At 64.8% G+C, this 112,591-nt stretch carries 111 protein-coding genes, 1 rRNA gene, 1 pseudogene and 1 riboswitch (1 of these 114 cut by a window edge); of the genes and pseudogenes, 43 read left to right on the top strand and 70 right to left on the bottom strand.

What is annotated here, in order from left to right:
* The 8 genes from IFT60_RS16190 to thiC form a co-directional block, all read right to left on the bottom strand.
* On the bottom strand, window positions 1-250 hold the 5' end (the start) of the coding sequence (locus IFT60_RS16190; protein ID WP_192053349.1) for an S-(hydroxymethyl)glutathione dehydrogenase/class III alcohol dehydrogenase. Its footprint begins 857 nt before the window's first position; the window shows 250 of its 1,107 coding nt (coding positions 1-250); the start codon lies at window positions 248-250; its stop codon lies beyond the left edge, outside the window.
* Between the two features lie 84 nt (window positions 251-334).
* The gene (locus IFT60_RS16185) at window positions 335-1,003 is read right to left on the bottom strand and encodes an ion channel (protein ID WP_192053347.1); all 669 of its coding nucleotides are present in this window, start codon (window positions 1,001-1,003) and stop codon (window positions 335-337) included.
* A gap of 122 nt (window positions 1,004-1,125) precedes the next feature.
* Window positions 1,126-1,602 carry a chemotaxis protein CheW gene (locus IFT60_RS16180; protein WP_229510905.1) on the bottom strand — a complete coding sequence of 159 codons (477 nt, stop codon included), beginning with the start codon at window positions 1,600-1,602 and terminating at the stop codon, window positions 1,126-1,128.
* 106 nt (window positions 1,603-1,708) lie between these two features.
* A complete protein-coding gene (gene thiE, locus IFT60_RS16175) occupies window positions 1,709-2,317 on the bottom strand; it encodes a thiamine phosphate synthase (RefSeq protein WP_192053345.1) in 609 nt (202 codons plus the stop codon).
* 10 nt (window positions 2,318-2,327) lie between these two features.
* Window positions 2,328-3,107 carry a bifunctional hydroxymethylpyrimidine kinase/phosphomethylpyrimidine kinase gene (gene thiD / locus IFT60_RS16170; protein ID WP_229510904.1) on the bottom strand — a complete coding sequence of 260 codons (780 nt, stop codon included), beginning with the start codon at window positions 3,105-3,107 and terminating at the stop codon, window positions 2,328-2,330.
* On the bottom strand, window positions 3,104-3,886 hold the full coding sequence (locus tag IFT60_RS16165) for a thiazole synthase (RefSeq protein ID WP_192053343.1): 783 nt from the start codon (window positions 3,884-3,886) through the stop codon (window positions 3,104-3,106). Before IFT60_RS16165 ends, thiD begins: the two co-directional genes overlap by 4 nt.
* Window positions 3,887-3,901: 15 nt before the next feature.
* On the bottom strand, window positions 3,902-4,105 hold the full coding sequence (gene thiS, locus IFT60_RS16160; RefSeq protein WP_192053341.1) for a sulfur carrier protein ThiS: 204 nt from the start codon (window positions 4,103-4,105) through the stop codon (window positions 3,902-3,904).
* A 2-nt stretch (window positions 4,106-4,107) separates the two neighbouring features.
* Window positions 4,108-6,033, bottom strand: a complete 1,926-nt coding sequence (gene thiC, locus IFT60_RS16155; protein WP_192053339.1) for a phosphomethylpyrimidine synthase ThiC — start codon at window positions 6,031-6,033, stop codon at window positions 4,108-4,110.
* Between the two features lie 60 nt (window positions 6,034-6,093).
* Window positions 6,094-6,197: riboswitch (TPP riboswitch) on the bottom strand.
* 134 nt (window positions 6,198-6,331) lie between these two features.
* Here thiC and IFT60_RS16150 point away from each other — a divergent pair.
* Window positions 6,332-9,130: a valine--tRNA ligase gene (locus tag IFT60_RS16150; protein WP_192053337.1), complete on the top strand. Its 2,799-nt coding sequence runs from the start codon at window positions 6,332-6,334 to the stop codon at window positions 9,128-9,130.
* 274 nt (window positions 9,131-9,404) lie between these two features.
* On the opposite strand, the gene IFT60_RS16145 is transcribed toward IFT60_RS16150, so the two are convergent.
* Entirely contained in the window at window positions 9,405-9,977 is a 573-nt protein-coding gene (locus IFT60_RS16145) for a PEP-CTERM sorting domain-containing protein (RefSeq protein ID WP_192053335.1), read from the bottom strand.
* Between the two features lie 140 nt (window positions 9,978-10,117).
* On the opposite strand from IFT60_RS16145, the gene IFT60_RS16140 reads away from it, so the two are divergent.
* The 3 genes from IFT60_RS16140 (at window position 10,118) to IFT60_RS16130 (ending at window position 11,426) form a co-directional block, all read left to right on the top strand.
* Window positions 10,118-10,480 carry a VOC family protein gene (locus IFT60_RS16140; RefSeq protein ID WP_192053333.1) on the top strand — a complete coding sequence of 121 codons (363 nt, stop codon included), beginning with the start codon at window positions 10,118-10,120 and terminating at the stop codon, window positions 10,478-10,480.
* A gap of 100 nt (window positions 10,481-10,580) precedes the next feature.
* Window positions 10,581-11,027: a DUF2147 domain-containing protein gene (locus IFT60_RS16135; RefSeq protein ID WP_192053331.1), complete on the top strand. Its 447-nt coding sequence runs from the start codon at window positions 10,581-10,583 to the stop codon at window positions 11,025-11,027.
* Between the two features lie 57 nt (window positions 11,028-11,084).
* A complete protein-coding gene (locus tag IFT60_RS16130) occupies window positions 11,085-11,426 on the top strand; it encodes an SMR family transporter (protein WP_192053329.1) in 342 nt (113 codons plus the stop codon).
* 11 nt (window positions 11,427-11,437) lie between these two features.
* On the opposite strand, the gene IFT60_RS16125 is transcribed toward IFT60_RS16130, so the two are convergent.
* From IFT60_RS16125 to IFT60_RS16110, 4 genes are all read right to left on the bottom strand, one after another.
* Window positions 11,438-11,839, bottom strand: coding sequence for a hypothetical protein (locus tag IFT60_RS16125; RefSeq protein WP_192053327.1), 402 nt, complete (start codon window positions 11,837-11,839; stop codon window positions 11,438-11,440).
* 48 nt (window positions 11,840-11,887) lie between these two features.
* On the bottom strand, window positions 11,888-12,094 hold the full coding sequence (locus IFT60_RS16120; RefSeq protein ID WP_192053325.1) for a hypothetical protein: 207 nt from the start codon (window positions 12,092-12,094) through the stop codon (window positions 11,888-11,890).
* A 108-nt stretch (window positions 12,095-12,202) separates the two neighbouring features.
* Complete coding sequence (locus IFT60_RS16115) at window positions 12,203-12,562, bottom strand: response regulator (protein ID WP_192053323.1); 360 nt, start codon at window positions 12,560-12,562, stop codon at window positions 12,203-12,205.
* Window positions 12,563-12,654: 92 nt separating this feature from the next.
* Complete coding sequence (locus IFT60_RS16110; protein WP_192053321.1) at window positions 12,655-13,815, bottom strand: sensor histidine kinase; 1,161 nt, start codon at window positions 13,813-13,815, stop codon at window positions 12,655-12,657.
* Between the two features lie 355 nt (window positions 13,816-14,170).
* Between IFT60_RS16110 and IFT60_RS16105 the strand changes: the two genes are divergently transcribed.
* Entirely contained in the window at window positions 14,171-14,380 is a 210-nt protein-coding gene (locus IFT60_RS16105; RefSeq protein WP_192053319.1) for a cold-shock protein, read from the top strand.
* A gap of 397 nt (window positions 14,381-14,777) precedes the next feature.
* Here the strand turns inward: IFT60_RS16105 and IFT60_RS16100 are convergent, their stop codons facing one another.
* The 12 genes from IFT60_RS16100 to tyrS form a co-directional block, all read right to left on the bottom strand.
* A complete protein-coding gene (locus tag IFT60_RS16100) occupies window positions 14,778-15,305 on the bottom strand; it encodes an MgtC/SapB family protein (protein WP_374000953.1) in 528 nt (175 codons plus the stop codon).
* An 89-nt stretch (window positions 15,306-15,394) separates the two neighbouring features.
* Entirely contained in the window at window positions 15,395-15,850 is a 456-nt protein-coding gene (locus IFT60_RS16095) for a YaiI/YqxD family protein (RefSeq protein ID WP_192053316.1), read from the bottom strand.
* Entirely contained in the window at window positions 15,850-16,911 is a 1,062-nt protein-coding gene (gene ruvB, locus IFT60_RS16090) for a Holliday junction branch migration DNA helicase RuvB (protein WP_192053314.1), read from the bottom strand. Before ruvB ends, IFT60_RS16095 begins: the two co-directional genes overlap by 1 nt.
* A gap of 26 nt (window positions 16,912-16,937) precedes the next feature.
* A complete protein-coding gene (gene ruvA / locus IFT60_RS16085; protein WP_192053312.1) occupies window positions 16,938-17,516 on the bottom strand; it encodes a Holliday junction branch migration protein RuvA in 579 nt (192 codons plus the stop codon).
* An 18-nt stretch (window positions 17,517-17,534) separates the two neighbouring features.
* Entirely contained in the window at window positions 17,535-18,071 is a 537-nt protein-coding gene (ruvC, locus tag IFT60_RS16080) for a crossover junction endodeoxyribonuclease RuvC (protein WP_192053310.1), read from the bottom strand.
* 170 nt (window positions 18,072-18,241) lie between these two features.
* Complete coding sequence (gene purH / locus IFT60_RS16075) at window positions 18,242-19,828, bottom strand: bifunctional phosphoribosylaminoimidazolecarboxamide formyltransferase/IMP cyclohydrolase (protein ID WP_192053308.1); 1,587 nt, start codon at window positions 19,826-19,828, stop codon at window positions 18,242-18,244.
* 87 nt (window positions 19,829-19,915) lie between these two features.
* Window positions 19,916-20,149 carry a helix-turn-helix domain-containing protein gene (locus tag IFT60_RS16070; protein ID WP_056338842.1) on the bottom strand — a complete coding sequence of 78 codons (234 nt, stop codon included), beginning with the start codon at window positions 20,147-20,149 and terminating at the stop codon, window positions 19,916-19,918.
* A gap of 92 nt (window positions 20,150-20,241) precedes the next feature.
* Entirely contained in the window at window positions 20,242-21,258 is a 1,017-nt protein-coding gene (gene dusB, locus IFT60_RS16065; RefSeq protein WP_192053306.1) for a tRNA dihydrouridine synthase DusB, read from the bottom strand.
* A 393-nt stretch (window positions 21,259-21,651) separates the two neighbouring features.
* A complete protein-coding gene (locus IFT60_RS16060) occupies window positions 21,652-22,305 on the bottom strand; it encodes a histidine phosphatase family protein (protein ID WP_192053304.1) in 654 nt (217 codons plus the stop codon).
* A gap of 36 nt (window positions 22,306-22,341) precedes the next feature.
* Entirely contained in the window at window positions 22,342-23,007 is a 666-nt protein-coding gene (locus tag IFT60_RS16055) for a YbhB/YbcL family Raf kinase inhibitor-like protein (protein ID WP_192053302.1), read from the bottom strand.
* Between the two features lie 56 nt (window positions 23,008-23,063).
* A complete protein-coding gene (dtd, locus tag IFT60_RS16050; protein ID WP_192053300.1) occupies window positions 23,064-23,522 on the bottom strand; it encodes a D-aminoacyl-tRNA deacylase in 459 nt (152 codons plus the stop codon).
* The gene (gene tyrS, locus IFT60_RS16045) at window positions 23,519-24,796 is read right to left on the bottom strand and encodes a tyrosine--tRNA ligase (RefSeq protein WP_192053298.1); all 1,278 of its coding nucleotides are present in this window, start codon (window positions 24,794-24,796) and stop codon (window positions 23,519-23,521) included. The genes dtd and tyrS overlap by 4 nt, the downstream gene beginning before the upstream one ends.
* Window positions 24,797-24,946: 150 nt before the next feature.
* Here tyrS and IFT60_RS16040 point away from each other — a divergent pair, with 150 nt between their 5' ends.
* Both IFT60_RS16040 and IFT60_RS16035 read left to right on the top strand, forming a co-directional pair.
* On the top strand, window positions 24,947-26,296 hold the full coding sequence (locus IFT60_RS16040) for a M23 family metallopeptidase (RefSeq protein ID WP_192053296.1): 1,350 nt from the start codon (window positions 24,947-24,949) through the stop codon (window positions 26,294-26,296).
* An 82-nt stretch (window positions 26,297-26,378) separates the two neighbouring features.
* Entirely contained in the window at window positions 26,379-27,476 is a 1,098-nt protein-coding gene (locus IFT60_RS16035; RefSeq protein ID WP_192053294.1) for an anhydro-N-acetylmuramic acid kinase, read from the top strand.
* Between the two features lie 308 nt (window positions 27,477-27,784).
* Here the strand turns inward: IFT60_RS16035 and erpA are convergent, their stop codons facing one another.
* The 6 genes from erpA to rplM all read right to left on the bottom strand — a co-directional run bounded on the left by erpA (window position 27,785) and on the right by rplM (window position 32,007).
* Window positions 27,785-28,153 (bottom strand): iron-sulfur cluster insertion protein ErpA, encoded by a 369-nt coding sequence (gene erpA, locus IFT60_RS16030; RefSeq protein WP_136220584.1) that lies wholly within the window; start codon window positions 28,151-28,153, stop codon window positions 27,785-27,787.
* A gap of 54 nt (window positions 28,154-28,207) precedes the next feature.
* Window positions 28,208-28,606: a bactofilin family protein gene (locus tag IFT60_RS16025; RefSeq protein WP_192053293.1), complete on the bottom strand. Its 399-nt coding sequence runs from the start codon at window positions 28,604-28,606 to the stop codon at window positions 28,208-28,210.
* Window positions 28,607-28,748: 142 nt separating this feature from the next.
* Window positions 28,749-29,786, bottom strand: coding sequence for an N-acetyl-gamma-glutamyl-phosphate reductase (gene argC / locus IFT60_RS16020; protein ID WP_192053292.1), 1,038 nt, complete (start codon window positions 29,784-29,786; stop codon window positions 28,749-28,751).
* Window positions 29,787-29,945: 159 nt separating this feature from the next.
* The gene (locus IFT60_RS16015; RefSeq protein WP_374000947.1) at window positions 29,946-30,992 is read right to left on the bottom strand and encodes a patatin-like phospholipase family protein; all 1,047 of its coding nucleotides are present in this window, start codon (window positions 30,990-30,992) and stop codon (window positions 29,946-29,948) included.
* Between the two features lie 184 nt (window positions 30,993-31,176).
* Window positions 31,177-31,569, bottom strand: coding sequence for a 30S ribosomal protein S9 (gene rpsI / locus IFT60_RS16010; RefSeq protein ID WP_027865814.1), 393 nt, complete (start codon window positions 31,567-31,569; stop codon window positions 31,177-31,179).
* A gap of 9 nt (window positions 31,570-31,578) precedes the next feature.
* Entirely contained in the window at window positions 31,579-32,007 is a 429-nt protein-coding gene (gene rplM, locus IFT60_RS16005) for a 50S ribosomal protein L13 (protein ID WP_192053289.1), read from the bottom strand.
* A 319-nt stretch (window positions 32,008-32,326) separates the two neighbouring features.
* Here rplM and IFT60_RS16000 point away from each other — a divergent pair, with 319 nt between their 5' ends.
* The 4 genes from IFT60_RS16000 to IFT60_RS15985 all read left to right on the top strand — a co-directional run bounded on the left by IFT60_RS16000 (window position 32,327) and on the right by IFT60_RS15985 (window position 36,232).
* Entirely contained in the window at window positions 32,327-33,790 is a 1,464-nt protein-coding gene (locus IFT60_RS16000; protein WP_192053287.1) for an alpha/beta hydrolase, read from the top strand.
* A gap of 12 nt (window positions 33,791-33,802) precedes the next feature.
* Window positions 33,803-34,534, top strand: a complete 732-nt coding sequence (locus tag IFT60_RS15995; protein WP_192053285.1) for an ABC transporter ATP-binding protein — start codon at window positions 33,803-33,805, stop codon at window positions 34,532-34,534.
* Window positions 34,531-35,715: an ABC transporter permease gene (locus IFT60_RS15990; protein WP_192053278.1), complete on the top strand. Its 1,185-nt coding sequence runs from the start codon at window positions 34,531-34,533 to the stop codon at window positions 35,713-35,715. Before IFT60_RS15995 ends, IFT60_RS15990 begins: the two co-directional genes overlap by 4 nt.
* A 94-nt stretch (window positions 35,716-35,809) precedes the next feature.
* Complete coding sequence (locus tag IFT60_RS15985; RefSeq protein ID WP_192053276.1) at window positions 35,810-36,232, top strand: OsmC family protein; 423 nt, start codon at window positions 35,810-35,812, stop codon at window positions 36,230-36,232.
* Between the two features lie 199 nt (window positions 36,233-36,431).
* Here the strand turns inward: IFT60_RS15985 and coq7 are convergent, their stop codons facing one another.
* Window positions 36,432-37,076, bottom strand: coding sequence for a 2-polyprenyl-3-methyl-6-methoxy-1,4-benzoquinone monooxygenase (gene coq7 / locus IFT60_RS15980; protein WP_192053264.1), 645 nt, complete (start codon window positions 37,074-37,076; stop codon window positions 36,432-36,434).
* 249 nt (window positions 37,077-37,325) lie between these two features.
* On the opposite strand from coq7, the gene IFT60_RS15975 reads away from it, so the two are divergent.
* Genes IFT60_RS15975 through IFT60_RS15965 form a run of 3 tightly spaced genes read left to right on the top strand, consistent with a single transcriptional unit; the run spans window position 37,326 to window position 41,996 of the window.
* Window positions 37,326-38,219, top strand: a complete 894-nt coding sequence (locus IFT60_RS15975) for an ABC transporter ATP-binding protein (RefSeq protein WP_192053259.1) — start codon at window positions 37,326-37,328, stop codon at window positions 38,217-38,219.
* A gap of 2 nt (window positions 38,220-38,221) precedes the next feature.
* Window positions 38,222-41,743 carry an ABC transporter permease/M1 family aminopeptidase gene (locus IFT60_RS15970; protein ID WP_192053256.1) on the top strand — a complete coding sequence of 1,174 codons (3,522 nt, stop codon included), beginning with the start codon at window positions 38,222-38,224 and terminating at the stop codon, window positions 41,741-41,743.
* A gap of 52 nt (window positions 41,744-41,795) precedes the next feature.
* Window positions 41,796-41,996, top strand: coding sequence for an addiction module protein (locus IFT60_RS15965; RefSeq protein ID WP_229510902.1), 201 nt, complete (start codon window positions 41,796-41,798; stop codon window positions 41,994-41,996).
* 107 nt (window positions 41,997-42,103) lie between these two features.
* Here IFT60_RS15965 and IFT60_RS15960 read toward each other — a convergent pair whose 3' ends face one another.
* Window positions 42,104-44,725: a DNA topoisomerase III gene (locus IFT60_RS15960; protein ID WP_192053251.1), complete on the bottom strand. Its 2,622-nt coding sequence runs from the start codon at window positions 44,723-44,725 to the stop codon at window positions 42,104-42,106.
* Between the two features lie 349 nt (window positions 44,726-45,074).
* On the opposite strand from IFT60_RS15960, the gene IFT60_RS15955 reads away from it, so the two are divergent.
* Entirely contained in the window at window positions 45,075-45,527 is a 453-nt protein-coding gene (locus IFT60_RS15955) for a TrbL/VirB6 family protein (protein WP_192053248.1), read from the top strand.
* A gap of 173 nt (window positions 45,528-45,700) precedes the next feature.
* Here IFT60_RS15955 and IFT60_RS15950 read toward each other — a convergent pair whose 3' ends face one another.
* The 3 genes from IFT60_RS15950 to IFT60_RS15940 form a co-directional block, all read right to left on the bottom strand.
* Window positions 45,701-46,165 (bottom strand): Smg family protein, encoded by a 465-nt coding sequence (locus tag IFT60_RS15950; protein WP_136223162.1) that lies wholly within the window; start codon window positions 46,163-46,165, stop codon window positions 45,701-45,703.
* Between the two features lie 161 nt (window positions 46,166-46,326).
* Window positions 46,327-47,463: a DNA-processing protein DprA gene (gene dprA / locus IFT60_RS15945; RefSeq protein WP_192053246.1), complete on the bottom strand. Its 1,137-nt coding sequence runs from the start codon at window positions 47,461-47,463 to the stop codon at window positions 46,327-46,329.
* Window positions 47,464-47,470: 7 nt separating this feature from the next.
* Window positions 47,471-48,565, bottom strand: a complete 1,095-nt coding sequence (locus IFT60_RS15940; protein ID WP_192053244.1) for a LysM peptidoglycan-binding domain-containing protein — start codon at window positions 48,563-48,565, stop codon at window positions 47,471-47,473.
* Between the two features lie 287 nt (window positions 48,566-48,852).
* Between IFT60_RS15940 and def the strand changes: the two genes are divergently transcribed.
* Window positions 48,853-49,395, top strand: a complete 543-nt coding sequence (gene def, locus IFT60_RS15935; protein ID WP_192053242.1) for a peptide deformylase — start codon at window positions 48,853-48,855, stop codon at window positions 49,393-49,395.
* 7 nt (window positions 49,396-49,402) lie between these two features.
* Window positions 49,403-50,350 (top strand): methionyl-tRNA formyltransferase, encoded by a 948-nt coding sequence (gene fmt, locus IFT60_RS15930; RefSeq protein WP_192053241.1) that lies wholly within the window; start codon window positions 49,403-49,405, stop codon window positions 50,348-50,350.
* A gap of 267 nt (window positions 50,351-50,617) precedes the next feature.
* Here the strand turns inward: fmt and IFT60_RS15925 are convergent, their stop codons facing one another.
* The gene (locus IFT60_RS15925; protein WP_192053239.1) at window positions 50,618-50,848 is read right to left on the bottom strand and encodes a BrnA antitoxin family protein; all 231 of its coding nucleotides are present in this window, start codon (window positions 50,846-50,848) and stop codon (window positions 50,618-50,620) included.
* 261 nt (window positions 50,849-51,109) lie between these two features.
* Here IFT60_RS15925 and metH point away from each other — a divergent pair, with 261 nt between their 5' ends.
* Complete coding sequence (metH, locus tag IFT60_RS15920) at window positions 51,110-54,889, top strand: methionine synthase (RefSeq protein ID WP_192053236.1); 3,780 nt, start codon at window positions 51,110-51,112, stop codon at window positions 54,887-54,889.
* A 136-nt stretch (window positions 54,890-55,025) separates the two neighbouring features.
* Here the strand turns inward: metH and IFT60_RS15915 are convergent, their stop codons facing one another.
* Together IFT60_RS15915 and IFT60_RS15910 are read right to left on the bottom strand one after the other, a co-directional pair.
* Window positions 55,026-56,315 carry an ABC transporter permease gene (locus IFT60_RS15915; protein WP_192053234.1) on the bottom strand — a complete coding sequence of 430 codons (1,290 nt, stop codon included), beginning with the start codon at window positions 56,313-56,315 and terminating at the stop codon, window positions 55,026-55,028.
* A gap of 1 nt (window position 56,316) precedes the next feature.
* Window positions 56,317-57,255, bottom strand: coding sequence for an ABC transporter ATP-binding protein (locus tag IFT60_RS15910; RefSeq protein ID WP_192053232.1), 939 nt, complete (start codon window positions 57,253-57,255; stop codon window positions 56,317-56,319).
* A 105-nt stretch (window positions 57,256-57,360) separates the two neighbouring features.
* Between IFT60_RS15910 and IFT60_RS15905 the strand changes: the two genes are divergently transcribed.
* Entirely contained in the window at window positions 57,361-57,726 is a 366-nt protein-coding gene (locus IFT60_RS15905) for an SPW repeat protein (protein ID WP_192053230.1), read from the top strand.
* A 43-nt stretch (window positions 57,727-57,769) separates the two neighbouring features.
* Here IFT60_RS15905 and IFT60_RS15900 read toward each other — a convergent pair whose 3' ends face one another.
* The 8 genes from IFT60_RS15900 to rsmB form a co-directional block, all read right to left on the bottom strand.
* A complete protein-coding gene (locus IFT60_RS15900; protein ID WP_192053228.1) occupies window positions 57,770-59,044 on the bottom strand; it encodes an EAL and HDOD domain-containing protein in 1,275 nt (424 codons plus the stop codon).
* Between the two features lie 97 nt (window positions 59,045-59,141).
* Window positions 59,142-59,918 (bottom strand): class II glutamine amidotransferase, encoded by a 777-nt coding sequence (locus tag IFT60_RS15895; protein ID WP_192053226.1) that lies wholly within the window; start codon window positions 59,916-59,918, stop codon window positions 59,142-59,144.
* 198 nt (window positions 59,919-60,116) lie between these two features.
* Entirely contained in the window at window positions 60,117-60,374 is a 258-nt protein-coding gene (locus IFT60_RS15890; RefSeq protein ID WP_192053224.1) for a BTH_I0359 family protein, read from the bottom strand.
* Window positions 60,375-60,470: 96 nt separating this feature from the next.
* The gene (locus IFT60_RS15885) at window positions 60,471-60,923 is read right to left on the bottom strand and encodes a GTPase (RefSeq protein WP_197986356.1); all 453 of its coding nucleotides are present in this window, start codon (window positions 60,921-60,923) and stop codon (window positions 60,471-60,473) included.
* Between the two features lie 7 nt (window positions 60,924-60,930).
* Window positions 60,931-61,653: a response regulator gene (locus tag IFT60_RS15880; protein ID WP_192053222.1), complete on the bottom strand. Its 723-nt coding sequence runs from the start codon at window positions 61,651-61,653 to the stop codon at window positions 60,931-60,933.
* 72 nt (window positions 61,654-61,725) lie between these two features.
* Window positions 61,726-64,020, bottom strand: coding sequence for a sensor histidine kinase (locus tag IFT60_RS15875; protein WP_192053220.1), 2,295 nt, complete (start codon window positions 64,018-64,020; stop codon window positions 61,726-61,728).
* 3 nt (window positions 64,021-64,023) lie between these two features.
* Window positions 64,024-64,587, bottom strand: a complete 564-nt coding sequence (locus IFT60_RS15870; protein WP_192053218.1) for a DUF4390 domain-containing protein — start codon at window positions 64,585-64,587, stop codon at window positions 64,024-64,026.
* 75 nt (window positions 64,588-64,662) lie between these two features.
* Window positions 64,663-66,219: a 16S rRNA (cytosine(967)-C(5))-methyltransferase RsmB gene (gene rsmB / locus IFT60_RS15865; protein WP_192053216.1), complete on the bottom strand. Its 1,557-nt coding sequence runs from the start codon at window positions 66,217-66,219 to the stop codon at window positions 64,663-64,665.
* A gap of 177 nt (window positions 66,220-66,396) precedes the next feature.
* Between rsmB and argS the strand changes: the two genes are divergently transcribed.
* Genes argS through IFT60_RS15830 form a run of 7 tightly spaced genes read left to right on the top strand, consistent with a single transcriptional unit; the run spans window position 66,397 to window position 72,666 of the window.
* Complete coding sequence (argS, locus tag IFT60_RS15860) at window positions 66,397-68,160, top strand: arginine--tRNA ligase (RefSeq protein ID WP_192053214.1); 1,764 nt, start codon at window positions 66,397-66,399, stop codon at window positions 68,158-68,160.
* 24 nt (window positions 68,161-68,184) lie between these two features.
* Window positions 68,185-68,883: an SPOR domain-containing protein gene (locus tag IFT60_RS15855; protein ID WP_192053212.1), complete on the top strand. Its 699-nt coding sequence runs from the start codon at window positions 68,185-68,187 to the stop codon at window positions 68,881-68,883.
* 45 nt (window positions 68,884-68,928) lie between these two features.
* The gene (locus IFT60_RS15850; protein ID WP_192053210.1) at window positions 68,929-69,618 is read left to right on the top strand and encodes a thiol:disulfide interchange protein DsbA/DsbL; all 690 of its coding nucleotides are present in this window, start codon (window positions 68,929-68,931) and stop codon (window positions 69,616-69,618) included.
* Window positions 69,615-70,406, top strand: coding sequence for an SDR family oxidoreductase (locus IFT60_RS15845; RefSeq protein WP_192053208.1), 792 nt, complete (start codon window positions 69,615-69,617; stop codon window positions 70,404-70,406). Before IFT60_RS15850 ends, IFT60_RS15845 begins: the two co-directional genes overlap by 4 nt.
* Window positions 70,403-71,170, top strand: coding sequence for a biotin--[acetyl-CoA-carboxylase] ligase (locus tag IFT60_RS15840; protein ID WP_192053206.1), 768 nt, complete (start codon window positions 70,403-70,405; stop codon window positions 71,168-71,170). The genes IFT60_RS15845 and IFT60_RS15840 overlap by 4 nt, the downstream gene beginning before the upstream one ends.
* A complete protein-coding gene (locus tag IFT60_RS15835) occupies window positions 71,171-71,932 on the top strand; it encodes a type III pantothenate kinase (protein WP_192053204.1) in 762 nt (253 codons plus the stop codon). It begins immediately after the preceding gene.
* On the top strand, window positions 71,926-72,666 hold the full coding sequence (locus IFT60_RS15830; protein ID WP_192053202.1) for an SPOR domain-containing protein: 741 nt from the start codon (window positions 71,926-71,928) through the stop codon (window positions 72,664-72,666). Before IFT60_RS15835 ends, IFT60_RS15830 begins: the two co-directional genes overlap by 7 nt.
* A gap of 196 nt (window positions 72,667-72,862) precedes the next feature.
* Here IFT60_RS15830 and IFT60_RS15825 read toward each other — a convergent pair whose 3' ends face one another.
* From IFT60_RS15825 to IFT60_RS15800, 6 genes are all read right to left on the bottom strand, one after another.
* Window positions 72,863-73,921 carry a septal ring lytic transglycosylase RlpA family protein gene (locus IFT60_RS15825; RefSeq protein WP_192053200.1) on the bottom strand — a complete coding sequence of 353 codons (1,059 nt, stop codon included), beginning with the start codon at window positions 73,919-73,921 and terminating at the stop codon, window positions 72,863-72,865.
* Between the two features lie 15 nt (window positions 73,922-73,936).
* The gene (gene rodA / locus IFT60_RS15820) at window positions 73,937-75,052 is read right to left on the bottom strand and encodes a rod shape-determining protein RodA (RefSeq protein WP_192053198.1); all 1,116 of its coding nucleotides are present in this window, start codon (window positions 75,050-75,052) and stop codon (window positions 73,937-73,939) included.
* Window positions 75,053-75,055: 3 nt separating this feature from the next.
* Window positions 75,056-77,110: a penicillin-binding protein 2 gene (gene mrdA, locus IFT60_RS15815; protein ID WP_192053196.1), complete on the bottom strand. Its 2,055-nt coding sequence runs from the start codon at window positions 77,108-77,110 to the stop codon at window positions 75,056-75,058.
* Window positions 77,111-77,139: 29 nt separating this feature from the next.
* Window positions 77,140-77,655, bottom strand: coding sequence for a rod shape-determining protein MreD (gene mreD / locus IFT60_RS15810; RefSeq protein ID WP_192053194.1), 516 nt, complete (start codon window positions 77,653-77,655; stop codon window positions 77,140-77,142).
* Window positions 77,656-77,919: 264 nt separating this feature from the next.
* Window positions 77,920-78,785, bottom strand: an 866-nt coding sequence (gene mreC / locus IFT60_RS15805) for a rod shape-determining protein MreC (protein ID WP_229510901.1), incomplete at its 3' end; no start/stop codon positions are given.
* Window positions 78,786-78,902: 117 nt separating this feature from the next.
* Window positions 78,903-79,946, bottom strand: a complete 1,044-nt coding sequence (locus IFT60_RS15800; protein ID WP_192053190.1) for a rod shape-determining protein — start codon at window positions 79,944-79,946, stop codon at window positions 78,903-78,905.
* 366 nt (window positions 79,947-80,312) lie between these two features.
* Between IFT60_RS15800 and gatC the strand changes: the two genes are divergently transcribed.
* The 5 genes from gatC (at window position 80,313) to IFT60_RS15775 (ending at window position 85,455) form a co-directional block, all read left to right on the top strand.
* Window positions 80,313-80,615: an Asp-tRNA(Asn)/Glu-tRNA(Gln) amidotransferase subunit GatC gene (gatC, locus tag IFT60_RS15795; protein WP_192053188.1), complete on the top strand. Its 303-nt coding sequence runs from the start codon at window positions 80,313-80,315 to the stop codon at window positions 80,613-80,615.
* Between the two features lie 39 nt (window positions 80,616-80,654).
* On the top strand, window positions 80,655-82,130 hold the full coding sequence (gatA, locus tag IFT60_RS15790; RefSeq protein WP_192053186.1) for an Asp-tRNA(Asn)/Glu-tRNA(Gln) amidotransferase subunit GatA: 1,476 nt from the start codon (window positions 80,655-80,657) through the stop codon (window positions 82,128-82,130).
* A 32-nt stretch (window positions 82,131-82,162) separates the two neighbouring features.
* Window positions 82,163-83,623: an Asp-tRNA(Asn)/Glu-tRNA(Gln) amidotransferase subunit GatB gene (gene gatB / locus IFT60_RS15785; RefSeq protein WP_192053184.1), complete on the top strand. Its 1,461-nt coding sequence runs from the start codon at window positions 82,163-82,165 to the stop codon at window positions 83,621-83,623.
* 198 nt (window positions 83,624-83,821) lie between these two features.
* Window positions 83,822-84,103, top strand: a complete 282-nt coding sequence (locus IFT60_RS15780; RefSeq protein ID WP_192053182.1) for a helix-turn-helix domain-containing protein — start codon at window positions 83,822-83,824, stop codon at window positions 84,101-84,103.
* Complete coding sequence (locus IFT60_RS15775; RefSeq protein WP_192053180.1) at window positions 84,100-85,455, top strand: HipA domain-containing protein; 1,356 nt, start codon at window positions 84,100-84,102, stop codon at window positions 85,453-85,455. Before IFT60_RS15780 ends, IFT60_RS15775 begins: the two co-directional genes overlap by 4 nt.
* A gap of 20 nt (window positions 85,456-85,475) precedes the next feature.
* On the opposite strand, the gene pyrE is transcribed toward IFT60_RS15775, so the two are convergent.
* On the bottom strand, window positions 85,476-86,135 hold the full coding sequence (pyrE, locus tag IFT60_RS15770) for an orotate phosphoribosyltransferase (RefSeq protein ID WP_192053178.1): 660 nt from the start codon (window positions 86,133-86,135) through the stop codon (window positions 85,476-85,478).
* 60 nt (window positions 86,136-86,195) lie between these two features.
* A complete protein-coding gene (locus IFT60_RS15765; protein ID WP_192053176.1) occupies window positions 86,196-88,346 on the bottom strand; it encodes a hybrid sensor histidine kinase/response regulator in 2,151 nt (716 codons plus the stop codon).
* Between the two features lie 169 nt (window positions 88,347-88,515).
* Here IFT60_RS15765 and IFT60_RS15760 point away from each other — a divergent pair, with 169 nt between their 5' ends.
* Entirely contained in the window at window positions 88,516-89,286 is a 771-nt protein-coding gene (locus IFT60_RS15760; protein WP_192053174.1) for an exodeoxyribonuclease III, read from the top strand.
* Between the two features lie 47 nt (window positions 89,287-89,333).
* Here the strand turns inward: IFT60_RS15760 and IFT60_RS15755 are convergent, their stop codons facing one another.
* From IFT60_RS15755 to gshB, 8 genes are all read right to left on the bottom strand, one after another.
* Window positions 89,334-90,254, bottom strand: coding sequence for a pseudouridine synthase (locus tag IFT60_RS15755; protein WP_192053172.1), 921 nt, complete (start codon window positions 90,252-90,254; stop codon window positions 89,334-89,336).
* A gap of 2 nt (window positions 90,255-90,256) precedes the next feature.
* Window positions 90,257-91,141, bottom strand: coding sequence for a M48 family metallopeptidase (locus tag IFT60_RS15750; RefSeq protein ID WP_192053170.1), 885 nt, complete (start codon window positions 91,139-91,141; stop codon window positions 90,257-90,259).
* Window positions 91,142-91,314: 173 nt separating this feature from the next.
* Entirely contained in the window at window positions 91,315-91,929 is a 615-nt protein-coding gene (gene metW, locus IFT60_RS15745) for a methionine biosynthesis protein MetW (protein WP_192053168.1), read from the bottom strand.
* Entirely contained in the window at window positions 91,926-93,089 is a 1,164-nt protein-coding gene (metX, locus tag IFT60_RS15740) for a homoserine O-succinyltransferase MetX (RefSeq protein ID WP_192053166.1), read from the bottom strand. Before metX ends, metW begins: the two co-directional genes overlap by 4 nt.
* Window positions 93,090-93,161: 72 nt before the next feature.
* Complete coding sequence (gene ptsP, locus IFT60_RS15735; protein ID WP_192053397.1) at window positions 93,162-94,931, bottom strand: phosphoenolpyruvate--protein phosphotransferase; 1,770 nt, start codon at window positions 94,929-94,931, stop codon at window positions 93,162-93,164.
* A 35-nt stretch (window positions 94,932-94,966) separates the two neighbouring features.
* Window positions 94,967-95,236 carry an HPr family phosphocarrier protein gene (locus IFT60_RS15730; RefSeq protein WP_192053164.1) on the bottom strand — a complete coding sequence of 90 codons (270 nt, stop codon included), beginning with the start codon at window positions 95,234-95,236 and terminating at the stop codon, window positions 94,967-94,969.
* Window positions 95,237-95,291: 55 nt separating this feature from the next.
* A complete protein-coding gene (locus IFT60_RS15725) occupies window positions 95,292-95,699 on the bottom strand; it encodes a PTS sugar transporter subunit IIA (protein ID WP_192053162.1) in 408 nt (135 codons plus the stop codon).
* A 1-nt stretch (window position 95,700) separates the two neighbouring features.
* The gene (gene gshB / locus IFT60_RS15720; protein ID WP_192053160.1) at window positions 95,701-96,657 is read right to left on the bottom strand and encodes a glutathione synthase; all 957 of its coding nucleotides are present in this window, start codon (window positions 96,655-96,657) and stop codon (window positions 95,701-95,703) included.
* A 180-nt stretch (window positions 96,658-96,837) separates the two neighbouring features.
* Between gshB and IFT60_RS15715 the strand changes: the two genes are divergently transcribed.
* The gene (locus IFT60_RS15715; RefSeq protein ID WP_192053158.1) at window positions 96,838-97,551 is read left to right on the top strand and encodes a class I SAM-dependent methyltransferase; all 714 of its coding nucleotides are present in this window, start codon (window positions 96,838-96,840) and stop codon (window positions 97,549-97,551) included.
* Between the two features lie 145 nt (window positions 97,552-97,696).
* On the opposite strand, the gene gshA is transcribed toward IFT60_RS15715, so the two are convergent.
* The 4 genes from gshA to IFT60_RS15695 all read right to left on the bottom strand — a co-directional run bounded on the left by gshA (window position 97,697) and on the right by IFT60_RS15695 (window position 101,727).
* Complete coding sequence (gshA, locus tag IFT60_RS15710; RefSeq protein WP_192053156.1) at window positions 97,697-98,998, bottom strand: glutamate--cysteine ligase; 1,302 nt, start codon at window positions 98,996-98,998, stop codon at window positions 97,697-97,699.
* Window positions 98,999-99,198: 200 nt separating this feature from the next.
* Complete coding sequence (locus IFT60_RS15705; RefSeq protein WP_192053154.1) at window positions 99,199-100,599, bottom strand: ammonium transporter; 1,401 nt, start codon at window positions 100,597-100,599, stop codon at window positions 99,199-99,201.
* Between the two features lie 11 nt (window positions 100,600-100,610).
* A complete protein-coding gene (glnK, locus tag IFT60_RS15700; protein ID WP_192053152.1) occupies window positions 100,611-100,949 on the bottom strand; it encodes a P-II family nitrogen regulator in 339 nt (112 codons plus the stop codon).
* Window positions 100,950-100,962: 13 nt separating this feature from the next.
* On the bottom strand, window positions 100,963-101,727 hold the full coding sequence (locus IFT60_RS15695) for a TorF family putative porin (protein WP_192053150.1): 765 nt from the start codon (window positions 101,725-101,727) through the stop codon (window positions 100,963-100,965).
* Between the two features lie 244 nt (window positions 101,728-101,971).
* Here IFT60_RS15695 and IFT60_RS15690 point away from each other — a divergent pair, with 244 nt between their 5' ends.
* The 4 genes from IFT60_RS15690 to IFT60_RS15675 all read left to right on the top strand — a co-directional run bounded on the left by IFT60_RS15690 (window position 101,972) and on the right by IFT60_RS15675 (window position 106,037).
* Complete coding sequence (locus IFT60_RS15690; RefSeq protein ID WP_136222310.1) at window positions 101,972-102,226, top strand: accessory factor UbiK family protein; 255 nt, start codon at window positions 101,972-101,974, stop codon at window positions 102,224-102,226.
* A 42-nt stretch (window positions 102,227-102,268) separates the two neighbouring features.
* A complete protein-coding gene (locus IFT60_RS15685) occupies window positions 102,269-104,746 on the top strand; it encodes an adenosylcobalamin-dependent ribonucleoside-diphosphate reductase (protein WP_192053148.1) in 2,478 nt (825 codons plus the stop codon).
* A 95-nt stretch (window positions 104,747-104,841) separates the two neighbouring features.
* The gene (locus tag IFT60_RS15680; RefSeq protein WP_192053146.1) at window positions 104,842-105,384 is read left to right on the top strand and encodes an OmpH/Skp family outer membrane protein; all 543 of its coding nucleotides are present in this window, start codon (window positions 104,842-104,844) and stop codon (window positions 105,382-105,384) included.
* A 98-nt stretch (window positions 105,385-105,482) separates the two neighbouring features.
* On the top strand, window positions 105,483-106,037 hold the full coding sequence (locus tag IFT60_RS15675; RefSeq protein ID WP_192053144.1) for a DUF2239 family protein: 555 nt from the start codon (window positions 105,483-105,485) through the stop codon (window positions 106,035-106,037).
* 155 nt (window positions 106,038-106,192) lie between these two features.
* Here IFT60_RS15675 and IFT60_RS15670 read toward each other — a convergent pair whose 3' ends face one another.
* Window positions 106,193-106,654, bottom strand: coding sequence for a hypothetical protein (locus tag IFT60_RS15670; RefSeq protein ID WP_192053142.1), 462 nt, complete (start codon window positions 106,652-106,654; stop codon window positions 106,193-106,195).
* A gap of 150 nt (window positions 106,655-106,804) precedes the next feature.
* Between IFT60_RS15670 and IFT60_RS26825 the strand changes: the two are divergent.
* Window positions 106,805-106,912: pseudogene (locus tag IFT60_RS26825) on the top strand (magnesium chelatase domain-containing protein); the annotation flags it as partial.
* 31 nt (window positions 106,913-106,943) lie between these two features.
* On the opposite strand, the gene IFT60_RS15660 reads toward IFT60_RS26825, so the two are convergent.
* Window positions 106,944-107,237, bottom strand: a complete 294-nt coding sequence (locus tag IFT60_RS15660) for a hypothetical protein (RefSeq protein WP_192053140.1) — start codon at window positions 107,235-107,237, stop codon at window positions 106,944-106,946.
* A gap of 168 nt (window positions 107,238-107,405) precedes the next feature.
* Here IFT60_RS15660 and IFT60_RS15655 point away from each other — a divergent pair, with 168 nt between their 5' ends.
* From IFT60_RS15655 to IFT60_RS15635, 5 genes are all read left to right on the top strand, one after another.
* Entirely contained in the window at window positions 107,406-108,923 is a 1,518-nt protein-coding gene (locus IFT60_RS15655) for a YifB family Mg chelatase-like AAA ATPase (protein WP_192053138.1), read from the top strand.
* A 50-nt stretch (window positions 108,924-108,973) separates the two neighbouring features.
* Window positions 108,974-109,486, top strand: coding sequence for a hypothetical protein (locus IFT60_RS15650; protein WP_192053136.1), 513 nt, complete (start codon window positions 108,974-108,976; stop codon window positions 109,484-109,486).
* Between the two features lie 59 nt (window positions 109,487-109,545).
* On the top strand, window positions 109,546-110,217 hold the full coding sequence (locus IFT60_RS15645; RefSeq protein WP_374000922.1) for an ABC transporter ATP-binding protein: 672 nt from the start codon (window positions 109,546-109,548) through the stop codon (window positions 110,215-110,217).
* 8 nt (window positions 110,218-110,225) lie between these two features.
* Window positions 110,226-111,779 carry a permease-like membrane multi-spanning protein gene (locus tag IFT60_RS15640; protein ID WP_192053133.1) on the top strand — a complete coding sequence of 518 codons (1,554 nt, stop codon included), beginning with the start codon at window positions 110,226-110,228 and terminating at the stop codon, window positions 111,777-111,779.
* A gap of 74 nt (window positions 111,780-111,853) precedes the next feature.
* On the top strand, window positions 111,854-112,198 hold the full coding sequence (locus IFT60_RS15635) for a DUF1840 domain-containing protein (protein ID WP_192053131.1): 345 nt from the start codon (window positions 111,854-111,856) through the stop codon (window positions 112,196-112,198).
* A gap of 139 nt (window positions 112,199-112,337) precedes the next feature.
* Here IFT60_RS15635 and rrf read toward each other — a convergent pair.
* Window positions 112,338-112,450 (bottom strand): 5S ribosomal RNA (gene rrf / locus IFT60_RS15630).
* Window positions 112,451-112,591 lie beyond the last annotated feature (141 nt).

Raw genomic sequence — 112,591 nt, 5'->3', positions numbered from 1 at the left:
CGTGGTCGTCCTTTTTGAGGCTGGTGACGCCCGGGCCGACATCGACCACGACGCCCGCGCCTTCATGGCCGAGGATGGCCGGGAACAGGCCTTCCGGGTCGGCGCCCGAAAGGGTGTAGTAATCGGTGTGGCAAATGCCGGTCGCCTTGACTTCGACCAGTACCTCGCCGGCGCGTGGGCCGTCGAGGTCGACTTCTTCGATCGTCAGCGGCTGACCCGCCTTCCATGCAATCGCTGCCTTGGTTTTCATGCGTGTTCCTGTAAGGTGGATGGAGTGGCTGGCATGATACCAAGGGGAGGAAAACGGCGTCGCCTCCGCCTCTTCTTCTTCCGTCTACTTACTCGACGGCTGCATCGTCAAGCCGATCAGGCGCGCGACCACCGAAGCCAGGTACATCAGGCCGACGAACATCTCGATGCTGGCCAGCGCACGCGCGTGCACGCTGAGCGGGATGACGTCGCCGATGCCGGTCGAGGACAGCAGCGCGAAGCTGAGGTAATTCAATTCGGTCCAGGTACGCGGCAGGTCGGCATTCACCGCGGCGGCAAAGGAGCCGGGCGCGAGCGCCTGCACCACCAGGTACAGGTGGGTGAAACCCCAGGCCAGCAGCGTAAACGTGGCGCCGGCGGCGAACAGTTCGTCGGTGGTGACGTGGCGGTCGGCCATCATGTAGGCGATCAGGCTGGCGGCGGCATAGAAGTAGAACAGCGCTTCCAGGCCGGACGCCCATGCCTGCAACCAGGGCAGGTTGAGGAACATCTGGGCCGACAGCAGCGTGATGATGGGCACCGACATGGCCACGCTGAACCAGGTATGCCCGGGTGTGCGCCGCACCATGCGGATGGTAAAGGTAAGGATCACGATGCCGAAGGCATTGAAGGCGATGTGGCCGTAATGCGTTCGTTCGAGGAAGGGATACAGCAGCATCCCCAGCAGCTGGGCCAGCAGCAGGATGGCGGACGGGTGGCGCCGGGTACGAACCAGCAGGCGAAGCAGGCGCATCGGTTTCTCGTAAAGGTGGTCGATGACGCTATTGTAGGCACAAGCCCGACCCGATGCGACACGCTCGGCGGGACATGAAAAAACCCGCCTCGCGGGCGGGTTCCAGGAACAGCCGGTTCGGATTACGCGGCGACCGTGTCGATCACGCCCATCTCTTCCGACGACATCAGCCGGTCGATGTCGACCAGGATGATCATGCGCTCGTCGACGGTGCCGAGTCCCACCAGGTAGTCGGTATTCAGGGCGCCGCCCATGTCGGGCGCCGGCTTGACCTGGTCGGCCGTAAGGGTGATCACGTCCGAGACCGAATCGACCACCATGCCCACCACGCGATCCTGGATGTTCAGGATGATGACGACGGTGAACTGGTTGTAGGTCGGCTCGCCCAGCTTGAACTTGATGCGCATGTCGACGATCGGCACGATGGTGCCGCGCAGGTTGACCACGCCCTTGACGTGTTCCGGGGCGCTGGCGATGCGCGTCACTGATTCGTAGCCGCGGATTTCCTGTACTTTCAGGATCTTGATGCCGTATTCCTCGTTGCCGAGTTTAAAGGCGAGCGCTTCGAGCACGCCATCGTTCATCAATGTGTTGTCCATGGTTTGAAAAGTTTGAGAAGGGAATACCGGGATTATATATTTTTGCTGCAAGGCAATAAATAGCCGCATGGACGGGAATCCTGGTTTGTCTCTCCCCTGCAACGCGTCATCCGAACAAGGTGACGATGCGGCGCGCCGCCATCTCCGGATCCGGGTCGCCATACACGCTGGTGATCGCCGCCACCATGTCGGCCCCGCGTGCGATTAATGGCGCGCTGTTGTGCGCCGTCATGCCGCCGATGACGACCAGCGGCAGCGACAATTGCGCGCGTGCTCGCTCCAGCAGCGCAGGCTCGGTCACGAAGTCGTATTTTTTTACCGGCGACGGATAAAAGCCGCCGAAGGCGGCGTAGCTGGCTCCGGCCGCTTCAGCGGCATGCGCCAGCATCAACTCGCCGTAACAGGAAGCACCGACGATCTTGTCCGGCCCGAGCAGGCGCCGCGCATCGGCGATGCCCACGTCCGTGCCGCCCAGGTGCACGCCGTCCGCGTCGATCCGCGCGCAGAGATCGAGATGGTCGTTGACGACCAGCGGCCGGCCATGGCGCCGGCACAGCGCCAGCAGGGCCTGCGCCTGCTCCAAACGCAGGCCGTCGCCGGCAGCCTTGTGACGGTACTGCACCAGCGCCGCGCCCCCGTGCAGGGCGGCTTCGGTGGCGGCCAGCAGGCGGTCGGTGTCGTTCCAGTCGGGGGTGACGAGGTACAAGCCACGCATGATGATCCTTTCATTCAGATGGTAGAAAGCGGCGCGGAATGCGCTGTCCGGGTGCGATCGCGTACGATTGCGCCAGCGCCGCATGGCAATAGGCCTGGGCCGAGCCAAGCGCCGCCGGCATATCGTCGCCCAGCGCCAGGCGCGCCGCCAGCGCGGCGGCCAGCGTGCAGCCGCTGCCGTGGAAGGCGCCGGGCAGGCGCGGCCAGCGCCAACGCCGCACCACGGCCCCGTCGCGGTACCAGCGGTTGGTGACGAAGCGGCCGCCGTCATGGCCGCCGGTGACCAGTAATTGCGTACCAGTCGGCGCGCTAATGCGGCGCAGCTCCGGCGCGTTCGGCAAGGCGATGGTCGCCAGCGTCAGCAACTCGGCCACGGCGGCGACGACGTCGCCCGCGCTGCCAGTGCCGAGCGCATCGCCATGCCCGCTGGCCAGCACCGGGTCGAGCACGACCGGCAGCTGCGGATTGCGTGCGCGCAGGCGGCGCAGGAATGCCGCGATGGCGCTTGCGTTCTCCAGGCTGCCGGGAATGCCGATCTTGACGGCGCGGATGTCGCACACGGCGGCCACCGCTTCGGCCTGGCGCAGCACGAAGGCGGCGTCGACCGGCGCCACCGCCTGCACGCGCTCGTTGTCCTGCGCCGTCAGCGCGGTCGCCACCGGCAGCGCGTGCGCTCCTTGCGCGGCGATCGCCAGCAGGTCGGCCGCCAGGCCGGCGCCGCCGCTGGGATCGAGTCCGGCGAAGACCAGCACGCATGGCGCGCTGTCCGCCGCCGTCATGCGATCCGTCATGCGATCCGTCCCTCGGGCGGCGACGAAGGCGAGGCGGCGAAGCGCTTCAGCATGCGCCCGGCGAGATAGGCCTCGCGCCCGGCCTGCACCGCCAGCTTCATCGCATGGGCCATGCGCACCGGCTTCCTGGCGTTGGCAATGGCCGTGTTCATCAGCACGCCGTCGCAGCCGAGCTCCATGGCGATCGCCGCATCCGAGGCGGTGCCGACGCCGGCGTCGACCAGCACCGGCACCATCGCCTGCTCGATGATCAGCGACAGGTTCCATGGATTGAGGATGCCCATGCCCGAGCCGATCAGGGATGCGAGCGGCATCACCGCCACCGCGCCGATCTCCTGCAGGATGCGCGCCTGCACCGGGTCGTCGCTGCAGTACACCATGACGTCGAAGCCGTCGCGCACCAGCGCCTCGAGCGCGACGATCGTCTGCGGCATATGGGGGAACAGGGTTTTCTCGTCGCCCAGCACTTCCAGCTTGACCAGCTTGTGCCCGTCGAGCAGTTCGCGCGCCATCTGCAGCGTGTAGATGGCGTCGGCGGCGTTGTAGCAGCCGGCGGTGTTGGGCAGGATGGTGAAGCGCTCGCGTGGCAGCACGTCGAGCAGGTTCGGCGCGGCCGGGTCCTGGCCGATGTTCACGCGCCGGATCGCCACCGTCACGATCTCGGCTTCGGCGGCCAGCGTCGCCGCGCGGGTTTCATCCAGGTCGCGGTACTTGCCGCTGCCGACCAGCAGGCGCGAACGGTACTGCTTGCCCGCGATGGTAAGTAAATCGTCGTTCATTGTTTCTCCTTGTTGTCAGCCGCCGCCGATGGCGCGCACGATGTCCACCCGGTCCCAACCCGCCAGGGGGCGGACGCCCCACTGCTGGCGCGGCACCACCTGGCGGTTGACGGCCAGCGCCACCGCCGCGTTGCCGATGCCGAGCGCGTGCACCAGGTCGGCGAGCGTGCCGCCTTCGGGCAGGCGGTACGGTTCTCCATTCAGTTCGATCTCGAGCACGCTCACACCTCCCGGTACAGGCGGGCGCCGCCGCGCACGAACTCGACCGCCTTTTCCCGCATGCCCCGGGCCAGCGCGTCCGCCTCGTCGGTCCCGCTGGCGGCCGCATAGGCGCGCACCTCCTGGGTGATCTTCATCGAACAGAAATGGGGGCCGCACATCGAGCAGAAATGGGCGACCTTGGCCGACTCTTTCGGCAGCGTCTCGTCGTGGAAGGCGCGCGCCTTGTCCGGGTCGAGGCCGAGGTTGAACTGGTCTTCCCAGCGGAATTCGAAGCGCGCCTTGGACAGCGCGTTGTCGCGGATCTGGGCGCCCGGGTGGCCCTTGGCCAGGTCGGCCGCGTGGGCGGCGATCTTGTAGGTGATGATGCCGTCCTTGACGTCGGCCTTGTCGGGCAGGCCGAGGTGTTCCTTCGGCGTCACGTAGCACAGCATGGCGGTGCCGTACCAGCCGATGTGGGCGGCGCCGATACCGGACGTGATGTGGTCGTAGCCGGGCGCGATGTCGGTGGTGAGCGGCCCGAGCGTGTAGAACGGCGCCTCGTTGCAGCCTTCCAGCTGCAGGCGCATATTCTCCTCGATCAGGTGCAGCGGCACGTGGCCGGGACCCTCGATCATGACCTGCACGTCGTGTTTCCAGGCGAGCTGCGTCAGTTCGCCCAGCGTCGCCAGTTCGGCCAGTTGCGCTTCGTCGTTGGCGTCGTAGATCGAGCCGGGGCGCAGGCCGTCGCCCAAGCTGAAGGCGACGTCGTACTGCTTCATGATGGCGCAGATGTCCTCGAAATGCGTGTACAGGAAGGATTCCTTGTGATGCGCCAGGCACCACTTGGCCATGATCGAGCCGCCGCGCGAAACGATGCCCGTCAGGCGCCTGGCCGTCATCGGCACGTAGGCGAGGCGCACGCCGGCGTGGATGGTGAAATAGTCGACGCCCTGCTCGGCCTGTTCGATCAGGGTGTCGCGGTAGATTTCCCAGGTCAGGTCTTCGGCCTTGCCGTTGACCTTTTCCAGCGCCTGGTAGATCGGCACGGTGCCGATCGGGACCGGGCTGTTACGCACGATCCATTCGCGCGTTTCGTGGATGTGCTTCCCCGTCGAGAGGTCCATCACGTTGTCGGCGCCCCAGCGGATCGCCCAGGTCATCTTGTCGACTTCTTCGCCGATCGACGAGGTCACGGCCGAGTTGCCGATGTTGGCGTTGATCTTGACGAGGAAGTTGCGGCCAATGATCATCGGCTCGCTTTCCGGATGGTTGATGTTGGCCGGGATGATGGCGCGTCCGCGCGCCACCTCGGCGCGCACGAACTCGGGCGTGATCTCGTCCGGGATGCTGGCGCCGAACGACTGGCCCGGATGCTGGCGGCCCAGCAGGCCGGCCGTGCGCTGGCCCATCGGGCCGGACGCTTCCAGCTGCGCCAGGTATTCCTTGCGGCGCAGGTTTTCGCGCAGGGCGACGAATTCCATCTCGGGCGTGACGATGCCGCGCCGCGCGTAGTGCATCTGGGTGACGTTGGCGCCTGCCTTCGCGCGGCGCGGGGTGCGCGCCAGTTCGAAGCGCAAGGCGTCCAGGCGGGCGTCGGCCAGCCGTTCCTGGCCGTAGCGCGAACTCGGACCGGCCAGCTCCTCGGTGTCGCCGCGTTCGGCGATCCAGCCGCGGCGCAGCGCCGGCAGCCCGCGCCGGATGTCGATCCGGGCGGCGGGATCGGTGTACGGACCGGAGGTGTCGTAGACGAATACCGGTGGGTTCGGCTCGCCGCCGAAGCTGGCGGGCGTGTCGGACTGCGATACGGCCCGCATCGGCACCCGGATGTCGGGGCGGCTGCCTTCGACGTAGACCTTGGCCGAATTCGGAAACGGGGTGATGGCGTTCGTGTCCACCGTGGCGGTGGCGGCGTCGAACTGCCGTGCTGCGTTCAGCGGTGCATTCATGTGGCTCCTTTGGGCAGGAGCCAGCAAAGGAGGCGCGAGGTACGGGCGTGCAGGCGCACGGCCGTGTTTCGCAGGCTTCCCTTCGCTGGCATTATCCAGATCAGGTTCAGAGGGTATTTCTCACCCGCGCAGCGTTTCGATGCGCAGGACCCCTAGCGTGTGCTGCCATGTGGCAGCGGGTGGATTATAGCTGGTCGTGATTTCTTTACAAGCACCAAAATCGCTTCCATGCCAGAAGCGCAGCCCCGCCCTCCTCCTCTATAATGGTTCTTTTCGCACATATAAACGCCATCACATCATGGAATTAGCCAAGTCTTTCGAACCAGCCGACATCGAACAATACTGGCGCGCCGAGTGGGAAGGCCGCGGGTATTTCGCCGCCACCCTCGACGCCGACAAACCAGCGTTCAGCATCCAGCTGCCGCCGCCGAACGTGACGGGCACGCTGCACATGGGCCATGCGTTCAACCAGACCGTGATGGATGGCCTGACGCGCTACTACCGCATGCGCGGCTATAACACCGCCTGGGTCCCGGGCACCGACCACGCCGGCATCGCCACGCAGATCGTCGTCGAGCGCCAGCTGGACGCCCAGAAGATCTCGCGCCACGACCTCGGCCGCGACGAATTCATCAAGAAGGTCTGGGAGTGGAAGGAGCAATCCGGCAACACCATCACCGGCCAGATGCGCCGCATGGGCGCCTCGGCCGACTGGGAGCGCGAATACTTCACGATGGACGAGACCCGCTCGAAGACCGTCTCGGAAGTGTTCGTGCGCCTGTACGAACAGGGCCTGATCTACCGCGGCAAGCGCCTGGTGAACTGGGATCCGAAGCTGGGCACCGCCGTCTCCGACCTGGAAGTCGACTCGGTCGAGGAAGACGGCTCGATGTGGTACATCCAGTACCCGCTGGCCGACGGTTCGGGCACCCTGACGGTTGCCACCACCCGTCCTGAAACCATGCTGGGCGACGTCGCCGTCGCGGTCGACCCGACCGACGAACGCTACATCCACCTGGTCGGCAAGCTGCTCAAGCTGCCGCTGACGGAGCGCGAGATCCCGATCATCGCCGACAGCTACGTCGACAAGGAATTCGGCACCGGCTGCGTGAAGATCACGCCGGCGCACGATTTCAACGACTACGCCGTCGGCCAGCGCGCCGGCCTGGCGCCGATCACGGTCATGACGCTGGACGCGAAGATGAACGAGAACGCGCCAAGCCAGTACCATGGCCTGGACCGCTTCGCGGCACGCAAGCAGATCGTCGCCGACCTGGAAGCGCTCGGCCTGCTCGAACAAGTCAAGCCGCACAAGCTGATGGTGCCGCGCGGCGACCGTACCGGCGTCGTCATCGAGCCGATGCTGACCGACCAGTGGTTCGTCGCCATGACCAAGCCGGCCCCAAGCGGCACCTTCAATCCGGGCAAGTCGATCACCGAAGTGGCGCTGGAAAAGGTCGCCAGCGGCGAGATCAAGTTCGTGCCGGAGAACTGGAGCACGACCTACAACCAGTGGCTCGGCAACATCCAGGACTGGTGCATCTCGCGCCAGCTGTGGTGGGGCCACCGCATTCCGGCCTGGTTCGACGACGCGGGCAACATCATCGTTGCGCGCGACGAGGAAGAAGCGAAAGCCAAGGCAGCCGCACAAGGCATCACCGGAGAACTGCGCCGCGACGAAGACGTATTGGACACCTGGTTCTCGTCGGCGCTGGTTCCCTTCTCGACCATGGGCTGGCCGGAAGAGACGCCCGACATGAAGATGTTCCTGCCGTCGTCGGTGCTGGTGACCGGCTTCGACATCATCTTCTTCTGGGTTGCGCGCATGGTCATGATGACCGCGCACTTCACCAACAAGGTGCCGTTCGAGACCGTCTACGTGCATGGCCTGGTGCGCGATTCGCAGGGCCAGAAGATGTCGAAGTCGAAGGGCAATACGCTCGACCCGATCGACCTGATCGACGGCATCGACCTCGAGACGCTGGTGAACAAACGCACCGCCGGCCTGATGGACCCGCGCGCCGCCGAGAAGATCGCGAAAGCCACGCGTAAAGAGTTCCCGAGCGGGATTCCGGCTTTCGGCACCGACGCCGTGCGCTTCACCATGGCCAGCTACGCTTCGTTAGGGCGCAACATCAATTTCGACCTGGGCCGCGCCGAGGGCTACCGCAACTTCTGCAACAAGCTGTGGAACGCAACCCGCTTCGTGATGATGAACACGGAAGGCAAGGACTGCGGCCAGCCGGAGGAAGCCGACCTGTCGCAGGCGGATAAATGGATCATCTCGCTGATGAACCGCGCCGAGCTGGAAGTAGCGAAGGGTTTCGCTGACTACCGCTTCGACAACATCGCCAGCGCCATTTACAAATTCGTCTGGGACGAGTACTGCGACTGGTACCTGGAAGTGGCCAAGGTCACGGTCCAGCAAGGCACCGAGGCACAGCAGCGCGCCACCCGTCACACGCTGCTGCGCGTGCTGGAAGTGATCCTGCGCCTGGCGCATCCGGTCATCCCGTTCGTGACCGAAGCGCTGTGGCAGGCGATCGCGCCGCTGGCGGGCAAGACGGGCGACAGCATCATGCTCCAGCCCTACCCGATCGCCAACGAAGCGCTGATCAGCGAGCCGGCCGAAGGCTGGATGGCGCAGCTGAAAGACTTGACGAATGCCACCCGCAACCTGCGCGGCGAAATGAAGCTGTCGCCGTCGGTGCGCGTGCCGCTGATCGTCGAACCGGGCAACGAGGCCGACCGCGCCAACATGGCAGGCTTCGCACCGTTCATCCAGTCGCTCGGCAAGCTGGCCGAAGTGCAGATCGTCGACGCGCTGCCGGAATCGCCGGCCGCGGTGTCGATCGTCGGCACGACCAAGCTGATGCTGAAGGTCGAGATCGACGTCGCCGCCGAGCGCGAGCGCCTGTCGAAGGAGATCGCCCGCGTCGAAGGCGAGATCGCCAAGGCCAACGGCAAGCTGTCGAGCGAAAGTTTTGTGGCGCGCGCACCAGCCGCCGTCGTGGCCCAGGAAAAGGAACGCCTGGCCAACTTCTCGGCGACGGTCGACAAGATGCGTGAGCAGTTGGCGAAGCTGCAGGCAGCATGATGTAAGCGCAGCATGGCGTGGAAGCGCCCTGCTGCCATTCCTCGTTGACAGCGGCGCACCGTAGGGTGGGCACTTGTGCCCACGCGTTTTTCGTGTCTAAACATACCCGACGGTTAGACGCCGAGTTGCGCGTCCGGTGTTATACGTCGCGGGTAATTTGCTGTACGACCGCGTGGGCACAAGTGCCCACCCTACGGTGCACTGCAGCCACGGGCTTCGAATGGCCCCGTACGGTGCGCTCCGGTTATCGGTTTACATGACCAACATCACACCTCTACTTCCTGCGTGAGCGCCGCGCCGCCAACAGCGCGGCCAATCCCAGCCCCAGCATTCCCGCATGCGCAGGTTCCGGCACCGGCGGTACCCGCGTCACGACGTTGTCGATGCGTCCCCAGTCTTCCCCGTAAATGTCGTCCGGATCGGGCGTGGTCATATACCAGTTGACGTAGTTGACGTTCTGGAAGCTGGCCGGCAGTTCGACATAGGTCAGCGGAACCTCGGCCGGAATGTTGAAGGTGGCGCCCGTATCGGCGATGAAGGTCGACACGCCGCCCAGGTACTCGAAGCCGAGCAGATCGAAGTTCATGCCGTCCTCGCGCCGGATCTGGTAGGGCGAGGAACCGAACTGGCTGTGCAGCCACAAGTTGCCGCTGCCGGGATGCAAGTGCCCGCCCCCGAGCCCGGTTTCAAGCGAGGTGAAGCTGTAGCCGGATTCGCTGTATGAATCGATATAGATGCCGTCGATCTCGTCGAAGTCGACCACCACGATCGCGGCGGAGGCAAGGCCGACGCCCAGCATGAAAGCGGAGGCTGCCGCGAGCTGCCTCATCCATCTGGATATCTTCATGACATTTCCTCACTATTCTGGTTGAGAAAGCGCAAAAATTTTGCTTTCCGGTTCCAGCATATGGATGGGCAGTGCAGGTATATTGATGTGTTTCAAAGTGCGCGCTGACGCTTGGGAGGAAGACGATTATTCGCGACCATATGTATGTATTGGCAGTCCATGACCTCGCACGCTCGGCGGCGTTCTACCGCGACGCGCTCGGCTTCGCCGTCCACGAGATGGGCGACCCGGGCTGGCGCATGTTCGAACGCGATGGCTGCCGCATCATGGCCGGCGCCTGTTCCGACGCCATGCCGGCGGCCGATACCGGCGACCATGCGTATTTCGCCTACCTGGTGGTGGACGATGCCGATGCCGAGCATGCGCGCGCGCTGGCCGCCGGCGCCGTGATCGTCAAGCCGCCCGCCGACGAGCCGTGGGACATGCGCGAGTTCGGCCTGCGCACCGTTGACGGCCACCGCATCATGGTCGGCCACGCGTTACGGACTGAGACGCAGGAGTGACCCGGGGACGCTGAAACATCCAGCAAGCTTTTTATCGCCAGCATGCGCGCGGGGTTTGCTACACTGCGCGCAGCGACATCACAACAATGGAGACCCGACGATGCGTATTCTGATCAAGGCCAGCCTGCTGGCCACCATGCTGTTCGCCGGCGCCGCCGGCGCGCAAAACACTTCGCCGATCGGCCTGTGGAAGACGGTCGACGACGAGACCGGCAAGCCGAAGGCGCTGGTGCGCATCACCGAGGAAAACGGCGCCCTGCAAGGCAAGATCGAAAAACTGTTCCGCGGACCGAACGAAGACCAGAACCCGACCTGCGTCGCCTGCACCGACTCGCGCAAGAACCAGCCGATCATCGGCATGACGATCGTCTCGGGTCTGAAAAAGGACGGCAACGAATTCACCGGCGGCGAGATCCTCGATCCGGCCAAGGGTAAAGTCTACAAGAGCAAGGCGACGCTGCGCGAAGGCGGCCAGCGCCTGGAAGTGCGCGGCTATATCGGCGCGCCGATGTTCGGCCGCTCGCAGGTGTGGCAGCGCGAGCAGTAAGAAATTTAGTTTCCCCACCAAGCGGCCCGCGTGGCCGCTTTTTTATTGATTCAGCCAATGACCCTATTTCAAAGCTACCTGTTCCTCGGCCTGGCCATCGTGGTCGAGGTGATCGGCACCACGGCCCTGAAAGCGACCGACAATTTCACCCGGCTGTGGCCGAGCGTGCTGACGATCGTCTGCTATGCCGCCTCGTTCTACCTGCTCACCTTCAGCTTGCGGGTGCTGCCGACCGGGATCGCATATGCGATCTGGTCGGGCGTCGGCATCGTGCTGATCTCGATCGTCAGCTGGGTCGTCTACAAGCAGAGCCTGGACCTGCCGGCGCTGGTCGGTCTGGGGCTGATCATTGCCGGGGTGCTGGTGATCAACGTGTTTTCGAAAAGCGTAGCGCATTAAAAGGTCTGACCTTAGCCGACCTGGATCACCTTGGTCATGCGGATCGTGTGCTGCTGCTCTTCGCCATCGCCATCGGTACTCCAGCGCTGGTGCGCTTCCAGGGTGCTGTCGTCGATGCGGCGCCAGGTAAACTGGCTGGGTGCGTTCACGGGGGCGAAGATCGCGTGGGTGGCGCCGATTTCCGAGGCGCGCCAGGTGAATTGCCCCCACTCGGACAGCACTTCGCCATCGAGGAAGGTGATTGTGCTGCCGTCGCTGTGCTCGGCGAAGGCATCGTTGGCGAAGCGGCGCGAGCGGAAGGTGCGCTGGTCCGGCCGGTCGTACTGCTCGTAAAACTCCTTGCCGTCCGGGCTTTCCCCCTTCCAGCGGCCTTCTAGAAAGTGAAGCTTACCAAAATCATCCAGGCTGAACATGGCGTATCTCCGTTGACAATCGCGTGGGTCGGACTCTTTACGGGGGCGTTAGCGCGGCGTGCGGCGGCGGTCGCGCGAACGTTGCTGGGCCGGCGAACACAGCACGCGCAACGCGACCTTGCGCGGGACCCCGACAAGCTGCATGAATTCGAGCGCGGGCGACATCCCGTCGGTACTCAGCATCTTCAAGGCATCGTCGACACGCGCGGCCAGGTAGGTGTTCGCGCGCGGGTCGGCAGTGGCGCTTCCTGACATTCAATAGCCTCGCTACATCCACCCTCTGTGCGAATCCTAGCAAACGCGGACGAACGTGGCGCGCGTTTGCAGGCGTGCATGCACACAGGCTGTTCGATGCGGACGCCGCTAATCGCGCAACAGCTGGAGGACCGTTTCGATCCTGTAGGGTTTGGCCGCAAACGGGTAGGATCGGCTATGGCTGGCCATCAATGTGGGCGAGGTAAAGCCCGACGTCAGCACAACCCTGACCGACGGATACAGATGTCCGACAGCGTCAGCCAGTTGCAGCCCGGTCATGAAAGGCATCATGATGTCCGAGAAAACGGCATCGATATACGGGTCACCGGCCAGCACCTGTAAAGCCTCCCTGGCGCCATATGCGACTGTCACTTCGAGTCCAAAACTGCAGAGCAGCGCTTCGGCCAGGTCGGCAAGATCGGGTTCATCGTCGACCACCAGTACCCGGCGCACGACGCGGCCAGGCATGCAAGCTCCCGCCGCAGGCGTATCGCAGGCCGGTCCGTTACCTGGCGGCAGGCGTATGGCGCCACGCCGATGCACATGCCATGAGGATTGCATCAGTCCGCCTTCAGGACCGGTACGCCCTTTGCCGTCTGGTTGGACACGAACCCTTTCGGCAGGCGCGGCATGGTCACCGTGAAGGTGGTGCCGTCGGCCTCCGTGGACGCCAGCTCGATCCTGCCGCCATGCGCATGGACGATTTCGCGCGAAATGAACAGGCCGATGCCAAGGCTGGTGCGTTCGGTATAGTCGCTGGTGGCGCTATTGATGCTGGCGGCGATGCGGACCATGGGGTCGAAAATGCTCGACAGCTTGTCGGGTTCGATCGCCCGGCCATGGTTGTTGACAGCGATGACCACATCGGTCTCGTCGGCCGTGACACGCACCGTCACGGCGGTATCCGCACTGCCATACTGGATCGCATTGCCGATCAGGTTGGACAGCACCTGGGCAAGGCGGCTTTCGTCGAAAATGGCGTCGAGCTGGGGCGGAAGGTGCAGCTCGATCAGCTGTTCTGCGTGGAAGGTGCGCAGCTCGTTGACCACCTCTTCGCACAAGGCCACCACGCTGCCCTGCCTGACGCGGATCGGGATGCCGGGTCCAAGATGGGTACGGGTGAAATCGATCAGGTCATTGATCAGCTTGCTCATGCGTCTAGCGCTGTTGAACATGCGCGTGGCGACCAGCACGTACTTCGGCGCGATATCGGTGGCCTGCATCATGAAGCTGGCTCCGGTCACGACGGTGCCCAGCGGGTTGCGCAGGTCGTGGCCGAGGATTGCCAGGAACATGTTCTGGGATTGCTTGACCATGTATTCGTAACGCGCGATCGATTCCGCCAGGGCCTGGTCCACCGCTTCGTTGAAGCGGGTGACGTCGGCCAGGTGCGCGCGCTGGCTGTCGCCGATGTCGTCCGCCCAGAGCGTCAGCACGCTCGAGCGCAAGGCGCGGTATTCGGACACCAGTTGCACGACCGTGTAACCCGACAGCAAACGCGCTTCCGCGTGCGTTTCGGCGGCGGTGTCGTCTTTCCCGCGCTCGCCCAGGCCTTTCGACTTGGCGGTACGCTCGGCGTCTGACTGTGGCGTTTCCAGGTCGGCTGCAAATACGAGCAGCATCTGGCGCGCATGGTCGCGTAACTCGGTATCGTCCATGGTGAGCGCAGGCGGCTCGATGGTGCGCGCAAAATCTTCCCAGGCTTGCAGGATCGGCTCCATATTATTTCGTATGAAACTGCCAAGCCGGTGTATTTTGATTGTCATTCAGACCTTTACGGTTCCCGCTTCCACGAGATTCGCATCGAACGGTTACTTCATACTAACAGCCATTGCCCGGTTTTATTTTCGAATACGCCAAAAGCACGGAATGTAAAATTAAATCCGAAATAATTAGGACATTTGGAGAAAGCCCTGTATCTTCCATCTCGCACTACGTCAAGTCGTTGTTCTTGTTGGTTTTTCTCTTCCGTTTCGCCTCTCTGGCGGTCCCGTTTGATTTCCTCCTGCTACACCCCCTCTTGGTCGAATGTGCATTTCGGGCGCTGTTGCCCATGCTTATTTAAAGGAAATGTCAATGACTACTCAAACCGGCACCGTCAAATGGTTCAATGATGCCAAGGGCTTCGGCTTTATTACGCCTGACGCAGGCGGCGGCGACTTGTTCGCCCACTTCCAGGATATTCAGTCGGAAGGTTTTAAAAGCCTGGCCGAAAACCAGCGCGTCTCGTTCGTGCGCTCGACCGGTCCTAAAGGCGAAAAAGCCGGCAGTATCTGCGCCATCTGAGCGACAAGATTCAGTACAAGCGCGCACCATGCAGATAGCATGGGCGAGGCCGAAAATAAACCCGCCAATCGGCGTAATGCCGTTCAGTTAAGCCTGAGCGAACTCTCTGCCAGCGGTAAGCCAGGCCACACAGGCTGAGTTTCGCTAATCGTAGGGTGGACTCCCGAGTCCACGGCCGTTTCGTTGCACACCTCAACGCCAGGAAAGGTCTGTAGGTGCGCGCTACCAGGTTACGTGGCGCATCTCGATATGCATGAAAAATGCCGTGGACGGAGTCCACCCTACGTATCGCGCCACTCGGCGTGAGCGACCGGGCTTGGCATTAGCTCGAAGGCGTGGCAAGCCGCTTAACTGGACACCATTACGCCAATCGGCGGGTTTTTTTACGTCGATTTGCTCAGTCGGCCGGCACGGAAGCGTCTTCCTCCTGCTTGCGCTGTGCCGGCTTGCCGGCGGCGCAGCGCTTGGTCAGCGGGCGCAGGATGGCCAGGATGACCAGCGCGAACAGCGCGCTCACCACCGCCGTCGCTTCGCGCCCCATGCCGGCAGCGACGCCGACCGCGGCGGTCAGCCAGACACTGGCGGCGGTGGTCAGGCCGCGGATATCATTCTTGTTGCTCTGCTTGAGGATGGCGCCGGCGCCGAGGAAGCCGATGCCGGCCGTGACACCCTGCAGCACGCGCGACAGGTCTTCCACCTTCATGCCCGCCTGCAAGGGAATCAGTACAAACAGGGCCGAGCCGAGCGAGACCAGCATGTGGGTGCGCAGGCCGGCCGAGGCGCCGACCGATTCGCGTTCATAGCCGAGAATACCGCCCAGCACGATGGCGACCAGCAGGCGCACCACCAGCCGCGTGATCGATTCCACGTCGCCCAAATCGGAAAATTCGTGTTGTATCGTTATCCAGCTTTGCTGCCACCACACGTCATGCTCCTGTCACAATTTCCGAAGATCATGACAGATTGGCGGGCGCGGCGGCGCACGGTGGGGTGCGGCGCCATTCTCGAACATACTCAGCTGCGCGGACGATGCCGCGCCAGGTGGCGGTCGAGCGCATTGGCAAACTGCTGGCGGTCAGCCTGGCTAAAGGCTGCCGGGCCGCCGGTGTCGACGCCGCCGCTGCGCAGCTCTTCCATGAAGGCGCGCATCGTCAACTGCTGGGCGATGGTGTCTTTCGTATAGAAATCGCCGCGCGGATTGAGGGCGAAGCCACCCTTTTCCAGCACTTGCGCCGCCAGCGGAATGTCGCCGGTGACGACCAGGTCGCCCGGGTTCAGGCGTTCGACGATCTCGGCGTCGGCGACGTCCGCACCACTGGGCACCTGCACCGAACGGATGAACTTCGAGCCGGGCACGCGCAGCAGCTGGTTCGCCACCAGCGTGACCTGGATCTGCGTGCGCTCGGCAACGCGGTACAGGATGTCCTTGATGACAGCCGGGCAGGCGTCGGCGTCGACCCAGATCTGCATCAGCGGAGATTATCCCAGAGATCGCCGGTAGGACTGATGCGCGGCGCGGCGACACCGAAGTGCTGATACGCCGCCGGCGTGGCGATGCGCCCGCGCGGAGTGCGTTGCAGGTAACCCTGCTGGATCAGGTAGGGCTCGAGCACGTCTTCGATGGTGTCGGCCGCTTCGCCGATCGCCGCCGCCAGGTTGCCGATGCCGACCGGGCCGCCGCCGAATTTGAACAGCACCGCTTCCAGCAGCTTGCGGTCCATGACGTCGAAGCCGACCGAGTCGACGTCGAGCATTTTCAAGGCCAGGTCGGCGATGTTTTTGGTGATCTGGCCGTCGGCCTTGACCTCCGCATAGTCGCGCACACGGCGCAGCAAGCGGTTGGCGATGCGCGGCGTGCCGCGCGCGCGCATGGCGACTTCGCGCGCACCTTCCTGGTCGATCGGCGCTTCCAGCAGCGCCGCGCTGCGGGTGACGATCTTGGTCAGCTCCTCGACGTTATAAAACTCGAGGCGGGCGACGATGCCGAAGCGGTCGCGCAGCGGATTGGTCAGCATGCCCGCGCGGGTGGTGGCGCCGACCAGGGTGAATGGCTGCAGGTCGAGTTTCACCGAACGCGCGGCTGGGCCTTCGCCGATCACGATGTCGATCTGGTAATCCTCGAGCGCCGGGTACAGGATCTCTTCCACCACCGGCGACAGGCGGTGGATCTCGTCGATGAACAGGACGTCGTTCGGCTCGAGATTGGTGAGAATGGCAGCCAGGTCGCCCGGACGTTCCAGCACCGGCCCCGAGGTCTGGCGCAGATTCACGCCCATCTCGCGCGCGATAATGTGCGCCAGCGTGGTTTTACCCAGGCCCGGCGGGCCGAACAGCAGCGTGTGATCCAGCGCTTCGCGCCGCTTGCGGGCGGCGTGAATGAAAATTTCGAGCTGGTCGCGGATCTTTTCCTGGCCGACGTATTCGTCGAGCTGCTTCGGGCGCAAGGCGCGCTCGATCGCCTCCTCGTTGGGCGAGGCCGGCGCGGCGTCGATGACCCGCTGCTCGGTGAAATTGTCGGTCTGGATGCTCATGGATTATCTTTGATTACGAACGGCGCTTATCCCTTGGACAGCGCTTTCAGTGCGAACTTGATGCCGTCGGATACGGTCGAGCCAGCCGGCAGGTTCTTGGTGGCCAGCAGCGCTTCCTTGTCAGAATACCCCAAAGACAGCAGGGCGTTGAGCACGTCGGACTGGGTATCGTCGCGCGGGGCGCCGCCGACCGTGCCGAGGTCGGCGCCGATCTTGCCCTTCAGTTCCAGCAGCAGGCGTTCGGCGGTCTTCTTGCCGATGCCGGGGATTTTCACCAGCCGGCCGGATTCCTGCAGCGTGACCGCCTGCGACAGGTCGGCCACGGTCATGCCGGACAGGATCGCCAGCGCGGTGCGGGCGCCGACGCCGGTGATTTTAATTAGCTGGCGGAACAGCGCGCGCTCGCTGGCGCTGCCGAAGCCGAACAGCAAATGCGCATCCTCGCGGATCGCCTGGTGGGTGAACAGCACCACCTTTTCGCCAGTGTGCGGCAGGTTGTAATAGGTGCTCATCGGCACGTCGACTTCATAGCCGACGCCATTGCAATCGACCAGCAATTGCGGCGGCGTTTTGTCGAGCAGGATTCCGGAAATGCGACCGATCATGGTTGACCTTTTTTCTGATTAGACAAGACGGCCGTTCTTCATGCGCAGCGTGGCCTTCTGCGGGCTGAGCACGTTGAGCAGCGCCAGCGTGTCGTGGGTATGGGCGTGGCAGATGGCGACGCCGAGTGCGTCGGCCGCGTCGCTGCCGGGCAGACCGGGCAGCATCAACAGGCGCGACACCATGTCCTGCACCTGTGGCTTGGCGGCCTTGCCGCTGCCGACGACCGATTGCTTGATTTGAGTCGGCGAATATTCGGCCACAGTGAGATCGGCGCCGACCAGCGCGCTGATGGCGGCTCCCCGCGCCTGGCCCAGCAGCAGCGTCGACTGCGGATTGACGTTGACGAATACTTTTTCGATGGCCGCGCACTGCGGGTTGTAGGTGGCCACGACTTCGCGCACGCCATCAAGGATGATCTTCAGGCGCGGCGGCAGTGCCCCTTCCAGGCCGGTTTTGATAGTGCCGGAGGCGATGTAGCGCAGTTTGCTGCCGTGTTTTTCAATAACCCCAAAGCCGGTGGTGCGCAGGCCTGGGTCGATGCCGAGGATAATCATGGACGAATGTTATACCGGCCAGCAACGTTCGTGGGAAAAATACTGTGTAAAAACACAGTTGGGTTGGGGTTTGTGGCAGTAGTTCAACCGTATCATAAGCCGAAGGGACGTAGGGTGGGCGGGTTCCCCGCCCACCCTACGTCCCTACGTTTAACGGTTCGAGTCGACGATCAATGACGGAAGTGACGCGTCCCGGTGTACAGCATCACCACCCCACGCTCGTCCGCCGCGTCGATCACTTCCTGGTCGCGCATCGAGCCGCCCGGGTGGATGACGCAGGTGGCGCCGGCATCGACCACGACATCGAGGCCGTCGCGGAACGGGAAGAAGGCATCCGAAGCCACGGCCGAACCGGCGAGCGACAGGCCGGCGTTCTGCGCCTTGATCGAGGCGATGCGGGCCGAGTCGATGCGGCTCATCTGCCCTGCCCCGACGCCGAGCGTCATGCCGTTGCCGCAGAAGACGATCGCGTTCGATTTCACGAACTTGGCGACGCGCCAGGCGAACATCAGGTCTTGCAACTGCTGCTGGGTCGGCTGCTTCTTGCTGACCACGCGCAAGTCGCCGATGCCGACATTCTTCGCGTCCGGCGCCTGCACCAGCAAGCCGCCGCCAACGCGCTTGACGTCGTACGGGTTCTGGCCGGTGCCGAGCGCAATTTCCAGCAGGCGCACGTTCTGCTTGGCCGCCATGATCCGGCGTGCTTCTTCTGTAAAGGACGGCGCGATCAGTACTTCGACGAACAGTTTCGCCAGCACTTCGGCGGCGCGGCCGTCGACGTCGACGTTAAACGCAATGATGCCGCCAAAAGCCGAGGTCGGATCGGTCTGCAGCGCGCGCGTGTAAGCGTCGAGCGCATCGGTACCGATCGCCACGCCGCACGGGTTGGCGTGCTTGACGATGACGCAGCCGGCCGGGTGCTGGAAGCCGCCCAGCGACTTCACGCATTCCCAGGCTGCATCGGCATCGGCGATGTTGTTGTACGACAGTTCCTTGCCCTGCAGCTGGCGGTAGTTGGCGAGTGCGCCGTCGACCGCAGCGATGTCGCGGTAGAACGCCGCGCCCTGGTGCGGATTCTCGCCGTAGCGCATGTCCTGCACTTTTTCGAAGGACATGTTGATCGTCGCCGGATAGGACGAGCGCGTGGCGTGCTGCTTGTCTTCGCCCAGGCTGGTCAGGTAATTCGTGATGGCGCCGTCGTATTGCGCGGTGTGCGCGAAGACTTTCTTGGCCAGGCGGAATTTGGTGTCGTAGCTCACGGCGCCGGCTTCGGCACCGGTGCCCTTCATCTCCGCCAGCACGACGCCGTAGTCGCTTGGGTCGCAGATCACGACCACGTCGCGGTGGTTCTTGGCCGCCGAACGCAGCATGGTCGGGCCGCCGATGTCGATGTTCTCGATCGCGTCTTCCAGCGAGCATTCAATCTTGGCAACCGTCGCCTGGAACGGGTACAGGTTGACCACGACCATGTCGATTTGCGGGATGCCGTGTTCGTCCAACTTGGCCACGTGCTCGGGGAAATCGCGGCGCGCGAGGATGCCGCCGTGTACCTTCGGGTGCAGGGTTTTCACGCGGCCGTCGAGCATTTCCGGGAAGCCGGTGTAGTCGGCAACTTCCGTCACCGGCACACCATTGTCTTGCAGCAGCTTGGCGGTGCCGCCGGTGGACAGGATGTTGACGCCGAGCGCAGACAGGGCGCGCGCAAAGTCGAGCACGCCGGTCTTGTCGGAGACGGAAATGAGAGCTTGTTTGATCATGGGGTGGCCACTGTTGATGAGAATTCGGATCGGAATTCCGGCGCGCCGTATTGGCCGCGCCCACGCGGCCACGCGTGCCGGTGAAGCTTAGAGCAGTCCGTGCTCTTGCAGTTTCTTGCGCAAGGTATTGCGGTTAATGCCCAGCATCTGGGCGGCGTGCGACTGGTTGCCGTCGGCGCGCGTCATCACCACTTCGAGGATCGGCTTTTCCACGGTCATGACCATCATGTCGTAGATATTCGTCGGCTTTTGCTCGCCCAGGTCATTGAAATAGTCCTCGAGGCTTTTCTGGACAACTTCCTGGATACTCTCTTTGCTCATAGCTGCTGCTTCGTCCTGGTTAGTGATTGCTCCGCCGATTGTGTCAGCGGCGTCCCCAAATCGTTCTTGTTCTTATGTGCTGATTGATGTGCTTATGCTGCGATCGCTTCGACAGCGGGCCGGTATTGTAACCGGTCCCCAAAATGCAGTTGCGATTCGAAAAAATGATCGACGGCGGCGAGTTGCTCGGCGGTCGATTCCAGCAGGTTCATGCGCTGGCGGAATTCTTCGCCACCGGGTAAATCCTCGACATACCAGCCGATATGCTTGCGCGCGCTGCGCACGCCGATGTAGTCGCCATAAAAAGCGTAGTGCGCCGGCAAGTGTTCGTTCATCAAGGCGCGCACTTCTTCCACCAGCGGCGCCGGCAAGTGTTCGCCGGTACGCAGGTAATGGTCGATCTCGCGGCAGATCCAGGGACGCCCTTGCGCCGCACGGCCGATCATGACGGCGTCCGCCCCCGTGTAGTCGAGCACGAACTTCGCCTTTTCCGGCGTGGTGATGTCGCCATTGGCCACGACCGGAATCCCGACCGCCGCTTTCACTGCGCGGATCGTGTCGTATTCGGCGTCGCCCTTGTAACCGTCGGCGCGCGTACGCCCGTGCAGGGTCAGCATCTGGATGCCAGCCTGCTCGGCCAGGCGTGCAATACGCAGCGCATTCTTGTTTTGGCGGTCCCAGCCGGTACGGAATTTCAGGGTCACTGGCACGTCCACCGCCTCGACGACCGCATGCAGGATGCGCTCGACCAGGTCTTCGTGTTGCAGCAGGGCCGAACCGCACCAGCTGTTGCACACCTTCTTGACCGGGCAGCCCATGTTGATGTCGATGATCTGGGCGCCGCGCTCGACGTTGTGACGGGCGCAGTCGGCCAGGTCTTGCGGGTCGGCACCGGCGATCTGCACCGCCTTCGGCTCCATTTCGCCGTCGTGATCGGTGCGGCGGCTGGTCTTTTCGCTGGCCCACAGGCGTGGATTGGACGCGGCCATTTCCGACACGGCATAGCCCGCGCCGAGCTGTTTGCACAGCTGGCGGAACGGACGATCGGTCACGCCGGCCATGGGGGCGACGAAGACGTTATTTACCAGTGTATAGGGGCCGATTTGCACAGAAGGAACGAGAAAAGAATGGACGGGAACCCGCTATTTTACCTGAACTACTGCTCAATTTACGGGCAATATTTTTCCAGAACTGTCGCGAACGGGACAAATCCGGGTGGACAGGAGGAAAGGAAATGCTTTAGGGATTACCCAGCGGGCATACGCAAACGGAGATGGTGCCTGATAAATCGTGTCCGTAGGGTGGACCGGGCGGCGAACCGCTCCCGAGTCCACGCAGTGACAGAGCATGCACCGCCGTAGCGTTTATAAAAGGAGGCAACCTCTATGCAACCGCCGTACCGCGTGGGCGGAGCCATTCGTGGCCCGGCCCACCCTACATCTTCGTCGGGCAAAGTTTGCCAATTGATTCATGCATTCCACCGAACGCATTTGCGAAGTAGTTCAAATATCGTCGAGCACAGCCGGCCGCAAATGATCGACCTCGCCCCAGTTCACCAGCTCCAGCTTGCCGTCACGCACAATAAACCGGTTGATGCTGGCATTGAGCACCTTGAAATCGCGCGGGGTTTCCAGCGGCAAGCCGAGCGCGGCGCGGTAGATGCACTCGAGCACGCCGCCATGGGCGACGATCGCCAGCGATTTGCCCGGATTGTCGGCGGCCCAGCCGAGCACGGCGCTGGTCACCCGGTCGTAGAATTCGCGGAAGGTTTCGCCCCGGTTCTGGCCGGGTGGCAGCTGGGCGTCGACGTCGCGTCCCTGCCAGGCGGCGAACTCTCGCGGAAAACGGGCGGCGATGTCGGCGTACAGCAAGCCCTCGAAGCCGCCGTAGCAGCGTTCGCGCAGGCGGCCATCGATATACAGCGGCTGGCCGCGGGTGTCGCCGAGCGCCTTGGCGGTCTGGCTGGCGCGCGCCAGGTCGCTCGAGACGAGCACGTCGAAATGTTCGTCGGCCAGGGCCGCGGCCAGGGCGCGCGCCTGGCGCTGCCCTTCTTCGTTCAAATCGATATCGAGGTGGCCCTGCAGGCGGCGCTCGGCGTTCCAGGCGGTTTCGCCATGACGGATCAACGCGATCCGGGTGGGGGTGTCGTTATGCATGTATGTCGAAAGCGCCCGCGCTGGGCGGGCGTGGAGTTATGTGGAAAGCGTCGGCGCGATTTCCGGGTTCAGCGAATACACGCCGAAGATCTGCGCTTCGTCGAGGATGTGGCCGGTCAATGCCAGCCGCGCTTCGGCGCAGGTGAATGTGCCGTCGAGCGGGAGCTGCGGGATGTCGAGCGCATAGATGGTAAACACATACGTATGGACGCGCTCGTCGTTCCATGGCGGGCACGGGCCATCATAACCGAAGTACTCGCCGGCCATGTCGGGGTCGGCCGCGAACCAGCCGGTGTAATCGTTGACGCCCTGGCGCAACTGGTGCTCGGTGCCGTTTTTCACCAGGAAGGACACGTTCGGCCCCTTCTTGCCGCCCGGCGTGACTATGTCGGAAAACTGGCCCTCGGCGACCGACTTCAGGCTGGGCGGGATGTCGACCAGCGCCCAGTGATAGAAATCGGCGCGCTTGAGCGCATCAGGCACGCTGCGCCCTTCCTTGTTGACGTCGGTGCCGTCGGAAGGCGCGTCGCCGTCGACGCACAGGATCACCAGCGACTGGGTGCCGGCCGGCACCTCGTCCCAGGCCAGATGGGGGTTGCGGTTGCTCGACAGACGCACGTGCGACGCCGGATCGATGACTGCGAATGCGCATTCGGGCGGAATCAGGCCGCCCTCGGTAAACGAATCACTCCAGATCTTCATCTTGGACTCCACTGGGCCTCCCTAATAAGTATTGACCGCTCGCTGCGGTAGGGGTTTCAACGCGAAACAACGACGGGATCAACATGCAGCCAGATGGTGACCGGACCGTCGTTGGTCAGGCTTACTTTCATATCTGCGCCAAATTGACCGGTTTCAACTTTGCCATGGCGCGCCTGGGCCTGGCGCACGAAATAATCGAACAGGCGGCGCCCGTCGGCGGGGCTGGCCGCCGGCGAGAACGAAGGCCGGGTGCCGGAGCGGGTATCGGCCGCCAGCGTGAACTGCGGCACCAGCAGCAGTGCCCCGGCCGTGTCGGTCACGCTGCGGTTCATCTTGCCGGCCTCGTCGGAAAACACCCGGTAGCCGAGCAGCTTGGTCAACAAGGCGTCGGCCTCGCGCTCGGTATCGCCCTTTTCGGCGCAGACCAGCACCAGCAGGCCGGCCTCGATGGCGCCCACGGTGGCGCCGTCCACCACGACGCTGGCGTGGCTGACGCGTTGCAGCAGGCCGATCATGCCGGATCGCCGGACCGCGAGAAGTTGACGCGCGCGAACTTGCGCTTGCCCACCTGCATGACGAAACTGCCGGCTTCAACCTTCAGATTCTTGTCGGACACCACGTCGCCGTCGATGCGCACGCCGCCCTGGTCGACCATACGCATGGCTTCCGAGGTCGAAGCGCACAGGCCAGCCGCTTTCAGCAATTGCGCCACGCCGAGCGGCGCGCCGCTCACCGCGACTTCCGGCACGTCGTCCGGGATGCCGCCCTTCGAGCGGTTGACGAAGTCGGCCAGCGCATCGGTGGCGGCCTGGGCCGAATGGAAGCGGGTCACGATTTCCTGGCCCAGTGCCACTTTCGCATCGCGCGGGTTGGCGCCGCCCTCGACCGCGGCTTTCAAAGCGGCGATCTCGTCGAGCGAGCGGAAGGACAGCAGTTCGAAGTAACGCCACATCATGACGTCGGAAATGCTCATCAGCTTGGCGAACATCGTGTTCGGCGCTTCGGTGATGCCGATGTAATTGTTCTTCGACTTCGACATCTTCTCGACGCCGTCCAGGCCTTCGAGCAGCGGCATGGTGAGGATGCACTGCGGCTCCTGGCCGTAATCCTTCTGCAGTTCGCGTCCGACCAGCAAGTTAAATTTCTGGTCCGTTCCACCTAGCTCAAGGTCCGACTTCAAAGCGACCGAATCGTAGCCCTGCATCAGCGGATAGAGGAACTCATGCACGGCAATCGGGGTCCCACTCTTGTAGCGCTTGGTGAAGTCGTCGCGTTCCATCATGCGGGCGACGGTATAACGCGAGGCCAATTGAATCATGCCGCGCGCGCCGAGCGGGTCGCACCACTCGGAGTTGTAGCGCATTTCGGTGCGCTCGGCGTCGAGCACCAGGGAAGCCTGACGGAAATAGGTCATGGCGTTTTCCTCGACCTGCTCGCGGGTCAGCGGCGGGCGTGTGACGTTGCGGCCCGACGGGTCGCCGATCATCGAGGTGAAGTCGCCGATCAGGAAAATCACCTGGTGGCCAAGGTTCTGCAACTGGCGCAGCTTGTTCAGCACCACGGTGTGGCCCAGGTGCAGGTCGGGAGCGGTCGGGTCCAGGCCCAGCTTGATGCGCAAGGGGGTACCGGTCTTTTCCGAACGGACCAGCTTTTGTACAAATTCGCTTTCGATCAGCAGTTCGTCGACGCCGCGTTTGGTGATGGCGAGCGCTTCTTGAACTTGATCGGACAACGGTAATTGACTCTTGGAAATAGAGTTGGTATTACTATAAGACGAAGAGTCTGTCATAAATTTTTTGTAGGAATTTGGCTAAAACGGTTGTAGGACGCGATATTTTGGTACAATGCTCGATCCCATCAATCTTGCCGCAAGATAACTTTTTAAAACAACAAGAAAAATAGTAGTGCTAAGTACAAGCGGTAAATTTTAACTGATTGCATGAACCCTATCTATAAAATCACCGGCAAACTAGCCAATACGAGTCGCAAGACCCGTATCGTCGCCTCCGGCGCCGTCGCCCTCGCACTGTGCGCATTTGGCGCTGTTGCGACCGCTCCGGTCGTCGCGAACGACAGCGACGTCCAGGTCGTATCCGTCGCCGAAACCCTGGCGCTGCCCAACCTGTCCGACCAGATCGCCGCTCTCCAGCAGGACGAGCAGGAATTCATCCACGAAGAGCGCGTCCGTGCCGGCGATTCGCTGGGCACCATGCTCAGCCGTCTCGGCGTGAACGATGCCCAGGCGCAGAATTTCATCCGCTCCGACAAGCGCGCCCGCCGCATCCTGTCGCTGAAAAACGGCAAGCGCCTGCAGGCCGAAACCGACGAGAACGGCCAGCTGCTGTCGCTGCGCGCCACCCTCACCGACAAGAATAGCGCGCCAACGACGCTGACCATCGCACGCCATGGCGACGGTTTCAAGGCATCCGAAGAGCCTGCCAAGCTCGAGCGCCGCGTCGAAATGCGTTCGCGCGAAATCGTCAACTCCTCGCTCTATGCAGCCACCGACGCGAATGTCGACGGCGGCTCGATCCCGGATTCGGTCGTCGGCGAAATCATCAAGATGTTCTCGACCAACATCGACTTCCGCGGCGACCTCAAGCGCGGCGACCGTTTTAACGTTGTCTACGAAACCTTCTGGCTCGACGGCGAACTGGTGAAAACCGGCCGCATCCTGGCAGGCGAATTCATCAACCGCGGCGTCAGCTACCAGGCCGTGTGGTTCGAAGACCCGATTACCAAGCAAGGCGGCTACTACGGCCTGGACGGCAAGTCGCTGAAAAAAGCCTTCCTGAAATCGCCGCTGGAATTCTCGCGCGTCTCGTCGGGCTTCGCCAACCGCGTGCACCCGATCTCGGGCAAGTGGAAAGCGCACAAGGGCATCGACTACGCCGCCGCGACCGGCACCCCGATCCGCGCCGCGGGCGACGGCACCGTCGACTTCGCCGGCAATTCCGGCGGCTACGGCAACATGGTGGTCCTCAAGCACTGGTCGAACTACAGCACCGCGTATGCCCACATGAGCCGTATCAATGGCCTGCGCAAGGGCGCCAAGGTCTCGCAAGGCCAGATCATCGGCTTCGTCGGCTCGACCGGCTGGTCGACCGGCGCCCACCTGCACTACGAATTCCGCGTCGCCAACGTCGCGCGCGATCCGAACGGCCTGAAAGACCTGATGGCAGCCCCGCTCGGCAAAGGCGAACTGGCCCGCTTCAAGATGGCCGCCGCGGAAATGAACCACCGCTTCTCGCTGCTGACCCCGGGCGGCAACGCCATGGCTGCGCGCTAAGCACCCCGTATTTTATAAAACGCCTTCCCTGCAGCAATGCACGGAAGGCGTTTTTACGTGCGGCCTCGATTATGATGAGCACATGATGACTTCTTCCCTCTACATTGGCATGATGTCGGGCACCAGCCTCGATGGCGTGGACGGCGTGCTGGCCGATTTTGCCGGCGGCGCGATCCGCACCCTGGCGGCCGCTTTCATTCCCTTCCCGCCCGCGCTGCGCGCCGAACTGATGACGCTGCAGGCAAATGGCCACAACGAGATCGAGCGCGAGGCGATCGCCGCCAACGGCCTGGCGCGCGCTTACGCCGCCTGCGTCGACGCCCTGAAGGCGCATGCAGCCGGCCCCATCGCTGCAGTCGCCGTGCACGGCCAGACCGTGCGCCACCGCCCCGAGCTCGGCTTTACGCGCCAGACCAACAATCCGGCGCTGCTGGCCGAACTCGCCGGCATCGACGTGATCGCCGATTTCCGCAGCCGCGACGTGGCGGCCGGCGGCCAGGGCGCACCGCTGGTGCCGGCCTTCCACGCCGCCGCGTTCGGCCAGCCCGGTACGACACGGGTGGTGGTGAACATCGGCGGCATCGGCAACATCAGCGTGCTGCACGCCGACGGCCGCGTCACCGGGTACGACACCGGGCCGGGCAATGTGCTGCTGGATGCCTGGATCGGGCGTCATCGGGGAGAGGAATACGACGCCGACGGCGCCTGGGGCGCGTCGGGAACGGTCGATGCCGCCCTGCTGGCGGCCTTATTGGAGGAGCCGTATTTCCACTTGCCGGCGCCGAAAAGCACGGGACGCGACCTGTTCCACATGGAATGGCTGGATGCACGGCTGGCAGGCTTTACGGAGCTGGCCGCCGCCGACGTCCAGGCGACGCTGACGGCGCTCACCGCGCGCACGATCGCCGACGCCATCCTGCTGGAAGGTGTCGGCGTCGATGCGGTGTATGTCTGCGGCGGCGGCGCCTATAACGGCGCCCTGCTGCGCGCGCTGGCGGCCGCCCTGGGCGGCAAGGTGCCGGTCGAATCGACGGCAGCGCTGGGCATCGCGCCCAACCGGGTCGAGGCGCTGGCGTTTGCCTGGCTGGGGTATCGGTTCAATGCGCGGTTGCCCGGGAACATGCCGGCGGTGACGGGGGCGGCAGGTCCGCGCATTTTGGGCGCGCTGTATCCGGCTTAAAAACTAATCGAAACGCTCTTTGCAGGACGTAAGGTGGGCGGGTTTCCCGCCCACGCGTTCAAACCACGTCAGATCAGCCGCTCCGTAACAACGGTCTGCAGTGAGCTCAGCCTGTCACAATCGCACATCCATATATCGAACACTGGTTGAACGCGTGGGCGGGAAACCCGCCCACCTTACGTTCCTCCGGCGAATGTTAACGAAGTGCACGCCCCTCCGGCGAACGCCAACGAACGCCCAAAAAACAAATCCGGGCAGCGCCCGGATCTGGAGTCGGCATCCGGCAGCGCCGGATTGCGTAAAAAAACTTATGCCGAGAACGACGAACCGCAGCCGCAGGTGCTGGTCGCGTTCGGGTTCTTGATGACGAACTGGGCGCCTTCGAGGTCGTCCTTGTAATCGATTTCGGCGCCCACCAGGTACTGGTAGCTCATGGAGTCGATCAGCAGCTGCACGCCGTTCTTCTCCATGGTGGTGTCGTCTTCGTTCACGATTTCGTCGAAGGTAAAGCCGTACTGGAAGCCCGAGCAGCCGCCGCCCTGCACGAAGACGCGCAGTTTGAGGTCGGGATTGCCCTCTTCCTCGATCAGTTGGGCCACTTTTTCAGCGGCGCTGTCGGTGAAGACGATGGGGGTCGGGATGGTGTCAAAGTCTACTACTTCGGCCACTGCAGTCATGGATAAACTCCTGATTGGATTCGGATTTCTTCCATTATAGACTGTTCGCGCCGGTCACGCCTGCGAGGCCTCCGCCGCCGCCAGGTGAAACACCGGTTCGCCGGCCGGCTGGTGCGTCAGCTTGCCGGTCACCAGGGCGCCGCCGTGCATTTCGAGCAGTTTGTAATGGACATCCCCATGAATGCGGCCTTTCGGCTGTAATTCAAGGAGTTCCGTCGAATGCACCGAACCGGCGATGAACCCGTTCACCACCAGGTTGGCGCAGCGCACTTCCCCCTCGATGCGGGCGTGCTCGGAAACGATCAGCACGCTGTCGACGCCCTCGCTGGCGATCACGTTGCCGTGGACCTCGCCATCGATGCGCAAGCCGCCGCTGAAGCACAGGTCGCCCTCGATGCGGGCGGCAATGCCGATCAGGCTGTCAATTTCGCTTTTTGCGTTGCGACCGAACATGGTGGCACCCCTGTGAGATAGATGCTGATCGGAAAAACCCGATCAGCGCATCGGTCAATTTACCGTTCTCATCAGTTACCACCTTGATCTAGCTCTGTTCAGGCAATGCACGTTGGAAACACCACACCGGCGTTTTTCCTCCTTACGGCAGCAGGGCGATCTGTTGCAATCCAGTCGTTTCCTCGAAGCCGAACATCAGGTTCATGCACTGCACGGCCTGGCCCGACGCGCCCTTGACCAGGTTATCCTGCACCACCAGCAGGACGACGGTATTGCCGCCATCGGGACGGTGCACGGCCAGGCGCAGCATGTTCGAGCCGCGCGTCGAGCGCGTTTCCGGGTGCGAGCCGAACGGCATGACGTCGACGAACGGTGAATCCTTGTAGGCGTCTTCGAACAGCGCCTGCAGCTCGGCGTCGGTGACGTCCTTCGTCAAACGTGCATACAGGGTCGCATGCATGCCGCGGATCATCGGCACCAGGTGCGGGGTGAAGATCAGGCCGACCTTGTCGTCGGTGAAGCGCTGCAGCTGGGCCGAGGTTTCCGGGGTGTGGCGGTGGCCGGCCACGCCGTACGCTTTGAAGTTGTCGCTCGACTCCGAGAACAGCGTGCCGATTTCCGCCTTGCGGCCGGCGCCCGAAACGCCCGATTTCGCATCGGCGATCAGGTTGCCGGCGTCGACCAGGCCGGCTTTCAGCAGCGGCACGAAGCCCAGCTGCATCGTGGTCGGGTAGCAGCCCGGGTTGGCGATCAGGCGCGCGCCGCGGATTTCTTCGCGGTTCAGTTCCGGCAAGCCATACACGGCTTCCTCGATCAGCTCGGGCGCGGTGTGCTCGATCTTGTACCACTTCTCGAAGCTGGCGCGGTCCTTCAGGCGGAAGTCGGCGGCCAGGTCGATGACTTTTACGCCGGCGGCCAGCAGTGCCGGCGCCTGCGCCATGGCGACGCCGTGCGGGGTGGCGAAGAAGACCACGTCGCATTGGGTCAGGTCGGCCTTGTCCGGCGCCGAGAAAGCGAGATTGACGCGTCCGCGCAGCGACGGGAACATGTCGGCCACCGGCAGGCCGTCTTCCTTGCGCGAGGTGATCGCGGTCAGCTCCACATCGGGGTGCACGGCCAGCAGCCGCAGCAATTCCACGCCCGTGTATCCGGTTCCGCCAACGATGCCAACTTTGATCATGTTCTTTCCTTTGAATATGTGAATGCCAAGACGAAGCGCAATTTTAACAGTCCGGCCGATTCAGGGTGCCGCCGACGGCCGGCAATCGCCATGCAAAGGAAATTTGCACAATATGCTCATCATGCAAATATTCCATGCACTGCTCTGCAGTAAGCCGAATCAGTCGTCGGTCCCGGTCAGCAATTCCGCTTCATGCACCGGGATCGGATCCATGGTCGACATCCTGCCGATCCGGTCGAGATTCTGTTTCAACCAGCGCTCGGCCGTCTCGACACCCAGCGCACGCAGGCGCAGCAGGAACGGCAGCTCGGTATTGAACTTGCTCGACAAGTCCAGCTGCTGCAGCACGTCATTGCCGCTGATCAGGTGCAGGCGCACCGCCGCCGCATGCACGACATTGCTGTCCTCGGCATCCGGCAAGCCGCCCAAGTGGCGGATCGAGGCGACTTCGCGCACGAAACTGACGTTGAAGGCGATTTCGCTGGTGCGGCTCTGGATGTCGCTCATCGTCATCGGCAAGCCGGGACGCGCGATCGGGTTGTTCTGGACGATGACGATGTCGGCCGGGCCGCCGTTCACCAGCGGCGACAGCGAAGGATTGCCGACGAAACTGCCGTCCCAGTAGGATTCGCCGTCGATCACGACCGGCGCGAACACGTAAGGCAGGCAGGCCGAAGCGGCGATGGCGCGCGCGTCGAGTTCCTCGCGCTGGAAGACGCGGCCCTTGCCGCTGCGGACGTTCGTGGCCGGAATGAATAGGTCGATTTCCTCGCAAGCGCGCACGCGCTCGAAATCGATCAGCGCGGCCAGCACCGGGATCATCGGGTTCATGCTCAGCGGCGACGCCGGCGGCGCCAGCAGGCCGGCGAAGAGTTGCATCAGCTGGTAGCCGGGAGAGGTCGCGACGCTGTTGCCGCCCAGCGCCCAATCGAGCGGCGATGGCCGCACCGGGCTGACCATCGACGCCGTCGCGCTCAGGCCATGCCAGAAGCGCTCCAGCGCCGCGCGCGCCCCTGCCCGTCCACCGCCCAGCGCATAGCCATCGGCCAGCACGGCGGCATTCACGCTGCCGGCGCTGGTGCCGCTGATGGCGGCAATCTCGAGGCGCTCTTCCTGTAGCAGCCGGTCGAGCACGCCCCAACCGAAGGCGCCGAAGGCGCCTCCACCCTGCAACCCGAGGCTGATTCGTTTGATTCCGATGGTCACTTTGCTGCTCCCACGTTATTTCCAGCGAGTTAGCTTAAACGGGTGACCAAGTTTTGATCGTGCGTTACCGAACGCTTGTGCACTGCAACACAAATTAAGGCGCGTTTGCAACAGGCATGAAAAAAGCCGCCCAAAGGCGGCTTTCTTTTCCAGCAGTGCAGCAACCCGAAGGCTGCTGAGGCGATTAACGCTTCGAGAACTGCTTGGCGCGACGTGCTTTACGCAGGCCGACTTTCTTACGCTCGACTTCACGGGCGTCACGGGTGACGAAACCGGCACGTGCCAGGTCGCCCTTGAGGCCTGCGTCGTAGTCGATCAGAGCGCGGGTGATGCCGTGACGGACGGCGCCAGCCTGGCCCGACTCACCACCGCCGTGCACGTTGACCTTGATGTCGAAACGCTCGACGTTGCCGGTCAGTTCCAGCGGCTGACGAATGACCATCAGGCCGGTTTCGCGCGAGAAGTATTCGTTCGCAGGCTTGCCGTTCACGACGATCAGGCCGGTGCCGGCTTTGATGAACACGCGAGCGACTGCACTCTTGCGACGGCCGGTGCCGTAGTTGTAGTTACCGATCATGTCAGTTCCTTAGAGGGTCAGTGCTTGTGGTTGCTGTGCTGCGTGCGGGTGCGAACCTTCCGCGTACACTTTCAGCTTCTTGATCATTGCATAGCCCAGCGGGCCCTTCGGCAGCATGCCTTTTACAGCTTTTTCCAGGGCACGGCCCGGGAAGCGCTGTTGCATTTTCAGGAAGTTGGTTTCGTAGATACCGCCCGGGTAACCCGAGTGACGGTAGTACGTCTTGTTGGTGGCTTTGGTGCCGGTCACGCGCAGCTTGCCTGCGTTGACGACGACAATGTAGTCACCGGTATCGACGTGAGGAGTGAATTCTGGCTTGTGTTTGCCGCGCAGTCGGAGTGCCACTTCGCTGGCAACACGTCCGAGGACCAAGTCCGTCGCGTCAATCACGAACCAGTCGCGCTGGACTTCATGGCCCTTAGCGGAAAAAGTTTTCATGTTGACTTCCTAAATATATGTAAATTGCTCGAATGGCGGTTCCGCAATTGTCGCTGCGGACTCATCCTTATTGTCTTTTCCAGAGCAAATGGAAAGCCAGCGATGATACTGCATTTGACTGCCCCAGGTCAAGGTGCAGCCGAGGAAGCTGTCGCATCCGCGCCTCTACGCTTGCCAGCCGCGCGCCTGTGTCATGACCTGGAGCAAGTGAACCCTTGCGCAGCGGGCTAGACTCTGCTCAACCATTCCCAAACGAAACTATTTGTTGACCACCCAAACGATAACAAATTACTATTGGTCAACTAATCGAGGAGTCTTCGTGAAACCACGTTCCATCCTGCCCGCCCTGCTGGCGCTGCTGTTTTCGACGGCCGGCGCAGCGGCTGCCGCTCCACCCGAGACGCAGGCCTCCACCAGACCAGCGGCCGGATCGCCGGCCGCCCGTACCTGCCACCTGCCCGGCGCCGAAGGGGCGCTGCGCTGCCTCACCGTCCCGGTACCGCTCGACTACGGCAAACCCGCCGGCGCCGGGCTGAAGATCCATGTGACAGTGGCGCCGGCCTTCCGCGAAGGCGCGCGCAACGATCCGCTGTTCGTGCTCGCCGGCGGCCCCGGCCAGGCCGGCAGCGAGGTGCTGCGCGTGCTGTCGACCGCCTTCAAGCGCGTGCGCGCCACGCGCGACATCGTCTTCATCGACCAGCGCGGCACCGGCTTGTCGGGCAAGCTCGATTGCGAAGAGCGGCCCGAGCACGAGAAGATGAGCGAGGCCGAACTCGAAGCCGAGATCGTCCGCTGCATCACGACCAGCCGGGTGCCGTTCGCGGCCTACACCACCGCCAACTCGGCGCGCGACCTCGAGGAAGTGCGGCGCGCGCTCGGCTACGGCAAAGTGAACGTCTGGGGCGCCTCCTACGGCACCCGCCTCGGCCAGGCCTACGCGCGCCTGTTCCCCGCCAGCGTGCGCTCGCTGATCCTCGATGCCGTGGCCGCCCCCGACCAGGTGATCCCGGCCGGCGGACGCGATGGCCAGGCCGCGCTCGACAAGCTGTTCGAGCACTGCGCCAGGGATGCCGGCTGCAACAAGGCCTACCCCAACCTGCGCGCCGAATTCGACAGCCTGGCCGCGCGCACCGAAGCCGGCATCAAACTGTCGCTCGCCGACCCGCGCACCGCGCAGCCGACCACCGTCACCATGTCGGGCCAGCGTTTCGCCGGCACCGTCCACAGCATCCTGTACTCGCCGGCCGACGCGCGCCGCCTGCCCTTCCTGGTCCACAGTGCGTATCAAGGCCGCTGGGAGCCGTTCGTTGCCCGCCAGAACCTCAGCGGCGACTTCGCCGGTGAAGGCGGCACCGCCTTCCTGCTGCACCTGGCCGTGGTCTGCGCCGAGGACGTGCCGCACATGACCCCGAGCCTGATGAAGGCCGAGGACGCCCTGATCACGCGCCCGCTGGCACAGCGCATGCCGGCCATGTGCAAGAGCATGAACGTGCCGGCGGTGGCGCAGGTGGCGCCGACCATGATCGAAGCGCCGGCCCTGCTGCTGTCGGGCGCGCTCGACCCGATCACCGCGCCGCGCCGCGCCGAAGCCGCCGCACGCCACATGAAGAACGCGCGCCACGTGGTGGTGGCGAATGCCGGCCACGGCGTCTCGCAGCTCGGCTGCGCGCCGCGCCTGCTGCGCGAATTCCTCGACAAGCCGACCGCCACGCTCGACGCCAGCTGCCTGGCCGAGATCCCGCCCCCGACCTTCCAGCTCGGCAGCGCCGGGCCGCAACCCTGAATCGAGCTCCATATGATCGAAGTACACGATGTACGCAAACAGTTCGGCGACGTCAAGGCGCTCGGCGGCGTCAGTTTCAGCGCCCGCGACGGCCACATCACGGCCCTGCTCGGCCCCAACGGCGCCGGCAAGACCACGCTGCTGCGCACGCTGGTCGGCCTGCTCAAGCGCGACCACGGCACGATCGCCATCGACGGCGTCGACCCGGAACGCGATCCGCTGGCGGTGCGCCGCAATATCGGCTTCCTCACCGACCAGTTCGGCCTTTACGAACGCCTGTCGACGCGCGAATACCTGGCCTATTTCGGCGAGCTCAATGGCCTCGGCGGCAGCGCGCTGACGGCGCGCATCGACGAAGTCTCGGAACTGCTGTCGATGGACGACATCCTCGAGCGCCGCACCAAGGGCTTCTCGCAGGGCCAGCGCATCAAGGTGGCGCTGGCGCGCACGCTCCTGCACCGGCCGCGCAACCTGCTGCTCGACGAACCGAGCCGCGGCCTCGACGTGATGAGCACGCGCGCGCTGCGGCGTGCGCTGACCGCGCTGCGCGCCGACGGCTGCTGCGTCATCATGGCCACCCACGTGATGCAGGAAGTGACGCACCTGTGCGACGACGTCATCGTCATCGCCAAGGGCCACACGGTGGCGCAGGGGTCGCCAACTGAGCTGTGCCGGCGCACCGGCATCGAAAACCTCGAAGACGCGTTCGTCAGCCTGGTCGGCGAAGAAGGGATTGCCGCATGAAGCCGCCATTCCTGACCATCTTCCTGAAGGAATTGCGCGAGACGCTGCGCGAAAAGCGCAACGTCGGGCTGCTGCTGCTGGTGACGCTGATGTACCCGATCATGATCGGCATCCTGATGAACAAGATCATCGACCGCGCCACCAGGACCGAGCGCGAGGGCATCGAGCTGGCCGTCATCGGCGCGGCCAAGGCGCCGACGCTGATGGCCCAGCTCAAGCAGCGCAACATCACGGTGCACGATACCGCTCCGCTGGACGAACCGGCCATCCAGGCCAAACTCCAGGAGGGCAAGGTGGTCGGAGTGCTGCGCCTGTCGGATAAATTCAGCGACAACTACACGGCCATGCGCCCGGCGCGCATCGAGCTGTGGTACGACTCGGCCGCCGAGAAGAACGGCCAGCGGCGCGAAGTCGAGGAAGTGCTCGAGGCCTATGGCGCGAATGTCGCCAGCGCGCGCCTGCTGGCGCACGGCGTGTCGCCGGCCACGCTGGCGCCGATCGAGGTGCAGCGCTACGACACCGGCACCAACGCTTCGCGCTCGGCCGGCCTGATCGGCAGCATGCTCAGTATGCTGTTCTTCCCCGCCTTCTTCTGCGGCATGTCGGCCGCGGTCGACAGCACCGCCGGCGAGCGCGAACGGCGTTCGATGGAAGTGCTGATGGCGCAGCCGGCGCGGGCCTGGGAAATCGTGACCGGCAAGTGGCTGATGGCGGCGTCGCTGGCCATCTTCGGCCTGACGCTGGAACTGATCCTGGCGCACCTGGTGCTGGGCTGGCTGCCGCTGGAAGAAATCGGCATGGCGTGGAGCCTTACCTGGTTCGACGTGGCCATGGTCTGCATCGTCGCGCTGCCGCTGTCGATGCTGGCGGCGGCGCTGCAGATCGCGCTGGCCATGAACGCCAAGTCGTTCAAGGAAGCGCAGAGCGTGCTCAGCATCGTGCTGATGCTGCCGCTGCTACCCGGCGTCGTGGTTTCGATGATGGACCTGAAAACCTCGCTGTGGATGTATGCGGTGCCGATGCTGTCGAACCAGACGCTGCTGCGCGAACTGTCGAAAGGCGTCGAGCTGGGCGCCCTGCCCTACCTGCTCACCTTCATCAGCGCGGCACTGCCGGCGCTGGCGATCGTCGCCTTTGCCGGCTGGCGCATGAAGAGCGAGCGCTACGTGCTGGCGGTGTGATCGGCGCCGGCCTAGCCTGACCTGAAACAGCCCTCGCCGGCGAGCCGGTCAGGGCTGTTTTACAATACGCGCCATCACATACGGAGAAACGCACATGGAAGTCAAAGTCAGCTGGAACGGCCCCTCGGGCATGAGTTTTCGCGGCCAGACCGGGTCCGGCCACATGGTCGCGATGGATGGCGCGCTTGAGGGCGGCGGCCACAACCTGGCGCCGCGGCCGATGGAAATGCTGCTGGTCGGCACCGGCGGCTGCACGGCCTACGACGTGGTCCTGATCCTGCAGCGCGGGCGCGAGAACGTTACCGGCTGCGACGTCACGCTGCAGGCCGAGCGCGCTTCCACCGATCCGAAGGTTTTTACCAAGATTAATTTCCACTTCGTGGTGACGGGGAAGAATTTGAAACCGGCGGCGGTCGAGCGCGCGGTGAAGCTGTCGCACGAAAAGTACTGCTCGGCGTCGATCATGCTGGCGACGACGGTGGAGATGACGCATTCGGTGGAGATCGTCGAGGCCTGAGGGTCCGCGCTTTGAAAACCCGCAATGCGAACATTGGGGGTGACTTGGGATGTTGCGGTACGCATGGGTACGACCGCGTGGGCAGAGCCCACCTTACGGTGCACTACGGTCTCGATTGAGTCGTTGGCTGTCGCGTAACGTAGGGTGGGCACTTGTGCCCACGCGGTCGTACCTATGCGTACCGCACCGCCACCATCGACTATAAATAATACGCCGTCGTCGTCATCACCTTCGCCATCGCCCGCATCGCCAGCTTGACCGGCACCGGCATCTCGGCCGCGCCCAGCGCCTGGGCGGCGTTGCCGTGGGTGACTTCATCGACCCGCATCTGCTCGACGATCGCGCGCGACTTGGCGTCGCCGGGCGGGAGTTGATCGAGGTGGGCGTTCAGGTGCGCTTCGACCTGGCGCTCGGTCTCGACCACGAAACCCAGGCTGCGCGCGTCGCCCAGCTTGGCGGCGACCGTTCCCATCGCATACGCGCCCGCATACCAGAGCGGGTTCAGGACGCTCGGCTGCGAGCCGAGTTCGCTCAGGCGTTCGGCGGTCCAGGCCAGGTGGTCTTCTTCCTCGCGGCCGGCCTGTTCGAACTGGGCGCGCATGGCCGGGCTCTGGGCGTGGCGCGCCTGCGAATCGTAGAGCGCCTGGGCGCAGACTTCGCCGACGTGGTTCACGCGCATCAGGCCGGCGCTGTGGCGCTGTTCGCGCTCGTCGAGCTCGCAATCGACCGTGTTGGCCGCCGGGTTCGCGCGCGTTGCCGAGGCGACGCCGCCGACCACGCGCAGCGCCTTGTCGAAGCCGACGATCAGGTCGTCGAGTGGACTGATGAAACGGTTCGCTCGCATAGGAATCCAGTGATTAGCAAGAAAACCACATTATAAGCGCCGCTGGAATGCCTTGCCGCGCGGCTGTTGGTCCACGCCACGCCAGGCCAGCCCCCATTCTGCTCCGCCTTTTATGCACTCTGGGGAGCGCATTGCGCCGTGCGTCGCATGGGACCGCCCGGGTCAGCCATTAGGGCATACAATGCATTCGTCAAAAAAGGCTTGGCGGAAATGAAAGTAATCGCCCTGCAAAGTTCATCTGGAGTCCGCATGGAATTACGCATCCGCAATTTGTCCAAGACCTACGCCAACGGCGTGGTGGCGCTGGACAAGGTCACGCTGAACATCCCGCCCGGGATGTTCGGCCTGCTGGGGCCGAACGGCGCCGGCAAGTCGACCCTGATGCGCATCCTGGCGACCTTGCAGGAATGCGATGCCGGCTCGGTCTTCGCCGGCGACATCGACGTGCTCGACGAAAAGGACGAAGTGCGGCGCATGCTCGGCTACCTGCCGCAGGATTTCGGCGTCTACCCGCGCGTCTCGGCTTATGAACTGCTCGACCATTTCGCCCAGCTGAAAGGCATCGGCGGCAAGGGGCGGCGGCGCGAAGTCGTCGACGGCCTGCTGCAGCAGACGAATCTCTTCGAGGTGCGCCACCAGAAGCTGGGCACCTTTTCGGGCGGCATGCGCCAGCGCTTCGGCGTGGCGCAGGCGCTGATCGGCGACCCGCAACTGATCATCGTCGACGAACCCACCGCCGGCCTCGACCCGCAGGAACGGGTGCGCTTCCATAACCTGCTGGCGGACATCGGCGCCGACAAGACGGTGCTGCTCTCCACCCACATCGTGTCGGACGTGGCAGATTTGTGCGCCAACATGGCGATCATCCACAAGGGCCACGTGCTGCTGTGCGGCGAGCCGGCGCGCCTGATCGACGACATCGAAGAACACATCTGGGCGCGCTTCATCGACAAGGCGGATCTGCCGCTGTTCCAGAAGCAGCACACGGTGATCTCGACGCGCCTGCGCGCCGGCCGCACGCTGATCCACGTGTACGCCGAAGGCGACCCGGGCATGGGTTTCGAGGAAACGCAGGCCAGCCTCGAGGACGTGTATTTCGCCACCATCGCCGGGCGCCACGACTTCCAGGCCGGGAACGGCTGACGATGCCGGCACTGTTCGCCATCGCCCGCTTCGAGCTGCGCCAGCGCTTCGGCCAGCTGTCGACCTGGGTCTGTTTCTTTGCCCTGGTCGCGCTGGCGCTGCTGTGGACGGCCGCGGCCGGCGGCGTGTTCAAGGATACGGTGGTCGCCTTCGGTTCGCGCGTGCTGATCAACGGGCCGCGCCAGGTGGCGCTGTCCTGCGCCTTCCTCGGCTGCGCCGCCGTGGTGGTGGTGGCCGCCGTCATGGGCCGCGCCATCCAGCAGGACTTCGAGCACGGCATGCACCACTTCTTCTTCAGCGCGCCGATCCCGAAATACGCCTATGTATTCGGGCGCTTCCTTGGCGCCTGGGCCGCACTCGCTTTCATCTTCGCCGCCATTCCGCTGGGCGTGTGGGCCGGCAGCATGCTGCCCGCGATCGATCCGGACCGGATCGGCGCGGCCGGCGCCTCCACCTACATCTTGCCGTGGCTGTTCACGCTGCTGCCGAACCTGTTCATTTTCGGCGCCATCTTCTTCGTGCTGGCGGCGCTGACGCGGCGCATGCTGCCGGTCTACGTGGCCAGCATCGTCCTGATGGTGGGCTATACGATCGCCCCCTCGCTGGCGCGCGACTTCGACTATAAAACCCTGGCCGCGCTGATCGATCCCTTCGCCACCACGGCGCTGATCGACCTCAGCGAATACTGGCCGACGCCGGCGCGCAATGCGCGTCCGCTGCTGCTCGAAGGCGTTTATCTCACCAACCGCCTGCTCTGGTGCGGCTTCGGCCTGGCGGTGCTGTTGCTGGGTTACTGGCGCCTGCATCTCATCGGCCTGCTGGAAACGCGCGGCACCGAGCCACGCAGCAGCGCGGACGCCGCGCCCGTGCTCTCGCAGACCGCCGTCAACACGCGCGAGCGCCCCGACTTCGCGCGCCGCAGCCTCGCCCTGCTGCTGGCACGCGCCACGGCGCTGCACCTGCGCCAGTCGGTGGCGACGCTGCCCTTCGCGCTGATCGCCCTGGTCGGCATCGTGCTGCTGGTGGGCGGCAGCTTCGGCATCGGCCAGCTGCACGGCGCGCGTACCTGGCCGCTGACCTGGCAGATGCTGGAACTGGTACGGGATGGCTTTGCGGTCTATATGCCGCTGGTGACCGCCTTCTATGCCGCCCAGCTGGTGTGGCGCGAGCGCGATGCCGGCACCAGCCAGCTGTTCGACGCGCTGCCGGTGCCGGGCTGGCTGGCGCCGGTGTCGAAAACGCTGGCGCTAGTAGTGATGCAGGCCTTGCTGCTGTTCCTGGCCATGCTGTGCGCGATGCTGTGCCAGCTGTTGCGCGGTTACTTCGCGCTCGAACCCGGCCTCTACCTGCAGACCCTGTTCACGATCCTGTTGCCGCAATACGCGCTGCTGGCGGTGCTGGCAATCGCGGTGCAGGCGCTGTGCGGCCGCAAATACCTCGGCTATGCGGTGTTCGTGGCCCTGGGCCTGGGCGCGTTCGCCCTGCAGGGCCGCGGCTTCGACCATGTACTGCTGCCCTTCGTCGGCCTGCCGCCGCTCGACTACTCGACCATGAACGGCTACGGCCACCACCTGCTGCGCGCGCGCATGCTGTTGCTGTACTGGGGCGGGGCGATGCTGATGCTGCTGGTAACCAGCATCGTCCTGTGGCCGCGCGGCGTGAACGCGGAATTCAGGAGCCGGCTGCGCCTGGCGCGCCAGAACCTGACCCTGCCGGCGCTGGGCGCGTTCGGCGCCGGCCTGCTGGTTTTTGGCGGCAGCGGCGCCCTGCTCTGGTACGAGCTGGAGGTGGCCGGCAACTACCGCAGCACGCACGCCCTCGAGGCGCGCCGCGCCGACTACGAAACGCGCTACCGTCAGTTCGCGCAGCTGCCGCAGCCGCGGCTGGCCGTGGTCGACCTGCGCGTCGACCTGTATCCGCGCGCGCGCATGCTGGCGGTGCAGGGCCACTACCAGCTCGAGAACCGCACCGGTGCGCCGCTGCGCGACCTGGTCCTGTACCAGCAGCCGGGCATCGACCTGGCCACGCGCTTGTCCAGCCCGGCGCGGCTGGTCACCGCCGACCGCGAACGCGGCTTCTTCCACTACCGGCTGGCCACGCCGCTGGCGCCAGGCGCAAAAGTCGTGCTCTCCTTTGAGCTCAGCGCCGCGCCGGGCGGCCTGCTCGGCATCGGCAGCGACACGCCGGTGGCCGCGAACGGCAGCTATGTGACGGACGAGGCGCTGCCGCGCATCGGTTACCAGCGCCAGGTCGAACTGAACGACGCGCGCGACCGGCGCCGCCATGGCCTCGCGCCGCGTGCACCAAGCGGCGCCGCGTCCGCGTTCGAACCCGTCGCCTTTAGCGCGGTCGTCAGCACCGTGCCCGACCAGGTGGCCGTGGCCCCGGGCACGCTCGAGCGCGAATGGATCGCCAACGAGCGGCGTCACTTCCATTACCGCTCCGAAGGCCCGCTGCCCGGCGACTACGCGATCGCATCGGCGCGCTATGCGGTGCGCAACGAGCGCTGGCAGGATGTCGCCATCGACGCCTATTTCGAGCCGGCCCATGCCGAGAATGCGCAGCGCCTGCTGCGCGGCGCCGGCGCCTTCCTCGACTACTGCGCGCGCCAGTTCGGCCCCTACGGCCAGCACGACCTGCGCCTGGTCGAGACGCCGCGCAATGCCGGCGCGGCGCGCGCCTTTTCCGGCATGCTGGCCGTGCCCGAAGACGACGCCTTCGTCGCTCGCGTCGATGGCGCACGCGGCAGCATCGACTACCCCTTCTACATGGGCGTCTGGGCCAGCGCGCACCAGTGGTGGGGGCGCCAACCGGGCGGCGCGCAGCTGGCCGATACCCTGGCCGAATACAGCGCGCTGATGGCCCTGCGTGCCGGCGGCGGTAGTGGCGCCTCCGCCATACGCCGCTATCTGCGCGAAAACCAGCGCGCCTACCTGATCGGCCGCGCCGTGGCGACCGGCCGCGAACAGCCGCTGGTGCACAACCAGGACGCGCCCTGGCTACGCCAGCGCAAGGGCGCCCTGGCGCTCTACCTGCTGCAGGACCTGCTGGGCGAGGAACGCGTGAACGGCGTCCTGCGCAAGGTGGCGCAGGAGCGCGCCGGCGGCGACGCGGCCGCCATGGCGGCGCTGGCGGCCGCCCTGCGCGCGCTTGCGCCGCCCGACAAGGCCTATCTGGTGCGCGACCTGTTCGACGACGTCGTGCTGTATGAAAACCGCGCCGACAGCGCCAGCGCGCGCCTGCGCCCGGACGGCAAGTACGAGGTCGTGCTGCGCGCCAGCGCGGCCAAGGTACGCGCGGGTGCCGCGGGAGAGCAGGAGCTGCCGCTGGCCGACTACATCGAGTTCGGCGTCGACGACGCGGCTGGCAATCCCCTGGTGCGCGAGCGGCGGCGGGTAACGCGCGGCGTCCAGACCCTCACCTTCGTCGTCGCCGGCCGGCCGGCACGCGCCGGCATCGATCCCGACTACAAGCTGATTGACAAGAAGCCAACGGATAATCTGGTTGTAGTCGACAGCCAGTAAAACTCACGCTATGATCGAGCCACCATTTCATAGAGGTTGATCGATGTCCCCCATGCTTGCCGAAGTTTGCGAAAAGATTCAGCTCCTGAATAACGAGGAGCGGCATGAGGTGCTGCGCGTCCTGCTGCAGGACATCGACGGCCTGGCCGACGCCGATGCCGACGAAGCCTGGCGCGACGAAGTCGTGCGCCGCGTAAAGGCGATCCGCAACGGCGAAGCGGCGATTCGCGCGCTGCAGGACTGGCAGGAGTGAGTCCTACCCGGATCGGGTAACAGGCTAAACAGAATAGACTGTTTTGAACAATAAAAAACCGCGACCCGAGGGCCGCGGTTTTTGTTTGGGGGATCGCTCCCCCGGCCTTATTTCTTCGCTGCGGCGCGCTTGGCGGCCGGCTTCTTCGCTGCCGGCTTTGCAGCGGCCTTTTTCGCGGCCGGCTTCTTCGCCACCACGGCGATATCGTCACCCTCGGGCGCATCGGCCGCCGCCGCCTTGCCCTTGGCCGGCGCCTTGGCCTTGCGCTCCTCGAACTCGAAGCTGATCTTGCCATCCTTGGCGCGCGTCAGGAAAGCCTTGAACGAGCGGCGCGTGCGCTGCGAGACAAAGCCCGGCAGCAGGTCCGTCTTGCCGTCGTTGAGCAATTTCGCCATCTGCTCGGGCAGGATTTCCTGTTGCAGGATGATGCGGCCGCTGCGGAAGTCGCAGGTCTTCGGCTTGGCCACGCTCTTCTCGCAGACGTAGGCCAGCGGCATCTCGTAGACGCCGCCGAAGCATTTCGGGCACGGTCCCAGCGCGGTCTGGCCGCTGAAGTCGACGCCCTCGCCGTCTTCGCCGCCTTCCTGGTCCTGGCCAAAATCGAATTCGAGCTTGAAGTTGTTGATGTCTTCGTCGCGCACGATGCGCAGGATGGCGGCGAACGGACGTCCCATCTTCGAGCGGAAGCCCTGCAGCGGACCGATGGTGCGCTTTTCCAGCAACTCCTCGACTTCGGCGATCTCGAACTGGCGGCTGCCCGGCGTCTTGCTCATCGAGAAGTCGCACTTGGTGCAGGCGAAGCGGCGGTAGTTTTCCTTGACCACGCCGGCGCAGTTCGGGCACGGCGCCTGCAAGGTGGCGTATTCGCCGGGAATCGTATCGTTGTTGTATTCCTTGGCGCGCTTGACGATGATTTGCGTCATCTGCGCGATTTCACGCATGAACTCTTCGCGCGAAATCTTGCCCTTTTCCATCTGCGACAGCTTGTATTCCCATTCGCCGGTCAGTTCCGGCGCCGTCAGCTCGTTCACGCCGAGGCCGCGCAGCAGGGTCATCAGCTGCGACGCTTTCGCGGTCGGGATCAGCTCGCGCCCTTCGCGGATCAGGTATTTTTCCGTCAGCAAGCCCTCGATGATGGCTGCGCGCGTGGCCGGCGTGCCGAGGCCCTTGCCCGCCATCGCATCGCGCAGTTCATCCGAATCGACCAGTTTGCCGGCGCCTTCCATGGCCGACAGCAGCGTCGCCTCGCTGTAGCGCGCGGGTGGTTTGGTGACCAGGCCGTTGGCGGTGATCTTGTCGGTGAGCACCTTCTCACCCTTGGCGACCGGGACCAGCGTGGCGCCATCCTTGTCGTCGCCGGTGGTGTCCTTGCCGTAGACTGCCAGCCAGCCCGGGTTGGTCATGACTTTACCCTCGGTCTTGAACTGGTGTCCCGAGACTTCGGTGAAGCGGGTGGTGACCAGGAACTCGGCCGGCGGGAAGAAGACGGCCAGGAAACGGCGCGTCACTAAGTCATAAAGCTTCTGCTCCGGCTCGGTCAGGTTCTTGGGGGCGACGCCGGTCGGGATGATCGCGAAGTGATCCGAGATCTTGGTGTTGTCGAAAATGCGCTTGTTCGGCTTGACCCAGCCGTTTTTCGTGACCTGTTTCGCGAACTGGTTGTAGTTGTTGGTGTCGGCCAGCGCGTCCATCGTCGACTTGACGGTGGCGACGTAATCTTCCGGCAGGTGGCGCGAATCGGTACGCGGGTAGGTCAGCACCTTGTGCTTCTCGTACAGCGCCTGGGCCAGGCCGAGCGTGTTCTTGGCCGAGAAGCCGAAGCGGCCGTTGGCTTCGCGCTGCAGGCTGGTCAGGTCGAACAGGGCCGGCGCCATCGAGGTGGTCGGCTTCGATTCCTCGGTAACATTGCCCTGCTTGCCGCGGCAGGCGGCGGCGATCGAGTCGGCGGCCGCCTTGCTCCACAGGCGCTCGGCGCGCTTTTCCGGATCGTTCTCGTCCTTCTTGAACTTCTGGTCGAGCCAGCGCCCTTCGTAGACGCCGGCGGCGCAAACGAACTCGGCGCGCACTTCCCAATAGTCGCGTGGCACGAACTTCTTGATCTTCTCTTCGCGCTCGACCACGATCGACAGGGTCGGCGTCTGCACGCGGCCCACGGTCGTCAGGTAAAAGCCGCCCTCTTTCGAGTTGAAGGCGGTCATGGCGCGGGTGCCGTTGATGCCGATCAGCCAGTCCGCTTCCGAACGGCAACGCGCGGCGTCGGCCAGCGGCAGCATTTCCTCGTCGCTACGCAGTTGCTTGAAGCCTTCGCGGATGGCGTTCGCCGTCATCGACTGCAGCCACAGACGCTTGACCGGCTGCTTGGCTTTCGCATGCTGCGCGATCAGGCGGAAGATCAATTCTCCTTCGCGGCCCGCGTCACATGCGTTGATCAGGGTGGTGACGTCCTTGCGCTTAATTAACTTATTAAGCACCTTGAGCCGCGACTCGGTTTTTGCAATGGGGTTCAGCGCGAAGTGCGGCGGAATCATCGGCAGGTGGGTGAAGCTCCATTTGCCGCGCTTGACGTCGTATTCCTCGGGCACCGCGATTTCCAGCAGGTGGCCGACGGCGGACGAAAGGACGTATTCGTCGTTTTCGAAATACTCATCGTGCTTGGTGAAGCCGCCCAGCGTCTTCGCGATGTCGTTCGCGACAGACGGCTTCTCGGCGATGATGAGGGTTTTGGTCATAGGGTTTCTCGTCCTGCTTATATAGTAGATGTTTGGCCTGCGCATCATACATGCTTTGGCTACAAGGCCGCTGCGAGGCCGGGACTAGTGTCTTATTAGTAATAGTCCTGAATGAGCGGCCAATGATAAGCGTGTTGTCGCGCTGTTCGCAAGTGGCCTCTGCACCTTCCTTGTGCAGCGCGTCATCGGATCGCCCGCGTTTGCCCCACCGTGGCGCTTGCGCAACGACTTAGAGATGGTGAGCGCTTTCCTACATGATCGCCATCGAGATTCCGATAGAAGCGGGACTGTGGTGCGCGCATGATCGGCCCGTTGGCGCCCGCGCGCGCCGTTTTCGGGAGGATCGACCATGAGCGACAAACACAAAGGCATGGTGAACGAGCACGGCCGCAGCGTCCGGCGCGAGAAGATGGTGCCGGTGGCGGAAGGCAGCCAGCAAGGCAAGGCGCCGGGCGCCGGGCCGGGCAGCCGCCAGTCAAGCGCAGGAGCGGGTGCGGGCAGCATGCAGGCCACCGACGCCGGTACCCGCGGCGGGCCGGGCTCGCAGACGGGCGGCCGCAGCGCGCGCCAGCAGGGGCAGCGCATGCAGGCGGCGGCCGAGGCCGACCGGCTCGGCGCTTCGCAACAATCGGGCGCCGGCGGACTCGAAGAGAAGCAGCACGCCGGATCGAAAGAGTCTGCGCTGGCGCCGCGCTCGCAACAGTCGGCCAGCCCTGGCGCCGGCGGCCGTGGGCATGCGGAACAGCCCGCTTCGGATGTCGGTTCAGGGTCTGCGGGCACCGACCGCGATCCGCAGCGTTGAGTGATTCGGACCATCACCGCGGCCGGCCCTGGAGGACACCGGTTGCAGTGCGCAGAAGTGAAACAAGTTGTCTCAGTTCGGGGCAATAGCACGAAAACAAAAACTGCCGCGATGCGGCAGTTTTATCGTGGTCCGATCGCAATGCACGTGTGCAATGCGATAGGTTAAATTATTTAGTGCAATTGACGCGGAATTTGTTCGTCGTCGGAGCCGAACAGGTCGTCGAAGATGAGCGCGTCCGGTTCCTTGTTCTGGCTCCACATCATCATCAGCACGATGATCTTCAGCTTGCTCAGGGTGACCGGCGATTCGTCGACGGCGAGTGCGCGCTCGATGACGATTTCGCGCTGCAAGGGCGTGAGCAGCTTGGCGCTTTCGAGGAACTGGATGAAGCCGATCGCGGCGCTGCCGAGCTCGTTATACTCCTCGTCCACGTAGTAACGCGTGCCGGTGGAGGCGACCACGTCGGCCAGCTCTTCGCCGGCCATTTCGGTCAAACCGGTAAGCCAATCGATGGCCTCGCAGATCTCGAAATCGTCGAAGCCGACGGCGGAGAGCTTGCGTGCCAGGGCAGCCGGCTCGGGGCAGGCTTCGGGACGGTAGTACGTCTCGTAGAGGTAGACTAGGATGTCGAACATAGTGACGCTACTGTAGCAGTTAAGCTCGTACAGGTACAAGCTTGCTGCGCGTGCGCACATACGGCGAACGAAATTCGTCGTTTTTCGGCCTTATCGGTTCATATAGGCTTGTAAGTAATGTTCGATATGATGCATCTTTTTAATATCGTATTCATGTCGCATTAAGCCACCACGCGTTGCACTTTTCCGCCCGGTAAACGTTCGATCATTCCCGCCATTTCGAGTGCCAATAATCCCATGCTTAATTGACCGATATCGGCGCCGGTGAGTTCCAATAAATAATCGACATCGAGCGGTTCATGCCCGAGCTGCGCCAGCAAATCGGTACAGTCCGTTTCAGTCGGCAAGGCTTGCGCGGATGCGACGGCCACCGCCGGCGTACACAGGCGCGGCGCGACCTGCAGTGCCTCCAGTACTTCATCTACTGTTTCAATGAGCCGCGCACCATCGCGTATCAACTGGTGACAGCCCTTGGCCAGCGGCGCGTGGATCGAACCGGGCAAGGCGAACACTTCCCTGCCCTGTTCGGCGGCCACGCGTGCGGTGATCAGCGAGCCCGATTGCGCCGCCGCCTCGACCACCAGCACGCCGCTCGACAAGCCGCTGATGATGCGATTGCGACGCGGAAAATTGCCGCTGGTGGGCGGCGTGCCGAGTGCGTATTCGCTGACGATGCAACCCTCGCTGGCGATGCGCTGCGCCAATGCGCGATTGCATGCCGGATAGAACAAGTCGGCGCCGGTGCCGACCACGGCGATCGTCGATCCGGCGCCGCGCAATGCGCCTTCGTGCGCGGCGGCATCGATGCCAAGTGCCAGGCCTGACACCACGCACACGCCCGCATCCGACAGGGCCGTGGCGAAAGCGCCGGCATTCGTCTTGCCCTGCAGCGTGGCATTGCGGCTGCCGACGATCGCCAGCGCCGGCCGTGCGAGCAGGTCGATGCGTCCTCTTATATAGAGCAGCAAGGGTGGATCGGGAATGGTGGCGAGCGCCTGCGGATAGGCGGCGTCGCCCAGCGCCAGCACGTGGTGCGAAGGCGTGCGCAGCCATGCGAGCGTGGTGTCGATCAACGTGCGCGTGGCGGGAGAAGGCGGCGCGCACAGCGCGCGCGCCAGGGCCGGGCCGACATGGGCGGCGAGCGCCGCATGGCCGGCCTCAAAAATAGCGCGCGGCGAACCGAAGGCGGCGAGCAGCAGGTGCGCGGTGCGCAGCCCCACGCCGCGCGTACCTTCCAGGCGCAGCCAGTCGGTGAGGCAAGCAGCACTGCGGGCAGAGGTGGGGTCCGTGTCCTGCACGGTGGATTTACTCCGGTGATTTCGCCACGTCGCCGACTTCCACCGGCGCCGTCACTTGCATGATCAGGCCGTACGACACGCGCCCGAACACTCGGAAGATGAACAGGCTGCCATATTGTTCATCGGGAAGTTTCATCGTCGGGCGTCCCAATCCGAATACACCTTTACTTCCTTCCGGATCAGCAACCGTCTTCCCGAAATGATAGAGCTGCAGCACTGCGCCGACATCGAGTCCGTCAATCGAACCACGGTTGACAGTGACGACCTGGCTCTGTCCGGCATAGGTCACACCGGCATAAATCGACATCACGCGCGCATCGATGTCCGCTGCCGGCGCGTGCGGCACATAGTTGCGTACGGCAGGCGGCGGCGCCGGGATCAGGCGGTCGCCGACGCCCATCTCGCTGACCGAGCTCGCCACGATCATGGTGTGCACGTCGACGCCCGGTGCCGCCGCCTTCACCAGCTTGACGGTGCCGACATAGGTCGCTTCGTGCGCCAGCACGGCGCCGGTCTGCGGATCTTTCAAGGCACCACCGGGACGGAATACCTGGAACTCGGTCGCACCGGCCAGGTTGCCGCGCACATAGATGCGGTCGCCGGTTCCGAGGTACAAGCGATTTTCTTCGGAAGCGGCAATGCGCGGCGCGCCCGCCAGTGCATCCTTTTCCACCACGAGTGGCTGGGTCAGGTAAGGCTCGATCACGCCGGCGGGAATCGCATCGATGGCGCCGCGTTCGAGGCCTTCGCTGCGCACCTGGGGCGACAGGCGCAACACGGGCGCATCGCCGTCGCCGCCGCTGCCAGGCTTGGTCAGCGACAGGCGGCCGCGCGCGCGGTCGAAGTAGACGATCTGGCCCGGGTAGATCCAGTGCGGGTTGCGGATTTCCTCGCGGTTCATGCCCCACACCTGGGGCCAGCACCAGGGGTGCTCGAGGAAGGCGCCGGAAATATCCCACAAGGTATCGCCCTTGACCACGCGATGCTGGTCCGGGGCATTCGGCTTGAAGCTGCATTCGGCGGCCTGGACAGGGCCAGCCACAACACACGCAACGAGCGCCGCGGCTGCAGCGCGGGCCGCGACTGTGCTAAAATTTTTCATTGAAGACGTCCGTAAAATGCGGCATTGACATCGGAATTGCTGGCTGCCCTCCATCACCCCGGCCAGCCGCGGCGCAAAAGACAGCGAAGAGTCAGCAGGCTTGTACCCAGGACCGCATGGCGGATGGGGAGAGTTGCCCAACTGAATCAAATTCTGCACATAAATCCTTGAACTAGCAAGACAAACCGCGTCCTGCCGGCAGGGCGATGTGTTGCATTCCTGCTCGTGCGCCCCGATATATGGATCGTCTGGCAAAAACCTTACATAACTACTATTGAACACCTGATATGGCCCTCCTGAAGATCCTGCGCTATCCCGACCCCCGCCTGCACAAGGTGGCTGTGCCAGTCACCGAATTTGGCGAGCGCCTGGCCACGCTGGTGGCCGACATGGCCGAGACCATGTACGACGCACCGGGCGTCGGCCTGGCCGCGACCCAGGTCGACGTGCACGAGCGCGTGGTCGTGATCGACACCTCCGAGACGCACGACGAGTTGCTGGTGTTCGTCAATCCGGAAATCACCTGGGCCAGCGACGAGAGGCAGGTCTACGACGAAGGCTGCCTGTCGGTGCCGGGCATTTACGACGGCGTCGAGCGTCCGTCGCGCGTGAAAGTGCGCGCCCAGGATGCCAAGGGCGCGACCTTCGAGCTCGACTGCGAAGGCTTGCTGGCGGTGTGCATCCAGCACGAGATGGACCACCTGATGGGCAAGGTGTTCGTCGAATACCTGTCGCCTTTGAAGCGCAACCGCATCAAGGCCAAGCTGCAAAAGGAAGAGCGCGGCCTGGAGCGCGAAGCGGCCCTCAAGGCCGCCGGCCGCCGCTACTAAGGTGACGATGCGAGTCGTTTTCGCCGGCACGCCGGAGTTTGCCGCCTGCGCGCTGCGCGCCCTGGTCGATGCCGGTTTCACCATTCCGCTGGTGCTGACCCAGCCCGACCGCCCGGCCGGACGTGGCATGCAGCTGCAGGCATCAAGCGTCAAGCAAGTGGCGCTGGAGCACGGCATCGAGGTGTTGCAGCCGCTGTCGCTGCGCACCGACAGCAAGGACCCGCAACGCGCGCTCGAGGCGCAGGCCGCGCATGCGCGCCTGGTGGCGCTCGACTACGACGTGATGGTGGTGGCGGCCTATGGCCTGATCCTGCCGCGCAGCACGCTCGATATCGCGCCCTGCATCAACATCCACGGTTCCCTGCTGCCGCGCTGGCGCGGCGCCGCCCCGATCCACCGCGCGATCGAAAGCGGCGATGCCGAGACCGGCGTGACCATCATGGGCATGGAAGAAGGGCTCGATACCGGCCCGATGATGCTGATCGAACGCGTGGCCATCGAGGATGCCGACACCACCGGCAGCCTGCACGACAAGCTGGCCGCGCTCGGCGCTTCGATGATCGTCGAGGCCTTGCGCCGCCTGGAACAGGGTGCGTTGCCGGCCACGCCGCAGCCGGAACAAGGCGTGACCTATGCGGCCAAGATCAGCAAGGATGAAGCGAAGCTCGATTTCGCCCTGCCCGCCGTCGACCTGTGGCGCAAGGTGCGTGCCTTCAACCCTTTCCCCGGTGCGCAAGGGAGCGTGAACGGGACGGCAGTCAAGATCTGGGCTGCGGAGCCGGCGCAAGGCAATGGCCAGCCCGGGCAAGTGCTGGCGGCCGATGCCGGCGGCATCGTGGTGGCCTGCGGTACCGGCGCGCTGCGTTTGTTGCAGCTGCAGAAGCCTGGCGGCAAGCGCCTGGCGGCGGGCGAGCTCCTGAAGAGTTTTCCGTTGCAGGGACTAGCGTTCGAATAAGCGCGGCGTGTCACTTTGTAATACTTGGATGTGGGATCGTAAGGTGGGCGGCTCCACTCGTTCGTGTGCATTCACACGGCTTGTGCGCCGCCCACGCGTTCAACCAGATGTAAATCCGTCGCGGCAGATCGCCCTGCCGTTGAACGCGTGGGCGGCAATAAAGTCGCAGCGGTGCACAGACCGAGGTGGAGCCGCCCACCTTACGGGTACAGCGATACCAAACACTCCAAATGAAAAACGCGCCCATCGGGCGCGCTGTCATGTTACTTAGTTACCGTCCAGCTCCGCCGCGCGTTGGGCATCCATATGCTCGCGCAAGACCTGGTTGATGCGGGTCTGGTATCCCGGGCCCGCCCCTTTGAACCAGTCCAGCATGTCGACGTCCAGGCGGATCGTCACGATCTGCTTCGCGCCCGCTGGCGCTGCTTTTGGCTCGGCTGCCGCGATGTGGCTGTGCAGCGAAGGCTGGTCCCAATCAGGTTCGTACTCTTTGTTCATGCTATCCATCCCGTGTTAAACCATGCCACGTTCTCGTGGCCAACTCATTTATTGTCACCGCTGTATGTATCCGTAAAATTGCGAAACGACCGGGTTTTGTAACGCTCTGTAACAAGTCGTCGCATAAACACATAACGATACAATCTGCCACCGCCTTGACCGGTCCGGGCGGGAAGACTCGGCATTGACGTATAATTTCAGACCGCCTCAATCGTGTTTGCGTTTCCTTACGCATATTGCACGCCCTCTAGAAAGTAAGCGATGACTGCCCCGACCTCCTCCCCATCCCCGATCGAAACCCAGCTGCGCGCCATCCTGGCGAAGCGCATCATGATCCTGGATGGCGCCATGGGCACCATCATCCAGCAATACAAACTCGATGAAGCCGCCTACCGCGGCGGGCCTGCGGGCCGCTTCGCCGACTTCGCCGCGCCGCCGGAAAGTGGCGCACGCGAACTCTTCGTCAAGGGCAATAACGAACTGCTGACGCTGACCCAGCCGCAGATCATCCAGGAAATCCACGAGCGCTACCTCGCCGCCGGCGCCGACCTGATCGAAACGAATACCTTTGGCGCCACCAGCGTCGCCCAGGACGACTACCACATGGGCCACCTGGCCTACGAGATGAACGTCGAAGCGGCGAAACTGGCGCGTGCCGCCTGCGACAAATACAGCAGCGCCGACAAGCCGCGCTTCGTCGCCGGCGCCCTCGGCCCGACCCCGAAGACCGCGTCGATCTCCCCGGACGTCAACGACCCGGCGGCGCGCAATGTCACCTTCGACCAGCTGGTCACGAGCTACCACGAACAGGTCGCCGGCCTGGTCGAAGGCGGCGTCGACGTGCTGCTGGTCGAGACCATTTTTGACACCCTGAACTGCAAGGCCGCGCTGTTTGCGATCGACCTGTATTTCGACGCGCATCCGGAGCAGGTGCGCAAGCCGATCATGATCTCGGGCACCGTCACCGACGCCTCGGGCCGCATCCTGTCGGGCCAGACCGTGCCCGCCTTCTGGAATTCGGTGCGCCATGCGAAGCCGCTCACCATCGGCCTGAACTGCGCGCTGGGCGCGGCGCTGATGCGTCCCTACGCCGAAGAACTGTCGCAGATCGCCGATACCTTCGTGTGCATCTACCCGAACGCCGGCCTGCCCAACCCGATGAGCGACACCGGCTTCGACGAACTGCCCGCCGACACCTCGGCCCTGCTGCGCGAATTCGCCGACGCCGGTTTCGTCAACATCGCCGGCGGCTGCTGCGGCACCACGCCCGAACACATCGCCGCGATCTCGGAACTGCTGTCAAAAGCCAAGCCGCGCGCGCTGCCCGAAATCCCGACCGCGCTGCGCCTGTCGGGCCTGGAGCCGTTCACGGTCGACGAAACGTCCCTGTTCGTCAACGTCGGCGAGCGCACCAACGTGACGGGTTCGAAAGCATTCGCACGCATGATCCTCAACGAGCAGTTCGACGAAGCGCTGTCGGTCGCGCGCCAGCAGGTCGAGAACGGCGCCCAGGTCATCGACATCAACATGGACGAGGCGATGCTCGACTCGCAGGCGGCGATGACGCGCTTCCTGAACCTGATCGCTTCGGAACCGGACATCTCGCGCGTGCCGATCATGATCGACTCTTCCAAATGGAGCGTGATCGAGGCCGGCCTGAAATGCGTGCAGGGTAAAGCCATCGTCAATTCGATCTCGATGAAGGAAGGCGAGGAAGAGTTCCTGCGCCAGGCGCGCCTGTGCCGCCGCTATGGCGCCGCCGTCATCGTGATGGCCTTCGACGAACAGGGCCAGGCCGACACCTTCGAGCGCAAGACCGAGATTTGCGGGCGCGCGTACAAGGTGCTGACCGAGCAGGTCGGCTTCCCGCCGGAAGACATCATTTTTGATCCGAACATTTTTGCGATCGCCACCGGCATCGAAGAGCACAACAACTACGCGGTCGATTTCATCAACGCCACGCGCTGGATCCGCGACAACCTGCCGCATGCGAAGGTGTCGGGCGGCGTCTCCAACGTCTCCTTCTCCTTCCGCGGCAACGACCCGGCGCGCGAAGCGATCCACACCGTGTTCCTGTACCACGCGATCCAGGCCGGGATGACGATGGGGATCGTCAACGCCGGCATGGTCGGCGTCTACGACGACCTGCCCGCTGAACTGCGTGAGCGCGTCGAGGACGTGGTGCTGAACCGCCGTGACGACGCCACCGAGCGCATGATCGAGATCGCCGGCTCACTCAAAGCGGGCGGCGGCAAGCAGGAACAGAACCTCGAGTGGCGGAATGGCCCCGTTGAAAAACGCCTGGCGCACGCGCTGGTGCACGGCATCACCCAGTGGATCGTCGAAGACACCGAGGAAGCGCGCCAGGCCGTGCTTGCCGCCGAAGGCCGCCCGATCCACGTGATCGAAGGCCCGCTGATGGATGGCATGAACATCGTCGGCGACCTGTTCGGACAAGGCAAGATGTTCCTGCCGCAGGTGGTGAAATCGGCGCGCGTCATGAAGCAGGCCGTGGCCCACCTGATCCCGTTCATCGAGGAAGAAAAGGCGCGCGAAGAACAGCGCACCGGCATCGTCGCCAAGCCGAAGGGCAAGATCGTGATCGCCACCGTGAAAGGCGACGTACACGACATCGGCAAGAACATCGTGTCGGTGGTCCTGCAGTGTAATAACTTCGAAATCGTGAACATGGGCGTGATGGTGCCCTGCTCCGACATCCTGGCCAAGGCCAAGGCGGAGAATGCCGACATCGTCGGCCTGTCGGGCCTGATCACGCCCTCGCTGGAAGAGATGGCCCACGTCGCGCGCGAGATGCAGCGCGACCCCTGGTTCCGCGAGCGCGGCATTCCGCTCCTGATCGGCGGCGCCACCACCAGCCGCGCGCACACGGCGGTGAAAATCGCGCCGCATTACGACGGCCCGGTGGTGTACGTGCCCGACGCCTCGCGTTCGGTCTCGGTCGGCCAGTCGCTGCTGACCGAGGAATCGCGCCACGCCTACATGGCCGAGATCAAGGCCGACTACGAACGCATCCGCGAGCAGCATGCCAACAAGAAGGCGCTGCCGATGCTGACCCTCGAACAAGCGCGCGCCAACAAGGCCAGGCTCGACTTCGCGCCGGTGAAGCCGAAGTTCATCGGGCGCCGTGTGTTCAAGAACGTGGAACTCGGCACGCTGGCACGCTACATCGATTGGGGTCCGTTCTTCCAGACCTGGGATTTGGCCGGTCCCTTCCCCGCCATCCTGACCGACGAGGTCGTGGGCGAAGCGGCCTCGAAGGTGTACGAGGAAGGCCAGGCCATGCTGAAGAAAATCATCGACGGGCGCTGGCTGACGGCGAACGGCGCGATCGCCCTGCTGCCGGCCAACAGCGTGCACGACGACGATATCGAGATCTATACCGATGAAACGCGCGAGAAGGTCGCCTTTACCTGGCACGGCCTGCGCCAGCAGGGCGTGAAACCCGTGGTCGACGGCGTGCAGCGTCCGAACCAGTGCCTGTCCGACTTCATCGCGCCGAAGGAATCGGGCGTGGCCGATTACATCGGCATGTTCGCCGTCACGGCGGGCCTCGGCATCGAAAAGTACGAGCAGCGTTTCGAGGATGCGCATGACGACTATTCGTCGATCATGCTGAAAGCCCTGGCCGACCGCCTGGCCGAAGCATTTGCCGAATACCTGCACGAACGCGTGCGTACCGATTTGTGGGGTTATGCGGCGGGCGAAAACCTGAGCAACCCCGCGTTGATCGCCGAAGAATACGCCGGCATCCGCCCGGCGCCGGGCTACCCGGCCTGCCCCGAGCACACGGTCAAGAAGGAACTGTTCGAGACGCTGCAGGCCGAGGAGATCGGCATGCAGCTGACCGAATCCTACGCCATGTATCCGGGTGCGGCGGTGTCGGGCTTTTATCTTGCCCACCCCGATTCGAAGTATTTCGTGGTCGGCAAGATCGGCGACGATCAGGTGACCGACATGGCGCAGCGCCGCGGGATGGACAAGATTGAGGTCGAACGCCACCTGGCGCCGAACCTTTCGTAAATCGTAGCGTGGACGGCTCCGCCGTCCACGCGTTCAAATCACGTTTGAATGCCCGCTCGGCTGATCTTGTGCTGGTTGAACGCTTGGGCGGGAGACCCGCCCACCCTACGTCCCTCCGACATACGCCGGGGATCAATCATCCTTCCATCTTCCTGAACCGCCACACCGCCAGCGCCGCGAACAGCAGCGCAAACCCCAGCTGCGCGCCCATCGCCGGCAGCACGGCATCGAGGTCCATGCCGCGCCAGGTGATGGCATCGAAGCCCTCCACCGCCCAGCGCGTCGGCATGGCCAGCGAGGCTTGCTGCAGCCAGGCCGGGAACATGAAGGAAGGCACCCAGGCGCCGCCGATCATCACCATCAGCAGCGTGGCGAACATCGCCATCTTGCGCGCCACCTCGGGCGTCTTGCCGAAGGCGGCGACCAGCACGCCGAAGCTGGCCGTGACCAGCGCGAAGCACACGGCGACGCCGGCAAAGCCGGCCAGGCTCGAAATGTGGACCTGGAACACGACGACCGAGAACAGGAAGATCACGCACAGGATGGCAAACGCGATCAGGGCGCTCGATGCGGCGCGCGCCAGCAGCAGGGTCGAGAGCGCGACCGGCGCGGCCAGCAGGCGGCTCCAGACGCCGCTGTTGCGCGCGTGGAGCAGCGCCGTGCCCATCTCGATGCCCATGAAGAGCAGGAACTGCACACCCATGCCGGCAAAGGCGTGCGCGAACGGATTGTAGCCCTGCGGCCCGTCGGCCTTGCCGGCGGCGAGCGCTTCGTCACGGGTGGTGAACGGCGTCGACAGCCCGGCCTTCTGCGGGCCGGCCTGCCCTTCCTTCGGCGGCAACGACTGGTACTTGACCACGCCTTCGAGCATGCCGCGCAGGGCTGCCGTTTCGGCATCCTGCGGCGCCGCCGCCAATGCACGCAGGTTGCGCTCGTTGATCTCGCGTCCGCCGGCGCCGTTGAACATTTCGTTTGAAACCACCTGCATCACCTGCTGCGTCAGCATCCCCTTCACCATGGACAGCACGGCCGGCTGCGAGGGGTCGTAGAGCAGCACGATTTCGGGCTTGTCCGCGGTGCCGAAGAAGGCGTTGCCGGCGGCCTCGCCAAATCCCGCGGGAAGCACGATCGCCGCCTTGCGCTTGCCGCTGCGGACCGCCGCGCGCGCCTCGTCAATGCCCATGCGCGCCACCGCCAGGCTGGGATCGGCCTGCAGGCCGGCCGCGATGTCGCTGGCGGCCTGGCTGGCATCGTTCAGCACCAGCGCGACCTCGATCGCGCTGCCCTGCTTCTCTCCGCCACCACCGAACAGGAAGCCGAAAAAGGAGGCGATGACGATCGGCAGCGCCAGGCTCATGAGCAGCGCGCGGCGGTCGTGCAGGAACAGGATCAGGTCCTTGCGGACCAGGGCAAGAAAGGCGGTCATGTCAGTCGCGCAGGCTGCGCCCGGTAAGGTGGAGGAAGATGTCTTCGAGGCGGGTGCGGGCGGTGGCGAAGCCGAGCGCCGTGCAACCGGAGCGCTCCAGCCAGCCCATCACGGGCATGGCGTCGGCCGCATCGGCAAGACCAATCTCGAGCTTGGCGCCGTCGTGCCGCACCGCGGTCACGCCCGCCAGCGCGCGCAGGCCGTCGAGCAGGGTGAGGTCGGGCATGGCGGCCAGTTCGACCTGCAGCGCGGCCTGCGAAGGCAGGCGCCGCTGCAGCCCGAGCGGGGTGTCGTCGGCCAGTACCTTGCCGCCGTCGATGACGACGATGTGGTCGGCCAGGCGCTCGACTTCTTCCATGTAGTGGCTGGTGTAGACCAGGGCACAGCCGTCGTCGCGCAAGCGTTCGAGGATGTCGAAGATGGCGTTGCGGCTTTGCGGGTCGACGCCGACGGTGGGTTCGTCGAGCACCAGCAGTTCGGGCGCATGCATCAGCGCGGCGCCGATGTTCAGGCGCCGTTTCATTCCGCCCGAGAAGGTGGCGGGCCGGTCGCGCGCACGGTCGCTCAGGTTGACTTGTTCCAGCACGCGCATGGCGCGTTCGCGGCGGGTAGCGCGCGGCACCCCGTACAGGGCGCCGAACAGCATCAGGTTTTCAAAAGCCGGCAAGTCCTCGTAGAGCGCCAGGTCTTGCGGCACCAGGCCGATGCGGCGCTTGGCTTCGTTCGCCCCGGGCCCCACCTCCTGGCCGCGCACGCGCACGCTGCCCGCGTCCGGCGCCAGCAAGCCGCACAGCATGCCGACCGTGGTCGATTTGCCGGCCCCGTTCGGCCCGATCAGGCCGAGCGTCTGCCCGGCCCTTACCTGGAACGAAACGCCGTCGACGGCGCGCCGTGCGCCATACGATTTCGCCAGGTTCGACGCTTCCAACAACACTTCCATGACACCCCCTCAATGTGAAGGTGGCGACTGCGCCACCTGAACCTCGTGACTGCGGTGCTGTCTAAATCATGACGGGGAACTTTTCCCGTATTTCAGGAGCGAGCCATGGCAATGCATCTCTCGACCCGACGCTGGCAGGACCAGGTCATCCTGCTGCTCGCCATCTGGCTGATCGTGTCGCCCTGGGCAATGGCTTACCCGAGCGATTCGCCGCCAGCCATCAACGCCTTCATCGCCGGCGGCATCATGGCGGTGCTGGCCATGTTCGACCTCTACAAGACCTATGCCTGGGCCGTGTTCCTCAACATCATCGTCGGCGCCTGGGTCGTCTTCTCGCCCTGGCTGGTCGACGTCATGCATGACCGCGCCATGAGCGCCAGCATGCTCGTCGTCGGCCTGGCCGCGATCGCCCTCGGCATCTGGGAGCTGCGCACCGATCCCGACCTGCACCAGCAGTGGGCCGGTACCTGAACCACCAGCGCACGGGGCCACGCGCCCCGTGTTCGTTCACACGCTACAAAGCGCTGCGCACGACCTGGCCGCTCCACTCGAAGGCGGCCAGTTCCAGTTCCACCAGGTCGTCGCCGCCCTTGGCCAGTGCGCCCAGGGTCGGCAGCATGGCGTCGCCCTCTTCCATCTGCTCGAACGATTCGGCCAGGCGCAGCAATTCGCCGAAGAAGCCGCTACGGCGCAGCAGCGCGCCCGCTACTTCGTCGCTCACCGGGATCTGCTCGACCAGGTCGGCCATCGGCACGCAGAACAGCGTATCCATCAGCGACATGATACCGACCGTGAAGGCCATGTCGGCCAGGTGGCGCTGGCCCGGGCGCAGGCGCCCGGCGAGCAATTCCATCAGGCGCGCGCGGGTGCTGGCCAGCATCAGCAGCGGGGTCTGGGTGTGGCCACGGTTGCCCGGCTCCGCATACAGCATGATCTGCAGCCAGCGTTGCAGCTGGCGTCGTCCGACCACGATCAGCGCTTGCGCCAGCGAATCGATGCGCTGGCGCAGGCCGGCGGCCGGCGTGTTCACCATGCGCAGCAGGTTGAGCGACAAGGTCACGTCGCGCTTGATCGCGCGTTCGATGGCGCTGTTGTCGGCGTCCGACATCACCAGGTTCATCAGGTCGACGATGGCCAGCTGCGAGGGCGAGAGCTTGCGTCCCGCGATCACCGACGGGCGCGCGAAATAAAAGCCCTGGAAGTAGTCGAAGCCGAGGTCGAGGCAGGTTTTATATTCGGTCTGGTTCTCGACTTTTTCGGCGATCAGGCGTTTACCGGTGCCACGCAGGCGCGGCACCAGCGACAGCATCGTCACCAGCGGCATCGCGCGCAGGTTGACCTTCACGTAGTCGAGCAGCGGCAACAGGCGCCCCAGGCGGCTGCCGTGGGCGCTGGCCTCGGCGGCGAACTTGAAACCGTGGCCGGAGAGCTCGGCCAGGCGCCACAGCACCGGTTCCGTCGCTTCCACCGAGCCCACCAGTTCGAGCACGGTATGCTCGCGCGGCAGGAAGGCGAAAATATCGCTCATCAGCACTTCGGTATCGACGTTCAGGAAGGCGACTGCATCGCCCACCGCGCGCGGCAAGCCGAGCTGGGCCGCATGGGCCAGCACGGCGGCCGTGGCCGCCATGTCCGAATCGATCGCGGCGCTGTTGTCCGCCGTATGCCGGAACAGCAGTTCGTAACCGAACAGGGCCTGGTTACGGTCCAGCATCGGCTGGCGTGCAAGGTAGAAATTACGCAGCTGCAAAGGCTGGGATGCCTGGTCAAGGCTGGCGGTATCGGTCATCGCGGTGGCGTGGTCACGTTCAAGCCACCCACTCTACCCCATTCTCAGCAATTAGTGGATTTGGAGCATCATTTTTGGTTAAAAAGATGCTTCTAGACTACAAACCAATGGTCATCGGAGCACCATCCATGAAGACGAGCATTTCCCCGGGCGCGAAGGTGGTCCAGGTTTCGTCGGTCGTCAGCGGTTCGGTCACGATGATGGCGACCCGGTCCTGCGGCGTGGTGACCTGCGAAAAGTCGACCGACAGATCTTCGTCGGACAGGCGCGCGGTAACAAACGGATGCTGGCGCACGATGTAGCTGAGCTTGGTCGAGCAATGCGCGAACAGGGCCGTGCCGTCGGAGAGCAGCATGTTGAAGGTGCCGTAGGCGGACACCGCGCGCACCAGTTCGCCCAGCGCGGCGCGCAAGGCCGGCAGCTTTGGTGGCGTGTCGCCAAAGCGGCGCCGCAGTTCCTGCAGCAGGAAGCAGAAGGCGTGTTCGCTGTCGGTGGTGCCGACCGGACGGAAGGCGCCGTCGAGATGCGGAGTAAATTCCTTGAGGTCGCCGTTGTGGGCGAAGACCCAGTAGCGGCCCCACAGTTCGCGCACGAAGGGATGGCAATTTTCGAGCGCGATTCTCCCTTGCGTGGCCTTGCGGATATGGGCGATGACGTTGGTCGACTTGATCGGATAGCGCTTGATCAGTTCGGCGATGGGCGAAGCGATCGCGGCCTGGTGGTCGACGAAATGGCGCACGCCGGCGCCTTCGAAGAAGGCAATGCCCCAGCCGTCGTGGTGGGTATCGGTGCGGCCGCCGCGGTGGGCGAAACCGGTAAAGGAAAACACAATGTCAGTGGGGACATTGCAATTCATTGCGAGGAGTTGGCACATGGTGAAGAGCTTACCATGTTGCCGGGGTAGGACGAGGTATGGAGCAGAGCAACTGCGGGAACCACAGCGCAGACCCAGGGCGGACGCGGCGCCGGCTGGTGCGGCGCCTGCATCCCGTTGTGTCCCTGGCCGTCGGTGGGCTGATCCTCCAGCGTATCGGGCAGCTTAGTGCAGCCTTAGTGCTGCCTTAGTGCTGCCTTAGTGCAGCACTACCGGCTGGTTCATCATCGTGTCGTAGGAGCCGAGGAAGTCGTCGATTTCTTCCATGGTGGGCTCGCTGGCAATGAGGTTGTTGACGTCGCGGCGGAACGATTGCGCCAGTTTGCCGCCGATGAACGCTTCGCGGCGGCCGGCTTTGTCGACGATCTCGTAACCGCCGAAGCGCAGGGCTTCGAGGTCGCGATCGACGCCAAATTCGACCACGCTGTACTGTTCGCTGTTGTAGATCATGTTCATGGTGACTCCTTCTCTCAATCAGAGTGATTGCCTGTCGCGCGGCGGCGGGCGACGGGCTTTAACTTAGTGAAGAGGTGGGGCTCGCGCGACCGGATTTCAAGAGTGCAGGTCGGGCGTGAGAGCCAACAGCTGATCGTATGGTGTGCTGCTCAACCATGATCGCAACTGGTCCAGGTGCGTCGTGTCCGCAATCCCGATGAAGAGACGGGCCGGACGCTGGCGCAGCAGACGATTCAATGTAACACGCATCACCAGATTTCCTGCGCAGCACAGGCAACCGGGCGCGATGCGCGAAATCAGGAGATGGTCGGATGCTTCCAGCATGACATTGCCGTCCGGGAGGCCCTCGAGGATGACGGCGGCCCCATCGCTACGGGGCGTAGCGGGGTGCTGCAGGGCCTTGGCAATGGCCGCTTCGCGTGCTGCAACGGAGGGGCCGGTGACGAGCACCGTAGGAATCGGATGACGCGAAGAAGAGCCGGATGTGAAGGGGCCAGCAGGGCCGGCAGGGTCCGCCGGCACAGGGGCCGGCGAATCGCTGCCGCTCATCTGCCCCTCATCCGCCGCGCTTGCCGAGCTTGCCCGGTTCGACGCCGAGCTGCTTCAGTTTGCGGTACAGGTGGGTGCGCTCGAGGCCGGTCTTTTCGGCCACGCGCGTCATGCTGCCGCCTTCGCGGCCGAGATGGTGTTCGAAATACATGCGCTCGAAGGCGTCGCGCGCTTCGCGCAGCGGCAGGTCGAACGAGAGCGTATAGCCTTGCGTTTCGCCATGGCCGATCACGCCCACGCGCGCGCCGTTCAGCGGCGCCGGTACGGGCTGGGCTGCGAACATCGGGTTGCTGACCGGCGGCGCTTCGACCACCGGCGCCGGCATCGGCGGACGCGGCGGCGGCACCGGCGCGCGCGCCACTTCCTGGGCGCGGCTCAGGCCCTGCTGCACGGCTTTCAAGAGCTTTTGCAGGGCGATCGGCTTTTCGAGGAAGTTCAGGGCGCCGATGCGGGTCGCCTCGACGGCGGTATCGATGGTGGCGTGGCCCGACATCATGATGACCGGCATGGTAAGCAAGCCATCGCGCTGCCACTCCTTGAGCAGCGTGACGCCGTCGGTATCGGGCATCCAGATATCGAGCAGGACCAGGTCGGGTGCGCCGGCGGCACGTGCTTCGCGTGCCTGCTGCGCGTTTTCGGCCAGTGTGATTGCGTGGCCTTCGTCTCCCAGGATTTCCGAGAGCAGCTCGCGGATGCCCATTTCATCATCAACTACGAGTATGTTTGCCATCGTTGTCTTCCGTCTCCACCCGCGTTAAACAGTGCGTGCCAGTTGTAATCGAGCCATGATTCTATGCCTCTTTTACACTTCGGCCAAGTTCGCCTCTTGTGCTAACTTTAACAGCAAAATGAATACCGACGCGCCACTTCCGTCCGGACGGTTTTGAACGTCGATGCGGCCACCGTGTTCGTCGATGATCTTCTTCACCATCGGCAAGCCCAGGCCGGTGCCGCGCGCCTTCGACGTCACGTACGGTTCGAACGCGCGCGCCAGGATCTTGGGTGCGAAACCGGGGCCATTGTCGAGGATCGCCAGGCGCACGGCCTCGCCCGCGGTGCCGTCGGCGCCGGTATAGCGGATGATCTCGGTGGCGACGTCGATGCGCGCCGGCTGCACGCCCGGACCGCGGTCGCTCAAGGCGTCCTGGGCGTTCTGCAGCAGGTTGTGGATCACCTGGCGCAGCTGGGTCGGGTCGCCCATCACGCGCGGCAGGTTCGGCGCCAGCGTCGCATGGATGATGTCGGAGGCGTCCTCGGCCAGGTACAAGGTCAGGATTTCTTCGATCAGGCCGTTCAGGTCGAGCGGTTCGAGCACCGCCGGCGGCGTGCGCGCATAGTCGCGGAAGTCGTCGACCATGCGCTTCATGGCGTCGACCTGGTTGACGATGGTGGTCGTGGCGCGCGCCAGCAGCGCCGCATCGAGCGGCTCGAGCTTGCCTTCGAGTTTCATCTGCAGGCGTTCGGCCGACAGCTGGATTGGCGTCAGCGGGTTCTTGATCTCGTGCGCCAGGCGCCGCGCGACTTCGCCCCAGGCCACCGAGCGCTGCGCCGAAATCACGTCGGAGATATCGTCGAACACGACGATGAAGCCGCTACCCACGCCCACCGGCAGGCGCGAGCCGCGCGCCAGCAAGGTGGTGTCGTGGTCCTCTCCCGGATCGCGGCGCGGGATCTCGATCTCCTGCTGCCAGTGGGTGCGCTGGCGCGCGGTACCGGCGGCCGACTGCGCGCTCTGGGTCGAGAACGCGCGCGTGACGGTGGCGGCGAAATTCTCCAGGCCCTCGATCTTTGACAGCGGCCCGTTCAGGTTGCACTGCTCCATCTGCAGGATGCGGCAGGCGGCCTCGTTCGAATTGACCACGGTGCCGTCGGCATCCAGCACCAGCACGCCGGCCGACATGTTGGCCAGCACCGATTCCAGGTGGGCCTTGGCGCTTTGCAGCGCCGCGCGGTTGCGTTCGACGGCGCTGCGCGCTTCGAACAGCTGGCCAGTCATGGCATTGAAGGATTGCGTCAGCGTGCCCAGTTCGTCGGTGGTTTCGACGATCGGGCGCGGCGACAGGTCGCCCTCGGCCACCGCCTGCGTGCCTTCGGCCAGCACTAGCAGCGGCTGGGCCAGGTTCCCGGCGATCAGCACCGCGCTGCCGATGGCGCCGAAGATGGCCAGCAGCAGGGTCAGGATCAGGGTGCCGATGTACATCCGTTTCAGGCCCTCGCGCGCCACCGAGCGCTGCTGGTATTCGCTGAAGGCGGTGCGCAGCACCTCGGCATTCGTGGCCAGGTTGACCGGCACCGTCTGCATCAGCTGCAGGTAGCGCGGCGCCACGCCGGGCGGCTCGGGCACGGCCATCACCACGCGCAGGCGCAGGCCGGTGGCGGCGTCGAGCGCGTTGGAACCGGCGCCGTTGCCGTTGCCGGTATTTTCGCGGAAGTCGAGTTCGATGCCGCCCTCGGCGCGCGCGTAACCGCCGGGCATTGCGGCCTGGCGCACCATCTGCGGATTCGGCAAGTCGCTCGTGAGGTCGGCGCGCCGGTCTTCGCTGGCGCTGGCCACCAGTTTGCCGCCGGCGTCGAGCAGGAGCGCGCTTTGCATGCCGTCGGTGTTCGACACCAGCTGCGACAGCGCCAGCTGGGCGCCGGCGTCGTCCTGGCCGGACAAGGTCGCGGCCACCGTCTGGCTTTTTGCCGACAGTTCGGCCAGCGACTCGTCGAGCGCCGCGTGGCCGAGGTTCAGGCCCGATTGCAGGGCCGCCTCGATCTTGACATCGAACCAGGATTCGATCGAATGCGAGGCGAACTGCACCGACACCATGAAGATGACCAGGCCCGGCAGGATGCCGATGCCGGCGAACAGCAGCACCAATCTCGCCATCAGGCGCGAGCCGAAGCGCCTGGCTTTATAGCGCGAATACAGGCGCCCGAGGGCGACCACGACCAGCACCAGCAGCAGGAACGCGATCGTCACGTTCAGGTTCAGCAGCCAGGTGTAGTAAGGCCCGAGGAAGCCGGAGCTGTCGGAAGCCGAGGCAAGCAGGAACAACAGGATCGAAACGACCGCGCCGCCGACGACCAGCGCGTAGCGAATGGCCTGGTTCACGCCTTACTCCGCACGGTAGGTGAAGGTCTTTCTGTTGGACGCGAGGTTCCAGTCCGAGTTGCTGAGCGCATTGACCTGCAGCGGCTTTTGCAGCAGGTCGCGGTTCATGTACATGCGCAGGGTAACTTCATAGCTTTCGCCGGATTTCAGCGCGCTTTTCGGGGCGATCACCCAGCGCCCCGGGCGCCGGATCTGGAACATCGCCTCATCCAGAGTCTGGAAGGTCTGCTGGACGCTGCCGCCGGTCGAGACGTAGTACTGGCGCAGCAGCACGTCGTAGGAGATGCTGACCGTGCGCTTGGAAGACACGGCGCGGTCGTCGCGCCAGTACCAGCGCGGCCGCGTCAGTTCGATCTCGGTCGTGAAGTAGAGTTTGACGCCATGCTGCAGGGCTTCTTCCAGGTCGCGGTTCAGGTCGAACGAATAATTCGCGCCGAGCCGGTAGCCTTCGTCGCTTGCCTCGATTTTCGCCAGCGTGATGTCGATCCCGTCGGCCGCCTGCGCCGTTGCGCACGCGAAGACCAGCAGCAGCTGGCAGGCGAGGAGGCGGAAAAATCGTGAAGTCACAAGGGGCCGGAACCTAAGTAAATTGAGCGATGATGCGTTGCGCGAATTATGCGGGAACGAAAACTGTGCGGACGTCTACGCTCGCTTCTGGAACAGGGCATAGAACAGGCCGTCATGATCGAGCCCGGCGCCGCTCGAGGGCAGCAGCTGCCCCGGCGCATCAAGGCGGATGGCGTCGTCGTGGCGGGCCGCGAACGCGGCCGCTTGTGCCTCCGATTCCTGGGGCCAGAGCGAACATGTCACAAACAACAATTTACCATCGGCCCGCAGCATCTGCCAAAGATTGTCGAGTATCTCCCCGGAAAGTGTTGTAAGTTGGCGCGTGTCGGTCTTGCGGCGCAGCCAGCGAATGTCCGGATGGCGGCGCACGATGCCCGAGGCGGTACACGGCACGTCGGCCAGAATGCGGTCGTATTGACGGCCGTCCCACCAATCCTGCCCCTGCGCTTCTGCCGCCACCAGGGTGGCTTCGAAGCCGAGCCGGCCGAGGTTGTCGCCCACGCGCGCCAGGCGCTGCGGATCGGCGTCGACCGAGGTCAGTTCCACTTGCGCCACCTCGAGGATGTGGCCGCTCTTGCCGCCGGGCGCGGCGCAGGCGTCGAGCACGCGCAGGCCGTCGTGCAAGTCGAGCAGCGGCGCCGCCAGCTGGGCGCCGGCATCCTGCACCGACACCAGGCCATCGTGAAAGCCGGGGATCTGCGCCACGTTGGTCGCCTGCTTCAGGCGCAGCGCTTGCGGGCCGACCACGTCGGCCGCCATGCCCGCTTCGTCCAGCAGACGCAGGTACTCGTCGAGCGAGGTCTTGCGGGTATTCACGCGCAGCGTCAGCGGCGGCTGGCGGTTGCCGGCCGCGAGGATGGCCTCCCAGTCGCGCGGATAGGCCGCTTTGGTGGCATCGATCCACCACTGCGGATAATTCCATTGCGCCAGCGGCTGCTGCAGCGCCGTCGCCACCAGCGCGTCGCGTTCGCGCAGGAAGCGGCGCAGCACCGCGTTCACCATCGCCTTGGCGTGGGCGAAGTCGGGATGATGTGCCGCCGCCGTGACCGCCTGGTCGACGACCGTGAACGGTTCGTAGGCCGCCTTGTCGCCCTCGGGCGGATCGAGCAGCACCAGTGCGCACTCGATCAGGCCGACCAGCATCGGCACGTCCGGCGCCTTGGTCGTCATCAGGCCGAGCAGGGTTTCGGCGCGCCCGAGTCCGCGCATGGTGCGGTAGGCCAGGTCCTGGATCGCACCGCGTCCCTGCGGCGTAACGCCATACGCGGCGAACACCTGCGCCAGTGCCTGCGGCAGCGCGGTGCCGGCGCGTACCTGGGCCACGGCACTGGCCGCGCCCAGCATGGCCAGCGCCAGCGAGTCGGATGGCAGGTCGGGACGGAAGTCTTGCTGGAACTGGGGTTTGACTTCGTAGGCCGGGCGCGCCGCTGGGGCAGGCCGCGCTGCGGGCCTTCTTTCAGGCGCCGCCGGCTTCGCTTCAGGTTTCTTCACGGGCTTGGGCGCCGGCTGGCCAGCTGTCTGCGGCCGCGCGTACTGGGCGGCCGGATTGCCGGCGGGCCGGGCCGCGGGTTTGGGCGCCTGGGCGCTGGCGGCCTTGGGCTTGATGGAGAGCGTGCGGCGCTTGTCGGTCATGATGGCGGGTCGGTGCGGAGAAAGAGCGCATTGTACCGATTCTGTCTTTGGCCGCGCTTAAACAGGACCCTGACGAGTGGCGGCGCCGTATTCGGCGTTGCAGCAAACCAGTATAATGAACCTCTGATATGCCGTGGCCGCGCCACCGCCTCACCGAACTCATTGACCGATTAAATTATGCTCGCCCAACAAAAACAAGAGATCGTCGCCCTCTTCCAGGCTGCCCTGGCGCCGATCGTCGCCGGTACCGATCTGACGCCCAACGTTGTTTTGGAGCGTCCGCGCGATCCGAGCCACGGCGACGTCGCCTGCAATATCGCCATGCAGCTGGCCAAGCCACTGAAGACCAACCCGCGCGAACTGGCCACGCGCCTGGTCGCGGCCCTGCTGGCCGATCCGAATGCGGCCGACCTGGTCGACGCGGCCGACGTTGCCGGTCCCGGCTTCATCAACCTGCGCGTGGCCGCCGGCGCCAAGCAGTCGGTGGTGCGCACCATCCTGCAACAGGGCGCGGCGTTCGGACGCGGCGAATCCGGCAAGGGCCACCACGCGATCATCGAATTCGTCTCGGCCAACCCGACCGGCCCGCTGCACGTCGGCCACGGCCGCCAGGCGGCGCTGGGCGATGCCTTGTCGTCGCTGTTCGAAGCGCAGGGCCATGAAGTGACGCGCGAGTTTTACTACAACGATGCCGGCGTGCAGATCGCCACGCTGGCCAACTCGGTGCAGGCGCGTGCCCGCGGCTTCAAGCCGGGCGACGAACAGTGGCCCGAGTCGGCCTACAACGGCGACTACATCGCCGACATCGCCGCCGACTTCCTGGCCGGACAAACCGTGTCCGCCAGCGATGGCGAGCCGGCCACCGCCAGCGGCAATGCCGACGACATCGAATCGATCCGCCGCTTCGCCGTCGCTTACCTGCGCAACGAGCAGGACCAGGATTTGCAAGCCTTCGGCGTCAAGTTCGACAATTACTATCTCGAGTCCTCGCTCTACGCCGACGGCAAGGTCGAACAGGCCGTGCAAGCCCTGGTCGATGCCGGCGTCACCTACGAGCAGGATGGCGCGCTGTGGCTGAAAACGACCGACTACGGCGACGACAAGGACCGCGTGATGCGCAAGTCCGACGGCACCTACACCTATTTCGTGCCGGACGTGGCCTACCACATGCAGAAGTTCCGCCGCGGCTTCGACCAGGCCATCAACATCCAGGGCAGCGACCACCACGGCACCATCGCCCGCGTGCGCGCCGGCCTGCAAGCGGTCAACATCGGTATCCCGCAGGGCTACCCCGACTATGTGCTGCACAAGATGGTCACCGTCATGAAGGATGGCGAAGAAGTCAAAATCTCCAAGCGCGCCGGCTCCTACGTGACCGTGCGCGACCTGATCGAGTGGTCGGGCAACGGCGACATCACGCGCGGCCGCGATGCGGTGCGCTTCTTCCTCATCTCGCGCAAGGCCGACACCGAATTCGTGTTCGACGTCGACGTCGCCCTGAAAACCTCGGACGAGAACCCGGTGTATTACGTGCAGTACGCCCACGCGCGCATCTGCTCGGCGCTGGCCAACTGGGGCGGCGACGAAGCGGCGCTGGCAAACGTCGACCTGTCCGCCTTGACCACGCCGCACGAGGCCAGCCTGCTGTCGAAGCTGGCGGCCTATCCGGAAGTGCTGCAGCGCGCCCAGGCCGAACTCGGCCCGCACCAGGTCGCCTTCTACCTGCGCGAACTGGCCGGCGAACTGCACAGCTATTATTTCGCCCACAAGTGGCTGCTCGACGATGACGAGGCGCTCAAGCTGGCACGCCTGGCCCTGGCCACTGCCACGCGCCAGGTGCTACGCAACGGCCTGGCCCTGATCGGCGTCTCGGCGCCGAACAAGATGGAACGCGCACCGGCCGAAGCGCAGGATGCAACACAAGCCGCTCCAGAAGCATAACGACCAGCACAAGCACAAGCGACCATGACCGCATCTCTTCGTCTCCCTTCGCGCCAGCGCGGCAGCACCCTGACCGGCATCATCATCGGCCTGATCATCGGCCTGGGCATCGCCGTCGTGGTCGCGCTGATGATCACCAAGGGCGCGTCGCCCTTCACCGACCGCTCGAACAAGATGGGCCGTCCGGCCGACCTCGAGCCGAGCCTGGCGAACGACCCGAACAAGCCGATGTACGGCAACCGCGACGCCGCGCGCGAAGCGGCGAAACAGCTGGCCGAGCGCGAAGCGAAGAAGGCGGCGGCTGCCGCTGCCCCGCCGCCACCGGCGCCGGCTGCCGCGACCGAGTCCGATCCGCTCGGCCAGGCGATCGCCGGCATGACTGCCGCCAGCGAGCCGAAACCGGCAGCACCTGCCGCACCGGCACCGGCGGCAGCGCCCGCTGGCGCACCGGCCGCCCCCGCGGCGCCGGCGGCCGGCGGCGACGACAAGTACATCTATTACCTGCAGGCGGGCGCCTTCCGCGAAATGTCGGACGCCGAAAACACCCGCGCCAAGCTGGCCCTGCTCGGCTTTGAAGCGGCGATCACCGACCGCGCCAGCGACAGCGGTACCCTGCACCGCGTACGCTTGGGCCCGTTCAACCAGGTGGAAGCCGTGAACAAGGCGCGCGCGAAACTGCTCGACAGCGGGATCGACGTCGCCATCGTCCGCAATCAGAAGTAATTCCGAAATAACCCCGAAGTTAACCTTCAACCACAAGGAAACTCGATGCAACTGCTTCGCCGTGCAATCTGTGCCGCTGCCCTGCTGACCCTGGGCGGCCTCGTGTCCGCCGCTCCCTTCGCTCCGAAAGAAGGCGTGCACTACAAGGTGCTGCCGCAAAAGATGGACACCCCGGCCGGCAAGCAGGTCGAAGTCATCGAGTTCTTTGCTTACTCCTGCCCGCACTGCAACGTATTCGAGCCGGTGCTGGCTGCATGGGTGAAAAAACAGGGCGACAACATCGCCTTCAGGCGCGTCCACGTGGCCGCCGGCCAGCGCGCGCTGCCGCAACTGCGCCTGTTCGCCACGCTCGAAGCGCTCGGCCTGACCGAGCAGTACCACGGCAAGGTGTTCGCCGCCATGCACCAGCAGGGCGTGCGCTTCGCCGACGACGACGAGGTAGTCGACTGGGCCGCCAAGGCCGGCATCGACCGGGCCCGCTTTACGGACGCCTACCGCTCGATGGGTGTGCAATCGCGCGTGCGCCGCGCCGCCGCCATGATGAACGACTACAAGGTCGATCACTGGCCATTCGTCGCCGTCGACGGTCGCTTCGTCACTTCGCCATCGATGGCGAACCCGGACGAATCGCATAACCATGGCGCGCAGTCCGAACTGGAACAGCAGCAGGTCGCCCTGCAGGTGATGGACGCACTGGTGGAGAAAGCCAAAGCGGCCAAAGCGGACAAGAAATGACCGCGGCCGCTGGAGCCGACCGGGTCTTCATCACCGGCGCCTCGAGCGGCATCGGCGCGGCGCTGGCGCGTGAGTACGCGGCGCGCGGCGCCATCCTCGGCCTGGTCGCGCGGCGCGGCGAGGTGCTCGCCGCGCTGGCCGCGTCCCTGCCCCACCCCGAACGTCACCGCAGCTATGCGCTCGACGTATGCGACCATGCGGCGCTGGCGGCGGCGGCGCGCGATTTCCTGAATACCGCCGGCGGCGCCGACATCGTCATCGCCTGTGCCGGCATCTCGCACGGCACCCTCACCGAGCGCCCTGAAGACCTGGCCGTGTTCGAGTCCGTCTTTGCCACCAACGTGGGCGCCACCGTCGCCACCTTCGCGCCCTTCATCGCGCCGATGAAGGCGCAAACGGGCAGGCGCCGCCTGGTGGCGATCGGCAGCATCGCCGGCGTGCGCGGCATGCGCGGCGCCGGCGCCTACTGCGCCTCCAAGGCCGCGGTGCACACCTACTGCGAATCGCTGCGCCTCGAACTGCAATCCGCCGGCATTCGCGTCGTGACCATCGCGCCCGGCTATATCGATACTCCCATGACCCGCAACAACCCTTTTCCGATGCCCTTCCTGATGCCGGCCGAACGCTTCGCCGCCAGCGCGGTGCGCGCGATCGCGCGCGGCGCCAGCTACCGCGTGCTGCCCTGGCAAATGGGCGTCGCTGCCAAGCTGCTGCGCGCCTTGCCGAACTTTGTGTTCGACTTGCTGTTCGCGAAGGCGCCAATGAAACCGCGCAAGGAGGCCGCATGAACGGCGCCGCGATCGTCGCGCTGTCGGGCGCCGGCGTTGACGTCGAAGTGGTCGAGGAAACCGGCTCGACCAACGCCGACCTGCTGGCGCGCGCCGCCACCTTGCACGCGCCGCTGCTGCTGGTCGCGCGCAACCAGACCGCCGGGCGCGGTCGCGCGGGCCGCAGCTGGCTGTCGTCGAGCGAAGGGTCGCTTACCTTTTCGCTGGCCTGGCGTTTCGCAGGCGGCCTGCCGCGCCTCACCGGATTGCCTCTGGCGGTCGGCGTCGCCCTCGCCGAAACGCTCGACGGCCTCGGCGTGCAGGTGCGCCTGAAGTGGCCGAACGACGTGCTGCGCGACGGCGACAAGCTGGCCGGCATCCTGATCGAAACGCAGGCGGCACAGCAGGGCGGCGTCTGGGCCGTGATCGGCATCGGCCTGAACCTGGTCATGCCGGATGAACTCGAAGCGCAGATCGGGCGCAGCGTGGCCTCGCTGCCCTGGCTGGCGCGGATGGACCGCAATGCCCTGCTGGCCGCGCTGCTGGACGGCCTGGCAGGCGCCTTGCGCGAATTCGAGCGCGCCGGCTTTGCCGCCTTCGCCGCGCGCTGGAACCTGCGCCACGCCTGGCAGGGCGAATTGGTAACCGTCCTCGACGGCGGCACCGTGCTGCATGAGGGCAGCGCCGCCGGCGTCGACGACGCCGGCCGCCTGCTGCTCGACACAAGCGCCGGCCGCATCGCGGTGCTGGCCGGCGACGTGTCGCTGCGCGTGAAAGGCCACTAAATGCTGCTGCTGATCGATGCCGGCAATACGCGCGTGAAATGGGCATTGGCGGCGCCGGGCGCGGCCGCCGGTGCGTGGCTTGCATGTGGCGCCGCCCTGCACGCCGACCTCGACGCCGCGGCCGCTGCCTGGCACGGCCAGGGCGTCACGCACGCACTGGTTTCGAACGTGGCCGGCGCCGCCCTGCGCGAGCGCCTGGGCGCCCTGCTCGCCCCGATCGATACCGAATGGTTTGCCTCCAGCGCGCAGCGCGCGGGACTGGTCAACGGCTACCGCGAGCCGGAACGCCTGGGCTGCGACCGCTTCGCCGCCGCCATCGGCGCGCGCGCGCTGGCGCCCGGCCAGGCGCTGGTGGTCGCCACGGCCGGCACCGCGACCACGGTCGATGCGGTGTCGAACGATGGCCGCTTCATCGGCGGCATGATCCTGCCCGGCCTGGCCTTGATGGCCGGCGCGCTGGCGCAGAACACGGCGCAGTTGCCGCAGGCGACGCCTGGCGCCGCGCCACCGCCGCAGTTCGCCGACAATACGAACGACGCCATCGTCTCCGGCTGCCTGTCGGCCCAGGCCGGGGCGATCGAGCGCGCGGTGGCGCAGCACGGTAAAACCCACAGTGGCGCGCTGTGCATCCTATCGGGCGGCGCCGCGCCATATATCGCGCCGGCGCTCACCTGTGCGCACCGCCTGGTCGATAATATCGTGCTGGTCGGGCTGCACGCGGTGGCCCTGGCCGAAACGCCAATGGGGGACAGCACTTGTTGAGATTCGTATTCTGGGCTTTGTTGTGCGCGAACGCGCTCGTGTTCGCGTACGGACGCGGCTTCCTGGGTAGCCCGGACGGCGACGTGCGCGAGCCGGCGCGCCTGCGCAACCAGCTCGCCGCCGACAGGCTCGTGCTGCTGAGCGGCGCCGAGGCGCAGGCGATCGCGGATGCTGCGGCGGCTGCCGACACTGCGGCAACCACCGAGGCCGCTGCGGAAACCGTGGCGGCGGCTGAAGTACCGGCCGCGCCCGAACCGGCGCCCTCCCCCGCCGTACCCTGTGTCGAGACCGACGCCTTTACCGCTTTCGAAGCGCGCCGCTTCGAGACGCGCCTGGCCGCCCTCGACCTGGGCGCCCGCCAGACCCGCCTGACGGTGCCGTTCCAGGAAGTGAGCAGCTACATGGTCTACCTGCCGCCGCAAGGCGGCAAGGAAGGCGCGGACCGCCGCACGGCGGACCTGCGCGAGCGCGGCGTGACCAATTCCTTCGTGATGCAGGGCGACTCGCCGATGCGCTGGGCGATTTCGCTGGGCGTGTTCAAGTCCGAGGCGGCCGCGCGCAGCGAGCAGGCGCGCCTGGCGAAACAGGGCGTCGCCAACGTGCGCATCCTGCCGCGCGGACCGCAGTCGCAACGCTTCGCGTACCGGTTCCGAAACATCGATACGGAGATTCGCAGCCGGATCGTCGACGCCGGGCGCGGGATGGCCGCGGCTGTCCTGCATATTTGCCGCTGAGTTATCCTGGGTGGGCACTTGTGCCCACGCGGTACGGCGGCTGGTCGGAGTTTGCCATCGATCTCGCAAACAACGGCGATTCATCGTGTGCGTTTAGATGTAAAGCCGCGGGATATCCACTTGTGAACCGCGTGGGCTCGAGAGCGGTTCGCCGACCGGCCCACCCTACGGTACTCGACGACCGGCAATCCTCTTTTTAGCGTTTGACCACAATCGGCTTCAACCCCAACGCCGGCGGCAGCTCCCGCGCTGCCTGCTGCGCTTCCGCGCGCGAGCCGAACGGGCCGCCGTACAGGCGGTGCACGCTGCCCGCCGGCGCGACTTCCAGGTTGCCGATGGCGACGCCGGCGTCGGCCAGCTGGCGGCTCATTTCCTGCGCCTTGTCGGCGCGGCTGTAGGCGCCCAGCTGCAAATAGAAGCCGGCCACTGCGGTGGACGTTGCCAGCCCCTGGTTCGCGGGCAGCGACTGCACCGCGGCAGCGCTGTCGGACTGCACGCGGTCTTCCAGCATCAGCGCGGCGATGTCCGGCGGGGCCGGCGTGACGTTCAGCGCCTGCGTCCCTGCCTTGGGCGCCGTGGGCGTCAGCGCCTGCGCCAGCGAGGTCGCGGCGCGGCGCAGCGTGGCCAGGCGGCTCGGGTCTTCCGGGAACAGGCGTTCGAGTTCGACTTCGTGGCTGCCCTTGCCCAGCAGGCCGAGCTTCAGCGCCGCCGTGTACGAGACGTCGACGATGCGGCTGGCGTGGAACGGGCCGCGGTCGTTGATGCGCACCACCACCGACTTGCCGGTAGCGACGCTGGTGATGCGGACATAGGACGGGATCGGCAGCGTCGGATGCGCCGCCGTCATCTTGTACATGTCGTAGGGCTCGCCCGACGAGGTGCGCTGGCCGTGGAACTTGACGCCATACCAGCTGGCCACGCCGCGTTGGTTGAACGGTTCTTCGTGCAGGATCGGGTTGTAGGTCTGGCCGAAGACGGAATACGGGCGGTTTGCCCATTTGGCATACGGCTCGGGACGCACGATGGCGTCGGGCACCAGTTCCAGGCCTGGTGGGATGTTGAGGCCCGGGCCGTCGTCCTTGTAATAGCCGCCGCGGCCGGAGCCGGCGGCCGGCAGCGCCACGTCGCCATGCTTGGCGGTGATTTTATGGTTCCAGGGCAGCGGAGCCAGCTTTTTGTGTTCGCCGGTCGATCCGCATCCGGTCAACAATGCCGCGAAGGCAATGACCGCTGGGAGTAGTCTCGGAGCGGTCATCGCATCCTCCTCCTATCAGGTCTGCACCAGTTTCCGGTGCCGTTGTATGCTCATCAATATACCAGCGCCGAGGCCCAGCGTGATGAACGCGGTACCGCCGTAGCTCATGAAAGGAAGCGGAACTCCCACCACGGGCAGGATCCCGCTCACCATGCCCATGTTGACAAAGGCATACGTAAAGAAAATCATCGTGATCGCGCCGGCCAGCAGACGCGAAAACATGTTCGGGGCATTCGCGGCAATCATCGCGCCGCGTCCGATCAGCAGCAGGTAGATTACCAAAAGAAATAGGTTTCCGACTAGCCCAAATTCTTCCGAGTACACGGAGAACACGAAGTCGGTCGTCTGTTCCGGCACGAATTCGAGCTGCACCTGGGTTCCCTGGTGGTATCCCTTGCCGCTCACGCCGCCGGAACCGATGGCGATCACGGACTGGATGATGTGGAAACCTTTACCCAGCGGATCGGAGGTCGGGTCGATCAGCGTCATGATGCGTTCGCGCTGGTAATCGTGCAGCATCGACCAGGCAACCGGCATGCCGGCCGCGGCCGCGATCGCCAGTCCGATCAGCACTTTCCACGACAGGCCGGCCAGGAAAATGACGTAGAAGCCGGAAGCGCCGACCAGCAGCGCGGTACCGAGGTCGGGCTGCTTGGCGATCAGGGCGAACGGAATCAGCAGCAGGACGCCCGCTACCAGGAAGGATTTCCACTCCCCCACCTTGGCGCGCTGCTGGAAGTACCAGGCGATCATCAGCGGCGTGGCGATCTTCATGATCTCGGACGGCTGGATGTCGACGCCGACGTGCAGCCAGCGGCGTGCGCCCTTCTTGATGATGCCGAACATGGCCACCGCGATCAGCAGGGTGACGCCGAAGGTATAGATCGGCACCGCCAGGCGCATCAGGGTCTGCGGCGGGATCAAGGAGGCGACCCACATGATGCCGAAGGCGAGGATGAAGTTGCGCATCTGCGCCTCGAGCCGGCCGGGGAACTCGGTACCGGCCGACGACATGGTGATGACGCTGGTGGTGGCGAGCATGAACAGGATCATCGCCAGCGGCCAGTCGAAGACGGTGAAATACGGCTTGAGCCGGCGGCTGAGGGACCGCCGCTCCGGATAATAGGCCATGCGTTATTCCTTGGTGGTGGCCGGCGCCAGCAGGGCCGCGGGTGCAGGGGATGCAACGGCGGCTGCGCGCGGCGTTGGTGTAGTGGCGGCGGCGGGGACGGTTGCGGCGTTCGCAGGCGCAGGCGAGAGCGCCGCTTTGGCCGGCGCCGCCGCGACCACGGTCTTCTTGCCGGCCGGGCCATCGGCCGGCTTGGGTGGCGTGGGCCGCTTGCCCAGCAGGTAATAGTCGAGCGCCTTGCGCGCGATCGGGGCGGCCGAGGCCGCGCCGAAGCCGGCGTTCTCGACCACGAGCGCGATCGCGATGGTCGGCGTGTCGGCCGGCGCGAACGCGGTGTAGAGCGCATTGTCGCGGTGCCGTTCGTCGATCGCATGCGCGTTGTACTTCTGCCCTTTCAGGCCGATCACCTGCGCCGTGCCGGTCTTGCCGCCGGAAATATAGCCGGCATTGGCAAAGGCGCGGCGGCCGGTGCCGTAGGCTTCCTGGGTCACGCCCACCATCGCGCTCTTGATGAAGTCGACGTTGGCCTGCTTGAGCGGGATGCGGCGGCTTTCCTTCGGCACCGTCAGCGTGCGCTGGCGCGTGGCGCCATCCTCGATCAGCTTGACCAGGTGCGGCTTCATGACCACACCGTTGTTCGCCAGGTTGGCCACCGCGTGCGCCAGCTGGATCATCGTGTAGTTGTTGAAGCCCTGGCCGATCGAGACCGAGATGGTGTCGCCGCCGACCCACTTCTGGGCCGCGCGGTTGCGCTTGAAACGGTTCGCCTTCCATTCCTTCGACGGCAGCACGCCGATCTTTTCGTGTTCCAGGTCGATCCCGGTCGGCACGCCGAAGCCGAACGGGCGCATGAAATCGGAGAGGCGGTCGATCCCCATCTCGTTGCCGAGCTGGTAGTAATAGGTGTCGCAGGATTCGGCGATCGAGCGGTACATGTCGACGTAGCCGTGGCCGCCCGGCTTGTCGTCGTTGAAGCGGTGCCCGCCGAGCATGAAGAAGCCGGCGTCGCGGATCGCATCCGACGGCTTGCGCAAGCCCAGTTCGAGCGCCGCCAGCGACATGAACGGTTTGAAGGTCGAGCCGGGCGGATAGGTGCCCGACAGCGGCCGGTTCATCAGCGGCTTGTCCAGCGAGGTATTCAGTTCGTTCCAGCTTTGCGTATCGATGCCGTCGACGAACAGGTTCGGATCGAAGCCCGGGCGCGACACGTAAGCGAGCACGTCGCCGGTGGCCGGCTCGATCGCGACCAGGGCGCCGCGCTGGTCGCCGAAGGCTTCCTCGACCACCTTCTGCAGTTCGATGTCGATCGACAGGATCAGGTTGCTGCCCGGGACCGGCGCACGGCGCGACAGCGTGCGGATCGCGCGCCCGCCCGCCGAACGCTCGACCTGCTCGTAGCCGGTGGTGCCGTGCAGGTAGCGCTCGTACTTCTTTTCCAGCCCTTCCTTGCCGATGTGGTCGGTGCCGTTGTAGTTGGCGGCGTCGTCGCTCTCGGCCAGCGCCTCCGATTCGCGCTGGTTGATGCGGCCGATGTAGCCGACCACGTGCGAGGCGACTTCACCCAGCGGATACTGGCGGAACAGGCGCGCCTGTACTTCCACGCCCGGGAAGCGGAAGCGCTGCGCGGTGAAGCGCGCGACTTCGTCGTCGGTCAGGCGGGTGCGCAGCGGCACGCTGGCGAAGCTGCGCGATTCTTCCATCAGGCGCTTGAAGCGCTTGCGGTCCTTCGGTTCGATGCTCACCAGCTTGGCCAGCTCGTCGATCACCGAATCCATGCTGGCCTGCAGTTTCGAGGGCGTGATCTCGAGCGTATAGGCCGAGTAGTTACGCGCCAGGACGACGCCGTTGCGGTCGACGATCAGGCCGCGATTCGGCACGATCGGCACCAGCGCGATGCGGTTGTCCTCGGCTTGCGCATGGTACTTGTCGTGCTGGATGACCTGCAGCCAGACGAAGCGCGCCACCAGGATGCCGAAGCAGACGAACACCATCCCCAGCAGCACCGTCAGGCGCAGGCGGAAGTGGTGGATCTCGCGGTCGCTATCTTTGATTTCTGTCATTTAAGCACTGCGCTCGATGGCCAGGGCCATCAGATCGGGCGGGTATGGTCGAGGTCGACCGCGCGGCGCTGCGGCGCCAGCAGCAGCCAGGTGATCACCGGCCACAGGATGACGGCGACCGCGCTTTCGATGAAATGCGACCAGCCGGTAAAGCGTCCGGTCGCGAAGAAATGCACCAACGCCTGGATCGCCTGCGCCAGCAGCAGCAGCGGAAACACGTGCATGGCCTGGGTCAGTACCGGGAACCACAGCACGCGGCGGTGGATCATCGTCGCGACGTACGACAGCAGCGTATAGGCCAGCGCGTTCTCGCCCAGCAGCGTGGCATCGTGCACGTCCATCAAGAGGCCCATGCCGAAGGCGACACCGATGCCGACTTTCCTCGGCTGGTGGATGCCCCAGAAGACCAGCACCAGTGCCACGAAGTCGGGCGCGCCGATCCACTGGCCCCAGGGCAGCAGGTTGAGCATGAAGGCGCAGGTCAGGCTGAACGCGATGAACAGCGGACTGACCGGCAGCAGGATGTAATTCGGACGTGCGGACATCAGGCGCCCTCCTTTCGGTCTGCCGGCGCAGCCGGCACGGTAACGGCGGCCGTGGGCGGCGTGGCCGGGCGCGCGCTGCGTGCCGCGGGCGATGGCGTTCCGGATGCGGCCGGCGCATTGGTGGCCGGCGGGTTCGTGGCGGGCGCGGCTGGTGAATTCCCGGCCGGCGGGTTCGGCGCCGGCTGCGCGCCGGCGCCAGTGCCTGCAGGCGTGTTGGCGCCCGGCTGCGTCGGCAAGCCTTGCGCCGGCAAGGGCGTGGCCGGNGCTGCCGCCGCCGTCTCCGGACGCGGTGCGCGCGCCATCGACGACATCACGATCAGGAGCTGGCGGTTGCGGTCGACGCCGCCGAGCGGCTGGCAGATGACGCGGCCAAAGGCGCCGGCCGCGACCTTCTCGACCTGCACGACCTTGGCCACGGCCAGGCCGGCCGGATACATGCCGTCCAGGCCGGAGGTGACGATCACGTCGCCGACCTGGATGTCGGCGTCGGGCGCGACGAAGCGCAGGTCGAGCAGCCCCGAGTGGCCACGCCCGTAGGCGATGCTGCGCAGGCCGGAACGCAGCACCTGCACCGGGATGGCCTGCTCCTTGTCGGTCAGCAGGGTCACTTCGGAAGTGAACGGGAACACGCGCGTGACCTGGCCGATGACGCCGGCGTTGTCGATCACCGGCAGGCCGAGCTGCACGCCGTTGCGTGCGCCGCGGTCGAGCACGATGCGCCGTGTCGACGGGTCGCGCGCGTCGTACAGGATCTCGCTCATGATGGTGGCCACCGGCAGGTACTCGCGCGCCTCGAGCAGGCGCCGCAAATGGGCGTTCTCGGCCATCTGGAGCTGGGCCTGCTGCATCGCCTGGGCCTGCGTCACCTGCTGGCTTTTCAGCTCGCGCACTTCGTTCTGCAGGCTCGAGAGCGAGGAAAAATAGCCGCCCATGCTGGCCACCGCATCGCGCGGCACGAGTGCGGCCATCTGCAGCGGATAGAGCACGGTGGCGGCTACCTGGCGCACGGTGCTCAAGACATGCATGTGCGCGTCGACCACCAGCAGCACCAGCGAGACCAGCGCGAACACCGTCACCTTCACCCGTGCGGGGGCGCCCTGTTTGAAAAGCGGCGGAGGACTGTAATCCATGAATGTCAGTGTTGACGGCCTAATGAATCAGCCGCGGAAATCAGCGCAGGCAGGCGGCCGGCCTTGCACCGGTCGCCTGCCCAGGTCGTACGCCAGCGGGCAGACAGCTTTGGTGTCTTACTCGTACGAGAAGATCGAACCCAGCTTGTCATTGTGGTCCAGCGCCATGCCCGAGCCGCGCACCACGCAGGTCAGCGGGTCTTCGGCCACCAGTACCGGCAGGCCGGTTTCTTCCATCAACAGGCGATCGAGGTCGCGCAGCAGTGCGCCGCCGCCGGTCAGCATCATGCCCTTCTCGGCGATGTCGGCGCCCAGTTCCGGCGGGGTCTGCTCGAGCGCGTTCTTCACCGCCGAGACGATGTTGTTGAGCGGGTCGGTCAGCGCTTCGAGGATCTCGTTGCTCGAGATCGTGAACGCGCGCGGGATGCCTTCGGACAGGTTGCGGCCCTTGACTTCCATCTCCTTCACTTCCGAACCCGGGAAGGCCGAACCGATCGCCTTCTTGATCGCTTCGGCGGTTTGTTCGCCGATCAGCATGCCGTAGTTGCGGCGGATGTAGTTGACGATGGCTTCGTCGAACTTGTCGCCGCCGACGCGCACCGAACCTTTATAGACCATGCCGCCCAGCGAAATGATGCCGACTTCGGTGGTGCCGCCGCCGATGTCGACCACCATCGAGCCGGTCGCGTCCGATACCGGCAGGCCGGCGCCGAGCGCGGCGGCCATCGGTTCTTCGATCAGGTAGACCTGCGAGGCGCCGGCGCCGAGCGCCGATTCGCGGATCGCGCGGCGTTCGACCTGGGTCGAACCGCAAGGCACGCAGATGATGATGCGCGGCGATGGACGGAAGAACTTCGAATCGTGCACCATGCGGATGAACTGCTTGAGCATCTCTTCGGTGACGGTGAAGTCGGCGATGACGCCATCCTTCATTGGGCGGATCGCCTCGATATTACCCGGCACCTTGCCCAGCATCTGCTTGGCCTTCTTGCCGACCGCCTGGATCGTCTTCTTGCCGTTCGGGCCGCCCTGCTGGCGGATCGCAACGACCGATGGCTCGTCCAGCACGATGCCCTGGCCGCGCACATAGATCAGCGTATTGGCGGTACCCAGGTCGATGGCCAGGTCGTTCGAAAAATAACTGCGTAAAGAACCAAACATGTATGTCCTGATGCGCGAAGCCGCGCCTAAACGAATTGATCGGGAATCCTTGCCGCGTCGGCCCTGCCTGCGCCCGGCGGTCTTGTGTAGTACCTGCGTCAGGCAGATACCGGCTGCAGTGGCCGCGCTCATTCGGCGCCGACCACGCATTAGCCCGCCATTCTACCTTATAATTTACCGATTATTTGCGCATTACACGCTGAATACAGGGGGTTTTACCCCCCAGTTCCCGAGCGAGATCGACGGTATTAGCAAGGTTTTATCGACCGTAGCACGCTGTTCAACAGCCCTGCTGCGGCCATTGCATTGTCATTCCGTTATCCGCCCAACCCCATTTTGAAAGCGGCCCGCGCCGCGCTTTTTGCCATGTCCCTGACTCTTTCAGACGTAAAACGGATCGCCAACCTGGCGCAGCTCGATATGGACGATGCCCACGCCGAGACCGCGCTGGGCGAATTGAACGGCATCTTCGCCCTGGCCGAACAGATGCAGGCGGTCGACACTAGCGGCGTCGCGCCCCTGTCGCACCCGCTGGCCGCCATCCTGTCGTCGCTGCCGCTGCGCCTGCGCGAAGACGTGGTGACGGAAGAAAACCGCCGCGACGACTACCAGGCGCCCGCGCCGAAAGCCCAGGACGGCCTGTACCTGGTGCCGAAGGTCATCGAGTAACCAGCAACTTAGCCCGCCTCTCACGAACAGACAAGCACCATGCATAACAAGACCATCAAAGAACTGTCGGCGCTGCTGCATTCGAAGCAGGTGTCGAGCACCGAGCTGACCCAGCACTTCCTCGACCGCATCGCCGCGAGCGGACACAACGCCTTCCTGCACGTCGACCCGGCCCTGTCGCTGGCCCAGGCGGCAGCCGCCGACGTGCGCCTCGCCGAGGGCACGGCCGGCCCGCTGACCGGCGTGCCGATCGCCCATAAGGATATCTTCGTCACGCGCGACTGGCGCACGACTGCCGGCTCGAAGATGCTGGCCAATTACGTCAGCCCCTTCGACGCCACCGTCGTCGACCGTTTCAATGCGGCCGGGATGGTCACGCTCGGCAAAGTCAATTGCGACGAATTCGCGATGGGCTCGGCCAACGAGAACTCGGCCTTCGGCCCGGTAAAAAACCCGTGGGATGCGCTGGCGGTACCGGGCGGCTCCTCGGGCGGCTCGGCCGCCGCGATCGCCGCGCGCCTGGCGCCGGCCGCGACCGCCACCGACACCGGCGGCTCGATCCGCCAGCCGGCCGCCTTTTGCGGCGTCACCGGCATCAAGCCGACCTACGGCCGCGTCTCGCGCTTCGGCATGATCGCCTTCGCTTCTTCGCTCGACCAGGGCGGCCCGATGGCGCAAACGGCCGAGGACTGTGCCCTGCTGCTCAACGAAATGGTCGGCCACGACGAGCGCGACTCGACCAGCCTCACGCCCGAGCAGGGCAACCTGCACGAAGACTTCGCGCGCGACCTCGACAAGCCTTTGAATGGCCTGCGCATCGGCGTGCCGAGCGAATACTTCGGCGAAGGCCTGGCCGCCGACGTGGAAAGCGCCGTGCGCGCCGCGCTCGAGCAGTTCGTGAAACTCGGCGCGACGCTGGTGGATATCTCGTTGCCGAAAACGGCGCTGTCGATCCCGACCTACTACATCATCGCCCCGGCGGAAGCCTCGTCGAACCTGTCGCGCTTCGACGGCGTGCGCTACGGCCACCGTGCCAGCGCGTACAAGGACCTGGCGGACATGTACAAGAAAACGCGCGCCGAGGGTTTCGGCGGCGAAGTCCAGCGCCGCATCATGGTCGGCACCTATGTGCTCTGCCATGGCTACTACGACGCTTATTACGTGCAGGCGCAAAAGATCCGCCGCCTGATCGCCGACGACTTCCAGGCAGCGTTCGCCGACAAGTGCGACGTGATCATGGGCCCGGTCGCGCCGACCGTAGCCTGGGATGCAGGCTCGAAGACGAACGACCCGGTCGCCAACTACCTGGCCGACATCTTTACCTTGTCGACCAGCCTGGCCGGCCTGCCCGGCATGTCGATTCCCTGCGGTTTCGGCAGCGGCGAAAAGAACGACAAGCGTCCGGTCGGCCTGCAAATCATCGGCAATTATTTCGCCGAAGCGAAGCTGCTGAATGTCGCGCACCAGTACCAGCTGGCGACCGACTGGCACCAACGCGCCCCGGCCGGGGTCTAACGTCCACGCCCGAACAGAAAAGAGAGAACACCATGCAATGGGAAGTCGTCATCGGTCTTGAGAACCACGTCCAGCTCACGACCAATTCGAAAATCTTCAGCGGCAGCGCGATCCAGTTCGGCGCTGCGCCGAACACGCAGGCCAGCCCGGTCGACCTGGCGCTGCCGGGCGTGCTGCCCGTGATGAACAAGGGCGCTGTCGAGCGCGCGATCCGCTTCGGCCTGGCCGTGGGCGCGAAAATCGCCCCGCAATCCGTCTTCGCGCGTAAAAATTACTTCTACCCGGACCTGCCGAAGGGCTACCAGATCAGCCAGTTCGAAGACCCGGTGGTGCAAGGCGGTACGATCACCTTCGGCTACGAAAAGGACGGCAAGCTGGAGACGAAGACCGTCAACCTGACCCGCGCCCACCTCGAGGAAGACGCCGGCAAATCGCTGCACGAAGACTATGCCGGCATGACCGGCATCGACCTGAACCGCGCCGGCACCCCGCTGCTCGAGATCGTCTCCGAGCCGGAAATGCGCAGTGCAAACGAAGCCGTGGCCTATGCCAAGGCGCTGCACGGCCTGGTGATGTGGCTCGGCGTCTGCGACGGCAACATGCAGGAAGGGTCGTTCCGCTGCGACGTCAACGTCTCGGTGCGTCCGCTGGGCCAGCAGGAATTCGGCACCCGCTGCGAGATCAAGAACCTGAACTCGTTCCGCTTCATGGAAGAAGCGATCCACTACGAAGTGCGGCGCCAGATCGAACTGATCGAGGACGGCGGCAAGGTACAGCAAGCCACGCGCCTGTGGGACCCGGACAAGAAAGAAACCCGCGCCATGCGCTCGAAAGAGGATGCGCAGGACTACCGCTACTTCCCCGACCCCGACCTGCCGCCCTTGACGATTTCGGAAGACTGGATCGAGCGCGTGCGCGCCGACATGCCGGAACTGCCGGAAGCCATGCGCAAGCGCTTCACCGGCGACTACGGCCTGCCGGAATACGACAGCCTGATCCTCACCTCCTCGCAGGCGATGGCGAACTACTATGAAGCCGTGGTGGCGAAAGCCGGCAAGGAAAACGCGAAAGCGATCGCCAACTGGATGATGGGCGACGTCTCCTCGACCCTGAACCGCGAAGGCGTCGAGATCACCGCCTCGCCGGTGGAAGCGTCGCAGCTGGCGCTCCTGATCCGCCGCATCGCCGACGGCACCATCTCGAACAAGGCCGGCAAGGAAGTATTCGCGGCGATGTGGGAAGCGAAGTCACTGGACGAAAACCTGGCCGACCTCGTGATCGAGCAGAAGGGCTTGAAGCAGATCTCGGACACGGGCGCACTGGAAGCGATCGTCGACGAAGTGCTGGCGGCGAATGCGAAATCGGTCGAGCAGTACCGCGCCGGCAAGGAAGCGGCGATCAACGCGCTGATCGGCCAGACCATGAAGGCGTCGAAGGGCAAGGCGAATCCGGCGCAGGTGACGGAGCTGCTGAAGAAGAAGTTGGCAGGCTGATACAGGCTGTCTCGCAAAAAAAACCGGAGCTTGCTCCGGTTTTTTTATACCCGGAAAAAGCGAGCGCGCTGGGTGTTTCGGACTTTCAGAAATTTTCAACCAAGCGCATAAATTACGCCGCGAATTTCGGAATTTCAGAAAATACGTGAGAGAAGACGTTATACTCGCAATTATTTCTGATTTTCCGAAACTACGGACATGAACGCTACCCTGCTCACCTCCTCCGCTGCCTTGGGTCCCCTGGTACGCCAGCGACGCCGTGCCCAGCAATTGCGTATCGATGACGCCGCAGGACTTCTCGGGGTATCGGTCGACCTGATGTCGCGGCTCGAAAACGGGCAAGGCAGCGTACGCCTGGACAAGGCAATGGCGGTTCTCGACGGCCTCGGCCTCGCATTGCTCGTCGTCCCCAAAGAGCATCCCTGGGCCCGTCCCGCCAGGCTGACATCTGCTGCGGTCGAGCCAGGAGAGGCTCCGTGAAATTCGTGCTTGAGGTGTACGCCGGCGACTCCCTGATGGCGCATATCGGGCACGACCCGCTGCCGGATGCATGGTCGCTGACCTATGTCCCCGGCTGGCTCGACGATCCCGGTGCATTTCCCTTGTCGCCGGCGTTGCCGCTCGAAGCGGCCGCGCATGGCTACGACCAGCGCTCGATCAAGCGCTTCATCGAGCACCTGCTGCCGGAGGGGCATGCACTGGATGTCGCTGTCGCCGCCAACGGCCTCGCCAGGTCGAACGTGTTCGGCCTGATCCGTGCACTCGGCCAGGAAACCGCGGGCGTACTGCGTTTCCGGGACGCGCAGGCAGACATGCCGGCCGCTTCAGGCGGTCACGGAATGCGCGACATCCCGATCGCGGAACTGGACGCGCGCATCGCCGACCACGACATGCCGTTCACGGTATGGGATGGCAAGGTGCGCATGTCGGTCGCCGGTGTGCAGGACAAGCTGCTGGTCTATCTCGACGCCCCGCTCGAAGCAGGCGGACGACTGTTCCTGGTCGACGGCCCGCGCCTGGCATCGACCCATATCCTGAAACCCGACCTAGGCCATTCCAGGCTGCCGCATCTCGCCGTGAACGAACACTTCTGCATGACGCTCGCGCGCCGTATCGGCTTGCCGGCGGCCGAGGTGCAGCTGCTGCGTACGCCGCGCCCGGTGCTGGTCGTCCGCCGGTTCGACCGCATCGTCCACAAGCAGGATGACGAAGTGCGCGTCGAGCGGCGCCACATGGTCGATGCCTGCCAGGCCTGCGACCTGCCCGTCAGCTTCAAGTACGAGCGCAATCTCGGCAAGGAAGCGGCAGTACGCGATATTCGAGATGGCATGAGCTTCGAGCGCCTGTTCGCTCTTGGCGAACTGACAGGCAACAAGGCTCAGGCAAAACTGACGATGCTGCGCTGGGCGCTATTCCAGTTCCTGATCGGGAACAGCGATGCGCACGGCAAGAATTTTTCGTTCTTTGTCGGGCCTGGCGGCTACCTCGAACCGGCGCCCTGGTATGACCTGGTCAGCGTGGTCCAGTATGGGCATTTCGATACCGATCTGGCGATGGCATACGGCGATGCGTTCACTTTGGATGAAGTCACGCCCTTTGCCCTGGCCGACTTTGCCGTACGCTGCGTGATCGACCGCAGATTGATGCAGCGCGAGGCGCAACGCATGGCAGATGCCGCCAGTACCGCGGCTGTTGCGTTAGCGCGTTCGAACGAATACCGCAACGAAGAATCCGCGTTCATCGAGCAGATCGCAGCCTTCGTTGGGCGGCAGGGCCAGCGCCTGGTGATGCTGGCCCGCGACGCAGTGACCATTCTTGCCGCGCTTCTGTGATTGCGATCTCGCGTCTCGTTTCAGACGCCGTAGCGCGTGCGATACGCCGCCACTGCTTCCTTGTGCTGCCCCAGCTCGGCGCCGGACTCGCCTGACAGGTAAGTGAACAGGTCGTCCAGGTTGGCGATCGAAATGACGGGAATGCCGAACTCCCGCGCCACCTGCTGCACCGCCGAGCCGTTTGACAAGGCGTCGTCCTTGCCCGAGCGTTCCATGCGGTCGAGGGCGATCAGCACGGCGGCCGGTTCGGCGCCGGCGGCGCGGATCATGGTGACCGATTCGCGCACCGAGGTGCCGGCCGAGATCACGTCGTCGACGATCACGACCTTCCCTTTCAAGCCGGCGCCGACGATGGTGCCGCCTTCGCCGTGGTCCTTGGCTTCCTTGCGGTTGTAGGCGTACGAGGTGTTGCGGCCCTTGCCGGCCAGGGCGACGGCGGTGCTTGATGCCAGCGTGATGCCCTTGTAGGCGGGGCCGAACAGCATGTCGAATTCGACGCCGGAATCGAGCAGGGTCTGGGCGTAGAACTGCGCCAGCTGGCCGAGCGTGGCGCCGTCGTGGAACAGGCCGGCGTTGAAGAAGTACGGCGAGAGCCGCCCGGCCTTGGTCGTAAATTCACCGAATTTCAAGACGCCGGTCTCGACCGAAAACGCAATAAACTCCTGGCGCAGATTGTTCACGCAGCTCTCCTTGTATACGAAAGCACGTATTTTAATCTGCGCCGCCCACCTGGGTAGCATTCAGGGCTTGCTGGCGAGCCTTGCCACCTGTTCGGGCGTGATCGGCTTGACCAGGTGCTGCTCGAAACCGGCCGCCTCGCTACGCGCCTTGTCGCCATCCTGGCCGTAGCCGGTGAGCGCGATCAGGCGGCAGGCATCGGCGCCGAGCAAGGCGCGCAGGCGCGCGGCCAGTTCGTAACCGTCGAGGCCGGGCAAGCCGATGTCGAGCACGGCGATCTGCGGCCGCAATTGCGCCGCCGCCGCCAGCGCGGCGAGCGGCTCGTTGAACACCGCGACCGTATGGCCGTGCGCGGACAGGAGCATGCCGAGCGTCTCGGCGGCGTCGGCATTGTCGTCGACGATCATGATGCGCTGGCCCGCTGCCGCCGGCGCGATGGCTGCCGCTGGTTCCAGCGGCGCCAGGGCCACGCCCTGCACCGGCAGGCGCACGACGAATTCGCTGCCGCAGCCGAGACCCGCGCTGTGCGCTTCCACGTTGCCGCCATGCAGCTCGACGATGTTCTTCACCAGCGCCAGGCCGATGCCGAGGCCGCCCTCGACGCGGTCGACGCTGCGTTTGCCCTGGAAGAACAGGCCGAACACCTGGGGCAGTACCTCGGGTGCGAGGCCGATGCCGTTATCGAGCACACCGATGCGCAGCCAGCCGGCGCCGTCGCGGCGCGCCGACAAGGTCACCGTGCCGCCGTTTTCCGTGTAGCGCGCGGCGTTGGTGAGCAGGTTCGACACCACCTGGGACAGGCGCATCGGATCGCCCTCCCACTCCATGCCCGCCTCGACCTCGACTACGAGACGATGCCCGCGCTGCGCCAGCAGCGGACTGGCCATCTCGACCGCCTTGGCCAGCGGCTGGGCGATGTCGGCCCGCTCCGATTTCAGTTCGATCTGGCCGCGCGTGGCGCGCGCGACGTCCATCAGGTCGTCCACCAGGCGCACCAGGTGCTCGACCTGGCGCTCGATGATCTCGCGTTCGCGCGCGGCCGCCGTCTCGCCGCGCATGCGCATCAGCTGCAGCGCCGTCACGATGGGCGACAGCGGATTGCGCAGCTCGTGCCCGAGCATGGCCAGGAACTCGTCCTTGGCGCGGTTGGCGGCCGTCAGTTCCTCGAGCAGGCGTTCGCGCTCGGCGTGGGCGCGCTCGAGGCGCTCGAGCGCCTCGTCGCGCTGGCGCCGTTCGGTGGCGTCGCGCGTAAAACAGCGCGTATAGCGCAGCTGGCCATCCTCGAAATAACCGTTCGAATGGATCACCACGTGCCGGATCGAGCCATCCTTGCAGCGCAGGCGCGCCGGCTGATCGTACAGGGTCTCGCCGGACGAGAGTTTGGTGAGAATGCCGGCGATGACGTCGGCGTCGACGTGGAAGTCGGCGATGTGGAGGCCGACGTATTCTTCCCAGCTGTAGCCGAGCATCTGCAGTTCGGCGCGGTTGGCCCAGAGGATAGTGCCGTCGCCGGCGACCCGGTGCAAGCCTTCGGCGGCGTTCTCGACGAAGTCGGCGAACTCCTTTTCGCGGCGGCGCAGCGTCTGCTCGGCTTCCTTGCGGCGTGCGATCTCGGCTTCGAGCTGCAGCGCGCGCTGTTCGTGGTGCACGGACGCGGGCGCGCCGCTGTCCTGCCGGCGCAGCGGTTGATGGGTGAACGCGTCGCCGGACGCCGTCACGCTCGACGGCAAGGCGTGGAACAGCGAGAAGCGGTACTCGTCGCCGACGGCGCTCCAGAGCTGCTCGAGGCACACCGCGCCGCGGTAGTTGCCGCGCGCGGACAGCAGCGCCACCATCTCGGCAAAGGCGTGCACCGGACCGCCGGCGGCAATCGCGGCGGTCAAGGCCGGGCCGATGGCCGCGCGGAAGCGTTGCGGGTCGGGCTGCCCATCCACCATGAAGGCGGCCAGCGTGGTTTCGGCATCGAGCACCACCAGGCGGCCGGGATACCAGCAGACGCTGCCTTCGGCGCTGCCGAAACCGGCCAGGCGGCGGCGCAGCTGGAGCACGTGTTCGGGCGTGGCGATCACAAGACCGGTGCCGCCGGCGCGCAAGGCCGCGTCGACAAAGTCTGCGGCTTCGTCGAGCAAGGTGGCATCGTTATCGTAGAAACGGACGGACGGGAAGTGGTCGCCAGTGGCGCCTTGGTTCGCCGCGTCGGGGGTGGTCAGCACATCGGCCTCCGGTAAAAGCGGGAATGCGAAGGCGTAGAACGCTTCGCGCAGGCAACAGTCTAGCAGATTGCCGCTGTGCATTTCCCGGCCGGGGAAAACGCGTTACACTATTGGCCCCGCATGCGTTGCGGCCCGGTCACAGTTCTCGCCTTTCCTTATTTCTCTACCAATGCCACGAATTATTTCCGCCAACCTGAACGGCATCCGTTCGGCCCACAAGAAGGGTTTCTTCAACTGGCTCGCGAGCGCCGACGCCGACTTCATCTGCGTGCAGGAACTGAAAGCCCAGGAAGCCGACATGACCGAGGATTTCCTCCGTCCGCATGGCTACCACGGCCATTTCCACTACGCCGAAAAGAAGGGCTATTCGGGCACCGGCGTCTATAGCCGCCTGGCCCCGGACACCAGGCGCATCGGCTTCGGCTGCCAGGAGTTCGACGCCGAGGGCCGCTACACGCGCTGCGATTTCGGCAACCTGACCGTGATCTCGCTGTACGCGCCGTCGGGTTCGTCCTCGCCCGAGCGCCAGCTGGCCAAGTTCCGCTTCATGGAAGCGTTCCTGCCGCACCTGCAGGAGCTGAAAGCCGAAGGCCGCGAAGTGGTCATCTGCGGCGACTGGAACATCGCCCACAAGGAGATCGACCTGAAAAACTGGAAGAGCAACCAGAAGAACTCGGGCTTCCTGCCGGAAGAACGCGCCTGGATGACGCGCCTGTTCGACGAGCTCGGCCTGGTCGACGTGCACCGCACCGTGGCGCCGGAGGCGGCCGATTACACCTGGTGGAGCAACCGCGGCCAGGCGTATGCGAAGAACGTCGGCTGGCGCATCGACTATCACGTGGCGACGCCGGGCATCGCAGCCAAGGCGCATACGGTGTCGGTGTACAAGGACGAGCGTTTCTCGGACCACGCCCCGCTGATCATCGACTACCACGTCTGATTGCATAGCAGGTATGCCGACGTCCGCGTGGGCACGGGGCGCCCACCCTACGGCCAGTCCAGCGTGCGTTCGCTCTCGAACGTGCGCTTCTGGCCCGTCAACGGGTCGTCGAAGCTGATCGACCGCGCCAGCAGCTGCAAGGGTGCGCTGAAATTGTCCCCCTTGCAGGGCAGCGCCACCGGATAAAACGCGTCGTTCAGGATCGGCGCGCCCAGCGAGGACAGGTGCAGGCGCAGCTGGTGCTTGCGCCCGGTGTGCGGATGCAGGCGATAGCGCACGACGTCGCCGCGGCGCTCGACCAGTTCGATCAGCGTTTCCGAATTCGGCTCGCCCGGCACTTCTTCGCTCACGAAAAACTGCGCCGCGTCCTGCATGCGGCTACGGTAGGTAAAGGGAAAATCGCGTCCCGCGATCGGCCCGGCCAGCGCCTCGTACACTTTGTTGACCACCCGCTTCTGGAACATCGACTGGTAGCTGCCGCGCGTTTCCAGATTGTGCGAGAAGATCACGACGCCCGCGGTTTCGCGGTCGAGGCGGTGGATCGGGGTCAGGTGCGGCAGTTCCAGCTGCGCCTTTAGCCGCACCAGCAACGTCTCGTGCAGGAAGCGCCCGCTCGGGATCATCGGCAGGAAATGCGGCTTGTCGACGATCAGCAGGTGCGCGTCCTGGAACAGGATCTGTTCCCTGAACGGGATCGGCGTTTCCGCTTCGTCGAGTTCGCGGTAATACCAGATGCGCATGCCCTGGCGGACATGGCTGTCCGCTTGCAAAGGCGCGCCGGCGGCATCGACGACTTCACCGCGTTCCAGGCGCGCGGCCCACGATGCCGGCGTCACGTCGGGAAAACGCTCGGCGAGAAAACGCAGCATGCCGCCGGCGCGCGTTTCGGTCAGCCACAGGTAGCTGGGCGCGACGCCGCCGCGCACCGGCAGCGGAACGTAGGCGTTGGCTTCTGCCTGGCGGCCCATATTCAGCGCAATGCGACGTTGGTACGGTAAGGCGGCAACTGCTTTACCGTCGTGCCCTTGCTGCGCGCGTACAGCGGCAGCAGCACGTTCATGTGCGCTTCCATGTCCCTGATCCGGGTTTCGCCGCCTGGGTGGGTGGACAGGAATTCGGGCGGCGCGCCCTTGTTCAGCATCGCCATCTTGCGCCACAGGGCGATGCCGGCGCGCGGGTCGTAGCCGGCGCGGGCTGCGATGTCGAGACCGACCAGGTCGGCCTCGCGCTCTTCGTCGCGCGAGAATTTCAGCACCACGCCCTGGCCGATCATGCCGGTGACGGTGTTGGTGATGCTCGGGTCGATGCCGAAAATCGCCGCGCCGATGGCGCCGGCGCCACGCGCGACCACCGAGGTGATGCCCGACTTGGCGGCGCGCTCTCGGCCATGTTCGCGCAGCGCGTGGGCGATTTCGTGGCCCATGATGGCGGCCATCTCGTCGTCGGTGAGTTTTAGCTGGTTGATGATGCCGGTATAGAAGCCGATGCGCCCGCCCGGCATGCAAAAGGCGTTGACCTGCGGCTGGTCGAACAGGTTGACCTGCCACTGCCACCCCTTGGCCGAGGCGTTCCAGCGCGGCGTGTGCGGGATGATGCGCTGGGCGACGCTGCGCAGGCGCTTGACCTGCGGATCGGTCGCCGGCACCAGCGCGCCCTTTTGCTGGGCTTCCGACATCATCGCCTGGTACTGCTGGGCCGCCGCCTCGTTGAGCTGCTCTTCCGGCACGATCACGCGCACCCGCGAGAGCGGCTTGACGGCGATGCCGTCCTGGACGACTTGTTCCTTCTGGGCGTGCGCCGTGCCGAGGGTGGCCAGCATGGCGATGGCGGCGGCGAGGTGTTTGAGTTTGTTCATGTGGGTAGCTGGGGTGATGGTTTTGTCAACAGCATCGTCGCAGAAATGGGCGGTTTTGTACGCACGATAAGCGTCGAATGGCGGCGCGAATACTCAAATGCTGGCTGAACGCGTGGGCCTAGGCGGCCCCGCGGTAACCCGCCCACGCGTTCAACGCACGTATGAGTATTCCGTCAAGTGCGCTTCGCCCTCTTGCGCAACCTGAACACCGCCAGGCTCCCGCGCAGATTCGGCAAGAAGCTCACCGGCTTGCCCTCCGCCAGCGCCACATATTCGATCACTTCGAGCCCGCACTCTTCCGCCAGCTCCTTGAAATCATAGATGGTTGCGCAGCGCACGTTCGGTGTGTCGTACCACTGGTAGGGCAGCGAACGCGAGACCGGCATCCGGCCTTTCAAGAGCGCCACCCGGTGCGGCCAGTAGGCAAAATTCGGGAACGAGACGATGGCTTCCGCGCCCACGCGTACGATGTCGCGCAGCAGCGCCTCGACGTGCTGCATCATCTGCAGCGAGGACAGGCACAGCACCGTGTCGAAGGAATTGTCGCCAAAGAGGCCGAGGCCCGCTTCCATGTCGTGCTGGATGACGTTGATGCCGCGGCGGGTGCTTTCCAGTACCTTGTCGTCGGCGATCTCGATGCCGTAGCCGGTGCAGCGCTTGCCCTTTTCCAGGTAGCGCAGCATGGCGCCGTCGCCGCAGCCGACGTCCAGCACGTGGGCGCCGTCGCCGACCCAGTGCGCAATAAAGGCGAGGTCGGGACGCAGCGTGGTCAGGTCTTCGAATTTCATGCCGCCTCCCCTGCTGCTTTTAACGCCGATTCGTCCCAGATGCGGTCGTAATAGGCCCGCACTACACCCATGTAGCGCGCGTCTTCCAGCAGGAAGGCGTCGTGCCCGTGCGGCGCGTCGACCTCGGCGTAGGTCACCTGGCGCCGGTTGGAAACGAGGGCTTCGACGATCTCGCGGCTGCGCTCCGGCGAGAAGCGCCAGTCAGTCGTGAACGAGGCGATCAGGAACTGCGCGCGCGTGGTGGCCAGCGCTTTCGTCAGGTCGCCGCCGTGTTCGCGCGCCGGATCGAAGTAATCGAGCGCCTTGGTGATCAGGAGGTAGGTGTTGGCGTCGAAGTATTCGGAGAATTTATCGCCCTGGTAGCGCAGGTAGGATTCGATCTCGAAGTCGATGCCGAAGTCGAATTTGTAGTCGTTATTCTCTGCCGCGTTGCGCAGTTTGCGTCCGAACTTCTCGGCCATGTCGTCGTTCGACAAATACGTGATGTGGCCGACCATGCGCGCCACTTTCAGACCGTTCTTCGGCACCGTGCCGTGTTCGTAAAAGTCGCCGCCGTGGTAGTCGGGGTCGGTGAGGATGGCCTGGCGTGCGACGTCGTTGAAGGCGATGTTCTGGGCCGACAGTTTCGGCGTCGAGGCGATCACGATGCAGTGGCGCAGGCGCTCGGGGAACATGATGCTCCACGAGAGCGCCTGCATGCCGCCGAGCGAGCCGCCCATGACGGCGGCGAATTGTTCGATGCCGAGGCGGTCGGCCAAGCGCGCCTGGGCACTGACCCAGTCCTCGACCGTCAGCAGCGGAAACGCCGCGCCATACGGCTTGCCGGTGGCCGGATTGGTGTGCATCGGGCCGGTCGAGCCGAAGCAGGAACCGAGGTTATTGACGCCGATGACGAAGAAGCGGTCGGTGTCGAGCGGCTTGCCGGGCCCTACCATGTTGTCCCACCAGCCGAGGTTTTTCGGCGCGTCGGCGTAGCTGCCGGCGACGTGGTGCGAAGCGTTCAGTGCATGGCAGACCAGCACCGCGTTCGAGCGCGCGGCGTTGAGTGTGCCGTAGGTTTCATACATCAGCGTGTAGTCGCCGAGCTGGGCGCCGCTTTGCAGGCGCAGCGGCTCGGCGAAATGCATCGCTGACGGTGAAACAATTCCAATGGATCCCATGAGACTTTCTTGACTGTGTTCGGCGGCCTTCTTCTACACCTTGGCCGCCTTGTGTATGACGAATAACGTGAATCAGGTGAGTTGCAGTTGTTCGACCGCTTCGGCGATTTCGCCTGGTTCCATCGAGCGCATGATGCGGCGCATGCGCGGTGCGATCTGCGCCAAATCCGCATTCAGGATTTCCTGCTTCACCGCCAGCAGCTGGGCCGGATGCATCGAGAATTCGCGCAGGCCCATGCCCAGCAGCAGGCGCGTCAGCTTGATGTCGCCCGCCATCTCGCCGCAGACGGCGACGTCGATGCCCGCCTTCTGGCCGGCCGCGATCGTCATGCCGATCAGCTGCAGGATCGCCGGATGGAGCGGATCGTACAGGTGCGCCACTTCGTAGTCGACGCGGTCGATCGCCAGCGTATATTGGATAAGGTCATTCGTCCCGATCGAGAGGAAATTCATGCGCCGCACGAACATCGGCAGCGCCAGCGCGGCGGCCGGGATCTCGATCATGGCGCCCACTTCCACCGCTTCGTCGAACTTGATGTTCTGTTCGCGCAGCTGGGCCTTGGCCTGCTCGAGCATGTTCAGGGTCTGGTCGATCTCGAAGGCATGCGCCAGCATCGGGATCAGGATGCGCACCTTGCCGAAGCAGGACGCGCGCAGGATCGCGCGCAGCTGGGTCAGGAACAGCTGCGGTTCGGCCAGGCAGTAGCGGATCGCGCGCAGGCCCAGCGCGGGATTCAGTGCCGTGTGCTCGGTCGGGTCGAGCGGCTTGTCGGCGCCGACGTCGAGCGTGCGGATCGTCACCGTGCGGCCCTTCATCGCCACCACGGCGCGCCGGTACTGCTCGAACTGTTCATCCTCGTCCGGCACTTTCAAGCCGGGCGCACCGCGGCCCATGAACAGGAATTCGGAGCGGAACAGGCCGATGCCGGTGGCGCCGGCATCGAGCGCATGCGGGCAGTCGTCGGGCAGCTCGATATTCGCCATCAGCTTGATCGCGGTGCCGTCCCTGGTCACGGCCGGCGTCTTCTTCAGCTTCTGCAGGCGCTTGCGGGCGCGGGTTAACGCCAGCTGGCGTGCGCGGTACTGCTCCATCACCAGCGGGCTCGGATTGCAGATCACCACGCCGGCGTCGCCGTCGACGATGATCCAGTCGTCCTGCTCGATCAGGCGCGAGGCCTGGCTCATGCCGACCGCCGCCGGGATGTCGAGCGAGCGTGCGACGATCGCCGTGTGCGAGTTCTGGCCGCCGACGTCGGTGACGAAGCCGATAAACGAGCGCGATTCGCCGCCGCGGTCGCGGAAGGCCAGCATGTCGGCCGGCGAGATGTCGTGGGCGACGACCACCATCTGCGGCGCATAGCCGTCGTCGCCGGCCAGCACCGGCGGCACCGACAGGGCGGTGCCCATCAGGACCTTCAGCACCCGTTCGGCCACCTGCTGGATGTCGTGCTTGCGCTCGCGCAGGTAAGGATCTTCGATCTCGTCGAACTGGGCCGAGAGCTCGTCGATCTGCGTCACCAGCGCCCATTCGGCGTTGTAGTGGCGCGAACGGATGATGTCGAGCGGCGCTTCGGAAATCATCGGGTCGGACAGGATCAGGGCGTGCACGTCGATGAACGCGCCCAGTTCCGTCGGCGCGTCCTTGGGCAGGTCGGTCCACAGTTCCTGCAAGTTGCGGTGCACTTCGGCGATCGCATCCTGCAGGCGTTTGACTTCGGCTTCGATTTGCTCGACCTGCACCAGGTAGTGCTTGACGTCGAGCGCGGCGGGCGTGAGCAGGTGCGCGCGCCCGATCGCGATCCCGCGCGAGACGGGAATGCCATGGAGCGTGAACGACGCCATCGAGGGTCCCGAACGGTAGCGGCCCGATTCCGGCATTACTCGCCTTCGCCGAACTTGTCGTTGACCAGGCCCGCGAGGGCGGCGAGCGCATCGCCCTCGTCCGGGCCATCGGCTTCGAGCGTGACTTTGGCGCCCTTGCCGGCGGCCAGCATCATCACGCCCATGATCGACTTGGCGTTGATGCGGCGGCCATTGCGGGTGAGCCAGACTTCGCTTTTGTACTTCGCGGCCAGCTGGGTGAATTTGGCGGAGGCACGGGCGTGCAAGCCCAGTTTGTTGATAATTTCAAGTTCTTGTTGAATCATGTTCTCGTTTTCTTTTCAATCGTCAGAACTGCACCCTCGATACTGCTGAATCAAATCAGCCCGGGCCTACCCTGATACGGTTATCGACCCGCACTGCGCCATTCTGGGCGCCCGCCAGCGCCATTTCCACCACCACGTCGAGCGTGTCGCGCCGGTAGGTAATCGCGCGCAGCAGCATCGGCAGGCTGATGCCGGCGATGACTTCCACGTGGCCGGCGATCGCCAGCGAATTGCAGCAATTGGACGGCGTGCCGCCCTTGATGTCGGTGATCACCAGCACGCCGTCGCCATCGTCGAGGCGCGCGATCGCCTCGCGCGCTCGGATGTTGACGGCGTGCGTGTCTTCGTCGGCGGCGACGTCGATCGCCTCGACGCGCTCGGTCGGCCCGCGAAACACGTGGGCCGCTGCCGCGATGAATGCCTGGCCCAGCGGTGCGTGGGTCAGGAGCAAAATACCTACCATGTCATTTTCCTGATGCCTGCTTAGTTGCCTGCTCCACGGCATCGATGAACATCGCCGCGACGTCAAAGCCGGTCTGGTCGGTGATCTCCTGGAAGCAAGTCGGGCTGGTGACATTCACCTCGGTCAGGAAATCGCCGATCACGTCCAATCCTACCAGTAACAGGCCACGCTCGGCCAGCATCGGTCCCAGCGCCTCGGCGATCTCGCGGTCGCGCTCGGTAATCGGCTGGGCCACGCCGATGCCGCCAGCGGCCAGGTTGCCGCGCACCTCGGTGCCTTGCGGAATGCGCGCGAGCGCGAACGGCACCGGCTTGCCGCCGATGACGAGGATGCGCTTGTCGCCTTTGACGATCTCGGGAATGTATTTTTGCACCATAATGGTGCGTTTTCCGTTGTCGCTCAAGGTTTCGATGATGGCGCCCAGGTTCATCGCATCGGCCTTCACCCGGAAGATGCCGGTGCCGCCCATGCCGTCGAGCGGCTTGAAGATCACGTCGCCATGCTCGGCATGGAAGGCGCGCAGGCGCTTTTCCGACGACGTGACCAGGGTCGGCGAGGTAAACTGGCTGAACTGGCCGATTGCCAGCTTTTCGTTATGGTCGCGGATCGCCGACGGGCGGTTGAACACGCGCGCGCCCTGCTTTTCCGCCAGTTCCAGCAGGTAAGTACCGTAGACATATTCCATGTCGAACGGCGGGTCCTTGCGCTCGATGATGGCGTCGAATTCCGACAGGCGCGTATCGACCGCGTCGTCGGCACGGTACCACACGTCCTGCTCGCCGGTCAGGTGGATGCGCGCCACCTCGGCGCTGACCACGCCCTGCTCTAGCGCCATGTGGCGCTGCTCGAAGAAATAGAGTTCGTGGCCGCGCCGCGCCGCTTCGCGCATCATGGCGAAGGTCGAGTCCTTGTAGATCTTGAAACCGGAGAGCGGATCGGCGAGGAAGGCGATTTTCATGGAGGGTCCTGTCTGGATAATGCCCTCGATTTTAGCCGGAATCCCGAATACGCGCGGCTGGCCGGCCCTGGCCGCATGATTTCCTCACGCATACATTACTGTTGAGCAAATTGTGCATGATCGCGAGGACGCCTGAGCGCGCGCAAACCGGAGCACGATTGCCTGGGCGACGATGGACGCATGACTGCTCAACTCGACCAACAAGCGGAACAAGACCGCATCGCCAGCGTCTATCGCAGCTGGCACGGCGGCGCGGCGCTGGCGCGCTACGCCTGGCACCGGCCCGACATCGTGGTCCAGCACGCCATGCGCTTGCGCGTATTGTCGCGCCTGCTCGCCAATACCGTCGGCACCGACCTCGGCAAGGTACGCGCCGTCGACGTCGGCTGCGGCACTGGCGGCTTCCTGCGCCAGCTGATCGATTGGGGGGCGACGCCCGCCAACCTCACCGGGACCGAACTCCAGCAAGACCGGCTCGACCTTGCCCAACCGCGTTCGGCGCCCGGCGTACACTGGCATTGCGGCGCCCTGAATGCGCTGCCGGCGGCCAGCGCCGACCTCGTCAGCGCGCAAACCGTGCTCTCGTCGATCCTCGACCCCGAGCTGCGCCAGCAGCTCGCGGCCGACATGTGGCGCGTGCTGAAACCCGGCGGCTGGTGCCTCGTCTTCGACTTCCGCTACAACAACCCGCGCAACCCGCACGTGCGCAAGGTCACGCGCGCCGAGCTCGACAGTTACTGGCCAGGGCACCGCCAGCAGTACCAGACCCTGCTGCTGGCCCCGCCCGTCGGCCGCGCACTGGCCGGTCTGCCGGCACTGGTGAGCGAAACCCTGGCGGCCCTGGCGCCGCCGCTGCGCTCGCATTTCATGTACATGGTGCAGAAGGAGCGGTAAAACGGCCACGGTGGCGTAGGGTGGGCACTTGTGCCCACGCGTGACGTTCGCACCGTGTTGGCTGGTCTTTCTTAAAGCGAGGCCAACTCCATTCGACGTTTACGCGTGGGCACAGGGCGCCCACCCTACAGCCTATCCCGAGACTTCAATACACTTCCGGATTCGGATCTGTCCGCTCCATCTCCAGCGACGCCGCCAGTAAGCCCAGGCGCGCGACGACGCCGTACACGTAAAACCGGTTCGGCGCCGCCGTCCCCGGTTTCGCCTTCAAATCCGGTACCGCGTGCTGCTGGGCAAACGCAAGCGGCACGTATTGCGAGCCCGGTGCGTTCAGGTTCTGGTCGATGCCGCGTTCGGCGTGCACGCGGTAGAAGCCGCCGACCACGTAGCGGTCGATCATGCAGACCACCGGCTCGGCCACCGCGTCGTCGATCTTTTCGAAGGTCGGCACGCCTTCCTGCACGATCAGGTCGGTGACGGCCAGGCCATCCTTGACCACCGACATCTTGGCGCGCTGCTTGAGCGTCAGGTCGCGCACTTCGCTGGCGTCCTTGATCGTCATGATGCCCATGCCGTAAGTGCCGGCGTCCGGCTTCACGATCACGAAGGGCTTTTGTTCCTTCATGCCGTATTCCTTGTACTTCTTCTTGATCTTCGACAGCAGCGCCGACACCGCGTCGGCCAGGGCCTCGGTGCCCTGGTCGTGCTCGAGGTCGACGTCGCCGACCTTCGCATGCAGCGGGTTGACCAGCCACGGATCGATGTCGATCAGCTTGCCAAATTTCTTCGCCACTTCGTCGAAGGCTTTCAGGTGATTGCTCTTGCGGCGAATTGCCCAGCCGGCGTGGACCGGCGGCAGCAGCGACTGTTCGTGGACGTTTTCCAGGATCGACGGGATGCCCGCCGACAGATCGTTGTTGAGCAGGATGGTGCACGGATCGAAGTCGGCCAGGCCCAGGCGGCGGCCGTTGGGCGAACGCACCAGCGGCTCGACCACCAGCATGTTCCCGTCGGGCAGCGCCAGCGGGGTCGGCTGCGTCACCTCCGGCGAGAGCGAACCCAGGCGCACGTGCAGGCCGGTCTGGCGGAAGATCTGCATGAGGCGCGCCACGTTTTGCAGGTAATGCGGGTTGCGTGTCTGCGTTTCCGGGATCAGGAGCAGGTTGCGCGCGTCCGGACAATACTTGTCGATCGCCGCCATGGCCGCCTGCACGGTCAGCGGCAGCATCTCCGTGGCCAGGTTGTTGAAACCGCCCGGGAACAGGTTGGTGTCGACCGGCGCCAGTTTATAACCGGCGTTGCGCAGGTCGACCGAGCAATAGAATGGCGGCGTGTGCTCCTGCCACTCGAGGCGGAACCAGCGCTCGATCGCCGGCGTGGCGTCGAGAATCTTTTTTTCTAAATCGAGCAGCGGGCCGGTCAGGGCGGTAGCGAGGTGCGGAACCATGAAAGTGGGCGTCCTTATTGTGCTTTAAAAGCGGTGCTTTAAAAGCGGTGCTTTAAAAGCGTGGCTTTAAAAGCGGGCTTCTTGGGAATCGATGCCCTTATTTGGGGCAATTTTCACCATTTTAAAGGCAATGCTGCAGCGCACGAGAATAAAAAAAGCGCCCCGCAGGGCGCCTTGGTTATGCTGATCGGGTCGCGGTGTTACGCATGGTACGCCGATTCGCCGTGGCTGGTAATATCCAGGCCCTCGCGTTCCTGCTCTTCCGGCACGCGCAGCCCGATCACGAGGTCGACGAGTTTGAAGGCCACGAAGGCAATCACGGCCGACCAGATGATGGTCACGCCCACCGCCTGGGCCTGTACCCAGACCTGGTGGCCGATCGAGTAGTCGGGCGAGGCCTTGTTGGCGACGTAATCCCAGACGCCCTGCCCGCCCAACTGCGGCGAGGCGAACACGCCGGTCAGCAAGGCGCCGACGATGCCGCCGACGCCGTGCACGCCGAACACGTCGAGCGAATCGTCGACACGCAGCATGCGCTTCAGGCCATTCACGCCCCACAGGCAGACGATGCCGCCGACCAGGCCGATCACCAGCGCGCCCATCGGGCCGACGAAGCCGCAGGCCGGGGTAATGGCGACCAGGCCCGAGACGGCGCCCGACGCGGCGCCCAGCATCGACGGTTTACCCTTGGTGAGCCATTCGCCCATGGTCCAGGCGATGGTGGCGGCGGCGGTGGCCAGCAGCGTGTTGATGAAGGCGAGCGCCGCGACGTCGCCGGCTTCCAGCGCCGAACCGGCGTTGAAGCCGAACCAGCCGACCCACAGCAGCGAGGCGCCGATCATGGTCATGGTCATCGAGTGCGGCGCCATCGATTCGCGGCCGTAGCCGACGCGCTTGCCGATCACGTAGGCGCCGACCAGGCCAGCCACTGCCGCGTTGATATGGACCACGGTACCGCCTGCGAAGTCGAGCGCGCCCTTCTGCCACAGCCAGCCGGCGGCGTCGGTCACGGCGGCCAGCGATGCCGCGTCGGTGATCGCGTCCGGACCGGCCCAGAACCAGACCATGTGCGCCACCGGCAGGTAGCCGAAGGTGAACCACAGCACCACGAAAGCCAGCACGGCGGCGAAGCGCGCGCGTTCGGCAAAGGCGCCGACGATCAGGGCGCAGGTGATGGCGGCAAAGGTACCCTGGAAGGCGACGAAGATGAATTCGGGGATCATCGTCTCCTTGCTGAAGGTGCCGGCCATGCTGAACACGCCCGCCACCGGATCGTAGATCCCGTTCAGGAAGGCGCGATCAAAACCGCCGATAAAGGCGCTGCCGCCCGTGAATGCCAGCGAATAGCCGTACAGGCACCACAGCACGATAATCAGCGAGAACACCATGAACACTTGCAGCAGCACCGACAGCATGTTCTTCGCGCGCACCAGGCCGCCGTAGAACAGCGCCAGGCCCGGGATCGACATCATGATCACCAGCAGGGTGGCGACGAACATCCAGGCGGTGTCGCCCTTGTTGATGGAAGGCGCGGCCATGGCCGGCAAGGCCACGCCGAGACCCAGCGCAGCGGCGAGGATTTTGTGCATCATTGGTTTCATTGGAAATCCCCTTACAGTGCGTCGTTGCCGGTCTCGCCGGTACGGATACGGATGACCTGGTTGAGGTCGGACACGAAGATCTTGCCGTCGCCGATCTTGCCGGTGCGCGCGGCGCCCTGGATGGCGTCGATGACCTGGTCGATGACGGCATCGTCGACGGCCGCCTCGATCTTGATTTTCGGGAGGAAGTCGACCACGTACTCGGCGCCGCGATAGAGCTCGGTATGGCCCTTCTGGCGCCCGAAGCCTTTGACTTCGGTGACCGTCATGCCCTGCACGTTAATTTCCGACAGCGCCTCACGCACTTCGTCGAGCTTGAAGGGCTTGATAATGGCGGTAATCAGTTTCATCGCATTGCCTCTTTCAGAAAGTTTTTGAGATCGACACGACCGCTGCCGAACGGCCCTGGTTGCGTCCATCGGGAACGAAATAGGCCTCGGTGTCGGCCTTGACCCAGGCCACGGCCACGCTGGCGAAGCCGAAGTCCTTGGTGAAGCCGAGCTTGTAATCGTTATAGGACAAGGCACTGTTGTTCTTCACGCGCTGGCGGCCGACGTGCATGTTCAGCACCAGGCCTTCAATGGATTCGATCGGCAGGTTGGCGCCGAAGTCGAGGTAGCCGCTCTGCTTGCTGTCGGGGGTGCCGAACAGGTTGCTGGTCGCGTGCGAATACTTCAGGTAAGCCGGGCCGATGCCGATCTGGCCGTACAGCTCGAAGGTGTTCGCGTTCGGATTGAGATCGTTCGACGGGTACCAGTAGTACAGGCCGCCGACGTCGTAGCTGACGTATTCGTTGATCTGGCCACGCTTGCCTGCGTACAGGTCGACTTCGACGTCGCCGTCGCCGCCCAGGTCCTTGGTCCACTTGATGGTGGACAGCCAGGTGCCGACGTACAGGCCGGACGGGGTATGGGTATAGTCGGCGCCGCCCTGCAGGGCCGGGTCGAAGCGGGTTTGCGACAGGCCGCGGTAGCGGTATTCGTTGGTGAGCGTGGCGTTGAAGCTGACCGTATGCTCTGCTGCCGGTGCCTCCTGGGCCTGCGCCGGCGCCTGTACACTCGCCATCATTGCCAGCGCGAGCATGAACGCGCTCCCCGTTGCTGCACTTCCTGCTAACTTGCTCTTCATGACGATTCCCCTGGATGTGGATGGATGTGGTGTCTTCGTTGCTTGAGTTGCAGCTTTATTCATCCTGTAGCAGAATGCGTGCCAGCTCACCGGGGCGTCGCATGTGCTTGATTTCTTGCGTACTTGCCCCATTTTTGGTGCTAATCACCACAAATTCGTGCGTACTGCGGGCAACACGCGCCGCCACGCACTAAACGAGGTCGCCGCGCACCACCGTGGTGCGCCGCCTCGCCGAACAGGACTGATGGACATGAATAATTTCTTCAACGACTTGCAAGGCAAGATCAACCAGGCGATGGAAAGCTCGCCCGCCAAGGACATCGAGCGCAATGTCAAGGCGATGATGACCCAGGGCTTTTCCAAACTCGACCTGGTGACCCGCGAGGAATTCGACATCCAGGCCCAGGTGCTGGCCAAGACGCGCGCCAAGCTTGAAGCGCTCGAGCTGCGCGTGGCCGAGCTGGAAGCGCGGCTGACGGAGACGGCTCCGAAGGTGTAAGCGCTCCCGGCGCATGCTGTAGTTGTTAACGAAAGCGGCGCCATGAATGCAAAAGAAAAACTGATCGGCACGGACTTGCCCCCGCAAGAGGTCTCGATCGACGTACTGCGCGAAAAATACGCAAAAGGCGATGAAACCTCGGTCGCCGACGTGCGCCGGCGCGTGGCCCACGCCCTCGCCGCGCACGAGGCGCCGCAGCAGCGCGCCGAATGGGCCGAGCGCTTCCTGTGGGCCATGGAACATGGCTTCGTCCCGGGCGGACGCATCAACTCGGCCGCCGGCCTCGATCTGAAAGCTACCCTCATCAACTGTTTCGTCCAGCCGGTCGGCGACTCCGTCACCGGCGTCGAGGACGGCCTGCCCGGCATCTATACGGCGCTGGCCGAAGCGGCGGAAACGATGCGCCGCGGCGGCGGCGTCGGCTACGACTTCAGCGCCATCCGCCCCTTGGGCGCCGTCGTGCACGGCACCCGCTCGCGCGCGTCCGGCCCGGTGTCGTACATGGAATTGTTCGACGCCTCCTGCCGTACCGTCGAATCGGCCGGCGCCCGCCGCGGCGCCCAGATGGGCGTGCTGCGCATCGACCATCCCGACATCGAACGTTTTATTGCGGCCAAGGACCGCGGCGCCCTCTCGAATTTCAATATCTCAGTGGGCGTGAGCGACGCCTTCATGCAGGCGCTGGAAACGGACGCCGGTTTCTCCCTCGTGCACCGCGCCGAGCCCGGAGAAGAGCTGGTCGCCGCCGGCGCCTGCCAGCGCGAGGATGGCCTGTGGGTCTGGCGCGAGGTGCGCGCCCGCGCACTGTGGGACAGCATCATGGCCTCGACCTACGACCATGCCGAGCCGGGCGTGCTGTTCATCGACCGCATGAACGGCGAAAACAACCTGTGGTATTGCGAACAGCTGCGCGCGACCAATCCCTGCGGCGAGCAGCCGCTGCCGGCGTATGGCTGCTGCGATCTCGGCTCCCTGAACCTCACCTGCTTCGTCGATCAGCCGTTCACGCCCCGGGCCCGCTTCGACCTCGAACGCATGCGCGACGTGGCCACCATCGCGGTACGCATGCTCGACCTGGTACTCGATGCCACCGAATGGCCGCTGCCGCAGCAGGCGGCGGAAGCGCGCGCCAAGCGCCGCATCGGCCTCGGCTTCCTGGGCCTGGGCAGCGCGCTGGTGATGCTGGGCCTGCGCTACGACGCCCCCGAAGGCCGCGCGCTGGCCGCGCAGATCGCAGAGAATTTGCGCGATGCAGCCTATGGGGCGTCGATTGAACTGGCGCGCGAAAAAGGCGCCTTTCCCCTGTTCGACGCCGCGCGCTACCTGGACGGCGCCTTCGTATCTCGCCTGCCGCCCGCGCTGCGTGAAGCCATCCGCACGTACGGCATCCGCAACTCGCACCTGCTGTCGATTGCACCGACCGGTACCATCGCCCTCGCCTTTGCCGACAACGCCTCGAACGGCATCGAGCCGGCCTATTCCTGGACCTACCAGCGCAGGAAGCGCATGCCCGACGATGCAATGCGCGCCTACGAAGTGCAGGACCATGCCTGGCGCCTGTACCGGCGCCTCCACCCCGAGGCCACGCCGGAGGGTGCGCTGTCGCCGGCTTTCGTGACCGCGCTGCAGATGCGTGCCGACGACCACCTGCGCATGCTGGAAGCCGTCCAGCCCTTCATCGATACCTCGATCTCGAAGACGGTGAACGTACCTGCCGACTATCCGTATGACGATTTCCGCGGCCTCTACCTGGAAGCCTGGCGCGCCGGCCTGAAGGGACTGGCGACCTACCGCCCGAACACGGTGCTGGGCAGCGTGCTCGGCGCCAGCCCGTCGACCGACGCCGCCGCCTGTCCCGACGAAGACCCGCTGAGGAAGCGCTTCGAAGGGCGGCCGCTGGGAGAACTCGATTCGGTCACCTCGAAGATCGAGTACGCAACCCAGGAAGGCCGCAAGACCCTGTACCTGACGGTGAGCTTCATCCGCGTCGAGGGCATGGCCGACGGCGTGCCGGTAACGATCGAACGTCCCTTCGAATTCTTCATGCCGGCCAACCAGCGCAGCGACGGCCAGCAGTGGATCACTTCCTCGATGCGCCTGCTGTCGATGCTAGCGCGCGCCGGCGGGCCGATCGCGAAAGCGCTGGCCGACATGCGCGACGTGGTCTGGGAAAAGGGACCGGTGCGCTGCGGTTTCCTCACGCGCGAAGACGGCACCCGGGTGCCCGTGTTCCACGACTCCGAGGCGGCGGCGGTCGGCTTCATGCTGCAGCGGATCCTGATTGGACGCGGCTTCCTCGACAGCCAGGGCAATGGCGTGCCGGTGGCGCAGCTGGCGCGCCAGCTGGCCGCGAGGACGGCCACACTCGAAACGGCGCCGCAGGACGCCGTGGCCATTCCCGCTGCGGCTGAGCCGCGGGCGCTTGGCGCCAAATGCCCGGAGTGCGGCGCTCGTGCGTTGCGCAAGAGCGACGGCTGTACGCGCTGCGACAACTGCCAATATGTGGGGGAATGCGGCTGAGTTGTCGTTCCGGCCGGGCCGGCGCGGTGATACCATCGTGGAATCCGGCTGCCCGGCAGTGTGCGTGCGGCCGGCCCACAACCGAAGGAAATTCATTGAACAAGTATGTGACGTATGCGCACCGAATTGCGCTTTGTCCTGCGCTCTGCCTTGCGCTCGGCCTGGCATGCACCGTCCCGGCCCACGCCCAGGACGCCGGCCGCGCGCCCGAGGCGCGGATCGTCGTGGTGGACGTCGAGCGCCTGCTGGGCGAGTCGAAACGCGCACGTAGCGCCGCCGCCAGGATCGAGGCCGAATTCGCACCGCGGCGCCAGCAGATCCAGGCCCAGCTGCGTCAGCTGCGCGAGATGTCGGAAAAGCTGGCCCAGGATACGCCGCGCCTCGACGACCGTGAACAACTGGTCCGTTCGCGCGCGGTGGGCGAGCTCGAACGGACCGTGCGCCGCGCCCAGGAGCGCATCAAGGATGATTTTGCCGAACGCACGCATGCCGAGCGCACCGCGCTTGCCATACGCATCCACGACATCGTGCAAGCCCTGCCCGCCCGCCAGGGCGTGGACGTGGTCCTGACGCGCACGATCTGGCACCGGCCGCAGATCGACGTCACCGACAAGGTGGAAGCGCTGCTGGACCGCTGACCGCATCAATTTTACCCGGATATTATTGCAGTCTTATTTTTATCCGGGTAATATCTCCGCATGCGTGCCAGCCTGGCGCGCGCCTCCAGGAGAATCCCATGCTGCCGAGTCATTGCATCGCCTTCGCCGGAACCGAACTGCTGGCCAAGGGCGAACTCGTCGCTGTCGTGCGCGCCGTCAAGGCGGCGCTCGACGGCGGCACCGACCGTTCGATCGCGCTGCTCGATGCGGCGACCAGCCGTCCCGTCGAAATCAATTTCACCGGTACCAAAGAAGAAGTACTGCAGCGCATTCCGCGTGCGCCCATGCGCAGCGCCGGCCGCCCCAAGCTGGGCGTGGTGCCGCGCGAAGTGACCCTGCTGCCGCGCCATTGGGAATGGCTGGCGAAGCAGCCCGGCGGCGCCTCGGTGGCGCTGCGCAAGCTGGTCGAGCACGCGTCGCGCGATGCACGCGATGCCGACACGATGCGCGAAGCACGCGACGCGGCCTACCGCTTCATGCACGAGCTGATGGGGGATGCACCGGGGTTCGAGGAGGCGTCGCGGGCGCTGTTCGCGGGGGATGGGGAGCGATTTAACAGCCTGGTCGCGGAGTGGCCGGTGGGGGTGCGGGAGCACTTGCTGGAGCTGGCCGGGCCGGCGTTCGGTAGCTGAACGCATGCGTACAACGCGTGGAGTCGGGAGGCTCGGCGCCCCCTCCACCCTACGTGCACCTGAGATCGTAGGGTGGAGTCCTGACTCCACGCGGTACAACGTTTCTGCAGCCCCGCAATAAAAACGCCCGGCTCGTATGATCACACCTATGCCATTCAGGACTGCAGGCTGACCCTCACGACCGGGGCATCGAGGGATACGACGTCGATGATGTGATTAAGACAAAAAATCCCATAATGGACGAAGGGTCCTGGATAGCTCGCATCGGCAAAGGTCGCCTTCACCAGAAAATCCAGATAGCGCGAGCGCGCATACCTGACGAAGAGCCTGCCATCGAACTCCTCGTACGCATCGACTAAGCAAAAGCTTTCGTTGCGGACCGAATACGCCACATAGCTCGGCCAGTAGAGTTCGAATATTTGGCACCCTGAACCAGATTCGATTCTGGATGCCGTACTCAAAATTTCGTGGAGTGCTTCATTGCGCTCATCGACCGAGCCCGGTGCACCGTCTGACTTGGCCTCGACAATCTTCAACCGCAATTCGTTATCGCTTGGCTCTCCGATCTCTTCCAGGTAAAGATAGGCGCATGCATCGATTGCATCGGTATCGCGCATAAAAGCGTCCCCTGTCAATGAACAATATCGGCATGATAACGCGGCGCTTGGGGGCGCAAGCAGGTTGCGCGGCTCTGCTCTTGCGCAAACGAATACTGCTTACTGCTCCTATGATGTGGCGACTTCGCATTGCCTGCATAAGGGAGTCCAATGAGTCTCGCCGTCTTACGCAGCCGCGCCCTCGCCGACATGGAAGCCCCCGCCGTCAGCGTCGAAGCCCACCTTGCCAACGCATTGCCGGGACTGACCAGCGTCGGCACACATGCACCACGTTGAGCTTCTCCTAGCGTTAAACCTTCGCCCCACCCGACGTACCCAGAAAGTGAACAGTAGAGAGCAAGCTGCAATCGGCACCCGAGCGCAGGAGCCGAATGAGCTTGCGCATTTCGGCTTCTTGCATTTGTCGGTACGCGCCGTCCTTCGCGCGTATGTCTTCGTCGGCCAGGAAATGCTGTAACCCGTGGAAGCAGCTTTGCAGTTCGTCGCCTTGATTTACCGGGTTATCCAGCACGTCCTGAAGCTTGGCCATACCGTCCAGCACACATTGAAGTTCAGCCGCCAGCGCCTCGTTTGTTTTTGTCATTGCCTCTGTGTCCTGTGATCGAATCGCCTTGCTGTAGCCCCGATGCCGGATGACAGCTGTACAGCGAGCGGCTCCTGCCGAGCAATGACACGCCTGTTTGGCCTCAAGCTGCAACTCGCCAGTGCTCCTACCATGTCGCAACCGTATTGATGCGATTGAAGGAACGAGATGAGTCTAGCAGTCCTGAGAAGCCGCGCCCTCGCCGGCATGGAAGCCCCCGCCGTCAGCGTCGAAGTCCACCTCGCCAACGGCCTCCCCGGGCTGACGATCGTCGGCCTTCCCGATGCCGAGGTGCGCGAGGCGAAAGACCGAGTGCGCGCCGCCTTGCAGAACGTCGGTTTCGAGATGCCGGCGCGGCGCATTACCGTGAACCTGGCGCCGGCCGACCTGCCGAAGGAGTCGGGCCGTTTCGATTTGCCGATCGCGCTCGGGATCCTGGCGGCGTCGGGCCAGATCCCGGCCAAGGAACTGGACCGCTACGAGTTCGCCGGCGAGCTGTCGCTTTCGGGACAACTGCGTCCGGTGCGCGGGGCGCTGGCGATGACGTTTGCGATTGGACGAACTGGTGCGGACAAGGCACGCGCATTCATCCTGCCGCGCGCCAATGCCGACGAGGCCGCGCTGGTGACCGACGCTGCCATCTATCCGGCCGACACGCTGCTGCAGGTGTGCGCGCATTTCGCCGCCGTCGAGGATGGTGCGCGGCTGGACCGCTACCGCAACGAGCGTCCCGGACAGCCGGTGCGCTATCCCGACTTTTCCGACGTCAAAGGCCAGCAGCACGCCAAGCGCGCACTCGAGATTGCGGCGGCGGGCAACCATTCGCTATTGCTGATGGGACCGCCCGGCGCCGGTAAAAGCATGCTGGCGGCACGCTTCCCCGGCTTGCTGCCGCCGATGACGGACGAGGAAGCGCTGGAAGCAGCTGCGGTGCAATCGCTGAACGGCAGCTTTTCGGCCGAGCGCTGGCGCGTGCGTCCGTTTCGCAGCCCGCACCATACGAGTTCGGGCGTGGCCCTGGTCGGTGGCGGCGGTGTGCCGCGTCCGGGCGAAGTCTCGCTGGCGCATTGCGGCGTATTGTTTCTGGACGAGCTGCCCGAATTCGACCGCAAGGTGCTCGAGGTGCTGCGCCAGCCGCTCGAGTCGGGCCGCATCACGATCTCGCGCGCGGCGCAGCAGGCCGATTTTCCGGCGCGCTTCCAGCTCATCGCCGCCATGAATCCCTGCCCTTGCGGCTGGCAGGGCCATCCGTCCGGTAAGTGCCACTGTACCAGCGAGAGTGCGCTGCGCTACCGCGACCGCATTTCCGGTCCCCTGCTCGACCGCATCGACATGCAGATCGAAGTCAACGCCATGTCGCCCGATGCAATGAGTGCGCGTGCCGATGGCGAGAGCAGTGCCGGCATCGCCGCGCGGGTCGCCCTTGCCCATGCGGTGCAGCTGGAACGCCAGGGCAAGCCCAACCAGCGCCTCAACACGCACGAGATCGAACGCCATTGCGCACTCGACCCGCTGGGTGAACGGACGCTGCGCTCGGCCATGTCGCTGATGAACTGGTCGGCGCGGGCCTATCATCGCGTATTGAAAGTGGCGCGCACGATCGCCGACCTGGCGGATGCGCCGGTGATCGGTGGCGCCCACATGGCCGAAGCGGTGCAGTACCGGCGCGGCTTGAACGAACGCTGAGCGTTCCGGCCGAGGTAGCGCGGGGCCGGCCGCCCTGCTACCATCGACGCATGCAAAAACGACTATTTTGTGCGCTGCCATTGGCGGCTACCTTGCTGCTGGCCGGCTGCAACCCGACCTATAACTGGCGCGACTACAGCAGTCCCGATGCGCCGTACCGGATCATGTTCCCGGCCAAGCCGGCAACGCACACGCGCAGCGTCGACCTGGACGGCATGCGGGTGGACATGACGATGACGGCGGCCGAGGTCGAAGGCGTGACCTTTGCCGTCGGAACCGGCATCGCTCCGGATGCGGCGCGCGCCCAGACCGCGGTCGCCGCCATGAAGACGGCGCTCGTGCGCAATATCGGCGCCAAGGTCGCGCGCGAAAGCACACCTGCCGGCCCCGACAGCGTGGTCGACATCGATGCGGTCGGCAGCGCGAACGGCCAGCCCATGCAGCTGCGTGGCCGGTTCGAGGCGCACGGCAAGCGTTTTTATCAAGTGGTGGTAATGGGCAAGGCGAATGCAATGACGCCGGAACACGTTGAACAGTTCATTTCTTCGTTCAAACTGCTGTGATGACGGGGACGCCTGCGTTAGTGCTCGCCGGACTGAGCAAACATTTCGGCCGCCCCGCCGTGGATGGGTTGGACCTCACGGTCGGACGCGGCGAATTCTATGCCCTGCTGGGGCCGAACGGCGCGGGCAAGACGACGACCCTGCGCATGGTGGCCGGCCTGGTCGCGCCGGATGCGGGGCGGATCGAGGTGCTCGGCATCGACCTGGCGGCCGATCCGGCGGCGGCCAAGCGCCGCATCGCCTATCTGCCGGACGAGCCGATGTTGTATGGCAAGCTGAAACCCGTCGAATACCTGGAATTCGTGGCCGGCCTGTGGGGAATCGACGGCAAGGTGGCCGCGCCGCGGGCGCGCGAGCTGCTCGCCTGGCTCGACTTGGAGCAGCACGCGCATGAACTCACGGAGGGGTTTTCGCGCGGCATGAAGCAAAAGCTGGCGCTGGCCGGGGCCCTGATCCATGCGCCGGAATTGCTGATCCTGGACGAGCCGCTGACCGGACTCGACGCCGGCGCCGCGCGCCAGGTCAAGGACCTGCTGCTGGCGCACGTGGCCGGTGGCGGTACCGTGATCCTGACGACCCATATCCTTGAAGTGGCGGAGCGCCTGGCACAGCGCATCGGCATCATCCAGCACGGCCGGCTGATCGCGCAGGGGACGCTCGACGAGTTGCGCGTGGCCACGCCCGGTGCGACACTGGAAGAGATGTTCCTGCGCCTGACGGGACCGGCGTGAACCTCGGCGTGAACTTGCGTCCCGGCAGTACGTCCTGGCTGCTGCGCCATGAACTGCGGTTGTTCTGGTACACGACGGTTGCCGCCGGCAAAGCGGGTGCGCCGCGGCGGCCAAACTGGCGTGTGCTGGGCGGTGGCCTGCTGGCCTGGGCCGGCCTGCACGTCGGCGTTTTCTTCCTGCTGCGCGAACTCGGTCCCGGCACCGGCGCCCTGCCCCATCAATTCGTCGTCGCAGCCAGCGCAATGCTGCTGACAACCTTCCTCTTCATGCTCTCGAGCGCGCTCAAGGCGAGCGTGGAGACATTGTTCGAACGTGGAGACATGGACTTGCTGCTGTCCTCGCCCCTGCCCTCGCGCAGTATCTTCGGCGTCAAGCTGGCGGGAATGGCGCTGAGTGTCGCCGGACGCTACCTGTTCTTCCTGGCGCCCGTTGCCCATGTCGGCCTAGTGCTGGGGCAATTACGCTGGATGGCAATCTATCCCGTCCTGTGCGCGCTGGCTGTGTTGGCGGCATCCACGGCGATGCTGTTAACGCTGGTGCTGGTACGCCTGCTCGGCGCGCGCCGTACCCGTGTCGTGGCGCAGGTGTTGGGTGCGCTGGCCGGCGCCTTCTTGTTCCTGCTGTCGCAGGCCGGCACGCTGGTCTCGCAAGAGGATGGGCCGGCGCCGTCGGCGATCGCCAGGGTGATGGCTGCCGCGCAATCGCTCGACCCGCAGAGCCTGCTTTTGCTGCCGGCACGCGCCGCGCTGGGCGAGTCCGAGCCAGTGGCCGTCATCGCAGGGCTCGGCTTGCTCGCCGCGGTGCTGACCGTGCACGCGACGCACCGGTCCTTCGTGCGCGGCCTGCAACAGGCGGCAAGTAGCGAACGGGCGCCCAGGCGGACGGGGCCGGTACGCTATCGCTTCGAGCGCAGCCTGGTAGCGCTCATCATCGTCAAGGAATGGCGCCTGGTCCGGCGCGACCCGCATCTCATTTCGCAGGTGTTGCTGCAGCTGCTATATCTTCTTCCCTTGTGCTTGCTGGTATTCCGCAAGGACGAACTGCAGTTGCCGGCGATTGCCGGCGGTTTGACGATGCTGTGCGGTTCGCTCAGCGCTTCCCTGTCCTGGATCATCCTGCTGGCGGAAGACGCGCCCGACCTGCTGCAAACGGCGCCGGCGCAGTCGCGCACGGTACGGATGGCGAAACTGGCGGCCGCCGTGACGCCGGTTTTCGCACTGGTCGTGCTGCCGCTGCTGTGGCTGACCGTGCGCTCGCCGCTGGCCGGGGTCGTTACGGCGGCAACCGTCTGTGGTGCCGTCCTGAGTGCGGCACTGGTCAATGTATGGACGGGCCGACCGACGCCGCGTGGCGAATTCAAGAACCGGGGAAAACGCAGCATTGCGACGGTCCTGCTCGAACTGTGCAGCCTGCTGGCATGGGCGGCACTCGCCCTGCTGCTGCCGCGTGCGCTCGGCACGGCGCCGGTCGGTATCGCACTTGCCGGCATACTGGGCGCGACGGCAGCGATTGCCCTTGGCACGGTACCGCTTGCCTGGCTGCTGCGCCACCGCGTCCGCTAGCAGCGTGCGCGGCATGACCGCAAGCGGCACTCGTGTTATCGTTTAGTTACGATGAAAACACACGAGAATGCATTATGTTAATCACTTTCAAAAGCAAGGCGTATCCCGACGTGATGATGTACCAGGATCACGCAAAACGGATTCTTGACCTGCTCAACAAGGAGCCGGAAATCGGCGTCATCACCTCGGCCGAAGCCGAGCGCGCCGTGACGCTGCTCGAGCATGAAATCGAAGAGAGCCGCAAGCATCCGTCGACCGAACTGGTCGAGCAGGATATCAAGGCGCACCGGGGCGAAGACGACGACGATCCAGACCACGAGCAAGTACAAATGGTCAGCTTCTCGACGCGTGCGTACCCGATGCTCGAGATGCTGCGTGCGGCACGCGACAACAAGTGCGACATCCTCTGGGGCGTTTGAGTCCTGAATAGCCGTGGGTTCGTAGGGTGGACACTTGTGTCCACGCCGGCCCACCGGCTGATCAGCCATCGGCTCATACAAACCAACAGACGAAAAAAAACCCGCTCAGATCACTGAGCGGGTTTTTCTCTTATAACTAGCCTGACGATAACCTACTTTCACACTGGTTGCAGCACTATCATCGGCGCAAAGTCGTTTCACGGTCCTGTTCGGGATGGGAAGGGGTGGGACCGACTTGCTATGGTCATCAGGCATGACTTGTACGAGGCGTTGTCGATGTCGACAGCGTCTCAGAATCTGGAGGAAGTAAAGTTCAGGTCGTAGTCTGTCACAACAAACAGCACTGTATTCTCATTGCTATAACCTACCAAGGTTATAGGGACAAGCCGTACG

Source organism: Massilia sp. CFBP 13721, from assembly GCF_014842025.1.
Lineage (GTDB): Bacteria > Pseudomonadota > Gammaproteobacteria > Burkholderiales > Burkholderiaceae_D > Telluria.
This window is presented reverse-complemented; position numbering and strand designations above follow the sequence as displayed.

Bases quoted from the DNA above. Each gene is read 5' to 3' on its own strand.
- IFT60_RS16185 (WP_192053347.1), bottom strand. From the start codon at position 1,003: ATGCGCCTGCTTCGCCTGCTGGTTCGTACCCGGCGCCACCCGTCCGCC.
- IFT60_RS16180 (WP_229510905.1), bottom strand. From the start codon at position 1,602: ATGGACAACACATTGATGAACGATGGCGTGCTCGAAGCGCTCGCCTTT.
- thiE (WP_192053345.1), bottom strand. From the start codon at position 2,317: ATGCGTGGCTTGTACCTCGTCACCCCCGACTGGAACGACACCGACCGC.
- thiD (WP_229510904.1), bottom strand. From the start codon at position 3,107: ATGACGGATCGCATGACGGCGGCGGACAGCGCGCCATGCGTGCTGGTC.
- IFT60_RS16165 (WP_192053343.1), bottom strand. From the start codon at position 3,886: ATGAACGACGATTTACTTACCATCGCGGGCAAGCAGTACCGTTCGCGC.
- thiC (WP_192053339.1), bottom strand. From the start codon at position 6,033: ATGAATGCACCGCTGAACGCAGCACGGCAGTTCGACGCCGCCACCGCC.
- IFT60_RS16150 (WP_192053337.1), top strand. From the start codon at position 6,332: ATGGAATTAGCCAAGTCTTTCGAACCAGCCGACATCGAACAATACTGG.
- IFT60_RS16145 (WP_192053335.1), bottom strand. From the start codon at position 9,977: ATGAAGATATCCAGATGGATGAGGCAGCTCGCGGCAGCCTCCGCTTTC.
- IFT60_RS16140 (WP_192053333.1), top strand. From the start codon at position 10,118: ATGTATGTATTGGCAGTCCATGACCTCGCACGCTCGGCGGCGTTCTAC.
- IFT60_RS16135 (WP_192053331.1), top strand. From the start codon at position 10,581: ATGCGTATTCTGATCAAGGCCAGCCTGCTGGCCACCATGCTGTTCGCC.
- IFT60_RS16130 (WP_192053329.1), top strand. From the start codon at position 11,085: ATGACCCTATTTCAAAGCTACCTGTTCCTCGGCCTGGCCATCGTGGTC.
- IFT60_RS16125 (WP_192053327.1), bottom strand. From the start codon at position 11,839: ATGTTCAGCCTGGATGATTTTGGTAAGCTTCACTTTCTAGAAGGCCGC.
- IFT60_RS16120 (WP_192053325.1), bottom strand. From the start codon at position 12,094: ATGTCAGGAAGCGCCACTGCCGACCCGCGCGCGAACACCTACCTGGCC.
- IFT60_RS16115 (WP_192053323.1), bottom strand. From the start codon at position 12,562: ATGCCTGGCCGCGTCGTGCGCCGGGTACTGGTGGTCGACGATGAACCC.
- IFT60_RS16110 (WP_192053321.1), bottom strand. From the start codon at position 13,815: ATGGAGCCGATCCTGCAAGCCTGGGAAGATTTTGCGCGCACCATCGAG.
- IFT60_RS16105 (WP_192053319.1), top strand. From the start codon at position 14,171: ATGACTACTCAAACCGGCACCGTCAAATGGTTCAATGATGCCAAGGGC.
- IFT60_RS16095 (WP_192053316.1), bottom strand. From the start codon at position 15,850: ATGCAGATCTGGGTCGACGCCGACGCCTGCCCGGCTGTCATCAAGGAC.
- ruvB (WP_192053314.1), bottom strand. From the start codon at position 16,911: ATGAGCATCCAGACCGACAATTTCACCGAGCAGCGGGTCATCGACGCC.
- ruvA (WP_192053312.1), bottom strand. From the start codon at position 17,516: ATGATCGGTCGCATTTCCGGAATCCTGCTCGACAAAACGCCGCCGCAA.
- ruvC (WP_192053310.1), bottom strand. From the start codon at position 18,071: ATGATTATCCTCGGCATCGACCCAGGCCTGCGCACCACCGGCTTTGGG.
- purH (WP_192053308.1), bottom strand. From the start codon at position 19,828: ATGATCAAACAAGCTCTCATTTCCGTCTCCGACAAGACCGGCGTGCTC.
- IFT60_RS16070 (WP_056338842.1), bottom strand. From the start codon at position 20,149: ATGAGCAAAGAGAGTATCCAGGAAGTTGTCCAGAAAAGCCTCGAGGAC.
- IFT60_RS16060 (WP_192053304.1), bottom strand. From the start codon at position 22,305: ATGCATAACGACACCCCCACCCGGATCGCGTTGATCCGTCATGGCGAA.
- IFT60_RS16055 (WP_192053302.1), bottom strand. From the start codon at position 23,007: ATGAAGATCTGGAGTGATTCGTTTACCGAGGGCGGCCTGATTCCGCCC.
- dtd (WP_192053300.1), bottom strand. From the start codon at position 23,522: ATGATCGGCCTGCTGCAACGCGTCAGCCACGCCAGCGTCGTGGTGGAC.
- tyrS (WP_192053298.1), bottom strand. From the start codon at position 24,796: ATGACAGACTCTTCGTCTTATAGTAATACCAACTCTATTTCCAAGAGT.
- IFT60_RS16040 (WP_192053296.1), top strand. From the start codon at position 24,947: ATGAACCCTATCTATAAAATCACCGGCAAACTAGCCAATACGAGTCGC.
- IFT60_RS16035 (WP_192053294.1), top strand. From the start codon at position 26,379: ATGATGACTTCTTCCCTCTACATTGGCATGATGTCGGGCACCAGCCTC.
- erpA (WP_136220584.1), bottom strand. From the start codon at position 28,153: ATGACTGCAGTGGCCGAAGTAGTAGACTTTGACACCATCCCGACCCCC.
- IFT60_RS16025 (WP_192053293.1), bottom strand. From the start codon at position 28,606: ATGTTCGGTCGCAACGCAAAAAGCGAAATTGACAGCCTGATCGGCATT.
- argC (WP_192053292.1), bottom strand. From the start codon at position 29,786: ATGATCAAAGTTGGCATCGTTGGCGGAACCGGATACACGGGCGTGGAA.
- rpsI (WP_027865814.1), bottom strand. From the start codon at position 31,569: ATGATCGGTAACTACAACTACGGCACCGGCCGTCGCAAGAGTGCAGTC.
- rplM (WP_192053289.1), bottom strand. From the start codon at position 32,007: ATGAAAACTTTTTCCGCTAAGGGCCATGAAGTCCAGCGCGACTGGTTC.
- IFT60_RS15995 (WP_192053285.1), top strand. From the start codon at position 33,803: ATGATCGAAGTACACGATGTACGCAAACAGTTCGGCGACGTCAAGGCG.
- IFT60_RS15990 (WP_192053278.1), top strand. From the start codon at position 34,531: ATGAAGCCGCCATTCCTGACCATCTTCCTGAAGGAATTGCGCGAGACG.
- IFT60_RS15985 (WP_192053276.1), top strand. From the start codon at position 35,810: ATGGAAGTCAAAGTCAGCTGGAACGGCCCCTCGGGCATGAGTTTTCGC.
- coq7 (WP_192053264.1), bottom strand. From the start codon at position 37,076: ATGCGAGCGAACCGTTTCATCAGTCCACTCGACGACCTGATCGTCGGC.
- IFT60_RS15975 (WP_192053259.1), top strand. From the start codon at position 37,326: ATGGAATTACGCATCCGCAATTTGTCCAAGACCTACGCCAACGGCGTG.
- IFT60_RS15970 (WP_192053256.1), top strand. From the start codon at position 38,222: ATGCCGGCACTGTTCGCCATCGCCCGCTTCGAGCTGCGCCAGCGCTTC.
- IFT60_RS15965 (WP_229510902.1), top strand. From the start codon at position 41,796: ATGCTTGCCGAAGTTTGCGAAAAGATTCAGCTCCTGAATAACGAGGAG.
- IFT60_RS15960 (WP_192053251.1), bottom strand. From the start codon at position 44,725: ATGACCAAAACCCTCATCATCGCCGAGAAGCCGTCTGTCGCGAACGAC.
- IFT60_RS15955 (WP_192053248.1), top strand. From the start codon at position 45,075: ATGAGCGACAAACACAAAGGCATGGTGAACGAGCACGGCCGCAGCGTC.
- IFT60_RS15950 (WP_136223162.1), bottom strand. From the start codon at position 46,165: ATGTTCGACATCCTAGTCTACCTCTACGAGACGTACTACCGTCCCGAA.
- IFT60_RS15940 (WP_192053244.1), bottom strand. From the start codon at position 48,565: ATGAAAAATTTTAGCACAGTCGCGGCCCGCGCTGCAGCCGCGGCGCTC.
- def (WP_192053242.1), top strand. From the start codon at position 48,853: ATGGCCCTCCTGAAGATCCTGCGCTATCCCGACCCCCGCCTGCACAAG.
- fmt (WP_192053241.1), top strand. From the start codon at position 49,403: ATGCGAGTCGTTTTCGCCGGCACGCCGGAGTTTGCCGCCTGCGCGCTG.
- IFT60_RS15925 (WP_192053239.1), bottom strand. From the start codon at position 50,848: ATGAACAAAGAGTACGAACCTGATTGGGACCAGCCTTCGCTGCACAGC.
- metH (WP_192053236.1), top strand. From the start codon at position 51,110: ATGACTGCCCCGACCTCCTCCCCATCCCCGATCGAAACCCAGCTGCGC.
- IFT60_RS15915 (WP_192053234.1), bottom strand. From the start codon at position 56,315: ATGACCGCCTTTCTTGCCCTGGTCCGCAAGGACCTGATCCTGTTCCTG.
- IFT60_RS15910 (WP_192053232.1), bottom strand. From the start codon at position 57,255: ATGGAAGTGTTGTTGGAAGCGTCGAACCTGGCGAAATCGTATGGCGCA.
- IFT60_RS15905 (WP_192053230.1), top strand. From the start codon at position 57,361: ATGGCAATGCATCTCTCGACCCGACGCTGGCAGGACCAGGTCATCCTG.
- IFT60_RS15900 (WP_192053228.1), bottom strand. From the start codon at position 59,044: ATGACCGATACCGCCAGCCTTGACCAGGCATCCCAGCCTTTGCAGCTG.
- IFT60_RS15895 (WP_192053226.1), bottom strand. From the start codon at position 59,918: ATGTGCCAACTCCTCGCAATGAATTGCAATGTCCCCACTGACATTGTG.
- IFT60_RS15890 (WP_192053224.1), bottom strand. From the start codon at position 60,374: ATGAACATGATCTACAACAGCGAACAGTACAGCGTGGTCGAATTTGGC.
- IFT60_RS15885 (WP_197986356.1), bottom strand. From the start codon at position 60,923: ATGAGCGGCAGCGATTCGCCGGCCCCTGTGCCGGCGGACCCTGCCGGC.
- IFT60_RS15880 (WP_192053222.1), bottom strand. From the start codon at position 61,653: ATGGCAAACATACTCGTAGTTGATGATGAAATGGGCATCCGCGAGCTG.
- rsmB (WP_192053216.1), bottom strand. From the start codon at position 66,219: ATGACCGACAAGCGCCGCACGCTCTCCATCAAGCCCAAGGCCGCCAGC.
- argS (WP_192053214.1), top strand. From the start codon at position 66,397: ATGCTCGCCCAACAAAAACAAGAGATCGTCGCCCTCTTCCAGGCTGCC.
- IFT60_RS15855 (WP_192053212.1), top strand. From the start codon at position 68,185: ATGACCGCATCTCTTCGTCTCCCTTCGCGCCAGCGCGGCAGCACCCTG.
- IFT60_RS15850 (WP_192053210.1), top strand. From the start codon at position 68,929: ATGCAACTGCTTCGCCGTGCAATCTGTGCCGCTGCCCTGCTGACCCTG.
- IFT60_RS15845 (WP_192053208.1), top strand. From the start codon at position 69,615: ATGACCGCGGCCGCTGGAGCCGACCGGGTCTTCATCACCGGCGCCTCG.
- IFT60_RS15840 (WP_192053206.1), top strand. From the start codon at position 70,403: ATGAACGGCGCCGCGATCGTCGCGCTGTCGGGCGCCGGCGTTGACGTC.
- IFT60_RS15835 (WP_192053204.1), top strand. From the start codon at position 71,171: ATGCTGCTGCTGATCGATGCCGGCAATACGCGCGTGAAATGGGCATTG.
- IFT60_RS15825 (WP_192053200.1), bottom strand. From the start codon at position 73,921: ATGACCGCTCCGAGACTACTCCCAGCGGTCATTGCCTTCGCGGCATTG.
- rodA (WP_192053198.1), bottom strand. From the start codon at position 75,052: ATGGCCTATTATCCGGAGCGGCGGTCCCTCAGCCGCCGGCTCAAGCCG.
- mrdA (WP_192053196.1), bottom strand. From the start codon at position 77,110: ATGACAGAAATCAAAGATAGCGACCGCGAGATCCACCACTTCCGCCTG.
- mreD (WP_192053194.1), bottom strand. From the start codon at position 77,655: ATGTCCGCACGTCCGAATTACATCCTGCTGCCGGTCAGTCCGCTGTTC.
- IFT60_RS15800 (WP_192053190.1), bottom strand. From the start codon at position 79,946: ATGTTTGGTTCTTTACGCAGTTATTTTTCGAACGACCTGGCCATCGAC.
- gatC (WP_192053188.1), top strand. From the start codon at position 80,313: ATGTCCCTGACTCTTTCAGACGTAAAACGGATCGCCAACCTGGCGCAG.
- gatA (WP_192053186.1), top strand. From the start codon at position 80,655: ATGCATAACAAGACCATCAAAGAACTGTCGGCGCTGCTGCATTCGAAG.
- gatB (WP_192053184.1), top strand. From the start codon at position 82,163: ATGCAATGGGAAGTCGTCATCGGTCTTGAGAACCACGTCCAGCTCACG.
- IFT60_RS15780 (WP_192053182.1), top strand. From the start codon at position 83,822: ATGAACGCTACCCTGCTCACCTCCTCCGCTGCCTTGGGTCCCCTGGTA.
- IFT60_RS15760 (WP_192053174.1), top strand. From the start codon at position 88,516: ATGCCACGAATTATTTCCGCCAACCTGAACGGCATCCGTTCGGCCCAC.
- IFT60_RS15755 (WP_192053172.1), bottom strand. From the start codon at position 90,254: ATGGGCCGCCAGGCAGAAGCCAACGCCTACGTTCCGCTGCCGGTGCGC.
- IFT60_RS15750 (WP_192053170.1), bottom strand. From the start codon at position 91,141: ATGAACAAACTCAAACACCTCGCCGCCGCCATCGCCATGCTGGCCACC.
- metW (WP_192053168.1), bottom strand. From the start codon at position 91,929: ATGAAATTCGAAGACCTGACCACGCTGCGTCCCGACCTCGCCTTTATT.
- metX (WP_192053166.1), bottom strand. From the start codon at position 93,089: ATGGGATCCATTGGAATTGTTTCACCGTCAGCGATGCATTTCGCCGAG.
- ptsP (WP_192053397.1), bottom strand. From the start codon at position 94,931: ATGGCGTCGTTCACGCTCCATGGCATTCCCGTCTCGCGCGGGATCGCG.
- IFT60_RS15730 (WP_192053164.1), bottom strand. From the start codon at position 95,236: ATGATTCAACAAGAACTTGAAATTATCAACAAACTGGGCTTGCACGCC.
- IFT60_RS15725 (WP_192053162.1), bottom strand. From the start codon at position 95,699: ATGGTAGGTATTTTGCTCCTGACCCACGCACCGCTGGGCCAGGCATTC.
- gshB (WP_192053160.1), bottom strand. From the start codon at position 96,657: ATGAAAATCGCCTTCCTCGCCGATCCGCTCTCCGGTTTCAAGATCTAC.
- IFT60_RS15715 (WP_192053158.1), top strand. From the start codon at position 96,838: ATGACTGCTCAACTCGACCAACAAGCGGAACAAGACCGCATCGCCAGC.
- gshA (WP_192053156.1), bottom strand. From the start codon at position 98,998: ATGGTTCCGCACCTCGCTACCGCCCTGACCGGCCCGCTGCTCGATTTA.
- IFT60_RS15705 (WP_192053154.1), bottom strand. From the start codon at position 100,599: ATGAAACCAATGATGCACAAAATCCTCGCCGCTGCGCTGGGTCTCGGC.
- glnK (WP_192053152.1), bottom strand. From the start codon at position 100,949: ATGAAACTGATTACCGCCATTATCAAGCCCTTCAAGCTCGACGAAGTG.
- IFT60_RS15695 (WP_192053150.1), bottom strand. From the start codon at position 101,727: ATGAAGAGCAAGTTAGCAGGAAGTGCAGCAACGGGGAGCGCGTTCATG.
- IFT60_RS15690 (WP_136222310.1), top strand. From the start codon at position 101,972: ATGGACATGAATAATTTCTTCAACGACTTGCAAGGCAAGATCAACCAG.
- IFT60_RS15685 (WP_192053148.1), top strand. From the start codon at position 102,269: ATGAATGCAAAAGAAAAACTGATCGGCACGGACTTGCCCCCGCAAGAG.
- IFT60_RS15675 (WP_192053144.1), top strand. From the start codon at position 105,483: ATGCTGCCGAGTCATTGCATCGCCTTCGCCGGAACCGAACTGCTGGCC.
- IFT60_RS15670 (WP_192053142.1), bottom strand. From the start codon at position 106,654: ATGCGCGATACCGATGCAATCGATGCATGCGCCTATCTTTACCTGGAA.
- IFT60_RS15660 (WP_192053140.1), bottom strand. From the start codon at position 107,237: ATGACAAAAACAAACGAGGCGCTGGCGGCTGAACTTCAATGTGTGCTG.
- IFT60_RS15655 (WP_192053138.1), top strand. From the start codon at position 107,406: ATGAGTCTAGCAGTCCTGAGAAGCCGCGCCCTCGCCGGCATGGAAGCC.
- IFT60_RS15650 (WP_192053136.1), top strand. From the start codon at position 108,974: ATGCAAAAACGACTATTTTGTGCGCTGCCATTGGCGGCTACCTTGCTG.
- IFT60_RS15635 (WP_192053131.1), top strand. From the start codon at position 111,854: ATGTTAATCACTTTCAAAAGCAAGGCGTATCCCGACGTGATGATGTAC.